At 47.4% G+C, this 115,343-nt stretch carries 104 protein-coding genes, 4 tRNA genes and 1 rRNA gene (1 of these 109 running past the window's edge); 85 read left to right on the top strand and 24 right to left on the bottom strand.

The window, feature by feature from the left end:
- From G459_RS0102845 to G459_RS0102820, 6 genes are all read right to left on the bottom strand, one after another.
- On the bottom strand, positions 1 to 1,389 hold the 5' portion of the coding sequence (locus tag G459_RS0102845; protein ID WP_026966283.1) for a VCBS repeat-containing protein. 1,881 nt of this gene lie to the left of the window's left edge; 1,389 of the gene's 3,270 nt are visible here — the first part of the coding sequence; the start codon lies at positions 1,387 to 1,389; the stop codon falls past the left edge of the window.
- On the bottom strand, positions 1,389 to 4,688 hold the full coding sequence (locus G459_RS0102840) for a VCBS repeat-containing protein (protein ID WP_026966282.1): 3,300 nt from the start codon (positions 4,686 to 4,688) through the stop codon (positions 1,389 to 1,391). The genes G459_RS0102845 and G459_RS0102840 overlap by 1 nt, the downstream gene beginning before the upstream one ends.
- Positions 4,685 to 5,251: a hypothetical protein gene (locus G459_RS0102835; RefSeq protein WP_245588116.1), complete on the bottom strand. Its 567-nt coding sequence runs from the start codon at positions 5,249 to 5,251 to the stop codon at positions 4,685 to 4,687. The genes G459_RS0102840 and G459_RS0102835 overlap by 4 nt, the downstream gene beginning before the upstream one ends.
- Positions 5,238 to 8,519 carry a VCBS repeat-containing protein gene (locus tag G459_RS0102830; protein ID WP_026966280.1) on the bottom strand — a complete coding sequence of 1,094 codons (3,282 nt, stop codon included), beginning with the start codon at positions 8,517 to 8,519 and terminating at the stop codon, positions 5,238 to 5,240. Before G459_RS0102830 ends, G459_RS0102835 begins: the two co-directional genes overlap by 14 nt.
- Before the next feature lie 65 nt (positions 8,520 to 8,584).
- Complete coding sequence (locus tag G459_RS0102825; protein WP_026966279.1) at positions 8,585 to 10,075, bottom strand: RagB/SusD family nutrient uptake outer membrane protein; 1,491 nt, start codon at positions 10,073 to 10,075, stop codon at positions 8,585 to 8,587.
- Positions 10,076 to 10,092: 17 nt separating this feature from the next.
- Positions 10,093 to 13,083, bottom strand: coding sequence for a SusC/RagA family TonB-linked outer membrane protein (locus G459_RS0102820; protein ID WP_026966278.1), 2,991 nt, complete (start codon positions 13,081 to 13,083; stop codon positions 10,093 to 10,095).
- Positions 13,084 to 13,604: 521 nt separating this feature from the next.
- On the opposite strand from G459_RS0102820, the gene G459_RS0102815 reads away from it, so the two are divergent.
- Positions 13,605 to 16,259, top strand: a complete 2,655-nt coding sequence (locus tag G459_RS0102815; RefSeq protein ID WP_026966277.1) for a DUF5686 and carboxypeptidase regulatory-like domain-containing protein — start codon at positions 13,605 to 13,607, stop codon at positions 16,257 to 16,259.
- 152 nt (positions 16,260 to 16,411) lie between these two features.
- Here G459_RS0102815 and G459_RS26670 read toward each other — a convergent pair whose 3' ends face one another.
- From G459_RS26670 to G459_RS0102785, 4 genes are all read right to left on the bottom strand, one after another.
- On the bottom strand, positions 16,412 to 16,954 hold the full coding sequence (locus G459_RS26670) for a hypothetical protein (RefSeq protein ID WP_051315047.1): 543 nt from the start codon (positions 16,952 to 16,954) through the stop codon (positions 16,412 to 16,414).
- Positions 16,955 to 17,184: 230 nt separating this feature from the next.
- Positions 17,185 to 17,745, bottom strand: coding sequence for a ribosome recycling factor (gene frr / locus G459_RS0102800; protein ID WP_026966276.1), 561 nt, complete (start codon positions 17,743 to 17,745; stop codon positions 17,185 to 17,187).
- Between the two features lie 14 nt (positions 17,746 to 17,759).
- A complete protein-coding gene (pyrH, locus tag G459_RS0102795) occupies positions 17,760 to 18,467 on the bottom strand; it encodes a UMP kinase (protein WP_026966275.1) in 708 nt (235 codons plus the stop codon).
- 445 nt (positions 18,468 to 18,912) lie between these two features.
- Entirely contained in the window at positions 18,913 to 19,407 is a 495-nt protein-coding gene (locus tag G459_RS0102785) for an acyl-CoA carboxylase biotin carboxyl carrier protein subunit (RefSeq protein WP_026966273.1), read from the bottom strand.
- Between the two features lie 74 nt (positions 19,408 to 19,481).
- On the opposite strand from G459_RS0102785, the gene G459_RS0102780 reads away from it, so the two are divergent.
- From G459_RS0102780 to cysM, 54 genes are all read left to right on the top strand, one after another.
- Entirely contained in the window at positions 19,482 to 22,106 is a 2,625-nt protein-coding gene (locus G459_RS0102780) for a M1 family metallopeptidase (protein WP_084454326.1), read from the top strand.
- Between the two features lie 145 nt (positions 22,107 to 22,251).
- A tRNA-Tyr gene (locus tag G459_RS0102775) sits at positions 22,252 to 22,334 on the top strand.
- A 72-nt stretch (positions 22,335 to 22,406) separates the two neighbouring features.
- Positions 22,407 to 22,479, top strand: a tRNA-Gly gene (locus tag G459_RS0102770).
- 27 nt (positions 22,480 to 22,506) lie between these two features.
- Positions 22,507 to 22,578 (top strand) — tRNA-Thr (locus G459_RS0102765).
- Between the two features lie 59 nt (positions 22,579 to 22,637).
- Positions 22,638 to 23,825, top strand: a complete 1,188-nt coding sequence (tuf, locus tag G459_RS0102760) for an elongation factor Tu (RefSeq protein ID WP_026966271.1) — start codon at positions 22,638 to 22,640, stop codon at positions 23,823 to 23,825.
- A 111-nt stretch (positions 23,826 to 23,936) separates the two neighbouring features.
- Positions 23,937 to 24,007 (top strand) — tRNA-Trp (locus G459_RS0102755).
- Positions 24,008 to 24,024: 17 nt separating this feature from the next.
- Complete coding sequence (gene secE, locus G459_RS0102750) at positions 24,025 to 24,213, top strand: preprotein translocase subunit SecE (RefSeq protein WP_026966270.1); 189 nt, start codon at positions 24,025 to 24,027, stop codon at positions 24,211 to 24,213.
- A 13-nt stretch (positions 24,214 to 24,226) separates the two neighbouring features.
- Complete coding sequence (gene nusG / locus G459_RS0102745) at positions 24,227 to 24,784, top strand: transcription termination/antitermination protein NusG (protein WP_026966269.1); 558 nt, start codon at positions 24,227 to 24,229, stop codon at positions 24,782 to 24,784.
- A 3-nt stretch (positions 24,785 to 24,787) separates the two neighbouring features.
- Positions 24,788 to 25,231: a 50S ribosomal protein L11 gene (gene rplK / locus G459_RS0102740; protein ID WP_026966268.1), complete on the top strand. Its 444-nt coding sequence runs from the start codon at positions 24,788 to 24,790 to the stop codon at positions 25,229 to 25,231.
- A 10-nt stretch (positions 25,232 to 25,241) separates the two neighbouring features.
- Positions 25,242 to 25,940, top strand: a complete 699-nt coding sequence (gene rplA / locus G459_RS0102735; RefSeq protein ID WP_026966267.1) for a 50S ribosomal protein L1 — start codon at positions 25,242 to 25,244, stop codon at positions 25,938 to 25,940.
- A gap of 2 nt (positions 25,941 to 25,942) precedes the next feature.
- The gene (gene rplJ / locus G459_RS0102730) at positions 25,943 to 26,485 is read left to right on the top strand and encodes a 50S ribosomal protein L10 (protein WP_026966266.1); all 543 of its coding nucleotides are present in this window, start codon (positions 25,943 to 25,945) and stop codon (positions 26,483 to 26,485) included.
- 41 nt (positions 26,486 to 26,526) lie between these two features.
- Positions 26,527 to 26,907: a 50S ribosomal protein L7/L12 gene (rplL, locus tag G459_RS0102725; RefSeq protein WP_026966265.1), complete on the top strand. Its 381-nt coding sequence runs from the start codon at positions 26,527 to 26,529 to the stop codon at positions 26,905 to 26,907.
- Positions 26,908 to 27,062: 155 nt separating this feature from the next.
- Positions 27,063 to 30,938: a DNA-directed RNA polymerase subunit beta gene (rpoB, locus tag G459_RS0102720; RefSeq protein ID WP_026966264.1), complete on the top strand. Its 3,876-nt coding sequence runs from the start codon at positions 27,063 to 27,065 to the stop codon at positions 30,936 to 30,938.
- A 47-nt stretch (positions 30,939 to 30,985) separates the two neighbouring features.
- Positions 30,986 to 35,299, top strand: coding sequence for a DNA-directed RNA polymerase subunit beta' (rpoC, locus tag G459_RS0102715; protein ID WP_026966263.1), 4,314 nt, complete (start codon positions 30,986 to 30,988; stop codon positions 35,297 to 35,299).
- A 67-nt stretch (positions 35,300 to 35,366) separates the two neighbouring features.
- Positions 35,367 to 35,681: a DUF3467 domain-containing protein gene (locus G459_RS0102710; protein WP_026966262.1), complete on the top strand. Its 315-nt coding sequence runs from the start codon at positions 35,367 to 35,369 to the stop codon at positions 35,679 to 35,681.
- 98 nt (positions 35,682 to 35,779) lie between these two features.
- Positions 35,780 to 36,196: a 30S ribosomal protein S12 gene (gene rpsL, locus G459_RS0102705; RefSeq protein ID WP_026966261.1), complete on the top strand. Its 417-nt coding sequence runs from the start codon at positions 35,780 to 35,782 to the stop codon at positions 36,194 to 36,196.
- Between the two features lie 18 nt (positions 36,197 to 36,214).
- Positions 36,215 to 36,682 (top strand): 30S ribosomal protein S7, encoded by a 468-nt coding sequence (gene rpsG, locus G459_RS0102700; RefSeq protein WP_026966260.1) that lies wholly within the window; start codon positions 36,215 to 36,217, stop codon positions 36,680 to 36,682.
- A 5-nt stretch (positions 36,683 to 36,687) separates the two neighbouring features.
- Positions 36,688 to 38,805, top strand: coding sequence for an elongation factor G (fusA, locus tag G459_RS0102695; RefSeq protein WP_026966259.1), 2,118 nt, complete (start codon positions 36,688 to 36,690; stop codon positions 38,803 to 38,805).
- An 11-nt stretch (positions 38,806 to 38,816) separates the two neighbouring features.
- A complete protein-coding gene (gene rpsJ, locus G459_RS0102690; protein ID WP_008203035.1) occupies positions 38,817 to 39,122 on the top strand; it encodes a 30S ribosomal protein S10 in 306 nt (101 codons plus the stop codon).
- 244 nt (positions 39,123 to 39,366) lie between these two features.
- Positions 39,367 to 39,999, top strand: coding sequence for a 50S ribosomal protein L3 (rplC, locus tag G459_RS0102680; protein ID WP_026966258.1), 633 nt, complete (start codon positions 39,367 to 39,369; stop codon positions 39,997 to 39,999).
- 3 nt (positions 40,000 to 40,002) lie between these two features.
- The gene (gene rplD, locus G459_RS0102675) at positions 40,003 to 40,632 is read left to right on the top strand and encodes a 50S ribosomal protein L4 (protein ID WP_026966257.1); all 630 of its coding nucleotides are present in this window, start codon (positions 40,003 to 40,005) and stop codon (positions 40,630 to 40,632) included.
- 4 nt (positions 40,633 to 40,636) lie between these two features.
- The gene (gene rplW, locus G459_RS0102670; protein WP_026966256.1) at positions 40,637 to 40,924 is read left to right on the top strand and encodes a 50S ribosomal protein L23; all 288 of its coding nucleotides are present in this window, start codon (positions 40,637 to 40,639) and stop codon (positions 40,922 to 40,924) included.
- Positions 40,925 to 40,937: 13 nt separating this feature from the next.
- The gene (gene rplB / locus G459_RS0102665; RefSeq protein WP_026966255.1) at positions 40,938 to 41,762 is read left to right on the top strand and encodes a 50S ribosomal protein L2; all 825 of its coding nucleotides are present in this window, start codon (positions 40,938 to 40,940) and stop codon (positions 41,760 to 41,762) included.
- A gap of 2 nt (positions 41,763 to 41,764) precedes the next feature.
- Positions 41,765 to 42,043 carry a 30S ribosomal protein S19 gene (rpsS, locus tag G459_RS0102660; protein ID WP_026966254.1) on the top strand — a complete coding sequence of 93 codons (279 nt, stop codon included), beginning with the start codon at positions 41,765 to 41,767 and terminating at the stop codon, positions 42,041 to 42,043.
- Positions 42,044 to 42,045: 2 nt separating this feature from the next.
- Positions 42,046 to 42,438, top strand: coding sequence for a 50S ribosomal protein L22 (gene rplV / locus G459_RS0102655; protein ID WP_026966253.1), 393 nt, complete (start codon positions 42,046 to 42,048; stop codon positions 42,436 to 42,438).
- A gap of 8 nt (positions 42,439 to 42,446) precedes the next feature.
- Complete coding sequence (rpsC, locus tag G459_RS0102650; protein ID WP_026966252.1) at positions 42,447 to 43,190, top strand: 30S ribosomal protein S3; 744 nt, start codon at positions 42,447 to 42,449, stop codon at positions 43,188 to 43,190.
- Positions 43,191 to 43,217: 27 nt separating this feature from the next.
- Complete coding sequence (gene rplP, locus G459_RS0102645; protein ID WP_026966251.1) at positions 43,218 to 43,637, top strand: 50S ribosomal protein L16; 420 nt, start codon at positions 43,218 to 43,220, stop codon at positions 43,635 to 43,637.
- 8 nt (positions 43,638 to 43,645) lie between these two features.
- The gene (gene rpmC / locus G459_RS0102640; protein WP_026966250.1) at positions 43,646 to 43,828 is read left to right on the top strand and encodes a 50S ribosomal protein L29; all 183 of its coding nucleotides are present in this window, start codon (positions 43,646 to 43,648) and stop codon (positions 43,826 to 43,828) included.
- 19 nt (positions 43,829 to 43,847) lie between these two features.
- Positions 43,848 to 44,111 (top strand): 30S ribosomal protein S17, encoded by a 264-nt coding sequence (rpsQ, locus tag G459_RS0102635; protein WP_026966249.1) that lies wholly within the window; start codon positions 43,848 to 43,850, stop codon positions 44,109 to 44,111.
- A 2-nt stretch (positions 44,112 to 44,113) separates the two neighbouring features.
- Positions 44,114 to 44,482: a 50S ribosomal protein L14 gene (gene rplN, locus G459_RS0102630; protein WP_026966248.1), complete on the top strand. Its 369-nt coding sequence runs from the start codon at positions 44,114 to 44,116 to the stop codon at positions 44,480 to 44,482.
- A 2-nt stretch (positions 44,483 to 44,484) separates the two neighbouring features.
- Complete coding sequence (rplX, locus tag G459_RS0102625) at positions 44,485 to 44,829, top strand: 50S ribosomal protein L24 (RefSeq protein ID WP_026966247.1); 345 nt, start codon at positions 44,485 to 44,487, stop codon at positions 44,827 to 44,829.
- Positions 44,822 to 45,382, top strand: coding sequence for a 50S ribosomal protein L5 (rplE, locus tag G459_RS0102620; protein ID WP_026966246.1), 561 nt, complete (start codon positions 44,822 to 44,824; stop codon positions 45,380 to 45,382). Before rplX ends, rplE begins: the two co-directional genes overlap by 8 nt.
- Positions 45,383 to 45,384: 2 nt before the next feature.
- Positions 45,385 to 45,654 (top strand): 30S ribosomal protein S14, encoded by a 270-nt coding sequence (gene rpsN, locus G459_RS0102615; RefSeq protein WP_026966245.1) that lies wholly within the window; start codon positions 45,385 to 45,387, stop codon positions 45,652 to 45,654.
- An 81-nt stretch (positions 45,655 to 45,735) separates the two neighbouring features.
- The gene (gene rpsH, locus G459_RS0102610; protein ID WP_026966244.1) at positions 45,736 to 46,131 is read left to right on the top strand and encodes a 30S ribosomal protein S8; all 396 of its coding nucleotides are present in this window, start codon (positions 45,736 to 45,738) and stop codon (positions 46,129 to 46,131) included.
- 9 nt (positions 46,132 to 46,140) lie between these two features.
- Positions 46,141 to 46,698 (top strand): 50S ribosomal protein L6, encoded by a 558-nt coding sequence (rplF, locus tag G459_RS0102605; protein WP_026966243.1) that lies wholly within the window; start codon positions 46,141 to 46,143, stop codon positions 46,696 to 46,698.
- A gap of 6 nt (positions 46,699 to 46,704) precedes the next feature.
- Positions 46,705 to 47,055, top strand: coding sequence for a 50S ribosomal protein L18 (rplR, locus tag G459_RS0102600; RefSeq protein WP_026966242.1), 351 nt, complete (start codon positions 46,705 to 46,707; stop codon positions 47,053 to 47,055).
- Between the two features lie 5 nt (positions 47,056 to 47,060).
- Entirely contained in the window at positions 47,061 to 47,579 is a 519-nt protein-coding gene (gene rpsE, locus G459_RS0102595; protein WP_026966241.1) for a 30S ribosomal protein S5, read from the top strand.
- Between the two features lie 5 nt (positions 47,580 to 47,584).
- A complete protein-coding gene (rpmD, locus tag G459_RS0102590; protein ID WP_026966240.1) occupies positions 47,585 to 47,764 on the top strand; it encodes a 50S ribosomal protein L30 in 180 nt (59 codons plus the stop codon).
- A 2-nt stretch (positions 47,765 to 47,766) separates the two neighbouring features.
- A complete protein-coding gene (gene rplO, locus G459_RS0102585; protein ID WP_026966239.1) occupies positions 47,767 to 48,213 on the top strand; it encodes a 50S ribosomal protein L15 in 447 nt (148 codons plus the stop codon).
- Between the two features lie 4 nt (positions 48,214 to 48,217).
- On the top strand, positions 48,218 to 49,537 hold the full coding sequence (gene secY / locus G459_RS0102580; protein WP_026966238.1) for a preprotein translocase subunit SecY: 1,320 nt from the start codon (positions 48,218 to 48,220) through the stop codon (positions 49,535 to 49,537).
- Between the two features lies 1 nt (position 49,538).
- Positions 49,539 to 50,312: a type I methionyl aminopeptidase gene (map, locus tag G459_RS0102575; RefSeq protein WP_026966237.1), complete on the top strand. Its 774-nt coding sequence runs from the start codon at positions 49,539 to 49,541 to the stop codon at positions 50,310 to 50,312.
- Between the two features lies 1 nt (position 50,313).
- Positions 50,314 to 50,532 carry a translation initiation factor IF-1 gene (infA, locus tag G459_RS0102570; RefSeq protein ID WP_009183359.1) on the top strand — a complete coding sequence of 73 codons (219 nt, stop codon included), beginning with the start codon at positions 50,314 to 50,316 and terminating at the stop codon, positions 50,530 to 50,532.
- Between the two features lie 6 nt (positions 50,533 to 50,538).
- Positions 50,539 to 50,655, top strand: a complete 117-nt coding sequence (rpmJ, locus tag G459_RS29355) for a 50S ribosomal protein L36 (RefSeq protein WP_084454324.1) — start codon at positions 50,539 to 50,541, stop codon at positions 50,653 to 50,655.
- 2 nt (positions 50,656 to 50,657) lie between these two features.
- Positions 50,658 to 51,035 (top strand): 30S ribosomal protein S13, encoded by a 378-nt coding sequence (gene rpsM, locus G459_RS0102565; RefSeq protein ID WP_026966236.1) that lies wholly within the window; start codon positions 50,658 to 50,660, stop codon positions 51,033 to 51,035.
- Positions 51,036 to 51,050: 15 nt separating this feature from the next.
- On the top strand, positions 51,051 to 51,449 hold the full coding sequence (gene rpsK / locus G459_RS0102560; RefSeq protein ID WP_026953287.1) for a 30S ribosomal protein S11: 399 nt from the start codon (positions 51,051 to 51,053) through the stop codon (positions 51,447 to 51,449).
- 18 nt (positions 51,450 to 51,467) lie between these two features.
- A complete protein-coding gene (gene rpsD / locus G459_RS0102555) occupies positions 51,468 to 52,073 on the top strand; it encodes a 30S ribosomal protein S4 (protein WP_026966235.1) in 606 nt (201 codons plus the stop codon).
- 36 nt (positions 52,074 to 52,109) lie between these two features.
- On the top strand, positions 52,110 to 53,099 hold the full coding sequence (locus tag G459_RS0102550; RefSeq protein WP_026966234.1) for a DNA-directed RNA polymerase subunit alpha: 990 nt from the start codon (positions 52,110 to 52,112) through the stop codon (positions 53,097 to 53,099).
- Between the two features lie 6 nt (positions 53,100 to 53,105).
- Positions 53,106 to 53,642 (top strand): 50S ribosomal protein L17, encoded by a 537-nt coding sequence (rplQ, locus tag G459_RS0102545; protein ID WP_026966233.1) that lies wholly within the window; start codon positions 53,106 to 53,108, stop codon positions 53,640 to 53,642.
- A 117-nt stretch (positions 53,643 to 53,759) separates the two neighbouring features.
- On the top strand, positions 53,760 to 54,857 hold the full coding sequence (carA, locus tag G459_RS0102540; RefSeq protein WP_026966232.1) for a glutamine-hydrolyzing carbamoyl-phosphate synthase small subunit: 1,098 nt from the start codon (positions 53,760 to 53,762) through the stop codon (positions 54,855 to 54,857).
- A 22-nt stretch (positions 54,858 to 54,879) separates the two neighbouring features.
- Entirely contained in the window at positions 54,880 to 56,163 is a 1,284-nt protein-coding gene (gene eno, locus G459_RS0102535; RefSeq protein WP_026966231.1) for a phosphopyruvate hydratase, read from the top strand.
- Positions 56,164 to 56,259: 96 nt separating this feature from the next.
- Positions 56,260 to 56,547 carry an FtsB family cell division protein gene (locus G459_RS0102530; protein WP_026966230.1) on the top strand — a complete coding sequence of 96 codons (288 nt, stop codon included), beginning with the start codon at positions 56,260 to 56,262 and terminating at the stop codon, positions 56,545 to 56,547.
- Positions 56,528 to 57,076, top strand: coding sequence for a hypothetical protein (locus G459_RS0102525; RefSeq protein WP_026966229.1), 549 nt, complete (start codon positions 56,528 to 56,530; stop codon positions 57,074 to 57,076). Before G459_RS0102530 ends, G459_RS0102525 begins: the two co-directional genes overlap by 20 nt.
- Before the next feature lie 19 nt (positions 57,077 to 57,095).
- On the top strand, positions 57,096 to 57,935 hold the full coding sequence (locus G459_RS0102520; RefSeq protein ID WP_026966228.1) for a serine O-acetyltransferase: 840 nt from the start codon (positions 57,096 to 57,098) through the stop codon (positions 57,933 to 57,935).
- 113 nt (positions 57,936 to 58,048) lie between these two features.
- Positions 58,049 to 58,927, top strand: a complete 879-nt coding sequence (cysM, locus tag G459_RS0102515) for a cysteine synthase CysM (protein ID WP_026966227.1) — start codon at positions 58,049 to 58,051, stop codon at positions 58,925 to 58,927.
- Between the two features lie 552 nt (positions 58,928 to 59,479).
- Here cysM and G459_RS0102510 read toward each other — a convergent pair.
- A complete protein-coding gene (locus G459_RS0102510; RefSeq protein WP_026966226.1) occupies positions 59,480 to 60,391 on the bottom strand; it encodes a sugar phosphate isomerase/epimerase family protein in 912 nt (303 codons plus the stop codon).
- A gap of 103 nt (positions 60,392 to 60,494) precedes the next feature.
- On the opposite strand from G459_RS0102510, the gene G459_RS26665 reads away from it, so the two are divergent.
- The 5 genes from G459_RS26665 (at position 60,495) to G459_RS0102485 (ending at position 68,072) form a co-directional block, all read left to right on the top strand.
- Positions 60,495 to 61,196, top strand: a complete 702-nt coding sequence (locus G459_RS26665; protein ID WP_051315046.1) for a hypothetical protein — start codon at positions 60,495 to 60,497, stop codon at positions 61,194 to 61,196.
- 125 nt (positions 61,197 to 61,321) lie between these two features.
- Positions 61,322 to 64,045 (top strand): TonB-dependent receptor, encoded by a 2,724-nt coding sequence (locus G459_RS0102500; RefSeq protein WP_026966225.1) that lies wholly within the window; start codon positions 61,322 to 61,324, stop codon positions 64,043 to 64,045.
- A complete protein-coding gene (locus tag G459_RS0102495; protein ID WP_051315045.1) occupies positions 64,045 to 65,193 on the top strand; it encodes a DUF4249 domain-containing protein in 1,149 nt (382 codons plus the stop codon). Before G459_RS0102500 ends, G459_RS0102495 begins: the two co-directional genes overlap by 1 nt.
- Entirely contained in the window at positions 65,186 to 66,448 is a 1,263-nt protein-coding gene (locus G459_RS26660) for a DUF4249 domain-containing protein (RefSeq protein ID WP_051315044.1), read from the top strand. Before G459_RS0102495 ends, G459_RS26660 begins: the two co-directional genes overlap by 8 nt.
- A gap of 28 nt (positions 66,449 to 66,476) precedes the next feature.
- Positions 66,477 to 68,072: a hypothetical protein gene (locus tag G459_RS0102485; RefSeq protein WP_157373262.1), complete on the top strand. Its 1,596-nt coding sequence runs from the start codon at positions 66,477 to 66,479 to the stop codon at positions 68,070 to 68,072.
- Positions 68,073 to 68,172: 100 nt separating this feature from the next.
- On the opposite strand, the gene G459_RS0102480 is transcribed toward G459_RS0102485, so the two are convergent.
- The 4 genes from G459_RS0102480 to tilS form a co-directional block, all read right to left on the bottom strand.
- Positions 68,173 to 70,878: a hypothetical protein gene (locus G459_RS0102480; protein WP_026966222.1), complete on the bottom strand. Its 2,706-nt coding sequence runs from the start codon at positions 70,876 to 70,878 to the stop codon at positions 68,173 to 68,175.
- Between the two features lie 103 nt (positions 70,879 to 70,981).
- Positions 70,982 to 71,917: a malate dehydrogenase gene (gene mdh, locus G459_RS0102475; protein ID WP_026966221.1), complete on the bottom strand. Its 936-nt coding sequence runs from the start codon at positions 71,915 to 71,917 to the stop codon at positions 70,982 to 70,984.
- A 144-nt stretch (positions 71,918 to 72,061) separates the two neighbouring features.
- Positions 72,062 to 72,577, bottom strand: a complete 516-nt coding sequence (locus tag G459_RS0102470) for a Crp/Fnr family transcriptional regulator (protein ID WP_026966220.1) — start codon at positions 72,575 to 72,577, stop codon at positions 72,062 to 72,064.
- Positions 72,578 to 72,579: 2 nt separating this feature from the next.
- Complete coding sequence (gene tilS / locus G459_RS0102465; protein ID WP_026966219.1) at positions 72,580 to 73,893, bottom strand: tRNA lysidine(34) synthetase TilS; 1,314 nt, start codon at positions 73,891 to 73,893, stop codon at positions 72,580 to 72,582.
- Between the two features lie 135 nt (positions 73,894 to 74,028).
- Between tilS and G459_RS26655 the strand changes: the two genes are divergently transcribed.
- The 14 genes from G459_RS26655 to G459_RS0102390 all read left to right on the top strand — a co-directional run bounded on the left by G459_RS26655 (position 74,029) and on the right by G459_RS0102390 (position 88,610).
- Complete coding sequence (locus tag G459_RS26655; protein WP_051315043.1) at positions 74,029 to 75,696, top strand: OstA-like protein; 1,668 nt, start codon at positions 74,029 to 74,031, stop codon at positions 75,694 to 75,696.
- Positions 75,697 to 75,830: 134 nt separating this feature from the next.
- On the top strand, positions 75,831 to 76,541 hold the full coding sequence (locus tag G459_RS0102455) for a T9SS type A sorting domain-containing protein (RefSeq protein ID WP_026966218.1): 711 nt from the start codon (positions 75,831 to 75,833) through the stop codon (positions 76,539 to 76,541).
- Positions 76,542 to 76,608: 67 nt separating this feature from the next.
- Positions 76,609 to 77,532: an outer membrane protein assembly factor BamD gene (locus G459_RS0102450; protein ID WP_026966217.1), complete on the top strand. Its 924-nt coding sequence runs from the start codon at positions 76,609 to 76,611 to the stop codon at positions 77,530 to 77,532.
- Between the two features lie 26 nt (positions 77,533 to 77,558).
- Positions 77,559 to 77,873 carry a DNA-directed RNA polymerase subunit omega gene (locus tag G459_RS0102445; protein WP_026966216.1) on the top strand — a complete coding sequence of 105 codons (315 nt, stop codon included), beginning with the start codon at positions 77,559 to 77,561 and terminating at the stop codon, positions 77,871 to 77,873.
- Between the two features lie 5 nt (positions 77,874 to 77,878).
- Positions 77,879 to 79,087: a bifunctional phosphopantothenoylcysteine decarboxylase/phosphopantothenate--cysteine ligase CoaBC gene (coaBC, locus tag G459_RS0102440; protein WP_026966215.1), complete on the top strand. Its 1,209-nt coding sequence runs from the start codon at positions 77,879 to 77,881 to the stop codon at positions 79,085 to 79,087.
- A gap of 28 nt (positions 79,088 to 79,115) precedes the next feature.
- Positions 79,116 to 80,018: a type IX secretion system protein PorD gene (gene porD / locus G459_RS0102435; RefSeq protein WP_026966214.1), complete on the top strand. Its 903-nt coding sequence runs from the start codon at positions 79,116 to 79,118 to the stop codon at positions 80,016 to 80,018.
- A 39-nt stretch (positions 80,019 to 80,057) separates the two neighbouring features.
- A complete protein-coding gene (recN, locus tag G459_RS0102430; protein ID WP_026966213.1) occupies positions 80,058 to 81,710 on the top strand; it encodes a DNA repair protein RecN in 1,653 nt (550 codons plus the stop codon).
- A 63-nt stretch (positions 81,711 to 81,773) separates the two neighbouring features.
- Positions 81,774 to 82,589: an enoyl-ACP reductase FabI gene (locus G459_RS0102425; protein WP_026966212.1), complete on the top strand. Its 816-nt coding sequence runs from the start codon at positions 81,774 to 81,776 to the stop codon at positions 82,587 to 82,589.
- A 131-nt stretch (positions 82,590 to 82,720) separates the two neighbouring features.
- Positions 82,721 to 84,310: an amidohydrolase family protein gene (locus G459_RS0102415; protein WP_035455040.1), complete on the top strand. Its 1,590-nt coding sequence runs from the start codon at positions 82,721 to 82,723 to the stop codon at positions 84,308 to 84,310.
- Positions 84,311 to 84,478: 168 nt separating this feature from the next.
- Positions 84,479 to 84,931, top strand: a complete 453-nt coding sequence (locus tag G459_RS0102410) for a MarR family winged helix-turn-helix transcriptional regulator (RefSeq protein ID WP_026966210.1) — start codon at positions 84,479 to 84,481, stop codon at positions 84,929 to 84,931.
- A 79-nt stretch (positions 84,932 to 85,010) separates the two neighbouring features.
- Positions 85,011 to 85,565, top strand: coding sequence for a YceI family protein (locus G459_RS0102405; RefSeq protein ID WP_026966209.1), 555 nt, complete (start codon positions 85,011 to 85,013; stop codon positions 85,563 to 85,565).
- A gap of 56 nt (positions 85,566 to 85,621) precedes the next feature.
- On the top strand, positions 85,622 to 86,572 hold the full coding sequence (locus G459_RS0102400; RefSeq protein WP_026966208.1) for a ring-cleaving dioxygenase: 951 nt from the start codon (positions 85,622 to 85,624) through the stop codon (positions 86,570 to 86,572).
- A complete protein-coding gene (locus G459_RS0102395) occupies positions 86,565 to 87,176 on the top strand; it encodes an alpha/beta hydrolase (RefSeq protein ID WP_026966207.1) in 612 nt (203 codons plus the stop codon). Before G459_RS0102400 ends, G459_RS0102395 begins: the two co-directional genes overlap by 8 nt.
- Before the next feature lie 237 nt (positions 87,177 to 87,413).
- Complete coding sequence (locus tag G459_RS0102390; protein WP_026966206.1) at positions 87,414 to 88,610, top strand: ATP-binding protein; 1,197 nt, start codon at positions 87,414 to 87,416, stop codon at positions 88,608 to 88,610.
- A gap of 204 nt (positions 88,611 to 88,814) precedes the next feature.
- Here G459_RS0102390 and G459_RS0102385 read toward each other — a convergent pair whose 3' ends face one another.
- The gene (locus G459_RS0102385) at positions 88,815 to 91,847 is read right to left on the bottom strand and encodes an AAA family ATPase (protein WP_026966205.1); all 3,033 of its coding nucleotides are present in this window, start codon (positions 91,845 to 91,847) and stop codon (positions 88,815 to 88,817) included.
- A complete protein-coding gene (locus tag G459_RS0102380) occupies positions 91,844 to 93,073 on the bottom strand; it encodes a metallophosphoesterase family protein (protein WP_026966204.1) in 1,230 nt (409 codons plus the stop codon). The genes G459_RS0102385 and G459_RS0102380 overlap by 4 nt, the downstream gene beginning before the upstream one ends.
- Before the next feature lie 76 nt (positions 93,074 to 93,149).
- On the opposite strand from G459_RS0102380, the gene G459_RS0102375 reads away from it, so the two are divergent.
- From G459_RS0102375 to G459_RS0102355, 5 genes are all read left to right on the top strand, one after another.
- A complete protein-coding gene (locus G459_RS0102375) occupies positions 93,150 to 93,755 on the top strand; it encodes a septal ring lytic transglycosylase RlpA family protein (RefSeq protein WP_157373261.1) in 606 nt (201 codons plus the stop codon).
- A gap of 241 nt (positions 93,756 to 93,996) precedes the next feature.
- Entirely contained in the window at positions 93,997 to 95,058 is a 1,062-nt protein-coding gene (locus G459_RS0102370; protein ID WP_026966202.1) for an efflux RND transporter periplasmic adaptor subunit, read from the top strand.
- A gap of 3 nt (positions 95,059 to 95,061) precedes the next feature.
- On the top strand, positions 95,062 to 98,106 hold the full coding sequence (locus G459_RS0102365; RefSeq protein WP_026966201.1) for an efflux RND transporter permease subunit: 3,045 nt from the start codon (positions 95,062 to 95,064) through the stop codon (positions 98,104 to 98,106).
- Complete coding sequence (locus G459_RS0102360) at positions 98,103 to 101,234, top strand: efflux RND transporter permease subunit (RefSeq protein ID WP_035455037.1); 3,132 nt, start codon at positions 98,103 to 98,105, stop codon at positions 101,232 to 101,234. Before G459_RS0102365 ends, G459_RS0102360 begins: the two co-directional genes overlap by 4 nt.
- Before the next feature lie 72 nt (positions 101,235 to 101,306).
- On the top strand, positions 101,307 to 102,455 hold the full coding sequence (locus tag G459_RS0102355; RefSeq protein WP_026966199.1) for a cellulase family glycosylhydrolase: 1,149 nt from the start codon (positions 101,307 to 101,309) through the stop codon (positions 102,453 to 102,455).
- A gap of 222 nt (positions 102,456 to 102,677) precedes the next feature.
- Here the strand turns inward: G459_RS0102355 and G459_RS0102350 are convergent, their stop codons facing one another.
- From G459_RS0102350 to G459_RS0102320, 7 genes are all read right to left on the bottom strand, one after another.
- Positions 102,678 to 104,045 (bottom strand): Gfo/Idh/MocA family oxidoreductase, encoded by a 1,368-nt coding sequence (locus G459_RS0102350; RefSeq protein ID WP_026966198.1) that lies wholly within the window; start codon positions 104,043 to 104,045, stop codon positions 102,678 to 102,680.
- A gap of 181 nt (positions 104,046 to 104,226) precedes the next feature.
- The gene (locus G459_RS0102345) at positions 104,227 to 105,594 is read right to left on the bottom strand and encodes a Gfo/Idh/MocA family protein (RefSeq protein WP_026966197.1); all 1,368 of its coding nucleotides are present in this window, start codon (positions 105,592 to 105,594) and stop codon (positions 104,227 to 104,229) included.
- Between the two features lie 91 nt (positions 105,595 to 105,685).
- Complete coding sequence (locus G459_RS0102340; protein ID WP_169724995.1) at positions 105,686 to 106,327, bottom strand: hypothetical protein; 642 nt, start codon at positions 106,325 to 106,327, stop codon at positions 105,686 to 105,688.
- Positions 106,312 to 106,773, bottom strand: coding sequence for a hypothetical protein (locus tag G459_RS0102335; RefSeq protein WP_026966195.1), 462 nt, complete (start codon positions 106,771 to 106,773; stop codon positions 106,312 to 106,314). Before G459_RS0102335 ends, G459_RS0102340 begins: the two co-directional genes overlap by 16 nt.
- Positions 106,774 to 106,912: 139 nt before the next feature.
- Positions 106,913 to 107,128 carry a hypothetical protein gene (locus G459_RS0102330; protein WP_026966194.1) on the bottom strand — a complete coding sequence of 72 codons (216 nt, stop codon included), beginning with the start codon at positions 107,126 to 107,128 and terminating at the stop codon, positions 106,913 to 106,915.
- Between the two features lie 93 nt (positions 107,129 to 107,221).
- Complete coding sequence (locus G459_RS0102325) at positions 107,222 to 108,295, bottom strand: Ldh family oxidoreductase (protein ID WP_026966193.1); 1,074 nt, start codon at positions 108,293 to 108,295, stop codon at positions 107,222 to 107,224.
- 138 nt (positions 108,296 to 108,433) lie between these two features.
- Positions 108,434 to 109,369, bottom strand: a complete 936-nt coding sequence (locus G459_RS0102320; protein ID WP_026966192.1) for a Ppx/GppA phosphatase family protein — start codon at positions 109,367 to 109,369, stop codon at positions 108,434 to 108,436.
- A gap of 279 nt (positions 109,370 to 109,648) precedes the next feature.
- Here G459_RS0102320 and G459_RS0102310 point away from each other — a divergent pair, with 279 nt between their 5' ends.
- The 6 genes from G459_RS0102310 to G459_RS0102285 all read left to right on the top strand — a co-directional run.
- Entirely contained in the window at positions 109,649 to 111,229 is a 1,581-nt protein-coding gene (locus tag G459_RS0102310) for an acyl-CoA carboxylase subunit beta (protein WP_026966191.1), read from the top strand.
- A 36-nt stretch (positions 111,230 to 111,265) separates the two neighbouring features.
- The gene (locus tag G459_RS0102305) at positions 111,266 to 112,330 is read left to right on the top strand and encodes a M42 family metallopeptidase (RefSeq protein ID WP_026966190.1); all 1,065 of its coding nucleotides are present in this window, start codon (positions 111,266 to 111,268) and stop codon (positions 112,328 to 112,330) included.
- Between the two features lie 33 nt (positions 112,331 to 112,363).
- Positions 112,364 to 113,146 carry an ABC transporter substrate-binding protein gene (locus tag G459_RS0102300; protein WP_245588115.1) on the top strand — a complete coding sequence of 261 codons (783 nt, stop codon included), beginning with the start codon at positions 112,364 to 112,366 and terminating at the stop codon, positions 113,144 to 113,146.
- 233 nt (positions 113,147 to 113,379) lie between these two features.
- A complete protein-coding gene (locus tag G459_RS0102295; RefSeq protein ID WP_026966188.1) occupies positions 113,380 to 114,144 on the top strand; it encodes a 3-keto-disaccharide hydrolase in 765 nt (254 codons plus the stop codon).
- Between the two features lie 13 nt (positions 114,145 to 114,157).
- Entirely contained in the window at positions 114,158 to 114,754 is a 597-nt protein-coding gene (locus tag G459_RS0102290) for a 3-keto-disaccharide hydrolase (RefSeq protein ID WP_026966187.1), read from the top strand.
- A gap of 524 nt (positions 114,755 to 115,278) precedes the next feature.
- Positions 115,279 to 115,343, top strand: a 16S ribosomal RNA gene (locus G459_RS0102285); the annotation flags it as partial.

Genomic DNA, 115,343 nt, shown 5'->3' with positions numbered 1-115,343 from the left:
TCCGAGGGAGGAGGATTCGTTTTTGAAGCTGAGGTCTCCTTGATTTTTCCAAGCGAAATTGGACAGCTTCATACTGGGAAGCATCTCGATCTGTTTTTTTTGCAGCTCTTCGGACGAAATCCCAGACCCCGGTTTCTGACTGTACTGAATAAAGTCAAGATCATTAGGCCGCTTGACAATCCCGTTCGTCACATGGATGTCGGGCAACCCGTCATTGTCCATGTCAAAGATCAGTGGCGACCAGCTCCAGTCTGATGCCGCGATCCCGGAATAAAGCGCAATCTCCGCGAAGCCATTTTTGCCCTGATTCAGGAGCAGGTGATTTCTCACATACTGGTCCTGGTAGCCGAATTGCTGCTTGATTTGGTAAACCTCCGCCTTGTCCTCGCCGACGGATTTCATCCATATCTCGGGATCTTCGGGTAGCATATCCGTGGTGAAAATCTCCGGCAGCCCATCCCCATTCAGATCAGCTGCGTCATTTCCCATGCTGTATCGACTCGTGGAGGGGACCAGTTCATTCAAAACTTCCCGGAAAGTACCGTCTTGCTGATTGAGGTAGAGGTAATCATTTTCTGTGAAATCATTGGAAATGTAAAGATCCAGCCAGCCGTCACTGTTGAAATCTTCCGCACTCACACCCAAGCCAAAGCCTAGGATGCTGGAATAGATCCCGGAAGCGTCCGTGACATCGACGAATCTATCAGTCCCCTCTGCAGCGAGGTTTTTAAACAGCCTATCTCCAATAGGACTGGATCTGGTTCGTGCATCCGATTTCACAAAAACTTCCGGAGACTTGACGTTGTGATTGAGCAGGTAGAGATCCAGATCGCCGTCTCGGTCGTAGTCGAAAAAGACCGAATGTGTGCCGAATCCTCTGAAGTCAATTCCGAATTCAGCAGCAGCCTCCCGGAATTTTCCATCACCCAGATTCATGTAGAGCTTATTGTGTCCATCGATCCCCGGTAACTCCGAAACTTGGGAGACGTAGATATCCAGCCGGCCATCTCCGTCCACATCGGCCATGGTTACCCCGGTGGACCAGCCTCCGTCGCCGTCCACACCAGCCGATTCGGTGATGTCTTCGAAGCGGAAATTTCCTTTGTTCAGATAGAGTTTGTTGGAGACTTGATTGCCGGTAAAATAGAGATCTACCAAGCCGTCACCGTCGATGTCGCCCGCCGCTACACCACCGCCGTTGTAGAAGTAGAGGTACTCCAGGATGTTGATCTCTGCAGTGGAGGTGAGTTCGTTTTTGAAGCTGAGTCCAGTTTGGTCTGAAGGAAGCAGGGAAAAGAGCAGCGGTTCAGTTGCCGGTTCTTTTCCGCAGGACAAAAGAATCAATCCCGCGACGAAAATCCAGCTGTATTTAGAGGCTGATCCCTTCATCAGTAAGTCCAGATCTCAGCCGCCGCGCTGTTCTTTACCACCAAAATCCGATCTTTTCCCAAAAGCGAAAAAGCTCGGATGTCGCCTTCCAGCTTCAGGCCATTTTCCCGATTTGGGATGTACCGGAAAGTGCCGTCGCCATTTCCAAGTAAAACCTCTCCATAGCTCGCGTCCAGCTTTCCGATCTCCGGCTTTATCTGCGCGAGATTCCCCCCAAGGACCAGATCCTGATTTCCGTCTTCGTTGAGGTCCAGTACTTGAATCGCAAAGATCCAGGACCTTTGGGCCATTCTCGGGAAAGGTTTCCATTCAAAATTCCCATTGCCCTTGTTCAGCAGGATTCCTGATTCCAGGTTGTTTACTTCCTGAATGATTGACTTATCAATGACGTCCTGTGGAAAGATGTCTCCTAGGGACTTGTTATTGTAGTCAGTGTACCGGATGAATTTTTTCTTGATGCCGGGGACTTGCCTCTCCAGCTCATGCTTGAGGGTGTAGGGTACCTGTACTTCCCCGAGTTTTTGTGAGTAGATCTGCTCGATGGAGCCGTTTTGGTCAAAGTCATTCAGGAACATGCTGACAGGAGAGTTAGCCGACGCTTTAAATCGGGTGTTGAGTCCATGGTTTCCCAGAGCCAGATCTGGAAGGCCATTCCCGTCAAAATCTCCTACTTCTATTGTCCGGTACCAACCTTTTAATCCGGAGAGTTCGGGCATTTCGACTTTTTCCAATTTGCCTCCAGTGTTTCTAAAAAAAGTCGGGGCCATCCACTCTCCCACTACCACCAAGTCATCTTTTTCGTCGCCATTCCAATCGACGACCTGTGAGGCCGTGACCATTCCAAGATCTTTCAAAGCAGGAGCAAGGACAGCCGATTGCTCCGTGAAATGCCCCTTACCGTCGTTGACCCAAAGTTGGCTGCTCGCCGGAGCTCCGTAGGTGAATGGGATTAGCCTGCCACCTACAAAGAGATCCATTGCGCCGTCTTCGTTGATATCGATCAGACTCACCGTGCTGCTGCTGCCAAAAACGGTAGAAAGACCTGCCTGGGAGTTTTTGGTGAAATTGCCTGTTCCGTCGTTCAGGTACAGCCGATCCGCCAAGTCAGACGAGCCAAAACCTGACTCATTTCCTCCTGAAGTGACAAAAAGATCCAAATCTCCATCCCCGTCCGCATCGAAAAACAAGGCATCGGTATCTTCTGAAAGGACATCATCCAAGAAGGCAGGCTGGCGAGTTTCCCGGAATTTTCCGGAAGGATCCGCCAGATAGAGTTTTCCGGGAAAAGTCTTGGCTCCGCCAAAAAAGAAGTCATCCAATCCGTCGCCGTTGACATCTGCTTTTGCAAATGCAGGCCCTTCGGTGGAAAACATGAAATAGGTCAGGCGATCCCGGTCAAAGTCCACGAAGGAATTTTCCAAGTGGGTAAATTCAATCTCGGGATTCTCTACCTTTTTAAATTGAGCTTCCATCGGTTTTTCAAAGAACGACCTTCCTTCAGCCAGGTCGGTTGCGTCCTCCCATTTCAAAGTCAACAACTGGTCGACGGGCTGGTCTTTTAGTTCAGTAAACTTGCCATCAGGCCAAAGCACTTCAATGGATTCCAAATGAGAGATCTCGCCAATCCCCAGCGTGATCTTTGGATCGACAGAAGACTGAAATCCGCGGTTGGACATCTGCTCGGCATAGAAGATTTTCTCTCCCGATTTAGCCCGGATTTGAGTGCCGATGGCTTGTGTGTTTTTTCCTTTCCCCACCAGCCGGATCTGGAGAGAATGATTTTCGGGGTGCTGAGATTTTCCTTGGTTTTTGAATATCTGGGCAGGTTTATTCACGTTGCTTACTACCAGATCCAGGGTACCGTCATTGTCCAAATCTCCATAGGCAGCGCCGTTGGAGTGATTAGGTTCTCCCAAACCCCACGCATCAGCCATGTTTTCGAATTTCAGTTCGCCTAGATTTCTGAATGCATAATTGGGGACCGGATTGACTGGGATCGGATCAATCAGCGCCCTGTAGTCGACGCCATCCTGGGAGATGATCTTGATCTTCGTCTCTTCGTCATCGATGAAATTGAGGTAGTCCAGATCCGTGATGTCCTGGTAGATGCCATTCGCCACGAACAGGTCCCGCATCCCGTCGTTGTCCATGTCGAAGATCAGCGCGCCCCAGCTCCAGTCGGTGGCTTCCATATTTGCTAGCCTACCCATCTCGCTGAAAGTGCCATCTCCATTGTTTACATGCAGCATGTTGCGGGAAAACTGGTAGTGGTAGTTATGCGTCTTGTTAAACTGGAATTTGTCCCAGTTTTCGAAGGTAGTCACCTGCTTCAGACGGGTGAGTGATTCGGGTAGCATATCCGTGACGAAGATGTCCAAAAGGCCGTCCCCGTTGATGTCCGCAATATCGGCTCCCATGGAAGCAGCGCTGATGGAGCGCATCGAGCTCTCAAGCGATTCCGTGAACGTCCCGTCCTGATTGTTGATGTAGAGGTAGTCTTTCTCGAAAAAGTCGTTGGAAATAAAGATGTCAGGCCAAGTGTCCTGATTCACATCGCCGATAGTGATGCCTAGGCCAAATCCAATGATCGATCCGTAGATTCCGGCTTCTTCGCTGACGTCGGTGAATTTGTCATTGTCATTTCTGAAGAGTTTGTCGCCGCCGACTGAGTCTCTTTTGATCCGTTCGTTCTGCATCTTGTTGAAGGATCCGATGGCCTGATAGGAATTGTTGAGGAGGTAGACGTCCAGATCCCCGTCTTTGTCATAATCAAAGAATACCGCATGGGTAGAGAAACCGTGATCAGCAAGACCGAAAGCCTCCGCTTGCTCCAAAAAAGTTCCGTCACCCTGATTGATGAAGAGTTCGTTTTGTTTGTTGTCGCCAGCGACGTCGCCGGAGTTACACACATAGATGTCCAGCCAGCCGTCTCCGTTGACATCGGCCATGGCCACTCCAGTACTCCAGGCGCGGGTTCCGGCCACGCCGGCCTTTTCGGTGACATCCTCAAACTTGAAGTCACCTTTGTTCAAGTAAAGCTTGTTTGGACCCAGGTTCGCTGTGAAATACAAATCGGCGAGCCCGTCATTATTGATGTCTCCGATCCCCGCCCCGCCGCCATTATAGAAATTACGGTAGGTGAAGACGTTGAATTCCTCATCGAAATTGAGGTCATTTCTAAAATCAACTCCAGAGGTTTCCGGGGAGATTTCCTGAAAAAGAGAGGGTTGTTTTTCTACTTCTTTTTGACAGGAAGAGATGAAAATCAAAAAAAGAAGGCTGGGGAATAATGCTCTCATGAATTGGTATTTCCTTTCAATTTTTTCTCTACGGGAAGATCGGAAATCTCCGCTCTAACCGCTGAGATGTGCTTTTTGAATATCCTTATCCTACGGTTTCCGTCCATCTTTACATATACGATCTGAGACTTGTCCTTGCTGGTGATCTCGATAAATCCTGGGCCGTACCATTCTTCAAACAGCTTTACCACATCTTCCCGCAGTTTTTCGGCCTTCAGTTCCTCGTTCCAGGGAGCCCAGCCGTCGTAGGTGAATTCGATGGGCATTAGATAGATTTTATCCTGCTCAAATTTTGGGTAAAAGCGCATCTTTGCCGGATTTCCCGATGGCATCTCAGCTTGATATTCCACGGAGAGTTCTGAAGGTCCGTTGGTAAGTTTTCCCTCTTGGTTGAGTTTCCAGCAAGTCTCAAAGAAGTCCCGCCTTTCCATCCCCAGTTCCAGGCCCAAGAACAAGTCCTTCACTTCTTTCCCAGAAGCCAGTTCTTTTTCCTCAAGCTTCTCGTAGGGCGTCTTGCAAGAGAAAAGTAGCAGGGAAAATGCCAATATATTAACGGATTTCAAAAACCAGCGGGATTTCATTGTTTCGGAGTACTAGTAAATTTGGTTTGTTTTCAATGTTGATTTGGAGCATATGGCGGATTTCTCCCGAGACAAATAAGCCACTTTGCTCGGGAAGCAACGCCTGCCATTGATTTTTTTCCAGAGGCTTCAGTACCCAGCCGTAGCTTCCCATTTGACTCCCAAGCTCCGGCTTGATGCCGCTCTGGTTTCCCCCAAAAACCAAATAGGGAAGTTGTTCACCGGTATGGACGGCAGTGATCGAATGGACGGGAGCCGATTGGATTTCGACCGGTAAAGCTGTCGGTTTGAACCCCCCTTCTCCGGAATTTATCCAAAGGGTGGTTTCCAGAATCTGTGTACGTAAAGTTAGAGAATTAGCCCAAACCGATTGGGGAAAAAGCTCTTCCAAGGCTTTATTTTGATAGGATTCGTAGGTCAGCAGCTGTTTGCGAAGCGAAGGAATCTGGCGGAGAAGGGCTGTTTTGAGAACCCAAGGAACCGTTCGCTGCGCTTCATGTTGCGCTAATATTTGATCCAGCGATCCGTTTTGGTCAAAGTCATTGACGATCATTTGGAGCTGGGAAGCCGGAGAAGTGTGAAGGCGAGAATTTAGCCCGTGATTTCCGGCGATGATGTCCGGCTTGCCGTCTCCGTTGACATCCTCCACAAGCAGGCTATTCCACAGTCCTTCGGTGTTTTCAAAGCCAAATTCCGCGCTGGATTCTTGCAGTTTTCCCGCTGTAAACGTGTAGACCTTGATTGGCATCCATTCCCCGGCGATTACCAGCTCGGTATTTCCGTCGCCGTTCAAATCTGCCAAAGCTCCAGCTGTCAACATTCCGATCCGAGAAAGGGACGGATTGAGGCTTTCGCTGATTTCGGTAAAATTTCCCTTGCCGTCATTTTCCCAAATCTGAAGTCCAGTCGGGATGCCGTATGAAAACGGGATGGCGCGGCTTCCCACGACCAAATCCTCGTCCTCGTCTCCGTCCAAGTCCCCAGAGAGGATAAAGGCAGTAGGGCTTGAGGTGAAGCTTTGGGAAGATTTTTTAAGATTTCCCCGGCCGTCGTTTACATAAAGGCGATCCGAATACACAGGCGAAAAATCGCCAAATTCAATCCCTCCGCTTCCGACCAGGAGATCGACATGTCTGTCGCCATTCGCGTCAAAAAAATGGGCGGTCACATCTTCTGCCAGAGCATCTCGGGAAAATACTTCTAGCTGACTGGATATAAACTCTCCGGAAGAAGCCTGCAGCAAAAGCGAGGAGGGATACCCTTTGGCCCCCGGAATAAAAATATCCTCCAAGCCGTCGCCGTTGACGTCGGCTTTCGCAGCCTTGGGGCCTTCCTTGCTGATCATCCAAAAGCGCAATCGATCGCGGTCAAAGTCTATGAACTCGCTTTCCAAGTGACGGAAGGGGATTTTAGACTCTTTTGAGTGGAAAATTTTCAAGTTGCTTTGGGATGTGACTGTTGCTTTAATGCCAGTTTGAGGCGAGAGCTTAAGAAACTGGTTGCTCGCTACCTCAGTCATCAGACTTGCACTGCCGTCAGGCCAGACGACCCGGAGAGAATCGAGCTGTTCGATTTGCCCCAAACCTAAATGTATCCTGGGATCCACCGAAGACATATAACCTTTGACGGGCTGATATTCCTGATAGAATTGTTTGCCCTCTGAAAACGCGGTGACTTTCGCGCCAAAAGCATTCCCCAGATCCAGATTCAGATATCTTCCTTTCTGGGTTTCTGAACTTGTATTTTGAAAGATAAAAGCCCTTTCATTCAGATTGTTGACGACCAAGTCGAGATCTCCGTCATTGTCCAAATCCCCGTAGGCAGATCCTGTGCTGAAAGTAGCTTGGGACATGCCCATGCTTTCAGCTTGGTTTTCGAACTGCCAATTCCCGTTGTTTTTGAAAAGGAAATTCACCTGCGGAATCGATGGAAAAGCATCAATCATCTTGGTCAATAACACCGAATCCTCCCGGTAGCCCTTTACTTTTTCCTGATTGTTCACATAGAAGTCAACATAGTCGAAATCCGTCAGGTCCTTCACGATTCCGTTTGCGACAAATATGTCCTTCAGGCCATCATTGTCTGCATCGAAGATCAAGGCTCCCCAGCTCCAATCAGTAGCTTCCACACCAGCCATTCGACTGACCTCGATAAAAGCAGGTATTTGGGTGCCCGGTCGGAACCCAAGATTTCGTTGTAGGGTATTTCTGGTGAACTGATGATGGTATCCAGCCTTTGCGCTAGCCTCATGCTTGTCCCAATCCTCAAACGGTGTTTTAGTTTTTACTCTGGAAAGCTCACTCGGAAGCATCTCCGTCACGAAGATATCCGGGCGGGAGTCATTGTCTAAGTCGGCAATATCGGCACCCATACTGCCCAAACTGATTTCGGGAAGCAAGGCGGGGAGATTTTCTGTGAACGTTCCATCCTGATTGAGGTAGAGGTAATCCCGTTCAAAGAAGTCATTGGAAACATACAAGTCCGGCCAATGATCTCCATTCAGATCGGCAACAGTGACGCCGAGGCCGTATCCTATGGAACTTCCATAGATTCCTGCTGCTTCGGAAACATCCGTGAATTTCCCGTCGTCATTTCTAAACAGTTTGTTTCCCCCATCAGGATCCCGGACCTCCCGCTGTCCATCCCGAAGGTCGTAGATGCCCACAGAGCGACCCGAATTACTCAAAAGATACATGTCCAAGTCCCCGTCTTTATCCAAGTCAAAGAATACCGCATGTTGACTGAGTCCAACTTCGTCGAGTGCGAAGGCTTTGGATTCTTCAGAAAAAGTCAAATCTCCATTATTTATAAAGAGCTCATTATGTCGCCGGTCACCCCCCGGAGGACCTGACTTGCAGACATAGATATCCAGCAATCCGTCGCCATCGACATCAGCCATGCTTGCTCCGGTGGACCAGTAGCCTGTTGAGATTAATCCGGCTTGGTCGGTAACGTCTTTGAATTTTAGATTCCCCTCATTTAGATAAAGCCGGTTTGAGGTTTGATTTCCGGTGAGAAAAATATCGATAAGACCGTCATTGTTGATGTCACCCAGAGCGACCCCGGCTCCGTTGTAAAAATTGCGGAAAGTATAGGGGTTGATCTTTTCCGTGTAGGCGAGGTCGTTTCTAAAATCAATCCCGGTTTCCTCGCTTGTCAATAGTTGAAACAAGCCATGGTTGTTGGTTTTTTCTTTGGTACAAGAAACCAGAAAAAGTAGAAAAGCCGCAAGTGGTATTTTTGGGAACATGTAAGCTTATGAAAAAAGGAAGTGCACCAAGATGCACTTCCTTTTCAATGTAATTCAAAATGTGCTTAATATCCTGGATTTTGGACTAGATTAGGATTGCTACTGATTTGAGTTTGAGGTATCGGGAAGATATTTCGGTACGGCTCAGAAGCAGCTTTTTCCCACCATGGCTGGTTGAATTTTCCAAAGCGGATTTGATCAGTTCTTCTGGATGCTTCCGCAAACATTTCTCGGCCTCTCTCGTCGTAAAGATCTTCAAGGGTCATTGCTGTAAATGGAGATACTCCCGCACGAGCACGAATTTGGTTTACGATTTCAGTGGCTTCTGCCGTTTTTCCCTGGCGGAATTTGGCTTCGGCACTCACTAACAGAATGTCTCCATACCGAAATAGAGGATAATCATTACTTAAGTTACTGTTAGAACCCGGCGCAAATTCGAACTTGGCGATTCTGGCTCCATCCTGTCTCAAAGCTTTAGGAGTAAGTTCTCTGATGCTGGGGGAAAATGTCAGGGGAGCTCCATCTGGGTCTTCCGGTTCGAAAGAGGCATCATTCAACCTCTCTCCAGACGAGGAGAACTGAGGGCCAACCAAGAAGTTGTCAACTCTAACATCGTTTTCTTCATAGGTATTATAGAATTCTTCGAGGGATGCATACCCGTTCCACGGTTGTTCTTGTAGATCATAGGTCTCTCGGTTCAGACCATGCAAAGTCATCATAGACAGATTGAATCCGGTGGCATTGTTTTCATCGTAAGGGAGAGTCATGATGTTTTCGGAAGATCCGCCATTTCTCGTGGCAAAATTTGCGAAATAGTTAGAGGTAAGTGAGTAAACGCCGCTCTCTATAATTGCGTTTGCCGCCGCCTCTGCGTCCGCCCATCTGGGAGTACCGGTATAGATCTCTGCGTTTAAGTAAAGTTTTGCCAGAATAGCCTGAGCAGAATAGTAATTGATTACAGTTTTTTTGTCCTCTTTGACAAGCATTTCCATATTGTCCTTTACCGAGTTTTCGATAAAATCAAATACTTCTTGCCTTGAGCTGTTGGTGGGGTTTGAGCCAAGATCATCTTCCGTAGAGATGGGCACATTTCCATAGACATCGATCAGCCAAAGATAAACCAGCGCTCTCAATACGGTTAATTCTGCTTTCAATTCGGGAAGATCCGGATACTGTACTATCAGGTTGTTAATTTCTCCAATCGCTGTATAGCAGTAATTCCAGGCACCGCTGACGGAAGGCTCTGATGGATCCCACGTGTGTCTGTGCAGTCTCACCCAAGCATTGCCGTCTTGCCAGTCCGGACCCCGGGTTGGTACGACTACCTCATCTGAAGACACTTCATGAAGCGACCAAATTCCGCCGCTTGCCCCCCAGTTGCCCACTATTCTTGAATAAGCCGAAGCTTTCAGTACAGGGATCAAATTTGGATCGGTGCTGGCATTCACCTGCTCTTGAGTAACGCCATCAAGCACTTCTTGGTCTAGCTCCCAGCAAGCTCCCATGGTGACCAAAATCAGGCCGAGTAGGGAAATATTTTTTATATGTTTAAACATAGCTATGCGAGATTTTATTATTTGAGATTGAGGGATAGGCCCAAAGTGAAAGACCTTGTTTGGAAATAGGTATTCATCCGTTCGATTCCAGGTGAAAGTGCGGTGGTGAAACCATCGCCATTGTTTGCGTCGGTCAATCTGGCTTCTGGATCGATACCGGTGTATCCAGTGATTGTGAATAGATTTTGGGCTGCAAAATACAGCCTAAGGCTGCTTATGTTCTTGGAGTTGGTCTTGAAGTTATGTCCCAATTCCAAATTGTCCAGCTTCACAAATGATGCGTCTTCCACGTAAGAGCTGTTGTAGGTAGGAACGGCGGTTACCAATGGGTCGGTTGGGGTTTTGTCTGTGATCACAGAGTTGTAGGCATTAGATCCACTGTCTGCATTTTCATAGAATCCTCGGTAGGAATTGTAAAGCGTGTGTCCCCATACACCTCTGAAGAAGAAGCTAAACGTCCATTGTTTATAGGCGAAGTTGTTGGCAAAGCCAAATTCACCTTTGGGAAGTCCATTTCCGACTTTTTCCCACTCATTGGGATTTGCAGTGGAGAGGATATAGTCCCCGTCTTCGGTATATCCCTGTAGGATAGGGCCATAGGTATCGCCCAATGTTTGACCGACTCGGTTATAGATAATCGGGTTGCTGTTTTGTCCGGGAGAACCAGGAGTAGCGTAGCGAAGCTCATCGAAACCTAGCTCTCCTGCAGAGAAACTCTCGATGATCGTTTTGTCGTAGATTGTAAAGTTTGCATTTGGAGTCCATTTAACCTGGCCCAGATTAACAGCAGTCAGTCCCACAGAGAATTCAAATCCTGCGGCACGTAAGTCAGCTAGATTGATCCAAGTAGATGCGACGGTATTAAATCTACCCGGATCAAACTGGTTCGGAGTTCCTGGAGACACGGGTACATTGAAGAGTAGATCTGAAATATTTCTGATATAGTAGTCCGCGCTGCCTACGACCTTGTTGTCCCAAAGTCCATAGTCAATACCGAAGTTCAGTTCTTGCTTGCTTTCCCATTTCAAGTCTTTGTTTGGATTCGAGCTTTGCACAATACCTACGAAAACGTCATTGGAAGTAAGTGGGTCTCCATCTAAGTCTACTCTGTTTCCGTTTGTGAACGCACCTACGGCGAGTGTCGGAGATGGAGGTAAGTTGCCCGTCACTCCAAATGATATTCTTGGTTTCAGCTGGCTGAAGATCCCCATATCGAATATCTGATTCAAATCTGAGCCCAAACTAAAAGCCGGGAAAATACCGGTTTGATTGTTAGGTCCAAAGCCTGAGTAGGTTTCAGCTCTCACCGACGCGGAGAAAAAGAAGGTGTTGTTATAGTTGAAATTAGCTCGGCCGAAGACGGAGTTCAGCTGATCTTCGTTCGCATAAGACGACATTTCAGTGTTGTTGCCGACGCGAATAGCTCCACCGCCAAGATTGTCCCATCCGGTGTCAAATAGAAATTGCCTTGATCTGGCATTGAAGCCTTGGTTTTTGGTGGTCTGCAACCCTACTCCACCAAGGAGTGTCATGTTCAGTTTGTTGGAGAAATCTTTCTCATAGCGAAGCGTAGATTCGAAGATTTGTCGAACGCGGTCATTTGTAATACGCTGCGCAGACCCTCCGGCACCCAAGCCGACGGCAATATCTTGTTTAGCCCAGAAATTACCATTCAGCTCATTTCTGGTGTCTTGAGAATATTGAGCAGAAAGCGTAAGTTTATCTAAAATATCATACTCTACCAAGTAAGAAAAAAGCGATGATTTGATCTCGCTGACAAATTTTTGCTGCTTGGTAAGCGCAATTGGATTGAAATAGTCGGTTAGATTGCGTTGGAAATATCCGCCGTATTTTTCAGCATCCTCGGTATCTTCAAATATAGGCGCAGTAGGATTGTAGATGGTGGCATATCTAAACGCGTCATTGTTTACCCGCTCTTGATCTTCTTTAGTAACAGATAGGTTGATGTTGAAACGGAGTTTATTGTCCAAAGCCCCTTGCCGAATGTTCAACCTCGCATTTAGACGGTTGTTTTCCACTCCTTTAATCACCCCATTGTTATCCCGATAGTTGACTGAGGCGAGGTAATTTGTGTTGTTAAATCCTCCAGATACACTTGCGCTGGTAGAAGCGGAGAAAGAGTCGCTGAGCATCTCGTCTCTCCAATCCGTGCGGCTACCGTAATCAGTGCCACCTCTTTCGACAAATTCTTCCGGTGAAAGAACAGGGATAAGATTCGTCGCCTGATTCAGAGTTCCGTAAGTGTTGATAGCGACATTTGTGGTCCCTTCACGATTGTTTTTCTTGTTGGTGGTTATCAAGATTACCCCTGAAGAACCTCTTGCACCGTAAATCGCCGCTGCCGAACCGTCTTTCAATACGTCGATCGATTGTATGTCGTTTGGATCGACATTTTCCATAGATGCACCAATCACTCCGTCTAGAACCACAAGTGGAGATGAGTTTGCACCAAACGTAGAGAGGCCTCTAAGTCTGACGGCGAAACCACCGTTTGGATTACCGCCTGCTCGGGTAATGGAGAGACCAGCTACCTTTCCTTGTAGCAATTGAGCCGGATTTACGATATTTCCTCGGTTGAAATCTTCAGGCTTCACGCCTACTACTGCAGAGGTAATTTCTTTCTTGTCCTGCGAGCCATATCCGATGACGATCGCCTCTTCGAGGCTTTGGATGTCTTCTTCGAGATTGACCGTAATCGTGCTCTGATTGCCAATTTCTACCTCTTGAGTGAGATAGCCGACAAATGAAATCACCAATACCTGGTCGCCGGCTTGGAGAGGTAATGTGAATTTCCCGTCCATGTCAGTGGCCATTCCACGAGTGGTGCCTTTCACCATTACTGTAGCTCCCGGTACTGGCCCTCCGAGGCTCGCATCCATGATCGTTCCCGAGATTGACCGGGTTTGGGCGTCTGTAGCTAGTATTGCACAGATGAACAGTGCAAAAACAAGCAACAGCGACTTGATTTTGGGTAAATTGTTTGTCATAGGGTTTTTGTTTGGTTAGATAAAAAAAGAGTCCTTGTATTTGTGCTCCAAAATGCTGGTAAAATTTTGCTTTTGCAATTTTTAACAGTTGGCCCTTTTCGATACCGAAGAAACGGTCCCTAACAGAATATTATATTTAATATAGATTAGATAACAAAATCAATATTTTTTTGAGAATGATCCAATGGAAGGTCTTTTTCATTGAATGAAATCGAAAAAGTCATTTTTAACCTATCAAACGAAAATTTACGCGTTCGGGAGTAACTCTCGTCAAGTCTCAAGAATGATCTTTAATTTTTTTTTAAAAGCTTTACGATTAACATAAATTTATTAAGAGTAAAAAATGCCGTATATGGATTTGGTTGACTCTTATAAAGACCATTTATTTTGCTAACACAGGAGTCTCTTGGCTCACGATCCTCACCCTCCTAAATCATCTTAAAATTGGTCGTACAACCTTTGGGTGAATTTTTACATCTCTATCTTTATAAAGAAGCAAAACCAACTTTTGTTAGAACACGATGATTAGAAATCTACTCCTTTGCCTGACGTTACTTTTTTTTGGATTTCAGAATTTTTCTTTTGCCCAAGGCATTCGGGGTAAAGTCTCCAGTCAGGACGGCGAGCCCCTGGCTTTTGCCTCCATCTACATACGAAACCTGGAGGATGGCGTGCCAACCAATGAAAATGGCCTATACGAGTTTCGGCTGAAGCCGGGATTTTACGATGTCATTGTTCAGTTTTTGGGATATAAGTCTCAGCTGGAAACCGTGGAAATCAAAGACAGCTGGGTGGATTTGAATTTTACGCTGGAGTCACAAATCTACAATTTGAGTGAGGTCGAGGTGCGGGCTGGGGCAGAGGACCCCGCGCTGACGATCATGCGCAAGGCAATTTCCAAAGCCAAATATCACCGGCTTCAGCTCCAGCAATATTCCACCACCGTGTACTTGAAAGGTACCGGACAGCTGACCGACGCTCCTTTTTTCATGAAGAAAACGCTGGAGGAAGAAGGTCTCAAGCTCAACGAAGCCTACACCTCGGAGTCCGTGTCACGGATCACTTTTACCCTGCCCGACAAGGTCGAAGAGAAGGTGATCTCCATCCGCACCAACGGGGACAATCAGGGAACTTCTCCCGCTCCTTATATCCAGACTTCCTTTTATCAGGATCAGATCAACGAGATCGTTTCGCCCCTTTCCCGCTATGCGTTTCAATATTACCAGTTCAAGTACGAGGGAAGTTTTTTTGATCAGGACGTGATGGTCAGCAAGATCAAAGTGACACCACGCTCCCGGGGTGAGCGGGTTTTTGAAGGCTACATCTACATCATCGAGGGACTTTGGGCAATTCACAGCTTGGATCTGAAGACCTCGCTTTTGGGCTTTCAGATCACCGCCAAGCAGCAATATGCTCCTGTCGCCGACAATGTCTGGATGCCGCTCACGCATTCCTACACCTTTGGAGGGAAAATTTTTGGCTTTGCCGGCGAGTTCAAGTACCTCGCTTCCACACGGGAATATGAGGTGACGCTGAATCCAGATTTGGTGGCGGTTCCGGAGATCATTGACGAAACGGTCCAGGACGTACCGCAGGATTTGCCAAAATTTGACAAGTCGGTATCTGCCCTGGAGCAACTGGCGAGCGAGGAGCCGAAGACCCGGAAGGAATATCGCAAGCTCCTGAATGAATACGAGAAAGAGACGCTGAAGGAAGAACAGGGTGAGGAAAAAGAGACCGTCACTTCGGAGCGGTACTACAGTGTGGATTCTTTGGCCAAAAAGCGCGGATTGAGCTATTGGGATAGCATTCGCCCGGTCCCTCTGACTGTCAAAGAGGTCGAGGGCTATCAGCGTGACGACAGCTTGGCAACTGTGGAGGCCGCCAAGATGAGCGAGGTGGACTCTGTAGCGAAAAAGGCCAGGAAAGGATTTAAGCCTTTGGAAGTGCTGACCGGAGGTTCCTATTCCTTTGGAAAAGGGGTTTCTGTGGGATTCAAGTCCAACCTGACCAAGATTTCCTTCAACACGGTCGAAGGCTGGAAGGTGGGCATGGGCTTTTTCTACAGGAAGTATTCCGAAGTGAAACTCGCCGACAGTGTGAACCGAATCCGGAGGAGCTTCAACATCGAGCCGGAGCTTCGCTATGGGTTCTCGAGTGACCGATTTTATGGAAAGGTAAATTTCCGTTGGTCGCATACCCAGCCGATGTCAGCTCAGACTTGGGGCATCGAGGGAGGTCGATACATCAACCAATTTAACTCTGAAGATCCCATCCAAGAGCAAGTGAATGCGGTTTATTCCCTGTTGGTCCGCAGAAACTATATGAAGCTGTATGAACAGGATTTTGCGCGAGCCTACTGGTCACATCGGGTGAACTATGGTCTGACTTACCGTGTGAACTTTACCTGGGCAGAAAGGAAGGAACTGTTTAACAACTCGAACTATTCCTTTTACAACAAGCCGGAACGAGAATACACCCCCAACCGTCCCGAAAATGTCGAGGCGACTGACATGGCATTCCAAGACAGTCAGATCGCGAAACTCCAGACGTCAGTCGAGTGGCGACCGGGGCTGACGTACACCGTACGTGATGGTAGAAAGACGCCGAACTATTCCCGGTCTCCGCTGATCACATTCACCTACCAAAAAGCTTTACCAGGATTAACGACGGCTGCCAATGCGGCCAAGTTTGATCAGATCGAAGTGGGAGTCAAGCATGACGTGACCTTTGGGGCAAGCGGAAAGCTGGATTTCAATGTCACAGCGGGTACTTTCTTAAACAACGACCAGGTCTATTTTCAGGACTACATGCATTTTGGCGGAAACAGGACGATATTTTCCAACTTCGGCCCCGCAGCCAACTTCCGGTTTATGGATTATTACAAATACAGCACCAGCTCGAGCTATATCTCCGGGATCGCACACTATCAATTTAGGAAGTTTTTGCTGACGCAATTGCCGATGCTACGGTTTTCCGGAGTCAGGGAAAACATCTTTGTCAACTACCTGAAGACCGAAAACTCCCCACATTACACCGAAGTGGGCTATTCTCTGGACAACCTGTTCCGTATCTTCAGACTAGAGCTGGGTGTGGCTTTCGAAAACGGAAAGTACCTGAGAAGCGGGCCGCTGTTCGGCATTGCAACCTTTATCAATGTGAATTTTGAAGACTAAATCAGGATCTAAAGGGGCGGATTTAGTTGGAAGTAGCCGAAGTAAATTCGTAAAGACATTGAGAAGAGGCGCTAATTTCGACCTCTACAATTGATTTCGTACGCTTGCAAACCAAAGTATACTTGTATCAAGAGAGCCCTTGTCAATGGAGCTCAACTGCCTTTGCTTAATAAATACCCGAAGCTGATATTAAAGTTTAAGAGATAGAAATCTACGTTTCCCTGAAAATCACCATAAACGATTGGACCAACACTGCCTCTTAGGCTGAATTTCCCGTTACTTCGTTGCAAACCCCAAGTTGGACCAAAGGCAATGAGTTGCTTTACTTCTGGATCCACATTTCCTCCAATTTTTTTTCCGTCATAAAATGCCTTGAGGGCAAAAAAGTTTCCAGAATTATAATTTGTCGACTTCTCAGCCTCCCTTCTTTTATCGAAATTATAAAAGTGTTTCACTTGAAGGTCAGCGAATGGGGTGAACAGGAATTGAAGCATGTTTTTAGAGGCTGCGTCAAAAGACCGGTAAGAATAATTAATCCCAATGCCTGTATTAAATTCGATTGAATTTTTTCCACCAATAGGAAGCTCTAGGCCAATGCCGGGGTGTAAGATATTTAGAGTTGTTGTTTTCTCAGTTTGGCCGTGGCAAATCGGGATTGCGGAATAAAAAATTATAAGGACAAATAACTTTCTCATGGACTATGGGTTTGAATAAATCAGTCGCTGGCATTTTGTAGCCGGAATATTATTTACAATAGTCTAGTTAAAAGACTTTTTTTTAATAAAACAACTTGTGAATAAAACGAATTTCGAATTGGAACCCAGTCGAGCCAGATTTCAGATTATTCAGCCTTCAAAGGACATGAATGAAAAAAGCCCGGCAAAGCGAATGCTCCGTCGGGCTTTTTATCAAAAATCAGTCTAACTCAGACTTTCATGATGTCGGTTTCTTTTTTGGCGAGCATCTCGTCCAGTTTGCTGGAATATTGATCTGTCAACTTCTGAACCTGATCTTCTGCGCGCTTGACGGCATCCTCAGGGGCACCGTCTTTTTGGAGCTTTCTCAGGGATTCGTTGGTGTCTTTTCGCACGCTGCGGAGAGATATTTTCCCATGCTCACATTCTTGCTTGGCCTGCTTGACCAGGTTGACGCGGCGCTCTTCGGTTAGAGCCGGAATGGTCAGCATGATGATCTCACCGTTGTTTTGGGGAGCCAATCCGAGATCAGAGTTGATGATGGCTTTTTCAATATCGGAGATCAGTTTTCTTTCGAAAGGCTTGATGGCAAGAGTTCTCGCATCAGGAGTCGTGACAGACGAAACCTGCGGGAGCGGTGTCGGAGACCCGTAGTATTGCACCATGATTCCGTCCAATAAATTGGGCATGGCCTTGCCGGCACGGATTTTTACCAATTCTGATGCGGTATGGTCTACCGCTTTTTGCATCAGTTCTTTTGCTTCGTCTAAGAATAACTCAATTTCTTCCATGATTTAATTCAAGGTTAGGCGGTGATCAATGTTCCGATTTCCTCTCCAAGTACGAGTTTGGTCAGGTTGCCGGTTTTGTTCATGTCAAAGACGATGATCGGCAGGTTGTTTTCCTGGCAGAGCGTGAAGGCCGTCATGTCCATCACGTTCAGATTCTTCTCATATACTTCGGTAAAGGAGATGTTGTTATACTTGGTTGCTGTTTTGTCTTTTTCAGGATCTGCGGTATACACCCCGTCCACGCGGGTTCCTTTGAGTACCACATCGGCTTCGATCTCGATGGCTCGCAGCGCGGCCGTGGAGTCGGTAGTGAAGTAAGGGTTGCCGATACCGGCTCCAAAGATCACAATTCGACCTTTTTCCAGGTGACGAATGGCTCTTCTACGGATGAAGGGCTCGCAGACGCTTTCGATCTTGATACCAGACATGAGCCGGGTGAACATGTTGTTTTGCTCCAAAGCACTCTGCAAAGCCATCGCGTTGATCAAGGTCGCGAGCATTCCCATGTAGTCACCCTGGACGCGGTCGATGCCGGATTTCTCGGCCTGCACTCCTCTAAAAATATTTCCTCCTCCAATCACGATCGCGATTTCTACTCCCATATCTTTCACTTTCTTGATTTCGTCAGCATATTGCTGAAGACGTGAAGGGTCGATTCCGTAGTTTTTTTCGCCCATCAAGGCTTCACCACTGAGTTTGAGCAGAATTCGGTTGTATTTCATGTGTTATAGTTGTTTTTCAATGGCCATCCCGATAGCTATCGGGATAATCTCGCATGGCTGACAGTCATCCAATTGAGTGACCTGATCCTTCATGCTTGATTTCATTATTGGATTTTTGATTCTAAAGTTGGGATCGGCAAAGCCCGATTGATATCTGGATTTGTTTGTCAAAATCTGATCGAATGGACCCGGAAAGGCGAAACAATCCGACAAATATAATTTCTTCAACTCACAATGAAAGACCAAAATCCAAAAATGGGGGCGATTGAGTTGCATTCTAAAAGCTAATTAGCTGATTCAATGTTGCTTCGGTTGTTAAAATTGACCTGATTCAAAAACTTACTTTGGCTGATAACTAACGAGATTCGTTGCATTCTATTTTAGTGGATCAAATAGTTTTGGCACAGGCGACGGTGAAAGTGAAATAGCAGCTTGTTCTCGGTTGCTAAAAGAGGATTAAAACCTGATTTTTCTCGACGCTTTGTTTGAGAGAGACTTTTATCTCTTTCACGACTCCGTCTCCCGGGGATTTGATGCTGTTTTCCATCTTCATTGCCTCCAGAATCAGGACGACGTCGCCCTTTTTGACCTCGTCACCCGGCTTTACTTTCAGGTCCAGGATCAGGCCGGGCATAGGCGCCCTGATGTCTTTCAGACTTCCGTTGCCATTGGCGCTCATCCCCATTTTCTCCAGCAAAAGATCAAATCGGTCTTTGAGCGTCAAAGTGGCCGTTTTGTGGCCAATTCGGATGAGAAGAGTTTTTGTGGCGCGGTCGATGGAGAGCAGCTCGGCTTCAATTGACTCTGTTCCGCGAACTAGATGTATTTTTCTGTCTTCTACCCATTTCAAATCCCAGACAATCTCCTGTTGGTTGACTTTGATTGAATCCTCGGTTTTTTCGACTGAATGGGCGGTGTTTTGAAGGATAACTGAAAACATTCCTGCTATTTTGGGTGTGAATATACATCGATGCGAGGAACCGCCTCGTTTAGAATTTTCAAAATATCAAACAAATGCATTCGAATCCAACCAAAATTTCGAATACCTTCTTGGCCATGGGAGGGGCAGTCGCACTACTTTTTGCTGCGTCCTGTAAGTCTGAAAAGCCCGCCGTGACATCTGATCCCGGCCCTTTGGTGCTGGAAGCTCCGGATACTACGTCCCAGGTGGACAGCGCCGCGATTTTGCAGTTGATCCGGGAGAAGGAAACCGAGATCGAAGCCTATCAGCCGAGTTCTACGCGGGATTTTGATTTGCTGCATACCGACTTGGATTTGTCGTTTGATTGGAGCAAACAGACGGTTTTGGGCAAAGCCCGACTGACTCTGAAGCCATTTTTTTACGCCCAAAAAGAGTTGGTACTTGATGCTAAAGACTTCGAAGTGGGAGCCATCTCGCTGGTTGAGGATGAGAAACTTTCGAAACTCGGCTACAGCTACGATGAAAAGCAGCTGACGATTTATCTGCCAGAAATGCTGACTGCAAAAGATACGTTTGAGGTGGAGATCAACTATACCGCTTTTCCCGAGCGGAATGCAGGAAACGGGAGTAAGGCTATCACAGACACTAAAGGGCTTTATTTCATTGACCCTATGGATACGATTCCCGGCAAGCCAACCATGATCTGGACTCAGGGTGAGACGGAGCACAACAGCAAGTGGTTTCCGACGGTTGACAAGCCCAATGAGCGGGCGACTCAGCTTTTCAAACTCACCGTGCCGGATTCGCTGGTGACCGTAGGCAACGGAGAATTGATCAAGCAGGAGTCGCTGGGAAATGGATTTAGAAAAGACTATTGGGAGCTAAACCTTCCTTCTGCTCCGTATCTGGCTGCAATTGCGATCGGAGATTTTGGTAAGGTGGAAGACAAATGGGGAGACGTGCCTCTGGGATATTATGTCGAAAAGGGGTTTGAAAACGGCGCTGCCAAAGTATTTGGAAACACGCCTGAGATGATCGGGTTTTTTGAGGAAAAGCTCCGAGTGAAATATCCCTGGCCAAAGTACGATCAAATCGTGGTGAAGGATTTTGTGTCTGGCGCGATGGAGAATACGACTGCTTCGATCTTCATAGAGGAGCTGAGACTTAACGAGCGCGAGGCCATCGATTCGGAATGGGACTACATCATCGCCCACGAGCTTTTTCACCAGTGGTTTGGGGATATGGTGACGACCGAATCCTGGGCAAATCTCACGCTGAATGAAGCGTTTGCCAACTATAGCGAATACCTGTGGAACGAACACAAGTACGGAAAAGACGAAGCGGCCCTTAAGTTGATCGCGGAGATGGAAGGCTACTTTGCAGAGTCTGAGACCAAGCAGGTGGACCTGATCCGCTTTGACTATGTCGATTCTGAGGACATGTTTGACTCGCATAGCTACAACAAAGGTGGTGTGATACTCCACATGCTCCGGCAGCAGGTGGGAGATGCGGCTTTTTTCCAATCGCTGAATTTGTATCTCACACAACATGCTTTTCAATCCGTGGAGGTGCATGATCTGAGGCTGGCTTTTGAGGAAGTAAGCGGACAGGATCTAAACTGGTTTTTCAACCAGTGGTTCTTGGATAAAAGCCATCCTGAGCTCTACTTCGACGTTGACTATTCCCAGCCTGAGAACATACTCATATCAGCCTACCAAGTGCAGGAACTGGAAAATGCGCCGCTTTTTCAATTGCCGATAGAGGTGAGTTGGTATGAAGAAGGGGCTCGAAAATCGAGGATTTTCCCTATGACAAAGGCTTTTCAACAATTCGCACTGGAGAATGAAGTAGCCGTTTCGCAGGTCTACGTAGACGAAGGCAAAAATCTGCTTGCAAGACGGTCACAGGAGATCAGTTCGGATCAATTTGCGCAGCAATTCAAAGAATCCAAGTTGGGAGTGGCAAGGTACGAGGCGTTGGACAGCCTCGTGTCGCGAGAGGCCACAGAGCAATTGCTGGAGGTTTTGCCATTGGCTATTGCCGATTCCTTTTGGTCGGTGAGGGAAAACGCGCTGGGCTTTTTGCAAAATGACCCGGAGTGGCGGAGTCGTATTTCCGGTTTGGAAGAAAAGATCTATGAACTAGCCGAAAAAGACCCAAGGAGCTCGGTTCGCGCAGGAGCGTTGGATCTCTTGGCGGCCTGGGATCCGGAGAAATACCGGTCTACATTCCTCAGACTGGCAAATGAACCATCCTATCTGGTAGCGGGATCAGCATTGATGGGCTTGGTAAGCGCTACGGAAAACCCAGTGGATTCCACGGTGGTTGAGCGGTTTTCGGGAGATGAGAATTTCAGGATTACTGTCCCAGTGGCTGAATATTACATTCAGCAGAATGTGACAGGAAGAGGGAAGTGGTTTTTAGGGCGATTGAAAGCGCTTTCCGGAGAGGGACTTTATTATTTCATGGGTTATTTCAGTGAGTATTTCTCGAGGCATCCGTCGGAGGGTAAAGAGGAAGCCGTGAGCGAATTATTGTCCTTGATGGAAAAAGAATCGCAAAATTTCATCCGTTTAGGAGCCTTCCAGGCACTCCTCGGATTCGCGGACGATGAGGCCGTTGTTAAGGAACTCGGCCGATTAACGGACGCAGAAAGCGATCCCGAACTCAAAAACTACTACAATTATTTCCTCGAAGCACTCAAGGAAGAAAATTAATTGGTTGATTTTGAAAACATTGAAATATCTGGAGGTAAAAAGTTTTCAAATTTGGGAAGCATCCTTTGATACTTTAATAAAAGGCTATAATTTTGCCATCCGTTAAGGTCACAAGGGGTAAAAACTTTAAGATTTTGACGCAGTTGGGGGAATACCAAAGCGGCCAACTGGGACGGACTGTAAATCCGTTGACTTATGTCTTCACAGGTTCGAATCCTGTTTCCCCCACATAATTGCCTGAATGCAAAATTTTTTTTCTAGTTTTGCAGGGCTTTAAAAAATCCGGTACGCCGGTTACAAGCGGGAGTAGCTCAGTTGGTAGAGCGGCAGCCTTCCAAGCTGCAGGTCGCGGGTTCGAGCCTCGTCTCCCGCTCTGTGCTGACAGAGCACAATGGGTTAAGCCGACGTAGCTCAGGGGTAGAGTACTTCCTTGGTAAGGAAGGGGTCAGGGGTTCAATTCCCCTCGTTGGCTCAATTACAGAGAATTATTATCTAAACATATCTTTAAACTTAAACTGAGGATTTTCACGCATGGCAAAAGCAACCTTCGACCGTTCCAAGCCGCACGTTAACATCGGTACGATTGGACACGTAGACCATGGCAAAACAACCCTGACTGCCGCCATCACTACCGTATTGGCTAAAAAAGGTCTTTCTGAATTGAGAGATTTCTCTTCAATTGATAACGCTCCTGAAGAGAAAGAAAGAGGTATCACAATCAATACTTCTCACGTAGAATATCAGACTGAAAACAGACACTACGCTCACGTAGATTGCCCTGGTCACGCTGATTACGTTAAAAACATGGTAACTGGTGCTGCCCAGATGGACGGTGCTATCCTTGTAGTAGCTGCAACTGACGGACCAATGCCGCAAACCAGAGAGCACATCCTTTTGGCTCGTCAGGTAGGTGTACCTCAGCTTGTAGTATTTATGAACAAAGTGGATATGGTGGACGATCCAGAGCTTCTTGAGCTTGTGGAGATGGAAATCAGAGAGCTACTTTCGTTCTATGATTTTGACGGTGACAATATCCCTGTGATCGCAGGTTCTGCACTTGGTGCATTGAACGGCGAAGATAAGTGGGTAGAAACCATCATGGAATTGATGAATGCGGTTGATACCTTCATTCCAATCCCTCCACGTTTGGTTGACAAAGAATTCCTGATGCCAGTAGAAGACGTATTCTCGATCACAGGTCGCGGTACCGTAGCTACAGGTAGAATCGAAAGAGGTGTCATCAACTCTGGTGAAGCAGTTGATATCATCGGTATGGGTGCTGAAGGTCTTAAGTCTACCGTAACAGGTGTTGAGATGTTCCGTAAGATCCTTGACCGTGGTGAAGCTGGTGACAACGTAGGTCTATTGCTAAGAGGTATTGAAAAATCACAGATCAAACGTGGTATGATTATCTGTAAGCCAGGATCTGTGAAGCCACACTCACACTTCAAAGCTGAAGTTTACGTACTTTCTAAAGAAGAAGGTGGACGTCACACTCCATTCTTCAATAAGTACAGACCACAGTTCTACCTTAGAACTACTGACGTAACTGGAGAAATCAAACTTCCAGAGAACGTTGAAATGGTAATGCCAGGTGATAACGTAACTATCGAAGTTACCTTGTTGTCAGCTGTAGCTTTGGAGAAAGGTTTGAGATTTGCGATCCGTGAAGGCGGTCGTACAGTAGGTGCCGGTCAGGTTACCGAAATCCTCGACTAATTATACTTAGTATATGTAAACGATGCGATCCCAAATTATTTTTGGGATCGCATTTGTTTCTAAAGACTTTATTCCTAATTTTGCGTTCCCATTTGCGGGACGTTAATTCACACGGGCATAGTTCAATGGTAGAATAGCGGTCTCCAAAACCGTTGATGGGAGTTCGAATCTCTCTGCCCGTGCAGCAAGTAAGTAGACTATGAATCTTAAAAACTTTGTCCTGGAGTCTTACGACGAGATGAAAAATAAGGTCACTTGGCCGAAGTTTTCATTCCTCCAAAATAGTGCCGTACTGGTGTTGGTAGCTTCGCTCATCTTCGCACTGTTCATCGGTGTAGTGGATTTGGGATTTGAGAACATCATGACATGGTTTTATGATTTATTCTAATTGACATTACATAATGGCTGAACATAAGTGGTACGTACTCAGAGTAGTAGCGGGACAGGAAAAAAAGACCAAAGTTTATCTGGACAATGAAATCCAGAGAGAGAATATCGGAGAATACATTCCTGAAGTGCTCATCCCCTCTGAGAAGGTATATGAGATGCGCAACGGTAAAAAGCGGGTCAGAGAAAGAAACTTCTTTCCTGGATACGTTTTAGTCAATGCGGATCTTTCCAATGGGGAAGCCAATCACGTAATAACGAGTATCCCGGGTGTTATCGGGTTTCTTGGTTCAAGTCAGGGGGGAGCTTCCAAAACCCCTGAGCCGTTAAGGCAATCTGAAATCAACCGTATCTTAGGTAAGGTTGAGGAGATTGATGAGTTCGCCGAGAAGCAGGACACTCCGTTTATCGTTGGAGAAGCCGTCAAAGTAATGGACGGTCCATTCAGCGGGTTTACCGGGACAATTGAGGAGATATTTGAGGAGAAGAAGAAACTTAATGTTATGGTTAAGATCTTCGGCCGCAATACTCCTGTAGAGTTAAACTTTATACAAGTAGAAAAACAAGACTAAGCAATGGCTAAGGAAATCACTGGTTATGTAAAACTACAGGTGAAAGGTGGCCAGGCTAACCCGTCGCCTCCAGTAGGTCCTGCTCTTGGTTCCAAGGGCTTGAACATCATGGAGTTCTGTAAGCAGTTCAATGCACGTACCCAAGACAAAATGGGCACTGTGCTTCCTGTTCTGATTACAGTATTTTCTGACAAATCTTTTGAATTCGTAGTAAAAACTCCTCCAGCTGCAAACCTGCTGTTGGAAGCTGCGAAAATCAAAAGTGGTTCAGCAGAACCAAACAGAAAGAAAGTGGGAGCTGTTACCTGGGATCAGGTAAGAGTGATCGCTGAGACGAAAATGCCTGACCTTAATGCTTTCAAAGTAGAATCTGCCATGAAAATGGTGGCTGGTACTGCACGAAGCATGGGTATCACTGTATCTGGTAAAGCCCCTTGGGAAGTATAAATAAAAAACAATGGCTAAGTTAACAAAAAAGCAAAAAGAAGCTCTTTCTAAGTACGACGCAAGCCAAATGTACTCCCTGGAGGCAGCTTCTTCACTGGTTAAGGAAATTACCATGACTAAGTTTGACGCTTCTGTAGATGTCGATGTCCGTTTGGGCGTTGATCCTCGTAAAGCTGATCAAATGGTAAGAGGCGTTGTTGCGCTTCCTCATGGTACTGGCAAAGACATCAAAGTATTGGTGCTTTGTACTCCTGACAAAGCAGCGGAAGCTACCGAAGCAGGTGCAGACTTTGTGGGTTTGGACGATTACATTGCCAAGATCGAAGGCGGATGGACTGACGTTGACGTCATTATCACGATGCCTAACGTCATGGCAAAGGTAGGTAGGTTAGGTAGAGTATTGGGCCCTCGTGGCTTGATGCCAAATCCTAAATCGGGAACCGTTACTCTAGATGTGGCGAAAGCAGTAAAAGAAGTAAAAGCTGGTAAAATCGACTTCAAAGTCGATAAATTTGGAATCATCCATGCTGGCATCGGAAAAGTGTCTTTCTCTCCTGAGCAAATTCAGGATAACGTGAAAGAACTGATTATGACTATCTCTAAGCTGAAGCCATCTTCTTCTAAAGGTACATATTTCAAAAGTATTCATTTGTCAAGCACAATGTCTCCGGGTATTGCTGTAGACAAGGGTAGCATTCAAGGTATTTAATCATGACTAGAGACGAAAAGAAAGTTATAATCGACAGTCTGACTGAGAAACTGAAGGAAAACCCTTTCTTCTACATCACTGACGCTTCCGGATTCTCTGTAGCTCAAGTGAACGCATTCAGAAGAACTTGTTACGAAAAAGGTGTTGAGTACAAAGTGTACAAAAATACCCTGATCGCTAAGGCTCTTGAAAATCTGGATGCAGACTATTCCCAATTGGCGAATGGTGCATTGAAAGGGTTCTCTGGAATTATTTTCTCTAAAGAGACTAGTAACCTTCCAGCAAAAGTATTGCTGGATTTCAGAAAGAAACAAGGTAAAAAAGAGACTAGACCAGTATTCAAAGGTGCAGGGATCGATTCAGATGTATTTCTGGGCGAAAACAACCTCGAAGTACTGTCTAACCTCAAGTCTAAGCAAGAATTGCTGGGTGATCTAATCGGATTGCTTCAGTCTCCTGCTAAAAATCTCGTATCTGCATTGCAGTCTGGACAGAACAACCTTACTGGTGTTCTTAAGACTCTTGCTGAGCGAGAAGCAAAGTAATTTTATCAAATCATTCAAAAACAAATTAAATAATTAATACAATGGCAGATCTTACGCAACTTGCAGAACAGTTGGTGAACTTGACTGTAAAAGAAGTAAAAGAATTGACAGATATCCTTAAGGATCAGTATGGTATCGAGCCTGCTGCAGCAGCTGCTGTAATGGTAGCTGGTGGCGGTGCTGGTACTGAAGCTCCTGTTGAAGAGGAAAAAACTGCTTTCGACGTAATCCTTAAAGCTGCTGGTGCTTCTAAGCTTGCAGTAGTGAAATTGGTTAAGGAATTGACCGGTCTTGGATTGAAAGAAGCAAAAGACCTTGTTGACGCAGCTCCTAAAGCTCTGAAAGAAGGTATCGCTAAGGACGAAGCTGAAGCTTTGAAAAAGTCTCTTGAAGAGGCTGGTGCTGAAGTAGAGATCAAGTAATTTGCTGATTTCGGCCCTCTAGGTTCGAATTAGCCCAGAGACCTGACTAATCTAGTCAGGTCTTTTCCTGTTTATGCTCAGGTTAAAAATTGCATTATTTCAAGTGATAATAGTCACTTTCCGGTATTAAATTTCACTATAAACTATACACTACCTTGGCTATCAAGAATCAAACCGAAAGGAAAAGTTTCTCCTCCATTAAGGTGGTCAAAGACTATCCCGATTTTCTCGATATTCAGCTTCAGTCTTTCAAAGACTTTTTCCAGCTGGATACACCTGCAGAGAAGCGCCGGGCAGATGGGTTGTTCAAAGTTTTCGCTGAAAACTTCCCAATCAGTGATTCCAGAGAGAATTTCACCCTGGAATTCATTGACTATGCAGTAGACCCGCCTAAATACAGCGTGGAAGAGTGCATCGACAGAGGACTGACCTATTCTGTTCCCTTAAAAGCAAAATTGAGATTGCTTTGCCACGACGCGGACAATGAGGATTTCGAAACCATCGAGCAAGAGGTATTTCTTGGCAATTTGCCATACATGACCGAGAAAGGGTCTTTTGTGATCAATGGAGCAGAGCGTGTCATTGTATCTCAGTTGCACCGATCTCCGGGGGTGTTCTTTGCCCAAAGCAAGCACACTAACGGAACCAAGCTTTACTCTGCCAGAATCATTCCTTTCAAAGGTTCTTGGATCGAATTTGCGACTGACATCAACAATGTCATGTACGCCTATATCGACCGTAAGAAGAAATTCCCTGTAACCACGCTCTTGAGAGCAATCGGATACGGTTCGGACAAAGACATCTTAGACCTTTTTGGTCTGTCTGAGGAAGTGGCCGCGACCAAGGCTGCTTTGAAGAAGGTCGGAGGACGTAAGCTGGCTGCAAGGGTTTTGAGAACCTGGGTAGAAGATTTCGTTGATGAGGATACCGGAGAGGTAGTTTCCATCGATAGAAACGAGGTATTGCTGGAGCGTGATAGCGTTCTTACAGAAGAAGACATCGAAATGATTTTGGATTCAGGCTCCAAGTCCATCATTCTCCACAGAGAGGATGTGAACGTGGCTGATTTCTCAATCATCTATAATACACTGCAAAAGGATAACTCCAACTCTGAAAAAGAAGCGGTGGAGGTTATTTACCGTCAACTTAGAAACACCGAAGCTCCTGATGAAGCTACCGCTCGTGAAGTAATTCAGAGTTTGTTCTTCTCAGACAAGCGTTACGATCTCGGAGAAGTTGGACGTTATAGAATTAATAAGAAGCTTGGCCTTAACATTGAGCCTGAGAAGATTGTGTTGACCAAAGAGGACATTATTTCCATCGTGAAATACCTCATCGGGTTGATCAACTCCAAGGCCGTAGTTGATGATATTGACCACTTGTCCAACAGAAGGGTTCGTACAGTAGGCGAACAGTTGTACAGCCAGTTCGGTGTTGGTTTGGCTAGAATGGCCAGAACAATCCGCGAAAGAATGAACGTTCGTGACAATGAAGACTTCAAACCAGTCGATTTGATCAATGCCCGTACGCTTTCTTCTGTAATCAACTCGTTCTTTGGTACCAACCAACTTTCTCAGTTCATGGATCAGACTAACCCTCTGGCGGAGCTGACTCACAAGAGAAGACTTTCAGCATTGGGTCCAGGTGGTCTTTCCAGAGAAAGAGCAGGTTTCGAAGTGCGAGATGTTCACTACACGCACTACGGTCGTCTGTGTACCATCGAGACTCCGGAAGGTCCAAACATCGGTTTGATCTCCTCACTTTGCGTACACGCGAAAGTGAACTCCATGGGCTTCCTTGAGACTCCTTATAGAAAGGTGGCAAACGGAAAAGCCGGTATGAAGCCTGAGGAAATTGTATTCCTCACTGCCGAAGAAGAAGACAACCATAACATCGCTCAGGCAAACGCCCGACTCGATGACAACGGTGTCTTGGTCAATGAGAAAGTAAAAGCACGATTTGAAGGAGACTTCCCGGTATTGGATCCGAGCGAAATCACCTACATGGACGTTGCTCCAAACCAGATTGTGTCTGTAGCGGCTTCTTTGATTCCTTTCCTCGAGCACGATGATGCAAACAGAGCCCTGATGGGATCTAACATGCAGCGTCAGGCAGTTCCATTGTTGAAAGCGGAAGCTCCAATCGTGGGTACTGGATTGGAAAAGAAGGCGGCTATTGATTCCAGAGCACTGATCATCGCGGAAGCAAATGGTGTAGTGGAATACGTGGATGCAAAGAAAATCACCGTGAAGTACGATCTGACTTCAGACGAACTACTGGTGAATTTCACCAACGAATACAAATCATACGATCTGATCAAGTTCAGAAGAACTAACCAAGATACTACCATCAACCTTACACCATTGGTGTTGAAGGGCGAGAAAGTATTGAAAGGTCAAGTTCTGGTAGAAGGATATTCCACCAACAATGGTGAACTGGCTTTGGGTAAAAACCTGAAGGTAGCCTATATGCCTTGGCAAGGATACAACTTCGAAGATGCGATCGTAATCTCCGAAAGAGTGGTTCGTGAAGATATCTTCACTTCTATTCACGTGGAAGAGTTCCAACTGGAAGTTCGTGACACCAAGCGCGGTGAAGAAGAACTGACGTCTGAAATTCCAAACGTATCGGAGGAAGCTGTGAAGCATTTGGATGAGGATGGAATTATCCGCATCGGTGCAGAAGTGAAAGAAGGCGACATCATCATCGGTAAGATCACTCCAAAAGGAGAAACTGACCCTACGCCGGAAGAGAAACTCTTGAGAGCCATCTTCGGTGACAAAGCAGGTGACGTGAAGGATGCTTCTTTGAAAGCTTCTCCATCCCTGAACGGTGTGGTAATCGAGACCAAATTGTTCTCAAGACCTAAAAAGGATAAAGACAACAGAGCGAAGTCTAAAGCTGAAGTTGAAAAACTGAAAGGCAAATACTCCAAGGATCTCCTGGGAATCAGAGCCCGAATGATCAACAAGCTCGTGACTATCCTTGACGGTAAAACTTCTTTGGGTGTAAGACACAAGTTTGGTGATGAGATCATCAGCAAAGGCGTGAAATTCAACCTGAAGAATATCGAAAATAACCTCTTCCCTGCTAAGAACCCTTACAGAGATGAGTCTAACTACAATGTGCCAGAGGAGGCTAACTTGATTTCAGACATCATCTTGGATGACTGGACTGAGGATGCCCACACCAATTCACTGATCGTGAAATTGGTGAAGAACTTCGTCAATTCCCGAAACGAGATTTCTGGACTATTCAAGCGTGATAGATTCACACTTGAGGTTGGCGATGAATTGCCTGCTGGTATTGTGAAACTTGCCAAAGTCTATATCGCCAAGAAGCGTAAGCTGAAAGTAGGTGATAAGATGGCAGGTCGTCACGGTAACAAAGGTATCGTGGCCCGAATCGTAAGAGACGAGGACATGCCATTCTTGGAAGATGGAACTCCAATGGACATCGTGTTGAACCCGCTTGGGGTACCTTCGCGAATGAACATCGGACAGATCTTCGAGACTGTGTTGGCTTGGGCTGGACAGAAAACAGGTAAGAAATTCGCTACGCCAATCTTTGATGGAGCGACTCTTGAAGAGGTCGCTACAGAATTGGAGATCGCTGGAGTACCTGCTTATGGCCGTACCTACCTATACGATGGTCTTTCTGGTAACAAGTTCGATCAGCCAGTAACCGTAGGTGTTGCCTACATGCTGAAGCTTGGTCACTTGGTAGATGATAAGATGCACGCACGTTCAATTGGTCCATACTCACTCATTACCCAGCAGCCGTTGGGTGGTAAGGCGCAGTTCGGTGGTCAGCGTTTTGGAGAGATGGAAGTATGGGCACTCGAGGCATTCGGTGCATCTCACGTACTTCAGGAAATCCTGACGGTGAAGTCTGATGACGTAATCGGTAGAGCAAAAGCTTACGAAGCGATTGTGAAGGGTGAAAACCTTCCTAAGCCTAACATCCCTGAATCATTCAATGTATTGGTTCACGAATTGAGAGGTTTGGCTCTTGAAATTACACTGGATTAATTAGGCTCATAGGGCGAGCAATCGCCCTTAACATATCTCAAAAAATTATGTCGTTTAGAAAAAATAAAAAACTCAACAACGATTTTTCCAGAGTTACTATCAGCTTGGCCTCTCCAGAATCTATCCTGGACAGCTCCAATGGTGAAGTGACCCAGCCGGAGACTATCAACTACAGAACCTACAAGCCAGAAATGGGTGGTTTGTTCTGCGAGCGGATCTTTGGCCCTGTGAAGGACTGGGAATGTCATTGTGGTAAGTACAAGCGAATCAGATATAAAGGCATCATCTGCGACCGTTGCGGTGTAGAGGTGACTGAGAAGAAAGTACGTCGTGAGCGTATGGGCCACATCGAGCTGGTGGTGCCTGTAGCGCACATCTGGTACTTCAAATCTCTTCCGAACAAAATCGGTTACTTGTTGGGTCTTCCTACCAAGAAATTGGATCAGATTGTTTACTACGAGCGATATGTGGTGGTACAAGCTGGTGTCAAAGCCGAAGAAGGTGTTCAGTACCTCGACTTCTTAACAGAAGACGAATACCTAGACATCATGGATAAGCTTCCAAAAGAGAACCATTCTTTGGATGATGCTGATCCGACGAAATTCATCGCTAAGATGGGTGCGGAAGGTTTGGAGATGTTGCTGGCAAGATTGGATCTCGATGATCTTTCTTACTCACTTCGTCACCAAGCGGCTACCGATACTTCTCAGCAGCGTAAAGCAGAGGCTTTGAAGCGTCTGAAAGTGGTAGAAGCATTCCGTGATGCAAGAACCAGAATCGAAAACCGTCCTGAGTGGATGGTCGTTCGTATGGTCCCAGTTATTCCACCGGAATTGCGTCCACTGGTTCCTTTGGATGGTGGTCGTTTTGCGACTTCCGATTTGAATGACCTTTACAGAAGAGTAATCATCAGAAACAACCGTCTGAAGCGTTTGATAGACATCAAAGCTCCAGAGGTAATCTTGAGAAACGAGAAGAGAATGCTTCAGGAAGCAGTCGATTCTTTGTTCGATAACTCCAGGAAAGTAAATGCGGTAAGATCCGATGGAAACCGTGCCCTGAAATCCCTTTCTGACATGTTGAAAGGTAAGCAAGGTCGTTTCCGTCAAAACTTGCTCGGTAAGCGTGTGGATTACTCCGGTCGATCTGTGATCGTCGTAGGTCCTGAGCTGAAGCTTCACGAGTGTGGTCTTCCTAAAAATATGGCAGCCGAGCTTTTCAAGCCTTTTATCATCAGAAAACTGATCGAAAGAGGGATTGTAAAGACTGTAAAATCTGCCAAGAAAATCGTGGATCGTAAAGATCCAGTGGTTTGGGATATCTTGGAAAATGTATTGAAAGGACACCCTGTGCTCCTTAACCGTGCCCCAACTCTTCACAGATTGGGTATCCAGGCTTTCCAACCAAAACTGATCGAAGGAAAAGCGATCCAGCTTCACCCATTGGTATGTACTGCATTCAACGCCGATTTTGACGGTGACCAGATGGCGGTACACGTACCACTTGGACATGAGGCGATCTTGGAAGCTTCTACTTTGATGCTTTCTGCTCACAACATCCTGAATCCAGCCAACGGTGCACCGATCACGGTACCATCTCAAGACATGGTTTTGGGTCTGTATTATGTGACCAAAGGAAAGAAATCAACTCCAGAGGAAATTGTAGCGGGTGAAGGCATGACTTTCTACAGCCAGGAAGAGGTGATCATTGCAATGAACGAAGGCAAAGTCTCCAAGCATGCGAATATCAAGTGCAAGGTGAAGTTCAAAGATGCTGAAGGGGTAATTGCAGACAAGATTATCGAAACTGTTGCGGGTCGTTTGATCTTCAACCAGTTTGTGCCTGAAGAAGTTGGATATGTAAACGAACTGTTGACCAAGAAGAAACTGCAGCAGATTATCGCTGAGGTAGTGAAGGTTTGCGGTATCGCTCGCACCGCTCAGTTCTTGGATGATATCAAGCATCTTGGTTTCCAGATGGCTTACCAAGGCGGTCTGTCCATGGGCTTGAATGACGTAATCATTCCTGCGGAAAAGGAAATCATGGTTGCAAAAGCGAAAGAGGAAGTGGATCAGGTGTGGAACAATTACTACATGGGTCTGATCACTGACAACGAACGTTACAACCAGGTAATTGATATCTGGACTCGTACCAACTCGCATTTGACTAACAATCTGATGAAGAAGATGGAAGAGGACAAGCAAGGATTCAACGCCATCTACATGATGATGCACTCAGGAGCCCGTGGTTCAAGAGAGCAAATCCGTCAGTTGGGCGGGATGAGAGGTTTGATGGCTAAGCCTCAGAAGAACCTTCAAGGTTCAGTAGGAGAGATCATCGAGAACCCGATCCTTTCTAACTTCAAAGAAGGTTTGGATGTATTGGAGTACTTCATCTCTACGCACGGTGCACGTAAAGGTCTCGCAGATACGGCGTTGAAAACTGCCGATGCGGGTTACCTAACCCGTCGTCTGGTGGACGTCGCGCAGGACATGATCATCACAGAGGAAGACTGCGGTACCTTAAGAGGCCTGGTCGTTCAGCCTTTGAAAGACAACGACGAAATCGTTGAGCCGCTATCCGAGAGAATCCTGGGTAGAGTATCAGTTCACGATGTATACGATCCGCTTACTGATCAATTGATCATCCCTGCGGGTGTGGAGATCGGCGACGAGGTGGCGAAGTTGGTAGATGAATCTGCGATCGAAGAAGTTGAAATCAGATCGGTATTGACTTGCGAAACCCGAAGAGGTGTCTGTGCAAAATGCTACGGAAGAAACTTGGCAACCGGTAAAATGGTACAATCAGGCGAATCTGTTGGTGTTATCGCCGCTCAGTCGATCGGTGAACCAGGTACGCAGCTGACCTTGAGAACCTTCCACGTAGGTGGTACGGCTTCCAACATGGCGGTGGACGCGTCGATCCCTGCGAAGTTTGACGGGGTAATCGAATTCGAAGAGGAATTGAGATTCATCGAAACGACCAACAAAGACGGTGAGGCAATCACTATTGTCATGGGACGTTCTGGTGAAATCAAGATCAACGAAGCGAAGACCGGCAAAACCTTGGTGTCCAACCACGTTCCTTACGGTGCGTTGCTGAACGTGAAGGATGGTCAGAAAATCACCAAAGGCCAGTCACTTTGTACCTGGGACCCATACAATGCGGTCATCCTCTCTGAATTCGACGGAAAAGTTGAGTTTGAGGCGGTCGTAGAGGGGATCACTTACAAAGAGGTTGCGGATGATCAGACAGGTTTCCGTGAAAAAGTAATCATCGAAACTAAAGATAGAACTAAGAACCCTGCGATCGTGATCAATTATGGTGACGATTCCAAGGGCTACAATATCCCTGTGGGCGCTCACTTGGCGGTAGAGGCTGGTGATAAAGTGAAGTCAGGACAGATTTTGGTGAAAATCCCAAGATCTGTAGGTAAGACTCGTGACATCACAGGTGGTCTTCCAAGAGTAACCGAATTGTTCGAAGCTCGTAACCCATCCAACCCGGCTGTGGTATCTGAGATCGACGGTGTGGTGACTTACGGTGGCATCAAGCGTGGTAACAGAGAAATCATCATTGAATCCAAAGATGGCGTGATCAAGAAATACATGGTATCTCTTTCCAAGCACATCTTGGTTCAGGAAAATGACTTCATCCGTGCAGGTGAGCCATTGTCTGATGGAGCAATCACTCCAAACGACATCCTTTCTATCAAGGGCCCAACTGCGGTTCAGGAATACTTGGTGAACGAAATTCAAGAAGTTTATAGACTTCAGGGTGTGAAGATCAACGATAAACACATCGAGGTAATTGTATCTCAGATGATGCAGAAAGTTGAAATCCTGGATGCTGGTGACACTGGATTCCTTCAAAATCAAGTGGTAGATAAGTGGGCTTTCCGTGAGGAAAACGACAACATTCTCGACAAGAAAGTGGTGATGGATGCTGGAGACTCTTCTACCCTGAAGCCTGGTATGATCATCTCTGCTAGAAGACTGAGAGACGAAAATTCCAGCCTGAAGCGCAAGGATTTGAAACTTGTACAGGTGAGAGATGCTGAGACTGCGGTTTCTGCTCCGACTTTGCAGGGTATCACCGCTGCGTCTTTGGGTACTGAGAGCTTTATCTCTGCTGCTTCGTTCCAGGAAACTACCAAGGTGCTTTCCGAGGCTGCCATCAGAGGCAAGCGCGATGAGCTCTTGGGACTGAAAGAAAACGTAATCGTGGGTCACTTGATCCCTGCAGGTACCGGCCAGAGAAGATTGCAAAATCTGATCATCGGTTCCCAAGAAGAATACGACAAGCTTTCTGAAAACATGGAGAAAACTTCCGCTAGAAGATCCAGCGAAGCGATCCTTTAATCAATTTGATTTTAATGTAAAAAGGCCTGTATGTCATGTACAGGCCTTTTTTTAATCCAAAAATGAAATGGACGAAAACAACAGACAAGAACAGCAGATCAACGTGGAGCTCTCCGAGGAAGTAGCAGAGGGCATCTATTCCAACTTAGCAATGATCGCTCATTCCAATTCGGAATTTGTGATCGATTTTATTCGATTGATGCCTGGAGTGCCCAAAGCAAAAGTGAAATCCAGAATCATCGTGACTCCAGATCACGCCAAAAGATTGCTCGCGGCGCTGAAAGATAACATCGAAAAATATGAAGCTGCATTCGGAAAAATCCAACAAGGAGGAGGGACCCCTTCGTTTCCGATTTCCTTCGGAGCACCGGGCGAAGCGTAACAAAAATATAACTGCTTAATTTTGTTACTCTTATTACTTTCTTTACCTTTGCAGTCCAAAATTTAACAGTTTACAGGAAAACTAAATTTTATCAGTTAATGCCTACTATTCAACAGCTAGTAAGAAAAGGTAGAACTACACTGGAAATAAAATCAAAGTCTCGTGCCTTGGACGCATGTCCACAGCGTAGAGGAGTTTGTACCAGAGTATACACTACGACCCCTAAGAAGCCTAACTCCGCGATGAGAAAGGTGGCAAGGGTAAGATTGACGAACGGAAAAGAAGTGAACGCTTACATTCCGGGTGAAGGTCACAATCTGCAGGAGCACTCGATCGTATTGATCAGAGGTGGTCGTGTGAAGGATCTTCCGGGTGTGAGATATCACATCATCCGAGGTGCATTGGATACTGCCGGAGTAAAAGACCGTAAGCAAGGTCGCTCCAAGTACGGTGCTAAAAGACCTAAAGCTGGCAAAGGTGCTCCAGCTGCCCCGGTAAAGGGCAAAAAGAAGTAATAAAAACATTTAGAAGAAATGAGAAAAGCGAAACCAAAGAAGAGATATATTCTTCCTGATCCAAAGTTCAATGATACTTTGGTCACCAAGTTTGTAAACAGCCTAATGTTCGACGGGAAGAAGAGTATTGCTTACACCATTTTCTACGATGCAGTAGCTAAAGTAGAATCTAAGGTGGGCGAGAATGGTCTTGAAGTTTGGAAGAAAGCGCTAGCCAATATTTCTCCATCCGTTGAGGTGAAGAGTCGTAGAGTTGGTGGTGCCACTTTCCAGGTTCCTATGGAAGTCAGACCTGATAGAAAAGTTTCACTTGGCATCAAGTGGATGATTAACTATGCTCGCAGGAGAGGTGAGAAGACCATGATGGATAGACTGGCAGGTGAGATCATCGCGGCAGCAAAAGGCGAAGGAGCCGCTGTCAAGAAAAAAGATGATACGCACAGAATGGCCGAAGCCAACAAAGCATTCTCACACTTTAGATTTTAATTAGGATGGCAAGAGATTTAAAGTACACCAGAAACATTGGTATTGCAGCCCACATCGATGCGGGTAAGACTACTACTACTGAGCGTATCCTTTACTACTCAGGTGTGAGTCACAAGATCGGTGAGGTACACGATGGTGCTGCGACCATGGACTGGATGGCACAAGAGCAGGAGAGAGGTATTACGATTACTTCCGCTGCTACTACCGTATTTTGGAACTACCGAGATAATAAGTACAACGTCAATATCATCGATACTCCGGGACACGTTGACTTTACTGTTGAAGTGAACCGTTCCCTTCGAATCCTGGATGGTCTGGTTTTCCTGTTTAGTGCTGTGGACGGTGTTGAGCCACAGTCTGAGACCAACTGGAGATTGGCGGATAATTATAAGGTAGCCCGAATCGGATTTGTTAACAAAATGGACCGTTCTGGTGCCAACTTTTTAGAAGTATGTAAGCAAGTGAAGGAAATGCTCGGATCCCATGCGGTCCCATTGCAGCTCCCGATCGGTGCTGAAGACAAGTTTCAAGGTGTGGTTGATTTGATCAACAACCGTGGAATGGTCTGGAATGAAGAAGACAAAGGAATGACTTACAAAGTCATCCCTATTCCTGAAGACATGGTAGAGGAAGTTGCCCAGTACAGAGAGCATCTGCTCGAAGCCGTGGCGGAATATGATGAGTCACTGATGGAGAAATTCTTCGATGATCCTAATTCTATCACGGAAGCTGAGATCTTGAAAGCCCTCAGAGCTGCTACGATCGACATGAAAATTGTCCCTATGGTATGCGGATCTTCTTTCAAAAACAAAGGTGTACAGACCATGCTTGACTTGGTGATGGAATTACTTCCTTCTCCATTGGACAAGGAGGCGATCTTTGCTACTAGTATTGATACTGAAGAAGAGGTTGCAATCAACCCTGATGAGAAAGAGCCATTCACTGGCTTGGCATTCAAAATCGCCACTGACCCGTTTGTGGGTCGTCTTTGCTTCGTGAGAGCTTATTCAGGTGTACTTGAGTCTGGTTCTTATGTTTACAATAGCCGTTCTGGAAATAAGGAGCGTATCTCCCGTGTGTTCCAGATGCATGCCAACAAGCAAAACCAAATCGAAAGATTGGTTGCCGGTGATATCGGTGCTGTGGTAGGTTTCAAAGACATCAAAACAGGTGATACCCTTTGTGACGAGAAGCGCAAAGTGGTTCTTGAATCAATGGTCTTCCCAGAGCCAGTTATCGGATATGCGATTGAGCCTAAAACTCAAGCCGACGTCGATAAATTGGGTATGGCTATCGCCAAACTGATCGAGGAAGATCCGACCCTTCAGGTAAATACGGATCAGGAAACTGGTCAGACGATCCTGAGAGGGATGGGTGAACTTCACCTTGAGATTATCATCGACCGTCTTAAGAGAGAATTTAAGGTTGAAATCAACCAAGGTGCTCCTCAGGTTGCTTACAAGGAAGCTTTGTTTGGCTCGGTGGAGCACAAGGAAGTATACAAGAAGCAGACAGGTGGTAAGGGTAAATTTGCCGATATCGTATTCGAGTTGGGGCCAAAAGATCCAGATCCGGAGACCGGCGAAATCAAAAACGGACTTGACTTTGTCAATGGTATCGTGGGTGGTGTGATTCCAAAAGAATTCATCGCGCCAGTCCAGAAAGGTTTCCAGGAAGCAATGAAGAACGGACCTTTGGCTGGATATCCAATCGAAGCAATGAAAGTGAGATTGTTCCACGGTTCCTACCATGACGTCGATTCAGATGCGTTGTCATTCGAATTGGCAGCAAGAATCGGTTTCAAGGAAGCTGCTAAGAAATGTAGACCACAATTGCTGGAGCCGATCATGGCAGTTGATGTGGTGACTCCAGATGAATACACTGGACCAATCACAGGTGACTTGAACAGAAGAAGAGGTTTGATGAAAGGGATGGATACCAAAGGTACCTCTACTGTAGTCAAAGCAAACGTTCCTTTGTCTGAGTTGTTCGGATACGTGACTGATTTGAGAACCATCACTTCGGGTAGAGCGACAGCGTCATTGACCTTCTCTCACTATGAGCCAGTTCCCAATAACATAGCAGAAGCGGTAATTGCTAAAGTAAAAGGTGCTAAAGCCTAATCTTCAAGAAAATGAACCAGAAAATCAGAATAAAACTAAAATCATACGATCACAGCCTGGTGGATAAGTCATCAGAGAAGATCGTGAAGGCTGTAAAAGCCACTGGCGCGGTAGTAGTTGGTCCTATTCCATTGCCTACGAAAAAGGAGAAATTCACAGTGTTGAAATCCCCACACGTAAGTAAGAAAGCCAGAGATCAATATCAACTTTGTACTTACAAGAGACTGGTTGATATCTACTCCAACTCTTCCAAGACCGTGGATGCCCTGATGAAAATCGAGCTTCCTAGCGGAGTAGACGTTGAAATCAAAGTCTGACAGTACTTGGACCCCATATCAAAAGGCCTGCAATCTCTGCAGGTCTTTTGTTTTTTCTACCGGTCGGGAAATCCCATCGCAGCTGCGGAATTCATTTAGTTCCGTCGCCGATCAGTTTTTTTCTAATTGTTTGAAAATATTGGAGTTGGGATTTGTTGCCAAATATTATTTCAGTAACTTTGCAGTCCTTAAAAAGGGCCCAAGTGTATAAACTCTTGTGGATTATCAAATTATCTTATCAAAGATGTCTGGTATTATAGGAAAAAAAGTAGGTATGACTAGCATCTTCAGTGCCGATGGACGTAACGTCGCATGCACGCTAATCGAAGCTGGTCCTTGCGTAGTGACGCAAGTAAAAAACGTTGAAACAGACGGGTACAACGCAGTGCAGTTGGCATTCGGTGAGCGCAAGGAGAAAAACACTCCTAAGCCACTAATCGGTCATTTTAAAAAGGCCGGTACTACGCCAAAGCAGAAAGTTGTTGAGTTTCGTGACTTCAGGGTCGAATTCGAAGGCCAAGTTGATCTCGGAAAATCGGTAAGTGCAGGAGAGGTATTCGTAGAAGGTGACTTCGTCGATGCAATCGGTACTTCAAAAGGTAAAGGTTTCCAAGGTGTTGTTAAGCGTCATGGTTTTGCAGGTGTGGGTGGACAAACTCACGGTCAGCACAACAGAGGCAGACACCCAGGTTCCATCGGTGCATGTTCTTGGCCATCCAGAGTATTCAAAGGCATGAGAATGGCCGGAAGAACTGGTGGTGACAGAGTAAAAGTTGTCAACCTGAGAGTGTTGAAAGTCTATCCTGAGCAAAACCTGGTATTGGTTTCCGGCTCAGTACCTGGCCCAAAAAACTCTTTCGTAATTCTTGAGAAATAAGCCATGGAATTAGCAGTAATCAATCAAAAAGGACAAGACACAGGTAGAAAGGTGACTCTTTCTGACGAAATCTTCGCGATCGAACCTAACGATAACGCGATCTACCTGGACGTGAAGCAGTACTTGGCTAACCAAAGACAAGGAACTCACAAGTCAAAAGAAAGAAACGAAGTAGCGGGATCTACCAAAAAGATCAAGAAGCAAAAAGGTACCGGTGGTGCTCGTGCTGGATCTTTGAAGGCCCCCCACTTCCGTGGAGGAGGTAGAGTATTCGGCCCTAGGCCAAGAGATTACTCTTTCAAACTCAATAAAAAAGTAAAGCAGTTGGCTCGTAAGTCTGCACTTGCATACAAAGTGATAGAAAACAGCCTGGTTGTATTGGAAGACCTGTCGTTTGACGCTCCAAAGACCAAAAGCTACATCGCTTTCTTGAATGGACTTTCTCTTTCTGACAAGAAGACCCTGTTGGTACTTCCTGAAGACAACAAGAACGTGTTCTTGTCAAGCAGAAACCTTCCAAAAGCGAAAGTTGTGACTGTAAATGATGTAAATACTTACCAACTCCTCAATGCTGACCATTTGGTGCTTTGCGAAGGATCTGTAAGTAAGTTGGAAACCATTTTATCGAAATAAGACGATGGATATTCTAAAGCAGCCTTTGATTACGGAAAAAATTTCTGCTGGCAACGAAAGAGGAGTCTACGGATTTATTGTAGAAAAAACCGCTGACAAGTACCAGATCAGAAATGCTGTAGAGAAGACCTACGGTGTGAAAGTGGTGTCCGTACGTACGATTCGCTATGCTGCGAAGCATAAGACTCGCTACACCAAAAACAAAGTCGTATCAGGCTTCACCAATGCTTTCAAGAAAGCAATCGTGCAAGTAGCCGACGGTGAGGTAATTGATTTTTACGGAGAAATTTAATTGAATCAATATCATGGCAGTTAAAAAAATGAAGCCTGTTACTCCAGGGATGAGATTTAGAGTGGCTCCAGCGTTTGACGAGATTACCGCGTCAAAGCCGGAAAAATCACTCCTAGCTCCTCTCAAGAAGTCAGGCGGAAGAAATAATACAGGCAAGATGACCGCTCGCTATATCGGTGGTGGTCATAAGAGAAGACTCAGAATTGTAGACTTCAAAAGAAATAAGTTTGGTGTACCTGCGACTGTGAAAGCAATCGAATACGATCCAAACCGAACTGCACGTCTAGCCCTACTTTATTATGCAGACGGTGCAAAGGCCTATATTATCGCCCCGGAAGGTTTGTCGGTAGGACAGACAGTGATTTCCGGTGAGCAAGTTGCTCCAGAAGTGGGCAACGCCATGCCAATGGCAAACATCCCGATGGGTACAATTGTACACAACGTGGAGTTGAAGCCGGGCAAAGGTGGAGCCATGGCAAGAAGTGCCGGTGGATACGCGCAGATCGTAGCTCGTGATCCGAGATACGTGACCGTGAAGCTGCCTTCTGGTGAGATGAGACTCGTTTTGGGAACTTGTATGGCTACAGTAGGTACTGTGTCAAACGGTGACCATATGAACGTGGTCTTAGGTAAAGCTGGTCGTAAGAGATGGCTTGGAGTAAGACCTCGTACAAGAGGTGTGGCGATGAACCCAGTTGATCACCCGATGGGTGGTGGTGAAGGCCGTTCTTCAGGTGGACATCCAAGATCAAGAAAAGGTCTTCTTTCTAAAGGAAAGAAAACCAGATCGCCTAAGAAGTATTCAAACAAGTTCATCATCAGCAAAAGATCTAAATAATTATGGCACGTTCATTAAAAAAAGGTCCTTATATCGAGCATCACCTGGTGAAGAAAGTAGATGTCATGAACGAGTCAGGCAAGAAATCTGTCATCAAGACTTGGTCAAGAAAATCTATGATTTCTCCGGATTTCGTAGGCCATACCTTCGCAGTGCATAACGGTAACAAGTTTATCCCGGTGTTTGTCACTGACAACATGGTAGGTCACAAGCTGGGTGAATTCGCTCCAACGAGAAACTTCCGAGGCCACATTGCTAAAAAAGATAAAGGAAAGAGATAATCATGGAAGCAGTAGCAAGATTAAACAACGTTCCTACATCCCCGCGCAAAATGCGCCTTGTGGCTGACCTCGTGAGAGGCAAGCGAGTAGGATTGGCACTTAGCATTCTGAAATTCACTCCCAACCATGGAGCGATCAGATTGGAGAAACTTCTCCTTTCAGCGGTAGCCAACTGGCAGGCAAAAAATCCTGACGCTAAACTTGAGGAAGCAGATCTATACATCAAAACCGTCATGGTGGATGAAGGAAGATCCCTTAAGAGACTGAGACCCGCTCCTCAGGGACGCGGTCACAGAATCCGCAAAAGATCCAATCATGTAACCCTCGTAGTTGATGCTTTCATCGCTGGAGACGTTACCGCTGATGTAGTAGTAACTAACGAAAAGGCAAATTAAAAAAGACTATGGGACAAAAGATTAACCCAATAGGATTTAGACTTGGTGTAGTCAAAGGCTGGGATTCCAACTGGTATGGTGGGAAAGACTTTGCTGAAAAACTATACGAAGATCAGCAGATCCGTAAATATGTCCTTGCCAGAATCCCTAAAGGAGGTATTGCCAAAGTGATCATCGAGCGTACGCTTAAGAGAATCACCTTGACTATCCATACCGCCCGTCCGGGTGTAGTAATTGGTAAAGGCGGAGCCGAAGTAGACAAGCTGAAAGAAGAGCTTAAGAAGATCACCAACAAGGATATTCAAATCAATATCTTCGAAATCAAACGTCCTGAACTGGATGCTAAATTGGTAGGTGAATCTATCGCACAGCAGCTTCAAGCTAGAATTTCCTTCAGAAGAGCAATGAAACAAGCCATTGCAGCATCCATGCGAGTGGGAGCGGAAGGAATCAAAGTTAAACTTTCTGGTCGTCTGGGCGGTGCTGAAATGGCACGTTCAGAAATGTACAAAGAGGGAAGAATTCCCCTTCACACATTGAGAGCTGACATCGACTACGCACTGTCCGAAGCACTTACCGTGTACGGATTGATCGGAATCAAAGTCTGGATCTTCAAAGGTGAAGTGTACGGAAAAAGAGATCTGTCTCCGAACCAAGGTGCTGCGAATGAGCCAAAAGGCCAGCGTACTCCTAACCCAAAAGGTGGTCGTAACGAAAGAGACAACGGTCCAAGACGCAGAAATAAGAAATAACTATTTTCACCGAATAAGTGAGAAATCATGTTACAGCCGAAAAGAACGAAATTTAGGAAAATGCACAAGGGCCGTGTCAAAGGTCTTGCTACTAGAGGCGCAGAGCTCTCTTTTGGTAACTTTGGCGTCAAATCCCTTGAGCCAGGATGGATTACTTCTCGCCAGATCGAGGCAGCACGTATTGCCATGACAAGAGCTATGAAGAGAGAAGGTCAGGTTTGGATCAGGATTTTCCCTGACAAGCCGATCACTAAAAAGCCCGCAGAGGTTCGTATGGGTAAGGGTAAAGGTGCTCCGGAATATTGGGTGGCCGTTATCAAACCAGGTACAATCCTTTTCGAAGCTACAGGCGTGAGCCTGGAGATTGCTCAGGATGCGTTGAGACTTGCGCAGCAGAAGCTACCCGTAAGTACCAGATTTGTTGTTCGTAGAGATTACGCAGAATAGTCGAAACTATGAAAAATACAGAAATCAGATCACTTTCCGCAAGTGAGATCGCAGAGCGAGTTGTCGCTGAGCAGGGGAATCTAAGCAAATTGAAATTTGCCCATTCGATTTCTCCGATAGAGAATCCTAACAGAATCAGAGAAGCCAAGCGTCTGGTCGCAAGATTGAAGACTGCATTAGCTTCCAAATAACTAGCTAACAGAAAAGAAAATGGCTACGATTGAGAGAAATCTTCGCAAAGAGAGAATTGGTAAAGTCGTAAGCAACAAAATGGATAAGTCTGTGACTGTGGCTGTGGAACGTAAAGTGAAGCACCCGATCTACGGAAAGTTTGTTGCTAAAACTACCAAATTTATGGTTCATGACGAGAACAATGAATGCCACCCAGGTGACTTGGTGAAAATCAGCGAAACTCGTCCGCTGAGCAAGAACAAGCGTTGGAGATTAGTTGAAATTATTGAGAGGGCTAAGTAATCATGATACAGCAAGAATCCAGACTAGGCGTTGCAGATAATTCAGGTGCTAAAGAAGTACTCGTTATCCGCGTATTGGGAGGAACTGGCAAGCGTTACGCTTCGATCGGTGATAAAGTAGTCGTGACTGTAAAGTCGGCTCTATCTTCCAGCAACATGAAAAAAGGTACCGTGTCTAAAGCGGTTATCGTTAGAACCAAAAAGGAGATCCGTCGCAAAGACGGTTCGTACATCCGATTTGAAGACAATGCTGCCGTGTTGTTGAACAACAACGATGAGCCAAGAGGTACTCGTATCTTCGGTCCAGTGGCCAGAGAGCTCAGAGAAAAGCAGTTCATGAAAATCATTTCCTTGGCCCCTGAAGTACTCTAATCATGGAAAGAAAGACTAAAAAGCAGCCAAAGCTGCACATCAAAACCGGAGACACCGTCAAGGTGATCTCAGGAGATGACAAAGGAAAAACAGGGAAGGTTGTTTCTGTAGATATTGCAAAGAGCAGAGCGTATGTAGAGGGGATCAACATGATCACCAAACACGTGAAGCCTACTGCTGCTAAGCCTCAGGGTGGTATCGAAAAGAAAGAAGCTGCACTGCATATCAGTAATTTGATGCTGGTAGATCCTAAAACCGGTGAAGCTACCAAGACTGGTCGCAAAGCAGGTGAAAACGGAAAACTAGTAAGGTATTCTAAGAAAACCGGGGAGGTGATCAATGGCTAATCCAAGATTGAAAGATAAGTACGTGAACGATATCGTTCCGGCTTTGAAAGAGAAATTCCAATACTCTTCAGTAATGCAGGTACCTGCATTGACCAAGATCGTCCTTAACAAAGGGATCGGTGCAGCAGTAGCTGACAAGAAATTGGTTGATCAGGGTGTAGAAGAGCTTTCATTGATCACTGGTCAAAGAGCGGTAGCTACCAAATCCAAGATCGCGGTCTCCAACTTTAAGTTGAGAGAAAACATGCCGATCGGAGCGAAAGTTACTTTGCGTGGCCAGAAAATGTACGAGTTCCTTGACCGTTTGGTGACTGTGGCTTTGCCACGTGTCCGCGACTTCAAAGGGATCTCTGACAAAGGATTTGACGGAAGAGGAAACTATACCTTGGGCGTTACCGAGCAGATTATCTTCCCAGAGATCTCTATCGAAAAGGTAAACAGAATCTCCGGAATGGACATCACTTTCGTTACATCCGCACAGACAGATGAAGAAAGCTTGACTTTGTTGAAAGCTTTCGGAATGCCTTTCGCTAACCAAACTAAAGCAGAATAATCATGGCAAAAGAATCCATCAAAGCTCGCGAGAGAAAAAGAGAGCATCTGGTAGCCAAGTACGCTAAGAAAAGAGCCGAGCTGAAAGCAGCCGGGGACTACGAAGCTCTTGACAAATTGCCAAAAAATGCTTCTCCGGTAAGACTTCACAACCGATGCAAACTGACCGGTAGACCAAAAGGCTACATGAGAAAGTTTGGAATCAACCGGGTAACCTTCAGAGAAATGGCCTCAGCAGGCAAGATCCCTGGAATTACTAAGTCTAGCTGGTAAAAAAACGACAGTAATTTTTATTCTAAAAATCAATTCGTAACTTTGCACGCCCAAAACGGGTGGCGCTAGACTATAAATACCATGACTGATCCAATAGCTGATTATCTGACCAGGTTGAGAAATGCCATCAAAGCTTCTCACCGAATCGTTGAGATACCTGCTTCTAACATCAAAAAGGAGATTACGAAAGTATTGCATGATAAAGGGTACATTCAAAACTATAAGTTTGAGCAAAATGGTCCTCAAGGGACGATTAAGATCGCTTTGAAGTTTAACCCTACCACCAAGCAAAACGCAATCGTAAGCCTACAGCGAGTTAGTACGCCAGGTTTGAGAAAATATGCCAAGCACGATGAGCTCCCTAGAGTGATCAACGGACTGGGTATCGCAATCGTATCCACCTCCAAAGGTGTGATGACCGACAAAGAAGCCCGTACCGAAGGGATCGGTGGCGAAGTACTTTGCTACGTTTATTAATTTACTATCATGTCTAGAATAGGTAAAAAACCAATAAATATACCCGGCGGTGTTACTGTAGACGTGTCAGCTCATGGAACTGTCACTGTTAAAGGTCCAAAGGGTACACTGACTCAGGATGTGAATCCCGATATTCAGGTGAAAGTGGAGGGCAGCGATATCGTTGTCTCTAGACCTACCGAATCCAAAAGACACAAATCTCTGCACGGTCTTTACAGATCTCTGATCAACAACATGGTGATCGGAGTCTCTACAGGATACAAGAAAGATTTGGAATTGGTCGGTGTAGGTTATAAGGCTTCTAATCAGGGCCAGGTACTTGAGCTTAGCTTAGGTTATTCTCACAGTATCTTCATGGCATTGCCTAGCGAGATCTCTCTTAAGACAGAGACTCCTAAAGGTAAAAACCCGCTGATTACTTTGGAAGGAATCGACAAAGAGTTGATCGGTCAAGTCGCTGCAAAAATCAAGTCCCTACGTAAGGTTGAACCATACAAAGGTAAAGGTGTGCGCTTCGTTGGTGAGCAAGTTAGACGTAAGGCTGGTAAAACTGCCGGTAAAAAATAATAGGTTATGGCATTTAATAAGAATTCCAGAAGACTTAGAATCAAGCAGGGTATCCGAAGAAAGATCTCCGGTACCGATTCCAGACCTCGTTTGTCAGTATTCAAAAGCAATACCGGCATCTATGCGCAATTGGTGGATGACCTTAAAGGTCAGACCTTGGCTCAGGCTTCCTCTAAGGAACTTGGCGCCAAAGCCAATACTAAGATAGAAGTATCCAAAGAAGTAGGTAAGAAACTTGCCGAAAGAGCCATCGCTAATGGCGTATCTGTAGTAGTTTTCGATAGAAATGGCTACTTGTACCATGGTAATGTTAAAGCTTTGGCTGACGGCGCCAGAGAAGGAGGCCTTAAATTCTAATCGTTATGTCTCAAATAAGAAGAAAACCCATTAGGGCTACAGATACAGAATTGAAAGAGAAAGTAGTCGCTATCAACCGAGTTGCCAAAGTGGTAAAAGGTGGTAGAAGATTCTCCTTCTCAGCAATCGTAGTAGTAGGTGATGGCCAAGGTGTGGTAGGTTACGGATTGGGTAAAGCCAACGAAGTAACAGACGCAATCACCAAAGGCATCGAGGACGCAAAAAAGAACCTGGTAAAAGTGCCGGTTTTGAAAGGCACCATTCCTCACGAGCAAATTGGTAAATTCGGTGGTGGATTTGTATTGATCAAGCCAGCAGCAGCAGGTACCGGTGTTATTGCCGGTGGTGCGATGCGTGCGGTATTGGAAAGCGCCGGCGTCACAGACGTTTTGGCAAAATCCAAAGGATCATCCAATCCACACAACGTGGTAAAAGCTACCATCGATGCGCTGGTTCAGCTTAGAGATGCGATTGCTGTTTCTCAGCAACGCGGTGTGAAAATGGCTAAAGTCTTTAACGGATAATTATCATGGCGAAGATCAAGATCACACAAATCAAAAGTACGATCGACAGACCAAAAGATCAGAAGGCAACTATCACTGCTTTGGGTTTGGGTCGTATCAGCAAATCTGTAACCGTGGAAAACACTCCTCAGATCGCTGGAATGGTAAATAAAGTGAATCACCTTGTAAAAGTGGAGGAAGCTTAATTATGAAACTAAATACATTAACTCCGTCAGAAGGCTCAACCAAAAACCGCAAGAGAATCGGTCGTGGTACCGGTTCGGGTAGAGGTGGAACTTCAACAAGAGGTCACAAAGGCGCGAAATCGCGTTCTGGTTACAAGAAGAAAATCGGATTTGAAGGTGGTCAAATGCCTCTTCAAAGAAGAGTTCCTAAAGTTGGCTTTAAATCCTTCAACAGGGTTGAGTTCAAACCAGTAAATTTGGATACCTTGCAGGCCCTTTCCGAGCAATTCAATCTTACAGTGGTAGACATGGAAGCTTTGGTTTCCCATGGTATCGCTTCCAAGAACGATAAGATCAAGATCCTCGGTGGTGGTGAACTGACAGCCAAATTAGACGTGACTGCCCATCATTTCTCCGCTTCAGCTACTGAAGCTATTGAAAAACAAGGCGGTACAGCAAACAAGATTTAAGTAAATGAAAAAGTTTATTTCGACAGTTAAGAATATCTTCTCAATCGAAGATTTGAGAGTTAGAATCCTGAATACAATCGGGTTCCTCATTATCTTCAGATTAGGTTCATTCATCGTGCTTCCTGGTGTGGATCCATCCAAATTGGGTGGAGCTCCCGAAGGGATCTTCGGTTTGATTGATACTTTTCTCGGAGGAGCATTTAGCAATGCCTCCATCTTCGGGTTGGGGATTATGCCTTATATCTCTGCATCCATTGTGTTGCAGCTGTTGACTGTCGGAGTACCCTACTTTCAAAAAATGCAAAAAGAGGGTGAATCCGGAAGAAAAAGAATCAACCAGATCACTCGTGTGCTGACCATCGCGATCACTGTGGCACAAGGTATCGGCTACGTAAGTGCCACTATCCTTCCTACCGGTGCTGTGATGGTTAGTACCTCTCTTTTCATGTTCAGCTCATTGGTTTTGCTTTCAGCAGGGACGATGTTCTGCATGTGGTTGGGTGAGAAGATTACAGAAAAAGGTATTGGAAATGGTATCTCCATGTTGATCATGATCGGTATCATCTCCAGATTTCCAGGTGCTTTGATTGCTGAAGGCCTTGAAAAAGGTTCTTCAGGAATGTTGCTCCTGATCATTGAAGCGGTGGTTTTGTTCTTTATTGTTGTTGGAGTGATTGCTCTGACAGAGGCGACGAGAAGGATCCCGGTTCAATATGCCAAGCAAGTAGTGGGAGGAAAGGTATATGGCGGGCAACGTCAATACATTCCGATCAAGGTAAACGCCTCTGGTGTTATGCCGATCATCTTTGCCCAGTCGTTGATGTTTGTTCCTGCTTTGATCGCTCAGATTTGGGCCGGTGAAAGTGATATTGCAAACTACATCGGTACCACATTCAGTGACTTTACCTCTTGGCAGTACAACTTGTTATTTGCCTCTTTGATCATCATCTTCACTTTCTTCTACACTGCGATCACGGTCAATCCTGAGCAGATAGCAGAAGACATGAAGCGTAACGGTGGATTTGTTCCTGGTATTAAGCCTGGTGCGCCTACCTCGGAGTTTATTGATGGCATCATTTCCAAGATAACGCTACCTGGTTCCATCTTGCTGGCAGCTGTAGCAATCCTTCCTGCGTTGGCGATCATTGCCGGTGTAGGTGGCGAGTTTGCTCAGTTCTACGGTGGTACTTCCCTCCTGATTATGGTCGGAGTGATCATGGATACGCTGAGACAGATCGAAAGCTACCTGTTGATGAGACACTACGAAGGAATGATGAAAAGTGGTAATATGAAGAACAATCCTTCTAATTACCAAGTAGCTTAATATGATTCAATACAAGACTTCGGAAGAAGTTCAGTTGATAAAAGACAGTGCTGATATACTTGGTAGAGCTCACGGAGAAGTAGCCAAGTATGTCAAAGAAGGGGTAAAGACCTCTTTTCTTGATCAAATTGCTGAGGAGTTTATTAGGGATCATCAAGCAGTACCATCCTTTAAGGGGTACAATGGCTTCCCTTCTTCACTTTGCATTTCTGTAAACGAAGTAGTCGTTCACGGTTTTCCAAGCGATTATGAATTGAAAGATGGCGATATAATCTCTGTAGATTGTGGAGTCTTTCACCAAGGTTTTCATAGCGATTCCGCTTATACGTACCCTATCGGTGAGGTTTCCCCTTCTGTCATTGCATTACTAAAAGCCACCCGAGATTCACTCTATTTGGGAATTGAACAAGCTGTAGCTGGAAATCGAATAGGCGACATCGGTTTTGCTATCCAAAAATTTGTCGAAGCAAAGGGCTACACTGTAGTCCGAGAGCTTGTCGGACACGGATTGGGTAGGAAACTGCACGAAGCCCCTGAGGTTCCCAATTATGGAAAAAGAGGAAGTGGTGCCCTGCTTAAGGCGGGGATGGTGATTGCAATCGAACCAATGATCAATCTGGGTACGCGAAATATCGTCCAAGAGAGAGACGGGTGGACTATCCGAACTGCAGATCGGAAACCTTCAGCTCATTACGAGCATACGGTTGCAATATTGGAAAATAAAACAGAGGTCGTGACGACCCACAAATACATAGAAGAGAATTTTAAATTCTAAAATGGCCAAACAGACATCAATCGAGCAAGACGGGACCATCATAGAGGCGTTGTCCAACGCCATGTTTAAAGTGGAACTGGAGAATGGACATCAGCTGATTGCTCATATTTCCGGTAAGATGAGGATGAATTACATCAAGATCCTTCCCGGAGACAAAGTCAAATTGGAATTGTCTCCCTATGATTTGACAAAAGGCAGAATAGTATATCGATATAAATAGACTGACATGAAAGTAAAGGCATCTGTTAAAAAGAGAAGTGCTGACTGTAAGTTGATCAGAAGAAATGGCAAACTTTACGTCATCAACAAGAAAAATCCTAAGTATAAACAAAGACAAGGTTAATCATGGCTAGAATTGCGGGTGTAGACATACCAGACAATAAGCGCGGCGAAATCGGACTTACCTACATCTTCGGAATAGGAAGAAGCGCCGCCAAGGCGATCCTGAGCAAGGCCGGTATCTCTGTAGACAAAAAAGCAGGAGAGTGGAATGACGAAGAGTCTACCGCTATCCGTAACATCATCGCTGAGGAATTCAAGACCGAAGGTGTATTGAAGTCAGAGATCCAATTGAACATCAAGCGTCTGATGGATATCGGATGTTACAGAGGTTTGAGACACAGAAAAGGGCTTCCTGTACGTGGTCAAGGTACCAAGAACAACGCCAGAACAAGGAAGGGTAAGCGTAAAACAGTTGCCAACAAAAAGAAAGCAACTAAATAAAACCTGATTTAGATTATGGCTCAGAAAAGAAACGATAAAGCAAAGGGTAAAAAAAGAGTAGTAAAGGTAGAAGCTGTCGGACAAGCTCACATCAGAGCATCCTTCAACAATATCATTATCTCCATTACCAATAATGCAGGTCAAGTGATCTCTTGGGCTTCTGCCGGTAAAATGGGTTTCAGAGGTTCTAAGAAAAATACTCCTTACGCTGCTCAGATGGCCGCTCAAAATTGCGGTCAAGTAGCTTACGACTTAGGTTTGAGAAAGATCGAAGTGTTCGTAAAAGGTCCAGGCGCTGGTCGTGAATCCGCGATCAGAACATTGCAAAACGTAGGATTGGATGTAACCACGATTATTGACGTGACTCCAATGCCGCACAACGGTTGTCGTCCTCCTAAGCGTAGAAGAGTTTAATTTTAAAAAGCTAAAAGAATGGCAAGATATACAGGTCCCAAAGCTAAAATCTCCAGAAGATTTGGAGAAGCAATCGAAGGGCACAGCAAGGCGCTTCAGAAGAAGAACCATCCTCCAGGCCAGCATGGTCGTGGTAGAAGAAAGAAGCAGTCCGAATATGCAATTCAGCTATCTGAGAAGCAAAAGGCGAAATACATCTACGGCGTGTTGGAAAGACAATTTGCCAAGATGTTTGACATCGCTTCCAGAAAGTCTGGTATCACCGGTGAGACCCTCCTTCAGCTTCTAGAAGCTCGTTTGGACAACACCGTATACAGACTGGGAATTGCCCCAACTCGTCGTGGCGCTAGACAGCTCGTTTCGCACAAGCATGTCCTGGTCAACGGGGAAGTGGTTAACATTCCGTCTTATACTTTGAAGCCGGGTGACGTTGTTTCCGTAAGAGAGCGTTCTAAGTCTCTGGAAGCCATCACCAGCAGCCTGGCAGGCAAAGCAGCAAACAGATATCCTTGGTTAGAGTGGGATAATGCTTCTTTGACAGGCAAATTCGTCAGTGTTCCTGGCAGAGATGATATTCCAGAGAATATCAAGGAGCAGCTCATTGTCGAACTTTACTCTAAGTAATTTTATTATTTTCAGCTAAAAACTAGAACGAGATATATGTCCATACTAGCATTTCAAATGCCCGAGAAAGTGGTGATGGAAAAAGCCGATGACTTTCATGGCTTGTTCACTTTCAAACCACTCGAAAAAGGCTATGGAGTTACCATCGGTAACGCCCTGAGAAGAATATTGCTTTCTTCTTTGGAAGGATACGCCATCACTTCGATCAAAATCCCCGGAGTGGTTCACGAATTCTCAACCATCGAGGGTGTAGTAGAAGACGTGACTGATATCATTTTGAACTTGAAGCAGGTGAGATTCAAGAAAGTGCACGAGGCATTTGACGGAAAAGTCACGGTAGAGATCAAAAATCAGTCTGTTTTCACCGCTGGGGACATTGCTAAGTTCACTTCTTCCTTTGAAATCCTTAATCCGGAGTTGGTAATCTGTCACATCGACGAAACCAAAAACTTCGAGATCGAGATCACTATCGAAAAAGGAAGAGGGTACCTACCAGCTGAAGAATCCAAACCAAAAGAGCAGGTTTTTGGACAAATCGCAATCGACGCCATCTTCACACCTATCAAGAATGTGAAGTACAGCGTAGAAAATACCCGAGTAGAGCAGAAGACTGACTTTGAAAAACTGATCCTTGAAGTTTCTACAGATGGTTCTATCCATCCGGAGAAAGCCCTTCAGGAATCGGCTAAGATCTTGATCCAGCACTTCATGCTGTTCTCTGACCAGACCATGGTCCTAGATTCTACCGGTGTAGCCGAGCCAGAGCCTATCGATGAGGAATTCCTTCACATGCGTAAGCTTCTTAAGACTTCTTTGAGCGACCTCGACCTTTCAGTTCGTGCGTTCAACTGTCTCAAAGCTGCTGATGTGAGAACTCTTGGCGATCTTGCCAGACTTGAGATTTCAGACATGATGAAATTCAGAAACTTCGGTAAGAAGTCTCTTGCTGAACTCGAGCAACTGATCCAGGAGAAAGGTCTGACCTTTGGGATGGACATTTCTAAGTACAAACTTGACGAAGAATAACATACAATGAGACACGGTAAGAAATTTAACCACCTAGGAAGAACTGCCCCGCACAGGAAGGCAATGCTTTCTAACATGGCAACTTCCCTGATTCTTCACAAGCGTATTTCAACTACGCTTGCCAAGGCTAAAGAATTAAAGAAGTTTGTTGAGCCTCTGGTGACCAGAGCTAAAGAAGATTCCACACACAGCAGACGTATTGCGTTTTCTTACCTGAAGAGCAAAGAAGCCATCAAGGCTCTTTTCGGAGAGGTAGTCGAGAAAGTCGGTACACGTCCGGGAGGATACACCAGAATTATCAAAACTGGTTTCCGTCTGGGTGACAACGCTGAGATGTGTATCATCGAGCTGGTAGATTACAATGAACTGATGCTGAAAGATGCGCAGCCTGCTAAGAAGACTACTAGAAGATCTCGTAGATCTGCTGGTACTGCGGCTGAAGCTCCTGCGGCTAAGGTTGCTGCTGCTCCGGCTGTTGAAGCTAAAAAAGAAGAGCCTAGCGCTCCTGAAGCTTCCGCTGAAAGCGAAAACGAAGAAAAATAAGTTGAAAAATACTTTAAATACCAAAAGGATTGGACACACGTTCAATCCTTTTTTTTATACCCAAATGGCTTATCCTCCTTCCCAAGAATTGGTTAACTTTGGACAATTTTAAAGAAAATGATTAAACAGAAAGCAACACTTCTTCTGGCTGATGGAACAGTCTTCCACGGCTCCCTCATTGGCAAACCTGGTACTAACGGTGGTGAAATTTGCTTTAACACCGGAATGACCGGCTATCAGGAAATTTACACTGACCCGTCTTACACCGGACAAATCGTAGTCACCACCACCTCACATATCGGTAACTACGGAGTGCATGCCGAAGAGATCGAATCCGATCATCCATGCGTCGCAGGGATCGTCGTTAACAGTTTTTCGGATGTGCATTCCAGAATGGACGCATCTGGAACTTTGCAGGATTACCTTTCGAACTATGGAATAACAGGAATCGCTGACATAGACACACGAATGCTCGTAAGACATCTGAGGTCCCAGGGAGCGATGAATGCCATCATCAGTTCTGAGTTTGAAGAAGATCTGGAAGGATTGAAAGTCGAGCTGGCCAAGGTGCCGGATATGAACGGACTGGAGCTTTCTTCCACGGTCTGTACACAAGAGCCTTACTTCTACGGAGACGAAAACGCTACCATCAAGGTGGCTTGTGTTGACTACGGAATCAAAAAGAATATCCTGCGAAATCTAGCCTCCAGAGGAGTTTACTGCAAAGTATATCCTGCGAAAGCCAAGCTTGCCGAGATGGAGCAATGGAGTCCAGACGCCTACTTTCTTTCCAATGGACCCGGTGATCCTGCCGTAATGGAATATGCCGTGGATACGGTGAAAGAAATTCTGGAGACTGGAAAGCCACTCTTTGGGATCTGCCTGGGACATCAGCTACTGGCGGAAGCGGTAGGGATCAAGACTTACAAGATGCACCACGGTCATAGAGGCTTGAATCACCCGATCAAGAACTTGCTGACTGGAAAGAGTGAGATTACTTCCCAAAACCACGGCTTCAACGTCGTTCGAGTAGACACCGAGAATCATCCGAATGTGGAGATCACCCACGTTCATCTTAATGACAATACCGTAGCCGGAATAAGATTGAAAGATCGCCCCGCTTTCGCAGTTCAATATCACCCGGAATCCTCTCCGGGGCCGCACGATTCCCGTTATCTTTTCGACGAGTTTATCGCCCTCATTAACCAAAACTAATTTTCATAAACCTTTTAAAACTATGACGTTGATTCAATCAATTCATGCAAGACAAATCCTCGATTCCAGAGGTAACCCAACCGTAGAAGTAGACGTGTTCACCGAAAACGGCGCTTTTGGCCGTGCGGCGGTACCAAGTGGTGCTTCTACCGGTGTCAATGAGGCAGTAGAACTCCGTGACGGAGACAAAAGCAAATATTTGGGAAAGGGCGTATTGAAGGCCGTTTCCAATGTGAATGACGTCATCGCTCCTGAGTTGGTCGGCATGGATGTTTTCGAGCAAAATACCATCGATCAGATCATGATCGATCTGGACGGTACTTCTACCAAAAGCAAACTTGGCGCAAACGCGATCCTTGGTGTGTCTTTGGCAGTGGCCAAAGCCGCAGCGATGGAGGCAGGTCAGCCACTTTATCGCTACATCGGCGGTGTAAATGCCAACACGCTTCCAGTTCCGATGTTGAACATCATCAACGGTGGGTCTCACTCAGATGCTCCGATTGCTTTCCAGGAATTCATGGTTCGCCCGGTTGGGGCTACCAGCTTCTCTGAGGCAATCAGAATGGGTGCTGAGATCTTTCACAACCTGAAGAAGATCCTTCATGACAAGAACCTGAGCACTGCAGTAGGTGACGAAGGTGGATTCGCTCCAAACTTCTCAGGAGGAACTGAAGAAGCCCTGGCTTGTATCTTGGATGCGATCGCGAAAGCCGGCTACAAAGCAGGCGAAGAAGTAACGATCGCTTTGGATTGTGCAGCTTCCGAATTCTACAAAGACGGAAAATATGACTACTCCAAATTTGAAGGACCAACTGGGAAGATCAGATCACGTGAAGAGCAAGTGGCTTACCTGGCCGAACTCAGCGAGAAATATCCAATCGACTCTATCGAAGACGGCTGTGCCGAAGAAGATTGGACGGGATGGGCAATGTTGACTGCCAGAATCGGCGACAAAGTACAGTTGGTCGGTGACGATCTTTTCGTGACCAACGTGAAGTTTCTGCAGAGAGGTATCGAAGAGAAATCTGCGAACTCTATCCTGGTGAAAGTGAATCAAATCGGTACACTGACCGAGACTTTAAACGCGATCAGCTTGGCTCACAAGGCGGGCTTCACAGCAGTGATGTCTCACCGTTCCGGCGAAACTGAAGATTCCACGATTGCTGATTTGGCAGTTGCAGTGAACTGTGGCCAGATCAAGACTGGTTCTGCTTCCCGTTCTGACCGTATGGCTAAATACAATCAGTTGCTTAGAATCGAAGAGCAATTGGGCGAGTCAGCTATTTTCAAGGGCAGATTGAAGTAATTAGAAAACTTAATTGCTTTCTGGACAGCCCACGCGAGTGGGCTGTCTTTTTTTTGCACCATTTTTGTACCTTGACGCCTGTTAGTAGATGCCAATATGAAGAAACTCCTTAAGTACAGCCGCAATTTTTATGTCTTGGCTAGCTTGTTTTTTGTGTTTTGGATGGTTTTCATCGACTCTAGCAACGTGGTCAATCACTTCCGCCTCAGCCAAAAGCTAAGTCAGCTCGAAGATCAGAAAGAATTTTACCTGGAGAAAAAAGATACAATCAACGCCGAGCGTGAAGAATTGTTGAGCAATCCCAAACTCCTGGAGAAGTTTGCCCGTGAGAGATACTTGATGAAGAAACCTACTGAAGACCTCTATGTCATCGTTGAGAAATAGCCTTGCTGCAGTTGCCCTACTTGGGCTTTTTTTTGTTTCCGGTCAGGCTTTTGCCCAGCGCGAAATCCATTCCGACTCCATTCCATTCAAAGACCGCCTGTATTTTGGAGGGAACCTTGGTCTTCAGTTTGGCACGGTGACCATGGTAGATGTTTCGCCCTTGGTTGGAGTCATGATTACGCCGAGACTTTCGGGAGGAGTGGGAGCCACTTTCCAATATTACGATGACAATAGGTTCCAGGGGTCCGAAGGAACTTCTTACGGGGGCAGACTCTTCGGGCGATACAACGTTCTTCCCAATATATTTGCCCAGGCGGAGTATGAATCGATCAATTGGGAAACCTACGATTATTTTGTAGAGGACTTTAGAAGAACTTGGTCCAATGCACTGTTTTTGGGAGCTGGTTATTTTGCGCCCTTTGGCAAGCGCGGAGGGGCAAATTTCACTTTTCTGTACAACGTTCTCTACGATCGCGAAAATTCATACTACGCTGAACCTTATGTAATCCGTGTCGGTTTTGTCCTTTGACAATCCAACTCCCCGCCGCATGGATTCTTTGATCAAAAAAATACACCAAGCGCATCAGAATGCGCCTGATTTTCCCTCCCCAAAAACCATCCAGCAATTTTTTGAAGATTTGTTGGGCCTGCTTTTCCCGGAGTTTTCAGTACAGAATATCCGGGAGGAAGAGGACGTGAAGTCGACTTTGGAAAGCCTCCAAGCCCAGCTGACCGTGATCCTTTCGCGAAATCCCCACCTACATACCGGAGACGGCGAGATTTTGTCCAGGGATTTTTTTGTTGGCCTTGAGACCGTCTTTGACTGGATCAACCAGGATGTGGATGCCATGTTTGAAGGCGATCCCGCAGCTAGATCGAGGACTGAGATCCTGAGGAGTTACCCCGGTTTCTATGCCATTTCAGCCTATCGGATCGCGCACCTCTTGCACCAGCTGGAGGTCACGCTCGTTCCCCGGATGATCACCGAATATGCACACAGCCGCACGGGTATTGACATTCACCCCGGAGCTAGGATCGGTCAATACTTCTGCATTGATCACGGTACCGGAGTGGTCATCGGGGAGACTACGGTGATCGGCAATCACGTCAAGATCTACCAGGGCGTCACCCTCGGTGCCTTGAGCGTGGACAAGGCCGATGCCGATGTCAAGCGCCATCCGACCATCGAAGATCACGTGATCATCTATTCGGGAGCTACAATCCTGGGTGGAAAAACAGTGATCGGAAAGCAGAGCGTGATCGGTGGAAATGTTTGGCTGACCAAGTCGGTGCTTCCGGGCTCGAAGGTCTACTACCAAACCCAGATGCACCACGAGGCCGGTACGGTGACAGACCGCTATGTCTTCAAAAACGACTTGAGCCAATAGAAGGCAACGCTGTACTTTGAGCCAATCTTTGCAAACCTCGATGCGTAACACTTAGGGACGAGTATAAAACATGCGGAAATTCCACATTACCGCTGCAAAACATTTATAATCCTATGAAACTCTTTGAACTGATCGGCAATACGCCCCTGATAGAACTCGAGCATATTCCACTAAATCCCCGCGTGAAGATCTTCTGCAAGATGGAAGGACAAAATCCGGGAGGAAGCGTCAAAGACCGAGCGGCCTACAACATGATCCGCTCTGCCTTGGATCGGGGTGAAATCAAACCCGGAGATAGGCTCGTGGAAGCCACTTCGGGCAACACGGGGATTGCGCTGGCGATGGTAGCCAAAGTCTTCGGACTCGACATGACCCTGATCATGCCTGGCAACTCCACCAAGGAGCGGGTGCTGTCCATGGAGGCCTATGGTGCCAAAGTGATCCTCACACCCGCTGCTCAGACCATTGAGTATTCTCGGGTTTTGGCGGAAAAGATGCGGGACGAAGAGGGGTATTTTATGCTCAATCAGTTTGCAAATCCGGATAATTATATGGCTCACTACTATACTACCGGTCCGGAAATCTGGAAAGATACTGAAGGGGAAATCACCCATTTTGTCTCAGCCATGGGGACCACGGGTACGATCATGGGCGTTTCCCGGTTTCTTAAGCAAGTCAATCCCGAGGTGCAGATCGTTGGGACGCAACCGACCGACGGTTCCAGCATCCCTGGAATCCGTCGCTGGTCGAAGGAGTTTTTACCCGAGATTTTTGAACCCGCACGTGTAGACCGTGTGATGGACGTCAGTCAAGCTCAAGCTACTGAGATGACCCGCCGCATGGCCAAGGAAGAAGGAATCCTGGCGGGAATGAGCAGTGGGGGAGCGCTCCATGCCGCAATCGAGCTTTCCAAAGAACTCACCGAGGGGCTGATCGTCTGCATCACCTGTGATCGCGGGGATCGCTATTTGAGCTCGGATCTATTTGGGTGAGGGAGGGTTGAGTAATTTAAAAGTTGCAAGATTGGAAATTGCTCTGCTTGAAATCAGAATATTATTTCGAAAAAAAGAGAAATTTGTATCTGGAGGTGGGTGAATGCTCCTACAGGTGCATCGATGGACCATTTTACAACAACGACGGTCCATTTTGTACCATCGTTCCTCCTACAGCTAGGACGTTCCTCCAATTTGCACCAACGTTGGTCAAATTTGGACCGACGTTCCTCCATTTTTGACCATCGATGGTCCGATTTGCACCATCGTTCTACCTACAGGTCCAACGTTCCTCCAATTTGTACCAACGCTCAACCTGCAAGTAGGATGATCTAGTGCAAGGCCCCCGACCTGATCGAATTTTTGAATGACTTGTTCGCCTCAGCCGAGAAGGGAGACCGGTACCTGAGCTCGGATCTATTTGGGTGAGGGTGGATTGACCGAAAAAACCTTCCAGATTTCTGAAAATCTGGAAGGTTCGAAAGGATCATCTGAGGCGATTGGTAGGACAATGGAAATAGCCACGTCAATCGAATCTCGTAACACTCAAATTCAAAAAAACCGCTTCATCTTTCCCAATCCCTCCTTCACCACCACGTCTGCATCCATCGCGTAGTAGGTCGGGTTGAAGAGCTCCAGCGAGAGGATGATCTGTCCGCCCTTGGACTTGAGGATGTCGGCGATCTCTTGCATCGGTGCCGCGCCGTCGCCGGGCATCACCCGATCCTTATCCTGCTGCTCCGTCCGTGGGATGTCGGCGGGGAAGTCGTTCATGTGGAAGATGTCAATGGCATGCCCGTCGAGCATCTTCATGCCCTCGAAGCCTGATCCGCCACGAAATAGGTGATAGATATCTGCTAGGATTTTGGCGTCTTTGTCGTCGGCGGCTGCCGCGACCGCCATGGCCTGTCCGAGGTGGTGAAAGGAAGGAAAAGCTCCCCAAAACTCCAGCTGTGGCATGACGCCGGTCTTTCTGCCCAAGTCCAGCAGCTGCTTGTACTTTTCGCCCGTCTTCAATAGATCTAAAGGTACCTCGGTACCGATGGCCGGTGCGGCTACCCGCGGGCAGCCCAGCTCGGCGAGGATTCCCATTTCTTTTTCCATCTGGGCAAAACCGGTCTTGCTTTTGGCTTCATCCTGCGCCATCCAAGTGGGAAAGCCGATGCAGTCAAAAAACTCCAACCCGGCGTCTGAAGCAAGCTTTTTCAGCGAAGCCAGTGTTTTGCCGCTCTCGACATAAGCCTGAATTTCCATCATCCAAGGCTCAAACCCGTCGTAGCCCGCCTTGGCAGTCAGCTCGATGGTTTGGGGCAAAGTCAGTTTTTGTCCGCGAATCGTGCTGGTGTTGAGGGAAAATTTGAAGGACGTTTCTTTCTTCTTTGGAGCTTGCGCAAAAGCAGGGGCAGCGGCCATTGCCAAGGGGGTGAGTGCAAGAGATTTAAGCAGGTTTCTTCGGGTAGTCATGGGTTTTGAGGTTTTAGAGCGATCCTTTCAAATTGAATTTTGGCCGCTTATACATATTTCGTTTAATTTCTGTCCAATAGGATTTTCAATCGTAATTTAAGCCATGCGAAAAATAATATTTTTCTTTTTTCTGTCTTTGGTTTTTATTTCCAATGGACTGCCCGGGCAGGTGGTTGGGGATAATCTGGCATTTTTGCCCGAATACAGAGAGCAGTTGCCGTATTTTCAAGAGCTGATCACCGGGGGACAATATCAGGAACCTTCCCGACTCATCGAAGGCGATCCGTATTATTTTTCGCGGCAGTTTGAAAAAGGAAGCCTCACCATCAATGGTATCACCTATCCGGAAGTGCCGCTGCTATACGATGTCTATCGGGATCAGGTCGTCACGTTTCATCCGGTATTTAACCAGAAAATCCTGATCAAACCCGAGAAGATCGGCGGATTTCAGTTAGTCAATAATTCCCAGTTCAGATACTTTTCCGGAAACGAGGGGCATCTGAGAGATGGCAACGGGATCTATGAAGTCTTGGGCGAAGGAGAGTATTTCGCACTTGCCAAGCGATATAAGACCACCAAGCCTCAGCGGGATATCTCCAAGTACGATGATATCTACGTCGAAAAAACGGATTATTTCCTGTGGAAAAGCGGGGAGTTTTTTCCAGTGAGTCGAGAGGCCAGAGTCTTGGATGTTTTGGGCTTGGAAAAAAAAGACGTAAGAAAGGAGTTGAAGGAAATGAACTTCAATTTTAAAAAAAATCCCGAAACCTATCTGCACTATATCGTGTCCGTCAGTCCAGAGTAGCGTTTTTGATCTTCGGTGAAGGCGTAGCCGGCGCAAACTGATTTTCGTTGGCGCGCTGGCTTGACTGCCCAGCGGTAGCGGCGACGGAAGATAGAGTATAGTAATTACAGTGAACCCAAAATAGAATGAGGAAAAAATTACTCTTTTTTTCGATTCTCCTTAGTACACTTTTCTGCCAGATGTCCTTCGCTCAGCAGGCGGATCGGATCACCGGATTCTTTCCGGGGACGAGCTTTACCCGCTTTGTGGAGATCGTGGAGCGGGAAACTTCCTATCGGTTTTATCTAAAAGAATCAGACGTCAAGGAGTTGACGGTGAATCTGGAAGCAAAGCAGGATAAGCTCGAGGACGTCCTTACAGTCATCTTTGACAAGACGGATCTGAAATTTGCGATTTCCAAGGAGAAGGAAGTCTTTATCTCCCGGGGGGAAAAGCTGGTCGTCGGGTTCCCCACCGATTATTTGCTTCGGAATGTATCCGCCGAGTCTTCGGCTATGGCACAGGATGAGTTTGTCCGCAACAGACGCTATAGAGTGGGTGTGCCCGGTCCAGGGACAGAAGCTACCCTCACAGGTGTGGTCACAAGCCTGGAAAATCAAAAGCCCATCGACGGAGCCATCGTGTTTGAGAAGGAAAGCCAGCGACAGACGATTACCAATCGGGAGGGTGAATACGAGATCAGCCTTCCGAAGGGAAATCAAACGCTGTTGATTCAGAATATCGGTGGCTATACCGAGCAGCGATTGCTAGACGTGCAGGGCGACGCCAATCTCGATATCGTGATCGGTGAGGGGGTATTTTCGCTGAGCGAGGTCGTCGTCCGCTCCGGAGCGCTCTCTAATGTGAGCCGACCTGAGATGGGCGTGCAATCGCTGAGCGTAAACCAGCTCAAGAAGCTGCCGGCGGTGATGGGGGAGGTGGATATCATCCGTGGCATCCTGACCATGCCCGGTGTGAATACCGCTGGAGAAGCCAGTGTGGGATTCAATGTACGCGGCGGAGCTGCCGACCAAAACCTGATCTTACTGGATCAAAACACCTTGTATAACCCCTCCCACCTCTTTGGATTTTTCTCAGCAGTCAACGCCGACATGGTGCAGGGAGTGGAACTGTACAAAGCGGGAATCCCTGCCAGCTATGGCGGTCGACTTTCGTCCGTGCTGCAAGTGACTCCCAAATCCGGTCGGCAGGACAAAATCGGCGGCTCGGGAGGAATTGGACCAATGACCAGCCGACTCAGCCTGGATGGGCCGATAGGGGAAAATACCACCTTTGTCGTAGGAGCCCGATTGACCTACTCGGATTGGTTGTTGGATTATCTGGAAGAACGCGCCGATCTGGGAGCTTCCCGTGCAAAATTTGGAGATTTCAATTCCAGCGTTCAGCATACGTTTAGTGAAAAGGACAAGATCCGGGCGTCTGGATACTACAGCAAGGACGAGTTTCAGTTTGATCCTGACACGGTGTACAGCTATTCCAATCTCAACTATGCGCTGACCTGGACGCACTACTTTAATGACAACCTGGAGGCAGATTTTTCGGCAGGTCAGGACAAATATGACTTTGAGGTGCAGGGAGAGGATAACCCGCTGAATTCCTATCTCTACGGATTTGACATCACACAGACTTTCCTCAAGGCGCTCTTTCGGCACGAAAAAGGTGACCGACACATCTTTACCTATGGCTTTCACGGGATTCATTATGATCTGAATCCTGGCAAGATTGATCCCTTGGGATCCGAGAGTATTGTGATACCGGACGATGTGCCAAGGGAAACGGGGCTGGAAGCCTCCGTCTTTTTCGGAGATGAGTTTGAGGTGAATGAGAAACTTACACTGAGTGGGGGAGTTCGGCTCAACTGGTTTGGGAGTTTTGGACCACAGACACTTCCGGACTATGCTCCCGGAGAACCCTATCTCCCGGAGAATATCATCGGAGAGACCAACTACGCAGATGGCGAGTTGATCAAGTCCTATCTGGGACCTGAGCTGAGACTATCAGGAAGGTACGCGCTGAACAACTGGTCGTCGATCAAGGCTGGTGTCAACACCATGCGGCAAAGTATTCACCTGCTGAGCAACTCTTCGGTGATCACCCCGACGGATACCTGGAAGCTGAGTGATTCCTTCATCAAGCCCCAGACCGGCGTCCAATATGCCTTGGGCTATTTCCGGAATATGGAAAACAATGCCATCGAGTTTTCGGCAGAGGTCTACTACCGCACGATGCAGAACCTGCTCGACTACCGCTCTGGAGCGACGCTGGTACTCAACGATCGCATCGAGCAGGACGTCCTGTTGACCAAAGGCAAAGCGTATGGATTGGAGCTTTATCTCAAGAAGGTCACCGGGAAACTCAATGGGTCGATTGCCTATACCTACAGCCGGTCGCTGATGCTGACCGATCCCACCGAGATGAAAGAGCAGGTCAACCGGTCTGAGTGGTACCCGAGTAACTTTGACCAGCCGCACACTGCCAATCTCGTATTGAACTATGAGTTGAGCCGCCGCATCAACACCACCTTGGCAGGGAAATACAGCACGGGTCGCCCAGTCACGTTGCCGGTGGCAAAGTTTCAGTACGGCGGATCGGAGCGGGTTTATTTTGCAGACAGAAATTCCTTTAGAATCCCTGACTACTTCCGGCTCGACTTCTCTGTCAATCTGGAGGGCAACCACAAAGTGAACAAGCCTGCCCATGGCTCTTGGTCATTTGGAGTGTATAATATTCTCGGACGGGACAATGCATACTCGGTGTATTACATCCCTGAGGGAGGAAAACTGAAAGGATATCAACTTGCGATTTTCGCTGAGCCTATTCCATTTGTAAGCTATAATTTCAGATTCTGATGAGAAAGATCTTTTTGGCGATTGCATTGACTCTCGGGGTGCTGCAGGCCTGCCGGACGCCTTACGATCCGGAGGCTCCGTCGGAAAAAACCAGCTTTCTGGTGGTGGAAGGATACTTGGATTCCAATGGCTTGCGAAGCGAGCTCAAATTGAGCCGTTCGGTACCCTTGGATTCGTTGACGGCTTTTCAGCCGGAGACGGGAGCGTCAGTTTTTTTGAGTTCTGAGTCCGGAGAAAGCTTTGGCTTCGTAGAAGCGGAAGAAGGATCGTATTGGTTTGAGGCTGATCTGTTGGAAAGTAAATTTTATACGCTTGAAATCGTCTTGAGAAACGGCGATCGGTTTAGCTCTGATCCGATGAAGCCGATTCAGACACCGGATATTATCGACGCGGGTTTTCTCAGAGACGAAGAGGGAGTGGAGGTATTTGTTACCACCCAGGGCGATGAAAATGCCGATGACTTCCTATGGACCTTTGACGAAACTTGGATCTACCGCCCTAGGATCCGCACTAACTTTATCTACGATCCGGCGATCAATGATGTCAGAACCCGCACTCAGGCGGAGCAGACTGCTCTTTGTTTCCGAAGTGAAGAAAGTCCCGATATCCTGCTCGAAACCAGCTCCAGGTATGAGGAGCAGGTGGTTTTTCGTCAGACAATCACCGAGATCCCGACAGGAGACGAACGGATCATGGAGCGGTATAGCATCTTGATTTCGCAGAAAGCTCTCGAGCAGGACGCGGTGAAGTTTTGGGAGATCCTGAAGAAGAACACCGAGGACATCGGATCGATCTTCAGTCCCCTGCCATCCCTCATCGGAGGGAATATCCACAGTGTGGAGGATGCCAGTATCCCGGTGATCGGTCAGGTAAGCCTCGGAGTGATACGGCAGCGCAGAGTCTACATCGACCTCGTGGACGTCAGTCCCTGGAACTACATTGATCCTACGTTTAACGACTGTGTCATCGAGGAAGAGGCGGTGATGATTCCGGATTACGGAAGCGTTTTCAGCGGTGGAGCAATTGTACCCGCCAGACCGCTTATGGTGGGGACCACGATCGTTGGCTACTTCCCAGTGACTAGACGCTGCTCGGATTGTAGTTTGTATGCATCACCGGTGACGCCTGATTTTTGGGAAGATGACTGAGTGGGAGGGATCGGGGATGGACGAGTCACGAAAATGGCCTTTTGCCGGATGGTTGCTTGCGATCACCAGGTGTATTCACTTGATTCGAAAAACAGGAAAAGAGACTTCGTTGCTTTTGCTGGCTTCCTTGTTCACGCTCTCGTGCAGGACTCCCTTTGATCCGGAGGTCGGAGATCAACGGATTTCGATCTTGGTCGTAGAGGGGTATCTGGATACCGATGGCAAAAGAAGTGAATTGAAAATCAGTCGGATGGCTGAACTGGATTCCTCCAATGCTTATTCTCCTGAGTTGGATGCGATGGTATACCTCAGGTCTTCCTCCGGCACCGACTATCACTTGGAGGAAGCTGGCAATGGAGTATATGTGTTTGAACAGGTACTGTCATTTGACCAGACCTATCGTCTGGAGATCGAGCTTCAAAATGGGGAACGGTACCAATCCGACGAAATCATCCCGATCAACACCCCTGAGATTATTGATGCGGGATTTGTAAAAGATGAGGAGGGCGTGGAGGTTTTTGTCAATACACAGGGGGATGAAAATGCGGATGACTTTCTCTGGACTTTCCAGGAGGATTGGATCTTCAGACCCTACACGCTGGTGCCGTTTATCTATGACAAAACGCTCCGGGAGGTACGGCCGCGAACCGAAGCCGAGGATATCTACACCTGCTACCGGACTGAACCCAATCCGGGGATATTGCTGGAGACGAGCTCTAGGTTTCAGGACCAGGTCGTGTTTAGACAGACGATCACCGAGATCCCCGAGGGGGATGAACGCATCCAGGCTCGCTATAGCATCCTGATCAATCAGATGGCGATTCCGTCCGATGCAGTGAAGTTTTGGGAGATCCTGAAGAAAAACACCGAGGAAATCGGGTCAATATTCAGCCCGCTGCCATCTGTAATCGCCGGAAATATTCATTCGGTCGGAGGCGAGGAATCCGCAGTGGGACAGGTCAATATTGGTAAAGTGAGACAGCGAAGAATCTACATCAACCGCATCGACGTGTCACCGTGGAACTATGTGAACGAGCTTTTCTACGGGTGCTACATCGAAGAAGAACCGCTGTTGATAGGCAGCTTCGAGCTGCATTTCAAGTTTGAGAATGGCACGCATCTGCCGGCACGTCCATTTATGGGAGATCTCGCAATAGGGACTTCTATCATCGGATACAATGCGATTGAGACCCGATGCGGCGATTGCAGGCTGTATGGGAGTAAAGTTAAACCTGATTTTTGGGAAGATGAGTAAAGAAATTACTGTGAATCAAACTGTAACAATGATGACTAGAGTTCGGATTTTCTTGGTGCTTTTTCTGGGGCTGACGTCCTGTGGAGTCAGTATGGCAAGGCAGGGTGAGGTGAAGAAGGAGTCGGTGTCGTTTTCGATTCCCAAGACGCTCTACTTCACAGGCGAAAAAATCTGGATTGCTGCTGCGGTCAGTTTGGAGGGGAGTCCTACCACCTCTCAGGTGCTGTATGCCGAGCTGGTCGACCGAAAATCTGCTTCTGTTGCATATATCAAGATGCCCTTGATTCAGGGGAAGGCCTTCAATTATTTTCAACTGGCGGCCGATGTTCCGTCTGACCAGTACTTATTGCGAGTGTATACCAGGATTAGCCCCTATCTGGACCAGGAGCTTGGAATCGCGCAGCAGTTTGTGACTGTGATCAATCCCTCGATTCCTCCTGCGACAAATGCTGATGCGGGTCAGGCACAGCTTTCGACTCCGTCTGTACTCCAAAGTTTTTCAAAAAATCAAACAATCACCCTCGCTGACCCAGGCGCCGCAACTGGAGCGCGCACGATGGGCGTGTCGCTGGCTAACCCATTTTTGGCGGCCGAACAGGAGCCGATTGTATCTTCTAGTGCCTATGAATCGCTGGAAAACAGGGTGTTGGTTCCCGAGCTTTTCGGCCATATCGTAGAGGTGAATATCCCCAACCCTCGGATGAATTCAACTTATTTTCTGTCGGTGCACGGAACCCAAAGTGCACTCTTTACAGATATGCCAGAGGCGGACGGGAGACTTTTAGTCGACATCGGGGGCCTCAAGCATTGGGATCGGATGATCATCCAGCTGGAAGACGGTGCTGAAATGCCCGGCATCGAGGTAGTGCGTCCGCTGATCAAAACGCAGTTTAAAGCCGGGTTTGATTTCCCTTACTTGACCTTGCGGGACACTGATCTGCCCAAGCTGGAGAAGCTGCTGAAAGCGGCCACAGTAGAGAGCTACTACCAGGAAGAATATCTGAATGATTCGATGGCGGTAGTCACGGGTTTTGTAGAGGACCACGCCTATAATCTGGACGATTATACCCGATTTGAAGATGTAGAAACAGTCCTGCGCGAATACGTTCCCAGCGTGATGGTACGGTCTACTGATAAGAAAAAAGAATTTAGGCTGGTGAATGAAGCCGTAAAAGGGCTGTTTGATACCAATCCGCTCATCTTGGTCGATGCAATGCCTGTTTTTGATTCGGATCTGTTGGCTTCTTTCAATCCCAAATTCATGCAGAAGCTGGAAGTGCTCAACAGGGAGTTTTACCTGAATCAGCGTACTTACGCCGGGGTGTTGAGTTGGAGCAGCTACGATAATAATTTCGGGCTTTTTCCCCTCGCTCCAAATGCTCGGTTTTTTGACTATTACGGCCTACAACCAAAAATCGTGATGGATCGAAACCAGTTTACCCAGCCAAGTCAAGACGGAAAATATCCAGATTGGAGGACGGTGCTCTTCTGGAATGACGAAGAGCAAAATCCAGCCGGTATTCAAGCTCCGGATTTGGATGGCTTGTTTTTGTTTTGGGTCAGGACTACCGATGCCTCTGGCCAAGCCAAGGTCAGCCGCAGCTACTTTTCGGTATTGCCTTAGTCCGCTTTTCGCTTAAGCTCGCTCGAGAGGAACATCGGAAACTCGGTTGTTTTAGAGGGAGCAAGTTCCTCAACGCGGGTCGGTGAGCCAAGCCTGACACTCAGTCCGGCATCCGGTACTCGAGGATTCGCTTGCCGCTGACGGTCCGGATCAGGTACTGGTTTTTGGTTGGTTGATGGCTGATTTGAATCGGACCTTCGCTTTCCAACGGGGTCGTAGTCAGCATATTTCCTTTCTGATCATAGAGGTATCCAAAGCCCTGCTCGGGATCAGAAACTGCCAGAATCTGCCGGTCGGAGCCAAAGTCAAAATACCCAAACCACAGGTTTTCCCCCGCCTGCGTGAGTGTGAACAACTCCTTTTCGTTGCCATCCAGAACTACGGTTTTTGAAAACTGTCGGGATAGAATCACCTGGGAGTTTCCCCCCGGATCTGCCAGAAGCTCGAATCTGTCATCCCGGGCGACTTTGGCCAGCTGGTTTCGATAGGTGATTTCTCCACCGAAGCTTGCCTGAATCAATTCTCCGGTATTGGATAAGGCTGAGATTTTCAGGGAATTTCCGCCGCTGCCGGGGGTGATTTTGATAGGTGTTTCAAAGCCCTTGCCGAGTACAAGCGGCGATCCGGGTTGCTTTTCCCCGCGTCGGTTGAAGAAGTAGACTTTTCCCTTGTCAGACTGTGCGACCATAAAGTCGCCTTTGCCGGGTACGCGGATATGACTCGGCGCCAGAACGGATTTTTCCCGCAATTTCAATGGATTCCAGCCTTCCAGCTCTTTTCCATCCCGGTCCAAAAGCCAGAGATCTCCGGACCTGGTGGCGATAAAATACCGATACTCTTTGGTGTTGTCGTAGTCCGCCAGGCTCAGATGGGTGATTTTTTCATTTCCCAATTCGACCGGAAAACCCGGCAGGGCATTTCCCAAGCGATCGATCCCGTAGAGACGATCAGCGGTAGCGAAGAGCAGCTGGAGCTTCCCGTTTTTCAGGTAGTCAATCTGAAATGCGTCTGAGACGATCGGTCCCGAAAGCTGCTGCGTGTAGACAGTCTCGCCGGCGGAGTTGATCAGATAGAGTTGATTGTTGGTGTCCTGGACGACAATGTCTTCGGTCTTGTCGTTGAAGTTGAGGATACTTTTCGGGCCGTAGCTAATCCGCTCCGGCAGCACGACCGTGCTTGAAGGAGTCAGGCTGAGTCCTGTTTGGGACTTTACCTGTACCGTTTCGTCCGCATGATAGGGGATCGAAAGCGTAGCCACAGGCTTCCCGCTGATCTGATTGATTCGTAGACTGAGATAGGGAAACGCATCGAACAGCGAGCCGTATCGCTGCAAAAATGGGCTCCAGGCTGGGTTGCTGCTTTCCTCCCATTTGTTCCAGATTTTCCGTAGGTAGAAGTTCTTCGAATAACCCGCCGCAGGATTGATGGACTTGGGCTCAACGGCCGATTCCGGTGCTTTCGCCCACGTGTTGCCGATTGCGATATCGTCCAGTATCATCTTCATGCCCTGAGCCGAATTTGCCAAGATAAGAATCTCTCCCTGCAGGCTGATATGGGTCTGGGCAAAACCGGGAAATTTGCCGCCAAACAGATGTGCTGGAAATTCATCTTCCGGGAAAAAGAGGATTTCCGAATCGCGATAGAAGTCGGACTGATCCGAGTCAGTTCCGCTTCTGAATTCCTTCAAGAAAGCGAATGTCTGTGCAGGCTCGAAGGTCCGGATCAAAAGAGCCTGATTTTGGGTTTGATTTCCTACATTTTCCAACTCGAGGAAGTACATCTCGCCTGAGAAATTGTCCAGAAAACCACGGTCAGTCAGGCGCGTTTGGATTTCACCGCTGGTAGTTGACTTGGGAACAAATGCTGGGTTTTGGAGTTTTTGGGCTTCAAAGATTCCATCAAGATTGATTTGAACCAGCGATTGGGTTCGATTGGAGATTGCTTTTTGGATTTCTGGAAAATTGGCGCGGACGGAAGGAGTAAAGTTGATCTCCTCCCGCTGAATCACCGGCCCCTGAAAACTCAGCTCTCCGGACTCAAAAGAAAGATTCAGAGCCAATATGGATTCTCTCAAGGCCAGTTCTGCCGTCATGGATCCATCCCGCTTAGCGCTGACTCCGGCCAGCAATTTGGAGATACCTTGGGAAGATAGGATCAGCCTGCCGAGGCCTGAGTTTTGATCGAGTTCATCCTTCAGTGCGAGGGCCATGGAGTTTTGATCTTCGCTGATATGGAGGCGGATAGCCTCCTCGATGATAAAGGAAGAACTGGACGCAAGGAGCACGTTGCCCAGGACGGTGACTGACCACTTTCTTGAGTTTTCTGTTCCAAAAAACTCAAGAATATCCAAGTCGCTGTATTTCCTTGATTGAACACGGATGGATTTTGGAACCGAGCTTTTTATTTTGCTTAAGAAATCCGCCGGGGAATTTGCGCCAAAATTGACCGTAAACAACAGCTCAAAACTGTCGATACCGGTGGGGTGGCAGCTGATCGTGACCTGCTTTCCGCGAAGTGTCCGGGAGATTTCGCCTTTGCCGCCGCTTAGGCTGTCGAGGCCAACCAGTTGATCGGCGGTCTTGGTGAAAGCCGGCAGTTGAGACAGGATGCTCCAAACTGGCTGGTTGACTAGCTCGTTCCAGGTTTGGTCAGCTTGGTCGGTTTCAAAAACGAAGACTGCATCCGTCCGGATAAGCTCCAGACTGTTGATGTTTTTGGACGAGAAGAAGTTTCTAAAAACCCAATAGCCAGCCCATGCAAGTAGGATGATAGCGAGAAGGATCAGAAGGCTTTTCCAGATTTTCACTGAGCGAGGAGGGGTGATTCGATCGGCTTAATATAAAAAATAGACCTAAGAAACTCCGTTTTTGGACGGAGAATCTTAGGTCTAAACGATTCTGTGAGTAAGATTATTTAGACAAGTTGTCCAAAACGTTCATCACTTCTTTGACGTGACCACGTGAAGTTTCCAACAGTGCTTTTTCTTCAGCATTCAAGTCAAGCTCAAGTACTTTTTCAACACCGTTTTTGCCCAAGATGACCGGTACGCCGAGGTAACAATCGTCGATGCCGTACTCGCCTTCCAGCTTGATACACACTGGGAATACTCTTCGCTGGTTTTTGAGGATTGCCTCTACCATTTGCGCAGCAGCAGAACCTGGAGCATACCAAGCAGAAGTGCCCATCAATTTTACCAGCTCACCGCCACCGAATTTGGTTCTTTCGATGATAGCGTCCAGTTTGTCTTTGTCGATCAATTCGGTCACCGGGATACCAGCGACAGTGGTATAGCGTGGAAGTGGCACCATGGTGTCGCCATGTCCGCCCATCAGGATCGCCTGGATTTCTTTGCCGGATACGTTCAGTTCCTCAGCGAGGAAGGCTCTGTATCTTGCTGTGTCCAAGATACCAGCCATACCGATCACTTTATTTCTGTTCAGTCCTGAAGTCAGGTGCGCCTGATAGGTCATCACGTCCAATGGATTGGAAACGACAATGATGATCGCGTTTGGAGAATATTTTATGACATTTTCGGTCACAGACTTTACGATACCTGCGTTGGTCACGATCAGATCGTCACGGGTCATACCCGGCTTGCGCGGTAGGCCTGAAGTGATTACGACGACGTCAGAATTAGCCGTTTTGCTGTAGTCATTGGTACTGCCCACAGTGCGGCTGTCATATTGATTGATAGGCGCTTTTTGCCAAATATCAAGTGCTTTGCCTTCAGCAATGCCCTCTTTGATGTCGATCAAAACGATCTCTTCGGCTACTTCGCGATATGCTAAAACATCGGCACAGGTTGCACCCACGTTGCCTGCGCCAACTACGGTTACTTTGCTCATGATTTGATAGGTTATTATTAGTACTGCTTCCTTTAAAAGCGGCGCTAAGATATTAAACAACAACTAGGAATCGAAGCTGCCTTGAGAATAGTTTGGAAGGAAAAGGGGATTTTTGATAAATGAAAAATGAGGGAGATAAGCAGCTCATTCAAACATCTGACGGAGACTGAAAAATCCAAAGGATTCCCGGTAAGAACGGAAAAGTCGCTGGTTGTTGGCGTTGAAAAATTCAGACAGAGAGGTCATCATCTTGGCTTTGATCGTCGGGTTGCTATCGAAAATCTCCTGAATGGCAAAGTGGGGAATCACGATCAGTTCGGCTTCATCCGATACAATCAGCGCAGTATAGGTTCGTTTTGTGTTTTCGAGGAGGGAGTTTTCACCAAAAGCCTCGCCCCGACGCACTTCCATGATGGTTTCGAAATTGTCTTTGATGTCGATCGTGAGATTTACCTGACCGCTTTTGATCAGATACAGTGCCTGGCTGGGATCCTTGCTAAAAAAAACCACCTCATCCCGGACGTATTTGCGATGATGCATGGCCGGGAGAAATCGCGCGAGTTCCTTTTGACGGAGTCGCTCAAAAAAATTGATCCGCTGCATAAAATCAAACATTTTGAGCTCATCCTCATCGAAAGTTTTTGAAAATGGATTCAGCATGATCAATGTTTTTTGAAATACAGAATGTGTTGGGTCGCCGGAGTAATTTTGGCCCAATCGGCAATTCTCAGACCGAGCACCCAAGCGATTTCCCCACCTGAAACTAGGACTTTTACGGTCGGTTTTTTAGCGAGGGGCATTTTAATATCGACCAGAAAATCAGATATTTTTTTCGACGAACTCATTCCCAACGGCACGAAGCGGTCGCCCTCTTGCCAGGTTCTGATTTCCAGAGGGAACTCCAGTCTGGATTCGTCGAGTTGCGCGTTAAGTGGGTTTTTGTCCAACTGAGTGGGGTAATCTTGCCGGGTTAGCTGGTAAGCTCCCTCGGGAAGTTCAAGATTGCTGGTATTTTGGTCCAGGCTGACCGGTTTAAAGCTTTTTGGTTCAGGCGCGAGGACCAGTTCATTTCGATCAAAATGAACCAAAAATTCGCCGCTTTTAAACACCGCTCCTGCTACGGGACGGGTCAGCGAATCGGCGATGGATTGTGCCTGATCTGAGTTGAAGCCAAAAGGACGCAGCCAAAAGTAGAGAAGCGTCGACGCACCGGGTTGGTTCTGGATCGCGGAATAAGGCAGAAATTGAAAGGGGTGTTCCTCCCGGATTTCGTTTTTTTTCCAGATTTCGAAAAGACCGCTGAATGCTTTTCCGGTGTCTTTTAGTCTGCTGAAGCTGGTCAGGAGGTTTTTTCTTGCATCCGGTTCGAGCCCATAGATCGCCGGAAGTCCGTTGATTCTGAGGTTGTTTCGTTTGTATTCATCCTTGGCATTGGAGCTATCGTCTCTCCACGACAGCTGATTGTCAGACATAAAGTCTCGGATCTCTACTCTGGAAAAACTCAGCAACGGACGGATCAACCAACCTTTTCGCTCCCCCATTCCGTAGATACCCTCGATACCGGTGCCGCGGAGCAAGTTGAGAAAGATCGTTTCCAATTGATCGTCCTGATGATGAGCGAGGATGATTCCTTGGAGGTTTCGGGACGCCCGGATTTCTTCGAAAAAACGGTAACGAATTTCTCTGGCGGCCATCTGAATTGAAATCCCTTGAGACTTGGCAACCGATTCGGTCTCCGCTAGCTTGAGGTGAAAGGGAATGCCGCGGCTTTCTGCCCAGCTTTGGACAAATTCGCGGTCTCCTTCGCTTTCCTTGCCCCGAAGCTGAAAGTTGACGTGAACGATCTCGATGGGAATGCCGGCCTCGACCAAAAGCGTGGCCAGACACATGCTGTCCATTCCCCCGCTGCAAGCTAAGAGGTAAGTGGATTTCGGATCTAAAAGAGTACGGGTTTGAGAGAGAAAAGCATCAAGCATCGATCAAAAATAGGCTTTTCTTTGAGAATTGTTCTAGGTTTGGTAGGGCTTGGAGGACTTACATTTTCGGCAAAAACTTGAACCAAATACAGCAATGCCCAGCTTTCTGCTAATTTTGCGGACATCTCAGAACTTATGAACATTCGCTTTCGCTATAGCTTAGTTTTCTTTTTTCTTTTTGTTTCGATTTTCGGTAAAAGCTTTGGACAGGAGTCCTCTACGCTGGAGATAAATCATGCAGACCTGCTGGAGAGCGGAGCGGGATTTGAGCGTTTGCTTGGAAATGTAGAGATGAAGCATCAGAATTCACTCATTTTTTGTGATTCAGCGCACTTTTACCGGGCTGAAAACCGAGCGCGGCTTTTTGGAAAAGTCAGGATTCAGGATGTCAAAGATCCCATCACCACGACCAGTGCCTATGCTGAATACGACGGGAATACTAAGCTGGCGAAGCTTCGGAGAAATGTAGTCTTTACCAATCAAGAGACCACCCTTCACACAGACTACTTGGACTACAATCGAGAGCAGAATATTGCCACCTATTTCAATGGAGGGAGAGTCGTGGACTCCACCAATGTGCTTACGAGCGAGAGAGGGATATATGAGGTCAACGTTGAAAAGATCACTTTCCGCCAGGATGTGGTGTTGGTCAATCCGGACTATACGATGAAGACAGGTCACTTGGTCTACCTTACCATACCCAAAACATCCGAGACGATCGGCCTGACGAATATTGTTTCTAAAGAGGGATATAAACTGGATGCCCAAAAGGGTAGCTTTTACGATACCCAACAGAAGCAGTTTCGGTTTTTTGATGGGATCGTGGAGACGGAGGAAAGTCGGATCAAGGCTCAGGAATTGTTTTACGATGAGGGACTGGCCTATTACGAAGGGAAAGAAGACGTTCGCGTATTGAATAAGGAACGACAGGTGGAGGTCTTTGGGGATGACGGGAAGTATTGGGAAGACCGCAAATACAGCTTGGTGCACGGCAATGCACTGGTGAGGAAATATTTCGAGGTGGATACGCTGTTCATGACGGCAGACACGCTCATCTCGCATGACAGCGAGGCTGACACTGCTAAATATCTCCTGGCCTTTCGGTCGGTCAAACTGACGAAAACCGACTTGGCTGGAATAGCGGATTCCTTGGTGTATAACTATTCGGACTCTTCCATCCGGCTGTTTAATGACCCAGTGATGTGGGATCGGAAAAGTCAGATCGTTGCGGATTCGATGGTTATTTATATTGCAAATGAGCAGTTAGATCGGGTTTTTATGAAAGACAAAGCTTTTGCGATCATGACAGACACGCTGCTCAATCACAATCAGATGAAAGGGAGGACGATGACGGGCTACTTCAAAGAAGGGCAAATAGCCACGCTCGATATCCAGGGTAACGGGGAGTCGCTCTATTTTGCGCTGGAAGCAGATACCCTGAAGCAAGGGATCAACCGGATCTTGAGCGCGAACATCAAGATAACTTTTCTGGACGGTGTGATCCAGCGGGCAAATTTTGGAATCAGGCCAGACGGGAGGTTTATCCCCGTGCAGATGATCGATGAGAAATCTTCCCAGTTGGAGGGCTTTCGATGGAGAGTCGGAGAGAAACCTGATCGCGCGGTGATAGATAAATGGCGGAAACCCGTGGAAATCGACCCTGAGGCAGAAAATTTATTCAATGATCCCGAGGTGGAATTAGAGATGCCGACCGATGAACAAATACAGGAAAAACTTAAAAAATCGGGACTTGTAACGCCGAAAAAGCCGTTGACCACGGAGCAGCAAAAGGAGAGTTTTTAAGGGCTTGGGATTTTTGGATGGGTTAACAACAATTAACCCACAATTTTATTGTATCGGGAATCAAAAAAGTAATTTTGTGCGTATATTAAATACCCGAGAAACCATTATACAGCCGCTATTGATTGAAGTTTTACATGAAGTCCTTATTTAGATTTTTCACATGGCTGATGCTTTCGGCGCCCCTTTTGGCGGGCGCGCAGCAGGTGCGTGTGCTAAGCGAGGCGGTGGATTTTTCCGGAGACATCGGGTCTTCCCAGCGCAAAACCGTCATTCTTCAAAACGAATCCAATCAGACCAAGACTTACTTTCTTAAAAATGTCAGAGGCAGTGTGGGCTCCTCGCAGAAAGTGAAGGTTTGTCTGAACGATCAGTGCTTTGATCCTAAAAAAGATCTTGCAAAGATCTCTGTGAAGCTGGCTCCAGGGGAGATTTTTACCGACCTCTATCTTGAGTTTGAAATGGGCATAGCAGAGACAAGAGGCAGTTTCGATTTGTTTTTTGTCAATGCTGAAAATATTCGCGAAAACTTCGTCGTTGAAGCAAGGTACGAAGTGGCCAACGGGTCAAGTACGGATTTCCTTCACAAAGACATCACCCTGAGCGAAATCTTCCCGAATCCCAGCAACAGAATCGCGCAATTGGATTATGAACTGGTCAATCCAAAAGCGAAAGCTAAAATCGCAATCAACAGCTTTATAGGCAATCCCATTGCTGAATACGACCTGGATCCCGAGCGAAAATCCTTGGTGATCAACGTAACGGACTTTCAACCAGGAGTCTATTTCTACACACTATTTGTTGACAATAAGAACGTAGTCACCAAAAAGCTACAAGTCAAGAAGTAATCCCCGCCTAAATTAGGCATTTGAATACGAACAATTTACCCGTATATTTGCGGTCTTGAAAATGAGTATGCAATCCAAATCCCTCCTTTTTCTTTCCCTTTTGTTTCTGATAGCGTCCTGTGGGCCTTTTTCCAAACTGGAAAAAAGTACCAACTGGGAGGAGCTCTACAACGGAGCCAACAAGTACTATCAAGAAGGGGAATACGGCAAGGCAATCATCCTGTACGAAAAAGTATTGCCGGTAATCAAAGGGTCCGAGAAGGCGGAACTGGCCGAGTACAACTATGCTAATTGCCACTTCAAGACCAAGCGATACATCGAGGCAGCAGGATATTTCAGTACCTTCTACCGTACCTACAACAGAAGCCCCCTAGCTGAGGAAGCACTCTTCATGAACGCCTACTCGCTTTATCTTGATGCGCCGGATTACAACTTGGATCAGCAAAGCAGCCGGGAAGCGGTAGCAGCGATTCAGCAGTTTGTGACCAGATTTCCAGCCTCGGCGAGCTATGAACGAGCGATGGAGATGTTGACGGATTTGGAAGGAAGGTTTGAGCAAAAGGCTTTCAGCGAAGCGGAAATGTACTATAGGTTGAAAGACGGCTTGTTTCCCGGCGACTTCTACCGTGCGTGCATTATCAATTTCCAGAACTTTGCAAAAGACTATCCAGAAAGTAAGCATAACGAGGAACTGGCCTATAAGCTGGTGGAGGTAGGTTTTGGCTACGCGGAGAATTCCGCTTTCGACAAAAAGGAAGAACGACTCAATAACGCCCTGGGATTTGCCAGTACGTTTTATAGAAAATATCCAAGCAGCCAATACATGGGCGATGTGAAGGAGTATGAAAGCGATACCCGAAAGGAACTGGACGCTCATCTCAAGCTGAAAAAAGAATATGCTGACAGGAATGCTGCTGCGCAAGCGAAGATAGCAGCTGATGCCGAGGCGAAAGTGGCTGCCGAGACCAAGTCTAACGAAGAGAATAAATAATTTAGAAAAACATAACCAAAAATAGTATGGCTATCAACCCATCCATCATAACAAGAGACCTTGACAAAGTCGCTGACAAAACCGGCAACATCTACGAGTCTCTCCATATTGTGGGACAGCGTGCAAAGCAAATCTCTACCAATCTCAAGGAAGAGCTGAACAACAAACTTTCTGAGTTTGCGTCCACGGTCGACAACCTTGAGGAAGTGTTTGAAAACAAAGAGCAAATCGAAATCTCCAAGTTTTACGAGCGTATGCCAAAGCCATCTACCATGGCGATGGAGGAATTTATGGATGGAAAAGTTTATTTCCGTTTTCCTGAGCCAGAAAGCGCCGAATAATTTCCATGAACCTGCAGGGGAAGCGGATACTATTGGGAGTGACTGGCAGCATTGCTGCATATAAGTCTGCCCATCTGACCCGCTTGCTCATCAAATCCGGAGCTGAAGTGCAAATCATCATGAGCACTTCAGCTCTTGATTTTATTACCCCACTCACTTTGGCCACGCTGTCCAAGCGCCCGGTTTTTTCGGATTTCTCTGATAAGAAAACAGGCGAATGGCACAATCACGTGGAGCTTGGCCTTTGGGCTGATCTTTTTGTCGTCGCTCCACTGAGCGCGAATTCCTTGGCAAAATTTGCCAACGGACTCTGCGACAACCTGCTCGCCGCCACCTACCTCTCAGCCCGCTGTCCAGTGATGCTAGCTCCGGCGATGGATCTGGATATGTATCAACATCCAGCAGTCCGGGCTAATCTCAAGAGGTTAAGCTCCTTTGGAAATACCCTATTGGATGCCGAAAGCGGTGAGCTTGCCAGCGGTCTTTCGGGCCAGGGAAGAATGATGGAGCCGGAGCATATCTTGGCACAGGTGGAGATCTTTTTCGCCCGGAAAAAAGACTTTCAGGGGAAAAAGGTACTCATCACCCTAGGCCCGACCCAAGAGGCGCTTGATCCGGTGCGGTTTATCAGCAATCATTCCAGCGGCAAGATGGGACTGGCGATAGCCAATGCATTCAAATCGAGAGGAGCCGAAGTTTTCTTGGTGGCTGGCCCCATAGCACTTCCTCTCAATCCATCCGATTTCCATCTTCGCAATGTGAAGTCAGCCGACGACATGTACCGCGCGGCTCAAGAACTCCATCCTAAAATGGATTTTTGCGTCTTTGCGGCAGCTGTAGCGGACTACGCACCTGCCCAGGTGGCTCCGGAGAAGATCAAAAAGAATGATGCGGAGATGTCCATCTTGCTAAAAAAGAATGTGGATATCGCTTTGGAACTTGGGAAGGTGAAAAGGCCCGGCCAGATCCATGTCGGCTTTGCTCTCGAAACGGAGAATGAGGAGCAGCACGCAAAAGGCAAGTTGGAAAGGAAGAACTTCGATCTGATAGTTTTGAATTCTGCCAGAGATACGGGCGCGGGATTTCAGCACGATACCAATCGGGTAAAAATCATTCATCAGGATGGGCGGATGACAGACTCTGGTCTTGTTTTGAAATCCGAAGTCGCGGAAATGATTTTGGATGAGATCAAAAAGGCCCCTGTTTGGATTTGAGCTCTGGAATTTTCCCTATTTTAGGCTCATGACAAGATTCAGGCTGCTGGTAGTGCTATTCTTTTTTGCCCAGGGGATTCAGGCCCAGGAGCTGGATTTCACCGTCATCATCAACAGTGACCGCTCTAGGATCCAGAATACGAATATTTTCACTCAAATGAAGACCAGTTTTGAGCAGTTTCTCAACGGTCGGTCCTGGACAGACGATGAGTTCCGTCCCGAGGAAAGGATCAAAGGAAATCTGCTGATCACGATCAACGAGGTGCCGCAGGTCGGCGTGTACAATGCCACCGTACAGGTGCAGGTCGTCCGGCCAGTATATGGCACCAATTATGAGTCTTTGATTTTCAACTATGCCGACAGAAACTGGACGTTTGAATACATCGAGTCACAGCCGCTGGAGTTCAACAGATTTACGTTTCTGAACAACATCAGCTCTCTTTTGGCATTTTATGCCCACATCGCTATGGGGATCGACTACGATACCTTCTCCAGCCGAGGTGGGGACCCTTTTTTCGAAGCTGCCAACGACATCGTCAACAATGCCCAACAGTCGGGTAGGGCTGGCTGGGTTCAAAGCCAGTCAGACCGGAGAAGCCGCTACTGGCTGATCAATGATATTTTTGTCTCACCGATTTATTCGCCAATACGCGACGCTTACTACCTCTACCATCGCCAGGGAATGGATTTGGTGCAGGTCGATCCCGAGACGGCTTACAAGAACATCCTGGAGGCCATCAGGATGGTTGCTGAAGCCAACAAACTACAGCCCAATGGCATATTCACGATTTCTTTTGTGGACGCCAAGTCAGATGAGATTGCCGAGATTCTGAAAAACGCGCCGTTTGAAATCCGTGATGAGGCTGTGAAATTGCTTCTGGAAGTTGATCCAAATAACGCCAGAAAGTACAACGAGCTACTGAGAAGCTAAGCCCGTTTTTTTTAGCTTTGTTCAAAGGTTTTCCAGTCCATGCTCAAATCGCTTAGCATCTCAAATTACGCCCTGATCGATCAACTACACATGCAACCCAGCAGTGGGCTGAGTATGATTACAGGTGAAACCGGTGCCGGAAAATCCATCATGCTGGGGGCCGTCGGGCTTCTACTTGGCAATCGATCCGATACCAAAGTCCTGCTTCACGAAGATAAAAAGTGTGTCGTCGAAGGTCTTTTTGAAATCGGAGAATACGGCCTTCGGGAGTTTTTTGAGCAGGAAGAGCTCGATTATGAGGAAACCTGCATTATTAGGAGAGAAATCAGCCCTGGAGGGAAGTCACGCTCTTTTGTCAATGATACGCCCGTCTTGCTCGATTTCCTGAAGACCCTTGGCGCCAAATTGATGGACGTACACTCCCAGCACGACACGCTTCAGCTCGGAGAAGGAAGCTATCAGTTGGCTTTGGTTGACGCCTATGCGCAGACCCAACCGGAGTTGATGGAATATCAGAAAACCTTTAAAGCTTTCAGAAAAGCCAAAGCCAGTTACGAAGAGCTGCGACAAAAGGCCATTGAACTAAAGAAGGAAGCCGATTTCAATCAATTTCAGCTGGATGAATTGAGTTCGCTGTCTCTTGTCGTTGACGAGCAGTCGGAACTGGAGTCGACTCAAGAGGTCCTTGAAAACGCCGAGGAAATCAAACTCAAGATCAACGAAATGCTGGATCTGTTTCAAGAAGAACAGTTTGGGGTAGTTCAAGGGATGGGGCAGATTCTGCATGGAATGCAAAGCTTGGAGCGTCTGGCACACAAGTTTTCTGAACTGAGGGAGCGCTTTCAAAGCGTCCTGATCGAGGTGAAAGATGTGGTAGATTCCCTTGGCAACGAAGAAAGCAAGGTTGAAATCGACTTTGAGAAACTGGACAAAATCCGTGATCGATTGAGCAGAATCTACCAACTTCAAAAAAAACATGGAGTGAATTCGGTGGAAGAGCTGATGACGATTGAGAGCGGACTTGCAGATAAAGTATTCCAATTTCAGAATCTGGATGAAAGTCTGTCCGTAGCAGAGGTCGAGCTGAAGGAAGCTCAGGATGCGATGGTAGCTGCCGGTGGAATCTTGACTCAAAAACGTAAAAACTGTTTTGCTCCCTTCGAAAACGAGCTTCAGGGACTTCTCGCCGGTCTGGGAATGGAGAATGCGAAGATTCAGCTCGAGCATAAAGTTGCTTCTCCCTCCATTGCCGGATTGGATGAGGTCGAACTGCTCTTTTCTGCAAATAAAGGCGGTACTCCCCAAGCCTTGAAAAAGGTGGCTTCCGGCGGTGAATTCTCCCGATTACTATTTGCGATCAAGTATTTGATGGCGGATAAGATGGCGCTACCGACACTGATTTTTGACGAAATCGATACCGGAATTTCGGGAGAGGTAGCCCTCCAAATGGTGAGAATGATGAAAGAGATTGCCACGAGACATCAGGTGATTTGCATCACTCATTTACCCCAAGTAGCAGCAAAAGGCGACTTACATTACTTTGTGTACAAGGACAATTCCTCAGATAAGACCGTCAGCAAAATCAGGCTTTTGGCACCAGACGAACGAGTGGAAGAACTTGCAAAGATGATCGCGGGGGCCAATCCGTCAGCTTCTGCGGTAGAGAGTGCCAAGGAGCTCTTGCTCAATTGAGGGGAGTAATGCCGAATTTTCCCTATTTTTACGCAGAATTTTTGAAATCAATCCAAAAGCTATATGCCAGAAAATTTGCTCAAAGGAAAAGTGGGGATCATCACAGGTGCACTGGATGAAAACTCAATTGCCTGGAAAACTGCACTGAAAGTCAAAGAACAGGGTGGAAGGTTTGTACTCACCAACGCCCCGATCGCAATGCGGATGGGTGCTATCAACGAGCTTGCACAGGAGTGCAATACGATCGTGGTGCCTGCGGATGCGACTTCGGTTGAAGATATCGAAAAGCTGTACGCGGAATCCAAGGAGTTTTTGGGTGGAAACTTTGATTTTCTCCTGCATTCCATCGGGATGTCGCCAAATATCCGGAAGGGAAGATCTTACGGAGACCTGAATTATGAGTGGGCGATGAAGTCATACGACGTCTCCGCGGTTTCATTTCACAAGATGATGCAAGTGGCTGAGAAAACGGACTCGATGAACGAATGGGGATCCATAGTCGGTCTTTCTTACATTGCTGCCCAACGCGTATTTCCTTTCTATACAGATATGGCGGATGCCAAAGCCTTGCTGGAGAGCATCGCCAGAGGATATGGATATCGCTATGGAAAACTGAAAAAGGTACGTGTCAATACTATCTCCCAGTCTCCAACCAAAACTACTGCCGGATCAGGCATCGGCGGATTTGATTCTTTTTACAACTTCGCTGAGGCGCTTTCTCCTTTGGGAAATGCGTCTGCTGAGGCTTGTGCGGATTACATCGTGACCATGTTCTCTGACCTCACCCGAATGGTTACGATGCAGAATCTCTTCCATGACGGAGGCTATTCCTTTACCGGGATCTCCGAGGACATCATGGAGAAGTTCAAGGATTTATAAAAATCAAAAAACGACCCCAAATGAGCCCGGCTGGAAACAGTCGGGCTTTTTTAATGGTGTCCGGCTGTCCGAATTCCATTTTTTCCTGCGGCATTTTGTTTTATCTTTTAATTTAATCAAACCACCATCTTATGTTGAAAAGACTTTTACTCACGGCCTGTGCGTGTTTTGCATTGACCGTGCAGGCCTTCTCGCAGATCACACCTGCACCTGCTAGAGCAGAAGGAGAAGGTCCGTATATTAAATTGATCATCCGAGGGGTGACCCTCATCGACGGAACCGGTGCGCCGCCTGTCGGGCCGGTGGATATCGTGGTGGAAAAAAATCGGATCACCCAGATCCGAATCGTGGGCTATCCCGGACTTCCGATTAATGACAATCGCCGACCCAAAGCAGATTCCACCACCCAGATTCTTGATTTGGAAGGGCACTATTTGCTTCCCGGCTTTGTGGATTCACATGGGCATATCGGAGGTGAGGGTCAGGGAACGCCGGCAGAATATGTCTATAAACTTTGGATGGCTCATGGTGTCACCACGATCAAGGACCCTTCAGCCGGGAATGGACTGGATTGGGTTTTGGATCAAAAGAAAAAATCTCTGGCCAACGAGATCACCGCACCCCGAATCCTCGCCTATACTTCTTTTGGTCAAAAATCAGAGGTGCCGATTACCACGGCGGCTCAAGCCAAAGCTTGGGTCAATCAAAACAAAGCCAAAGGTGCAGACGGGATTAAGTTCTTCGGCGCTAATCCCGAAGTGATGGAAGCGGCTATTTCCGAAAACAAAAAGATAGGCCTTCGATCCATCATGCATCATCAGCAATTGGATGTGGCCCGTTGGAATGTCCTGAATTCCGCTCGTGCTGGATTGACGGCAATGGAGCATTGGTATGGATTGCCAGAGGCACTATTTGAAAACCGGACTATCCAGGACTTCCGACTGGATTATAACTATCAGAATGAGCAGCATCGATTCTCTGAGGCCGGGAAGCTTTGGAAACAGGCAGCTCCTCCTTTTTCAGAGCATTGGAACAAGGTCATGAATGAGCTGATCGAATTGGATTTTACGCTGGATCCGACATTCAATATCTATGAGGCAAATCGGGATCTGATGCGTGCTCGGACTCAGGAGTGGCATACCGTCTATACTTTGCCCTCCCTTTGGAGGTTTTATGCCCCAAGCCGACAGTCACATGGTTCCTATTGGTTCGACTGGACCACAGAGGAGGAAGTGCTTTGGAAAGAGAATTACAGACTTTGGATGACTTTTGTAAATGAATACAAAAATAGAGGGGGACGTGTCACGGCAGGTTCTGACTCCGGATTCATCTATCAGTTGTATGGATTTGCGTATATCCGGGAACTTGAGTTACTCCGAGAAGCTGGATTTCATCCACTCGAAGTCATTCGTGCCGCCACCTTGAGTGGAGCCGAGGCCATGGGAATGGAGAAGGAGATTGGAACGGTTGAAGTCGGGAAATTGGCTGATTTTGTGATCGTGGAGGAAAACCCGCTTCAAAATCTAAAAGTTCTCTATGGAACAGGGACGATTCGAATCAATGATCAAAACGAGCCTGTTCGGGTAGGCGGTGTCAAATACACCGTTAAAGACGGAATTGTCTATGATGCTAAAAAATTACTGGAAGACGTCCGTAAGATTGTCGACGAGCAAAAAGCAAAAGAAAACTACCAAATCACTCAGCCTGGACTGGACTGGTGATTTTCGAAGGGAGCGCTTGGAGAGAGAATGAAGTCGGTCCTTCATTCTCTCTTTTTGCTTTGAAACCCTTCGGATTGATAGATTTGAAAATATTTCACATTTTTTTGAGGGGATTGAAACCTTTGCTTACATTTGTATGTATATACATTAAATACAAAGTGAAATAAAATGGGAAAGATAGAAGAAGCAATTCAGCAGAAGGAATTCAAAGACCAGTTTAACAAAGCGGTTGTGAATCTGATCTATACCCACAGCTATTTGGTGACCGCCCAGAGTGTGCTGTTCAAGCCGCATGATCTTTCTCCTGAGCAATACAATGTCTTGAGAATATTGAAAGGTCAAAACGGCGTGCCCACGACGGTTTCTTCCATTCAGGATCGCATGCTTAACAAAATGTCCAATGCTTCGCGTCTGGTAGAAAAACTGAAGATGAAAGGTCTTGTCGAAAGAAATGAATGTCCGGCGGACCGGAGGCAGGTTGATATCCTGATCACCGAGAAAGGGCTTGAATTGCTGAAAACGATTCAGAAGCAGGTGGAGGAAAGTAACGTAGAGTATATCAATCTGACGAATGACGAGGCAATCCAGCTGAATGATTTACTAGACAAGTTGAGAGGGTAAAAAAATTTAGACATATATATGTCTATACAAATAATGTAAACACAAATTAATTTTCAAAAACAAATAAATCAGACCAATTATGAGCACTACAAAATGGAGTATCGACACAACTCACTCAGAAGTATCTTTCAAAGTAAAGCACCTGGTGATTTCAACCGTTACAGGGTTTTTCAAGGAATTTGAAGGAGCGGCAGAATCTGCCAATGACGATTTCGAAGGAGCAAAAGTGAGCTTTACGGCAGACGTAAACAGCATTGATACCAATCAGAAAGATCGTGATGCGCACTTGAAATCTGCAGATTTCTTTGACGCAGAGAATTATCCTAAATTGACTTTCTCTGGAAATATCACCAAAGTAGGCGGCGAGCACAAGCTGGTCGGCGAGCTGGAAATCCGGGGAAATAAGAAGGAAGTAGAGCTTGATGTTGAGTTTGGCGGAGTAGTGGCTGATCCTTGGGGACAGACCAAAGCCGGATTTGAGATCGAAGGGAAAATTTCCCGAAAAGAGTTTGGTTTGACTTGGTCCGCAGTGACCGAAGCCGGAAGTGTGGTGGTTAGTGATCAAGTAAGATTGCACCTGAGCGTCCAGCTGGTCAAACAGCAAGTAGAAGTTTCCGAAGAAGCTACAGCCTAATTAATGAAAGCTGCCTTCGGGCAGCTTTTTTTTACCCAAAAAAGAAAGGAACAACCATGAAACCATTAATCACCGGCATCCACCACATCACAGCGATCGCCGGAAATCCTCAACAGAACGTCGATTTCTACTCCGGAATCTTGGGATTGAGATTGGTGAAGAAGACCATCAACTTTGATGCTCCCGACGTCTATCACTTTTATTTCGGTGATGAGTTGGGTAGGCCGGGGACTGTCTTCACGACCTTTCCCTTTACAGGTGCGAGAAAAGGCTCCAAGGGAACAGGAGAGCTGACTTACACGGCCTTTTCCATCGGCAAAGATTCATTGGACTATTGGATAGAGCGGCTGAAGAAGTTTGGTGTTTCCGTATCTGACGTGCAAACCAGGTTTGGAGAAAAATTGATTCGTTTCGAAGACCATGACAGCATGGGTATCGAGCTGGTGGCTAATGATTCGGATGAGCGTCCGGGATGGACTTATGGTCACATTCCTGCTGAGCATTCGATCAGAGGCTTTTACGGTGCAACGCTGAACCTCCAATCTAAGGAACTGACCGAACAGCTTTTGACTCGTCACATGAATTACAAGGTGATCGGACAGGAAGGGGATCGGTTTCGATATGGCACTGAAGGTAAGCCTGGAGATATTGTAGATATTTTGGTCAATCCAAACGGTCGGAGAGGCTCCCAGAGCGCAGGCACCGTGCACCATATCGCCTTTAGGACCGAAAATTCGGCGTCTCAATTGGCTGTTCAGGAAATCCTGATGCAGAATGGATACATGGTAACCGAGGTAAAGGATAGAAACTACTTCACGTCAATCTATTTCCGCGAGCCGGGAGGAGTTCTGTTTGAGGTAGCTACCGACGAGCCTGGCTTTGCGATTGACGAAGACGAAGCGCATTTGGGTGAGTTGATCAAATTGCCGGAATGGGCAGAGCCTAGCCGAGAAAGAATAGAAAAGAATCTTGCTCCCGTAAAACTTGATTTCGAATCCTATGTATGATGTCAAAAGGAAAGGGATTCCCCTGACGGAAGCTAAGAAAGCAATCATTCTGATTCATGGCCGTGGAGCTACCGCTGACAGTATCTTATCCCTTAGTTCTTACCTGAATTTGACCGATTATGCAATTTTGGCGCCTCAGGCGAACGGAAATTCCTGGTATCCGTTTGGATTTATGGCCTCGGATGCTGGGAATAAAGTTTCCCTAGAGCAGTCTCTTGAAACGCTCGAAGAAGCTCGAACAGAGATCTTGAAAGCCGGAATTCCAAATGAGCAGATTTACCTGCTGGGATTCTCGCAGGGAGCCTGTCTCAGCTTAGAGTTCGCCGCACGTAATGCCGCCAAATTTGGAGGGATAGTGGCCTTCACCGGAGGCTTGATTGGGGAAAAGCTCGATGCGGAAAAGTATTCGGGAGATTTTTCGGGTACGCCGGTTTTCATCGGTAGCAGTGACAGGGATTTTCACGTCCCTGCTAAAAGGATAAATGAATCGGCCGATCTGCTTCGCAAAATGGGAGCAGACGTGACCGTCAAGCTATATGAGGATCCGGATCACACGATCCGGACGGACGAAATAAACTGGGTAAACCATAAAATTTTTATGTAGCCAATGGGCCATACTCGATTTCTTGTAAGGTCTATTTAGTTAAAAAATCCCCGGCAGGTTGTCGGGGTATTTTTTTGTCTTTTCGAGTCTCTCGGATTTGTCGAATAGCCCAATAACATGCTTTTTTGGGCTTAAAAATGTTTTTGTAAGTGTCTGATAATAAATAAAATAAACGATGTACTTGGAATTTACTCAATGTATTGAGTAAATTTACTCAGGATATAGAGTAAATGTACAATGGCGTACCAGAGAGCAGAAAAAGCAAGCATCCAAAAACGTCTTCAAGATGAGCCACGCAGGTTCATTCAGGTGATCTATGGCCCTCGGCAGGTCGGCAAGACTACGCTCGTACGCCAGGTAATCAAAGACATGGATGCGCCAAATACGCTCGTGGCAGCGGACGCCGTGCCGGCAACTGATCGGGTGTGGATCGCTCAACAGTGGGAGACAGCCCGGCTGAAGCAAGCTCAAAATCCTGAAGTCCCCTATTTGCTGGTCATTGACGAGGTGCAGAAGATTGACAACTGGAGCGAGCAGGTCAAGGCGGAGTGGGACAGAGATACCGCGGAGGATCGGGATATTCGAGTGGTGCTGTTGGGATCTTCGCGGCTCATGCTGCAGCAGGGCCTGACAGAGTCTTTGGCAGGGAGATTTGAATCATTGTATTTGGGACATTGGTCTTATCGGGAGATGAGGGATGCTTTCGCATTGACTGCGGAAGAGTACATCTGGTACGGAGGCTATCCGGGCGCGATTACGCTGAGGGACGATGAAGACCGTTGGAAGAATTACGTTCGTGATTCCTTGTTGGAGACGAGTATTTCCAAGGATATCCTCATGCTGACCCGAGTGGATAAGCCGGCCCTGATGCGGAGGTTATTCGAGATAGGATCGGCCTATTCTGGTCAGGTTCTCAGTTTTACCAAAATCATGGGACAGCTGTCTGATGCTGGTAACACGACTACGCTGGCCAATTACCTGGCGCTGCTTAATGAAGCAGGGCTTTTGGCAGGCTTGGAGAAATACAGTCCCAATCTCGTCCGTAAGCGTTCGTCTGTTCCCAAATTCATGGTTCACAATACCGCCATCATGTCTGGTATCACGAATGAAACCCGAGAGACGCTGCTCGCAGATCATCGGGCTTGGGGGCGGTGGGTTGAGTCTGCCGTGGGAGCACATCTGATCAATCAGGCTTTCAAGGAGAAGAAACTGAACATCTACTACTGGCGGGAAGGGAATGATGAGGTGGATTTTGTGGTAGAATACAAAAAGCGAATTATCGCTCTGGAGGTTAAGACTTCCAAAGTGGGCAGTCTGACCGGTTTGAATTCCTTCGCCCGGCAATATCATCCCGAAAAATCCTTGGTCATCGGGACGGACGGAATCCCTTGGCAGGAGTTCTTGCAGATGGACGTTTTAGATCTTTATTCTTAAAAGACAACCGATTTGGTTGTCTTTTTTTATATAAGAACTGTCACAAATCGGGAGTTTCCAGCTTTAATTTCTTTTAAAAATCTTTGATTTTTTAGCTAAAAATATTTTTATAAGTCATTGATATACAATTATTAATAGCTCTATTTTTGATTTTACTCAACGTATTGAGTAAATTACCTCATTACGTTGAGTAAAATAAATTAATTAGTATGAGTAGGTGATTTTGGAGCCAGTTTCCGGATCTAACTCAACCTGCGCAAATACGCCGACTTCCTGCTGCAGTTCTTCGACATGGCTGATGATGCCGACTATTCTGTTTTCGTGACGCAGGGATTTTAAGGTTTCGAAGACCACCCGAAGAGCATTCTTGTCCAATGCGCCGAAACCCTCGTCCATAAAGAAGAAACTCTGATCCGCCTGATTGAGTGATTTGACCTTTTCTGCCAAAGCCAACGCCAGGCAAAGCGATGCCTGAAAAGTCTGGCCTCCAGAAAGTGTCTTGAGCAGCCGTCTTTTGCCCCCGTTTAGATAATCGATCACCCAAAAGGTGTTGTCGTCGTCGATATCCAGACTCAGACTGTTTTTGGTCAGCTTCATAAAGCGCACGTTGGCGGTATTGCAGAGCTCCTTGAGATAGATAGAGCTGACATATTTGACAAAGCCGCTGCCTTTGAACAGTCTGTCCAGCTCCGCCAAGTAGGATTGGCGAGTGTCCAATTTCGCAAGGGAAGCTTGAAGAGATGCTTTTTCGATCAGTTTTGCTTTCAGTTCCTGGATCTCCCGATCTAAGAGCAGCGCTTGGTTTTGGCTCGATTCCACGGCAGTTTTCAGCTCCTTGAATTGGGCAGCGAGCTGTTGAAACAGTTCTTCCTGAAAATCGCTGATGCCCTCTTCACGTTCTAATTCCTCTGTTCTGTTTTCGGCGATGGCAAGCTTCTGATCGAATTGGGTGATCTCACGCAGGACTTTTTCGGCGTCCAGCGAATGCTGGAAAAGATGCACCAACCTCGCCTCATCTGTAAATCCATGTTGCCTTTTCAAAGACTCAAAATCTGCGTGAAGAGCTTCCAGCTTGATTGCGCTTTGGGTTCTCAGCTTTCCGAAGTTTTCCAGATCAGCTTCGTTTTTGATTTGTTCCCCACGCTTTTCGCGGAGGTGTTTTTGCTTGCCTTCCAGGAGCTGCATAGCCTCTTCGATGTCCTTCTCGACCTTTGCAATGGTTGCTCGGATCGACTCGGAATCCCGGTCGAAAAACTGCCGACAGAAGACCATGTCTTTGATTTCTTCTTTTTTGGAAGATGCGTTGGACTGAAACGACTGGTGTCTCAGCAGGGCGTTTTGGTAGGCTTGCTCCGATTTTTCCAACACCATTCGTTCGGCCTGCCATTGCTGGCGCAACGTTTTCACTTCCAGTGCGAGTCGGTCTTTTTGTTGGGCGCTTTGCTGGATCGACTGGATTTTTTCCGTTAACTCTTCCATCGAGCTGAGCTGCATGCTAGCAAGGTTTTGCTTCAATGCAGACAGATTGCTTTTTATCTCGCTCTTTTCAGATTCTTGGGTCGTTAGGGTTCTCCGGATGGTGGTCAATTGGAAATTGAATTCCGCTTGCTTTTGGAGCAAGACAGAGATCGTGTCCAGCAGCTCTTTTGCGCTTTCTATTTGCTTGGCTTTTTCCCTAAGAAGAGATTCATCCGTCTCCGTCTGAAGAGGGCTGGGGTGATCCGCAGCGCCACAAAGTGGACAGGGCTCGCCTTGGTGGAGTAAGTGGACATGTGCGGCAAGTCCTTGCTTTTGGATCAAAGAATCCCGCTCGTTATCCATTTTTTGAAGGTTTTGCTTTTGGCTATCGAGCCAGGTCTCCAGAGAGGCTTCTCCTTTTGGTAGTCTTGAGTTGATCTCGTCCAGCGCACGGGTGATGCTCGTTGACTCCGTCGTGAGCTGCGCAATTTCCTGATCCAGTTTAGAGATTTGATTGAGCCAATTCGCCCAATCCTTTGCGTCACTCATCCGCTGCGCCAACTGACTGCTGTCTGTTGGCGCGACGGCATCCGCCTGCTTTTCCAGCGATGTGATCGTGTCTTCCAGGGTTTTTTGAGCGGCTTTTTTTGTGTCTATTTCAGGTTTTAGCGTTTCCAAAGCCGCGACCGCCAGCCTTAGATTCTCATTCAAAAGCTGGATTTCGATGACCTTTTTCAAGTCACGGATCTTGCTTTCACGGGCGGGCCGCTCCTGATTTTTCTGCTTGAGCTCGATCTCCTCTCTCTCCAAAACCGCTACTTCCCTTGCAAATTCAATCTTGAACCGCTCACAGTCGGTGACGCTGACCGTGTATTTTTCCAGATCGGCTTTGGTCTCCCTGAGCTGTTCCCAGACCGGGCGGAGGTGTGTTTTTGCAGTGATAAACTCTGCATGCAGTTGTCGCTTGGATTCTATTTCAGGTTTCAGCGCCAGCAGTTCCGACTTTTCTGCACGGAATTTTAGCAACTGTTGATGCTTGGCTTGTTGGGTTTCTTTTTTGCGGATTTCGGCATCGGCGGCTCGAAGTTGTTGGGAGGCTTTGAGAGTTTGTTTTTGCAGCTCTACCAGCTGGATTTCTTTCACCGACAGGGTCTCCTGGGTAAAATCTTCTAAGCCCGAAAGCTGTGTGTCCAGCCTGATTTTTTCCTCTCGAACTGTTTTCAACAAGGAACCTGCCTTTCGCGAAAGATCAAATCGCTCCAGCCCAAAAAGCTCTTTCATCATCTCCGCCCGGGGCCCGGGAGTCAGGTCGATAAACTCTCTAAACTTGCCTTGCGGAATGATAACCGTCTGCTTGAAATGCTCCTTTTTCATCCCGACGATCTGTTCTGCGCCGTCCGTGACGGGCGCCCATTCGCCATTTACTTTTTCGTAAAAGGTGTGCTCGGCAGGCTTTACGTCGTCGAAATTTTTGGAATTCCGCTTGGCGGAATAGCGCGCGAGGTAGGTTTTGGCGTTGTTTTTTCCAGCGTTGAATTCGAAGTTCAGGAGCACCTGATCGCTCTGAAGGTTGAGCATGCTGTTCTTTTCTCCGCGGTCCGCAAGCCGCTCCGTGCTGCCATACAATGCCAAAAGCACCGCTTCCAAGATTGCAGATTTTCCGCTACCAACCGCTCCAAAAATCCCAAAAAGTCCGGCACCTGTCAGCTGGGTGAAGTCGATCGTTTGCTTTTCCCTGTAGGAATAGAGGCCCTGGATTTCGAGTCGTACGGGGATCATGCTTGGTCGGTTTGGCTGATGACTTCTTTGAAAATCTCCAAGAGTTCGGCGTTGGGTTCCTGGCCTTTTTCACTTTCGTAGAAAAGCTTGAAAAGGCTCTCCATGTCCCTGTTCAGGTCTTCGGCTTGCAGCGAAAAGTCTTCTCTGCCGGAAGGGTTTTTGATCTGCGGGATGAGGTTGACAATGCCGTCGTGGGCTTTTAGGATGGCTTTGCGGGTTGCGGCGTCGATAGAATGCTCAGTCACAAAGGTCAGCTCCACGAAGCAATAGGGATTCGCTTCCAGCCACTCCAGAGCCGGGGCCAGTTGATCAAATGTCTTTCGACAAAGTGGACGTCCCTGCTTTAGGCCAATCGCACGATAGGAGACCGGCGTTCCGGGCTCGGCTTCGATCAGAATCACCTGCTTTGTCTGATCCGCTTCAGAGAAGGAGTAGGCGAGCGGCGAACTGGCATAGACGACCGGTATGCTGTCATGTCCTACCGCGTGGTGGCGATGTAGGTGGCCCAGCGCTGCGTATTGAATCTGGCTTGGGATGTTTTTGGTGAAAAGCGACTGTGTGCCGCCCACGTGGAGGATCGGGCGTTCGGATTCCGGTTCGGCCTCGGGCTTTTCTCCTTCTTTCATGAAAAAGAAATGTCCGAGAAACAGATTTACCCCCTGCTCGTCGCAATGCGTATCCGCGAGCTGTCTCCAGTTTTTCTCCAGGAGACTGCGAAATTCCGATTCCCGGTCGCCTTCTCCCAGATAGGTTTTCAGCGAAACTTCATTTGCATACGGAGCCAAGATCGCCCGAATTGGGAAGTCAAAGGCAGGAAGCCTGATCTCCAGAAAGCCGCTCGCAGAGCGTGTGATTTCCACCCCTGAATCCAGCCTTCCTAGAGGAATCACCGAGTCGTACCGGCTGTAAAACAAGATCCCCAGCTCCCGCGCCAAGGGATCCGGCGCCTCGACAAACTGCGTACTGTCGTGGTTGCCGGAGATGGCGATAATGGGACGGCTGCCGTTTTTTGAGAGTTTTCGAAGTGTTTTGTAGAGTAATTCCACGGCTTCGTGGGCAGGATTGAAGCTATCGAAGATGTCTCCGGCGAGAAGCACCAGATCGACGTTTTCCTGATCCGCGATCTGGCAGATTTCTTCCAGCACGAGCTTTTGCTCTTCGAGTCGGGAGTATTCCTGAAGACGCTTGCCGAGGTGCCAGTCGGCGGTATGGAGGATTTTTATCATTTGGTCAGCGATCGATGGTCAACAGTCCGCGCAATAGAAAGAACCTGCGGAGCAGCATTCAAGATCTTGTAGGACGATGAACGGGACAATATCTACTAAGGTAATCGTGTTAGAGGCATCCTCCAAGGCTAAAAAAATCTCACGTCAGCAATTGGCACTTTTATTGGGAAAGGCGGCGGATAGCTTAAATTCGGTGGTGAAGATTTCCTTCCTTTTGTTTTTCATGTGTGGACTTTTTGCCTTTGGAGCGCAAGCCCAAGTGGATTCGCTCCTGATTCAGGAGGGGACGGCGAGTTTTTACGGGAAAAAATTTCACGGCAAGAAAACAGCCAACGGAGAGATTTTTTCACTGGACAGCATGACTGCCGCACACAAACGCCTGCCCTTGGGGACTTGGGTGCGGGTGATCAATAAGAAAAACCACCTGTCCGTGGTGGTCAGGATCAATGACCGGCTTCCCGCCTATTCCAAGCGCCAGATTGATATCTCACGTGCGGCAGCGGAGCGGATAGAGATGGTGCGCGACGGCTTGGCGAAGGTACGGGTAGAGGCTGTGGATCTGGAGGAATTGGACCGACTGGTCGAATACTATGCGGACAAAGAGCATCCCGGACTGAGGATTCGGCCATATTTTCGGATTATTGAAGTGCCGGATAGGGAGCTGGATTTGCGGTTAAAATAGGTTAAGACTTTTTGTTCTTAGTTGGCGTTTAGGTGTTTTTACATTGCCTTAAATCAGATTGTTATATCTTTTTAATGGCTTGTCTAATCGCTTTCGAAAGAGTTGCTTCCAAATAAATTTTACCCTAACTGGTTTTTACGTCTTAGTTTTTCTACTTTGAAGTCATAACATTCCTTTTTTCAAGGAGATGGTCATATTATTTGATGGAGTTTTCGATTATCCTTAAACTATCCCGTACCCAATGAAAAACCTGTTTTTTGGCTTTATCCTTTTATTGTTTGCCTGCTCCGAAGCGAAGGACGATTCCAAGGAAATCGCTGCTGAGTCCTTTAGAAATGAAGTGGCCGCCACCGAAGTGCACGTGGCAATGGCGGAAAAGAAAAGCTTCGATTATCTGATCAATGCAATTGGCAAGCTGGAAGCGCGAAGCGAAGTCAAGGCACTGGTAGAGCGGGAAGGGTATCTGGAGAAAGTTCAGGTGCTGGAAGGTCAGTCCGTTGAAAAAGGCCAGATTATCGCTACGCTGGACCGTCGGGAAGCGGAGTTTGCACTGGAAAAAGCCAAGATAGCAGTCACGAAAGCCCAGTCTGAACTGGAAGTCTTGAAGGCTCAATACCATCTGGCCTTGGCTTCCGAAGATTCTGCGGTTTCCAATCTTGTTCAAAATCGTATCCTAGTTAACAGCGGTCTTTCGCTCGCGGAAGTAGAACTCAAAGAAGCCCAACTCAACCTCTCCCGATGCGAAGTCCGTGCGCCGGTCTCCGGCAAGATCGCCAACATCAAATTCAAAGAAGGCAGCCTGGTGACAAAGAATGCGGAGTTTGCCGAGATCCTTTCTACGGACGAGCTTCTCCTGCGGGTGATGGTGTTGGAGTCGGACATTCCATTGATTTCCCCCAATCAGCGGGCGGAGATCTATCCCATCTCGGACGCCCAAAACGCGCTCGACGGCCGGGTGACTGCCATCAATCCCAAAGTGGACGAAAATGGCCTGGTTCAAGTCTCCATTTCTCTCAACTCTGTCAAAAATCTTCTCCCCGGTATGAACGCCCGGGCAATCATTCGCGCTCCGCAAAGCAACAGTCTGGTCGTGCCGAAAGATGCCGTAGTCTATCGCTCCGGCAGAGCGGTGGTCTTCACCATCGAAAACGGTAAGGAATCCAAATGGAACTATGTGGAGGTGGGCAAAGACAACGGGCAGGAAATCGAAATCCTGGAGGGAATACCGGAAAACAGTACGGTCATCACGACCAACAACCTCCAATTGGCTCATCAGGCTCCTGTCCAAATCGTAAAAGAATAAGCCATGATCCGATTTTTGCTGGAGCGGCCTATTGCGGTGTTGATGTCTTTTGTGGCCCTGATGGTTTTTGCGTTCATCGCATTTCGGCTGCTGCCGATCTCGCTGCTGCCGCCGATCGATGTGCCGCAGATCGTGATCAAGGTTACCTATCCCAATGCCTCTCCCGAATCCATCGAACAGAATGTCCTGCTTCGGATCCGAGAGGGACTCACCACGCTCAGCGGACTGGAAGAGATGGAAAGCAAGGCGGGTTCCGAGATCGGAACCGTGCGGTTGACCTTTGACTACGGCACCCGGATGGAGCTGGCCTACATCGATGTCAATGAGAAGATTGACCGGCTGACCAATTCGTTGCCCAAGGATTTGCCCCGTCCTGAAGTGATTCGGATCAACACATCTGACATTCCCGTCGCCCGGGTGCAAGTCATCCCAAAAGAGGGAATCGATCCGATCGAGATCAGCCTGCTGGCGGAAAATGTCCTGAAAAAACGGATCGAGCAGCTTCCCGGTGTGTCGCTCGTGGACATCAACGGCAAGCGGGAGCGGATCATCTCTGTCCAGCCCAACGATCAGGCACTGGCAGCTTTGGGGATGAACCAGCTTGATCTCATCGATGCGATCAAGGCCGGAAACGCCGAGCTACCGGGCATCAGCGTGAAGGATGGACAGTTCCGCTACTTCCTGCGGCTCGCCACCCGGGTAGATACACCAGGTGACATCGAAGCGCTTCCGGTTCGCTCCAAGTCCGGGGTGATTGTACCACTTGGACGGCTGGCGCAGGCTCGCTATGAGACGCAGGAGATGCTGGGTTTTCACCTTTTCGGACAAAGGGAGGGCTTGGTCATCTCCGTCCACAAGCAGGCTTCGGCCAAGATGAATGAGCTGATCCCAGAGCTAAAAAAATCCCTCGAGCTCTTCCGAACGGACTATCCTCAGGTGGACTTTGAGTTGACGCAGGATCAAAGCAGTCTGCTCAATGCCGCCATCTCCAACCTGCAAACGAGCTTGCTTTTCGGAGGAATTTTCGCGTTCGGGATCTTGTTTCTTTTCATCAAAGACTTCCGGATTCCCCTGATCATGGGGATCAGCCTGCCGACTTCGCTGCTGATCAGCTTGCTGGTTTTCTATTTTTTCAATATCTCGATCAACATCATCTCGCTTTCCGGCCTGGCGCTGGGCATCGGGATGCTGATCGACAATGCCATCATCGTACTCGACAATATTACCCGCAAGCGGGAGTCCGGCCTCGGGTTGTTTGAGTCCTGCGTGGAGGGAGCCAACGAAGTGATGGGCGCTCTGATCAGTTCGGTGCTGACGACGCTGGCAGTATTTGTGCCGCTGGTCTTCCTGAGCGGGATCTCCGGAGCCTTGTTTTATGACCAAGCGGTGGCGGTGGCAGCGATCCTGTCGGTCTCGCTGTTGGTGGCTTTTGTGCTGCTGCCTCTGCTGTATTGGTTGATTTTCAGCAGGGGAAAAAAGACGTTGCCACAGGGGGAACCTCAGGCATTTCTAAAGACGTTGGCGGTCTACGAGCGGGGATTTGATTGGGTTTTTGCTCGGAAAAAGGCGGCGTTGATCGGCTTTTTTCTGCTGATTCCATTGGGTTTGGGTCTTGGACTGATGCTGCCGACCGCCGGACTTCCCGAGATCGAAAAGCCGGATGCTACGCTGGAGATTGATTGGAATGAACCGATCTCCGCTGCCCAAAACCGGGACAGGATGAAAGAGCTGGTTGGGCAATTGCAGGACTATGAGCAGGCAGAGGCGGATATAGGCATTCGCCAATTCTTGCTTTTTGACGGCGACAATTCCATCCAGAAGTCGCAGCTTTACCTGCTTTTTCCTTCTGAAAAAGAAAAGTCAGAGCAACTGGCTCTCCTCAGGAGCACACTTGATAGCAAGTATCCGCAGGCGACTTTCGTGCTCGGCGATGCGCCCAATGCCTTTGATCAGCTCTTCAATTCCAATCTGCCCTATTTCGAAGTGAGGTGGAAAGACCTGGCGCAGAAGAAACCCATCCCCGCCGAAAAGATGAAGCCTTGGTTGGAGACTTTTCCGGCGACTGCCTGGACTCCGGGGCCTGGATTGCAGGAGGAAAGTTCGGTGCTTTTTACGCTCCTCACCGACAAGCTGGCGCTGTATCAGATTCCGGTGGAAAATATTCAAGAGCAGCTTTCCCGGCTTTTTGGGGTCTTTACAATCACAGATATCCGGCGATTCGGGGAGATTACGCCGATTCGTCTACGAGAAAACCAGCATCGATTTGAGGATCTGCTGAAGACGACCAGGGTCTACGCTTCGGACAGCACGTCCTATTTGCTTCGGGAATTTGTGGACTATCGCTACGCCGATCTCTATAAATATGTGACGGCTGATCGGGGAGGCATCTACCAAAGCGTGGAAATCGATGACCCAAAGCCCGATTCCAAAGTTGCGGAGTATGTGGAGTGGGGCGTGGAGAAGAATCTCAGCGTGGAGACGAAGGGGCAGTTTTTCGCAGATCAGAAAAATCTGAGTCAGCTGATTGGGATTTTGGGGATTTCGGTGCTGCTGCTGTATTTTATCCTGGCGGCGCAGTTCGAGAGCTTTGTCCAGCCGCTGATCGTCGTGTTTACTTTGCCGCTGGGGATTGCGGGGGCGTTTTTGGTGCTGCTGATTTGCGGAGCTTCGCTCAATGTCATGTCTGCCATCGGGCTGGTGGTGATGCTGGGCATCATGGTTAATGACGCGATCTTGAAGATCGATACGATCAATCGACTGAAGATCGACATCGCCCAGGATCTGAGTTTGACGGAACTGGACGTGAGAGAAAAGGCAATTCACGAAGCGGGAAAGATCCGGCTCAAGCCGATCCTGATGACTTCCATCACGACGATCCTGGCACTTGTTCCGATTATTTTCAGCTCGGGGCTGGGAGCGGATTTGCAGCGTCCGCTGGTTTTTGCGGTGATTGGAGGGCTGACGATCGGGACTGTGACGGCGTTGTTTTTTGTGCCGCTGATGTACTGGTTTTTTGACACAAAGGTTGGTATAAAAGAAAAGCTATGACGCCATTTCGGGTTTTGATCGCATTTGTGGTGCTGGCCATCTTAGGCTTTGCCACGGTGCCATTACTCTCCGTGGATCTCAATCCCCGTGAGCGGGAGCCGGTGTTCACGATCAGCTTTGGCATCCCGCAGTCTTCTCCCGAAGTCATCGAAAAGCTTGGCACTTCTCCACTGGAGGGCGTATTGTCCCAACTGACCGAGCTCAAAAAGATCACCTCAGTGTCCAACTACGACCGGGGATCCATCACGCTCCGATTTGACAAAAAAGCGGATATGGAGTTGAAGAAATTTGAAGTGCTGGCCCTGATCCGCCAAGTTTATCCCAAGATGGATGAGCGCTTGAGCTACCCGATCGTAACGCAAAGCGCCGAGTCGAGAGACGACTTCAAGACGCCGATCCTGACGTATAGCATCAATGGGCCTTTTGCTTCATTTGAGATAAAAAAGATCACCGAAGATGTGGTCAAGCCCGCTTTGACCCGCTTTGCGGACGTGGAGGAAGTGCAGATCCGGGGGGCAAATGACCTGCAGGTGTACGTCACCTTTGATGTGCAAAAGATGCAGGCCTTTGGCGTCACCAAGGCAATCCTGAGTCAGCAGATCAGCAGATCCTTCGGACAGAAGTTTCCCGGGACGGTGTTCAACAGCGAAGGAGAGACCTTGTTTGTGACGCTCGACTCCAAGCTGAACACGCTTGATCAGCTGGATAATCTCATCGTGAGGAACTCGGCGCAGCTGGAAGTGCGGGTGAAAGACCTCGCCTCGGTGACTTTGGAGGAAGCAGAGCCGACCACCTATTATCGGATCAACGGGAATAATTCGGTGACTTTGGCGGTGTACAACCGGGACGGCGTGAACAAAGTCCTCCTGGCCAAAAGTCTAAAAGCCTCCGTCGAATCCGCTAAAATCGATCTTCCTCCAGGTTTTGAGATCCGTTTGGAAAATGACGACACCGAGTTTTTGGAGAAAGAACTGAGCAAAATCTACCAACGCTCGGGACTTTCGATCCTGATCCTGATTGCCTTCATTTTTCTGATCAACCGCAACTGGAAATATCTCAGCATCCTATTTCTGGGGATCTTGATCAATCTGAGTTTGACGGCGATGATCCTCTATTTTCTGAAGATAGACATCCATCTTTACTCGATTGCCGGCTTGACAATCAGCTTTGGCTTGGTCGTGGATAATGCGATCGTCATGGTGGATCATTTGCACAAGCACCGCAACCGAAAGGTGTTTTTGGCACTGCTGGCGGCCTCGCTCACCACCGTGGCTGCGCTGCTGATGGTCTTGCTTTTGCCGGAGGAAGACCGGAAAAACCTCACGGAATTTTCGATTGTCGTCTCCGTGATGCTTGGAGTCAGTTTGCTAGTGGCCCTGTTTTTTACCCCGGCTTTTTACGAGTTGCTTTTCAAAGAATCTGCCAGGAAGGGCCGCAAACTTACTTTTTCCCAACTGAGAAAGCGTGCATCCTGGATGAACCACTACGAAACGGGCATATCCTTGACAGCACGCTATCGCAAAAGCTTTCTGTTCTTGATTCTACTACTTTTTGGTACCCCGATCTTCTTTCTCCCCGCCAAATGGGAAGGTCAGGAATGGTACAACAAGACGGTGGGGAATACCTTTTATCAGGAGGAAATCCGGCCCTATGTGGACAAAGCGCTTGGCGGCACGCTGCGGATGTTTGTCCGGGGAGTCTATGAGAAAAGTGTCTATCGCGAACCGGAAAAGACTCGGCTTTACGTGTCCGCCCGCTTGCCTTTTGGCAATACGCTGCAGCAGATGGACTTCATCATGCGGGAGTTTGAGGAGTATTTGAAGGGCGTGAAAGGCATTGACCAGTTTGTGACCTATGTGATGTCGGGGCAGCAGGCGCAGATCACGATCACCTTTGACGAGGCACATGAAAACGGTGCTTTACCCTATCAACTCAAGGGGAGACTGTCGGTAAAATCTACGGATTGGAGCGGAGCGCAATGGAATATTTTTGGAGTCGGACAGGGATTCTATACGGGTGGAGGCAGCGATCAGATTCCCTCGTTCCGGGTTGAGATGAAGGGCTACAACTTTGACGAGCTGGAGCGACAGGCGGAGGTTTTGGCAGAAAAACTTAAAAAACACAAACGTGTCCCCGAAGTCAATACCAACGAGCGGGCATCCTACTCCGAACAAAAAACCCAGGAATATGTGCTGCGACTGGATCAAAATCAGATCGCACTCGGTGGCACCAACCAGTTTGAAGTGCTTACCACGCTGCAGGACCTGTCCAAACCTCAGATGAATTCAGCTTATCTGACGCTGGCCGACAAAAATTACGGACTGTTGATCCGCGAAAAGCATGCGGAGGCATTCAGCAAGTTCGACCTCGAGCAAAAAGGCCTGATCAGCGGCGAAGACCGGATCATGAAGATCTCCGATTTTGGCAGTCTCAATCTCGAAACTACCACCAACGCGCTGCACAAAGAAGACCGGCAATACATCCGCGTGGTATCTTTTGAATACATGGGATCGGCCAAATTTGGCAATGAATACCTGGAAGAAGTCCTGAAGGAAATGAAAGCCCAAATGCCGATCGGCTACGAAGCGAAGAAGCAGGAATGGACGTGGGGAACGGAGCAAGCCAAGCGGCAATACGCGTTGTTGGGCTTGTTGATTGTCGGTATTTTCTTCATCTGCACGATCCTGTTTGAGAATTTCCGTCAGCCGTTTTACATCATCTTCCTGATCCCCATTAGCTTTATTGGGTTGTTTTTGACTTTTGCAGTCGGCGGCTTCAACTTTGACCGGGGCGGATTTGCGGCCTTTGTAATGCTGGGAGGACTGGCGGTCAATGCCGGTATTTTTATCCTCAACGACCTGAACAACCTCCGATCCGGGACATTCAACCGCAATATCTTGAAATCAGTGGCAGGCAAAGCGATCCCAATCCTACTGACGGTGCTCTCGACTTGCTTTGGTTTGGTGCCTTTTATCATCGAGGGACAAAACGAGATTTTTTGGTTTTCCCTGGCTATCGGCACGATCGGGGGGTTGGTGTTCAGTCTCGTGGGCGTGTTTTGGATTCTGCCGGTGATGATGTGGAGGAAGGCAAGGACTTCTCCTGTAAAACATCAGCCGGAAGTGTAAATCTTCCGAGTGGGTGCTGATATCGGGGAATTATGTGCTTATTTTTTGCCTCCATTGAAAACCCATTAACCTATGATTTCTCCCGATTCCCGTAGAGATTTTTTGAAAAAAACCGCTTTGGCGACCGCTGGAGCCAGTTTGGTTTCGCTTTCTTCTTTTGCGCCAGCTAAACCGAAAAATAAACTTCCCGCTTGGAAAGGCTTCAATCTTCTGGACTTTTTCTCCCATAATCCGGAGCAGGGAAGACCGACCAAGTCTGAGTACCTCAACTGGATTGCTGATTGGGGCTTTGATTTTGTCCGTGTGCCGATATCTTATCCGAGCTATTTGTCCATTGACAGGACTCGACCCATTCGAACGGACGAAGTCTTGAATTTTGACGAAAGCCGACTTGAAAAAGTGGATCAGCTGGTCGAAAAAGCTCTAAAACAGGGTTTGCATGTGAGTTTGAACTTACATCGGGCACCGGGATTTTGCATCAATGCGGGATTTGAAGAGCCCTATAATCTTTGGAAAGATCAGGAGGCTTTGGATGCCTTTTGCGCGCATTGGGAGATGTGGGCGAAGCGATATCGGGGAATTTCTTCCAAGAAACTCAGCTTCGATTTGGTCAATGAACCATTTCAGCGAGAAAATCCAAACGATCAGCATAGCCCCGGAGGTCCCGTGGACGTAGCGGATTACCATCGGGTGGCGAAAGCTGCTTTGGAAACCATCAAATCTGTCAAGAAATCCCGTTTGGTGATCGCTGACGGCAATGGTGGAGGAGGGATCGCCGTTCCCGAGTTGGCTGATTTGGACTTGTCTCAGAGTTGTCGGGGTTATCATCCTTTCCCAATCTCACATTATAAAGCAGGCTGGGTGTACAAAGACCCAGAGTCTGTGCCGCCAGTGGATTGGCCTTTGCAGCAAGGCGAGAAAGTGCTTGATATTGAAAGTATCCGGCAATACTATGCGCCTTGGAAAGCTCTCATCGATCAGGGAGTTGGCGTGCATTGCGGAGAATGCGGCTGCTACAATCAAACGCCCCATGAGGTGTTTCTAGCTTGGTTTGGCGACGTGCTACAAGTATTGAAAGAGATGGAAGTAGGTTTTGGAATCTGGGAGTTTTCAGGATCTTTTGGTGTGCTTAACTCTGGGCGAAAAGACGTGGCGTACGAGGATTGGTATGGAGAAAAGCTGGACAGGAAGTTTTTGGAGTTGCTCAGGGCGCAGGTGTAAAGTATAAGTTCTATTGCGAACCAGCTGCTTTTTAAAGCGGGACGGGTTATCAATAGGATGAAATCGTCTTCTGTTTATCTGCGAATTATCCCTGCATTTCTAAAAATAGATTTTAGAAATGCAGGGATAGAAATCAATAGGTTGTTGATAGTCAGATAGAGAAAATCCCGGACAGCTTCTCGTTGTCCAGGATTTTAAATCTTAATTTTCTAACCTTAAATCTTAAACCTTGTTGGGTTCCGGATGGGTGTAGCCTTGTCGATAAGGGCGTCTCAGTCTTTCCGTTGCTTCCTTGTCGCCAATGACGGTCATTGTTTTGGGATCATATTTCAAGGTTCGGCCACCGAGATCCATCGAGATATTTGCCAGGATACAGGCCGCGGTAGAGATATGACCTTCCTCAATGTCTGCAACAGGCAGCTTGTCAGTCTCAATCGCCTGCAGCCAGTTTTTCATGTGAAAGCGGGTCGCAGGAGCGGCATTCAGCTCAATGTCCGGCTCATTCACATCTTCAGGGTATTTCTCCCGCTCGAAGAGACATTCAAAATGAATCGGTTTCTCGTCTTTGCTCAGTGGTGTGTAGTCCGCCTGCATCGTGCTTCCAGCCAACATTCCTTTGTCTCCGAAAATCTTGAATGCCCAAGGATAGGTCGGATCATCCGGATTGCCCCAAGTCCGATGCTGCCAGACGACGTTGAGCTCGGGGTATTCAAAGATCGCTGATTGGGTGTCAGAGATATTCGACTTTCCGTCTTTTTGGACGTAGATGCCGCCCGTGGAGGTGATCTGAGTGGGCCAGCCGAGCTTCAGCATCCAGCGGACGGTGTCCAGCATGTGCACACACATGTCGCCGGTGATGCCGTTGCCGTATTCGATGAAAGTTCTCCACCATCGCTTGTGCGGGATGCCGTCGTAAGGTCTCAGCGGGGCAGGACCGGTCCAGAGTTCGTAGTTGAAAAAGTCAGGGACAGGCTCAACTGGTGGATTGCCGTTTGCACGCATATGATAATAGCAGCAAACCTCGACGTGAGAAATCTTTCCGAGCTTGCCGGTGTCAATGATTTGCTCTTTGGCGTCGATCAGGTGAGGGGTACTTTTTCGCTGGGTTCCTACCTGCACTGTCTTTTTATACTTTCGCGCAGCGGCCACCATTGCTTCTCCCTCGATCACGTCCACCGAAATCGGCTTTTGCACGTAGACATGCGCGCCGGATTTGAGTGCATCGATGCACTGGAGCGCATGCCAGTGATCCGGTGAACCGATCAGGACAAATTCGGGTTTTTCCTTTGCAAGTAACTCTTTGTAGTCCTCATAAAGTGCTGGGATTTTCCCGGATTTTTGACGGGTGGCGACCATGTCACCAGCGGCTTTCAGCATGTTTTTGTCCGGATCGCAAAGTCCAACAACTTCAACATCTGCCACCTGGATCAGGCGAAAGAGATCCGACTTGCCATACCAGCCTGCTCCGATCAGTGCAACTTGAAGGGGACCCTCGCGGTCTTTGAAGTCCATGCCTAAAAGTCCAAAACTGGCAAGTGTGGCCAGTGCTGACGATCCTTTTAAAAAGTCTCTTCGATTAAGTGTATTCATTGAGATTGGGTTTGAGGTTTATTGTGCCTCTTAAGATACAAAAACACAAACCCTTAGCAACTAGAATTGGATGAAAGGAAGAAGTGGACGGTCAACAGTCGATTGACCACAGTCGCTTCTTTGGGAGCGGAAATGCTGGAAATGTGACAGTTTGCGGGAGTCCGGGCTCAGAATTAAGGTTTTAAACATTGTCTGGTTCTGGGTGGACATATCCATCCCTGTACGGCCTTCTCAACAGTGCGGTAGCTTCCTCGTCGCCAATGACGGTCATCGTTTTTGGATCATATCGCAGTGGGCGGCTGTCCAGTTCCATGGACATGTTTGCCAAGATGCAGGAAGCCGTGGAAATATGCCCTTGGAGCACATCGGCGATGGGTAAAGTGTTGGTGTCTATGGCCTGAAGCCAGTTTTTCATCTGCTCGCGGGTGGCCGGGGCAGCGTGGATCTCGATGTCTTTTTCGGTGGTGTCCTCCGGAAATTGCTCTTTTTCCAGTAAGACTTCGTAGTGAATCGGCTCACCGTTTTCCTTTCCCTGCGGAGTGAAATCAGCACGCATCGGACTTCCGGCCAGCATGCCTTTTTCCCCGTAGATCTTAAACGCCCAAGGATAATCCTTGTCCACCGGATTACCCCAAGTACGGTGCTGCCAGACGACGTTCATTTCATCAAATTCGAAGACCGCAGTTTGGGTGTCGGAGATATTCGAAATGCTGTCTTTTTGCACATAGATTCCACCGGTGGATGTCACCTGCACTGGCCAACCCAGGTCACACATCCAGCGCACGGCGTCGAGCATGTGGACGCACATATCGCCGACGATGCCATTGCCGTATTCCATAAATGCCCGCCAACCCCGATGCAAGATCCCGCGATAAGGAAGCATCGGTGCGGGTCCGGCCCAAAGATCATAATTGACGTTTTCAGGAACTGGAATCACGGCCGGGGTGCTGTTATTCCGCATGTGGTAGTAGCAGAAAACCTCCGCGTGAGAGATCTTTCCGAGCTTGCCGGAGTCGATGATTTCTTGTTTTGCCTTGACCAAATGCGGCGTGCTGCGTCGCTGGGTGCCGATTTGTACCTTGCGGTCGTATTTTCTTGCCGCCGCCAAGATTGCCTCTCCTTCGATCACGTCTACAGAGATTGGCTTTTGCAGATACACATGAGCGCCGCTTTTCACCGCGTCGATGGCCATGAGCGCATGCCAGTGATCAGGAGTTCCGATCAGCACATACTCTGGTTTTTCTTTGGCCAAAAGCTCCTTGTAGTCTTCATAGAGTGCGGGAACTTTTCCTGATTTCTGGCGTGTGGAAACGAGTCTACCGGCCTCGGCTAATTGCTTGCTGTCGACGTCACAAAGGCCGACGACTTCCACATCTGCTACTTGAATGAGGCGAAAAAGGTCGGACTTGCCGTACCAGCCCGTGCCGATCAAAGCCACTTGAAGAGGCCCTTTTCGGTCTTTGAAGTTCATGCCGAGTAAGCCAAAACTCGCCAGCGACATAATCGCGGTACTTCCTTTTAAAAATTCTCTTCTGTTTAGGGGATTCACGAGGCTAGGAGGGTTTCAAAGGGTTTGGAACTTTTAAGATACAAAAAGTCCGATAGTAGCCAATCGTCTTGGCATTTCGGCTCGAGCCTGACTATTTGGGTTTCGTTTCTTCTTCCGGAAAGAAAATGTAGGGAAACGCTAAGCTGTCGGTCCTTAACATACTATGTAAAGTATCCTGGAAGATAATGTCGCCCCATTTTTTCAAAAAAATCTGACTTTCCCAAGAGTATGATCCCAATCGTCCATATTTTGGGCTAATTAGATATCCCCTATCACCATCCATGGCGGGGTTTTCAATCTCGTATTTTGCAACTTGAAGACTGTCAAATAGCACGTAGTCTTTTACGTAGACCCAATCGGAATCTTTTTGATTATGAACTTTAAACTTTTGTTGATCGATTTTTATCAGAATAAGGTCATTTGTAAAATCTTTTCCGGAAGAATCATAGTAAGAAAAGATAGTAGTATCTCCTTTTACCTTTTGAATGACTGTCTCAAAATCAAAACGGATGAGCTTCTCCCTTCGGTAATAGGATGATTCGATTCGGATTGTATCTATTGTGAGTATTTCAGATTCATTGTGCTTTGTAGCGCAAGAGAAAAACCCACAAATAAGAAAAACGGTAAAGAAGCATAATTTCAATGCCCTGTTTTTCTGATTTAAAAATCCTTTGCACCCCTTGTAGGGTTTTCTAGTTGTATCCACATGCGCTACCCTCACTTCGCGACCCAATCCAGTTGCCGTCCTTCATCAGCAGCTTGCTTGTCTTTGGCAGTCCCAACTGCGATGCCAATAGCCATTCCTATCGGAAGACCGATTCCCATAAGACCCATATTTCCCAGTGATGTACCAAACACCACGCCTAACGGAATACCAAATGCAGCCATTCCAAGAGCCAGCCACTGGAGTTGGTAGTGGTTTTTGGACACGATTTTAAGGTCGGTCTCAAGAAGTTTTAAAATCCCGGCTTGGGCGGATTTGAATTGCTTGACAAGCTCAGAGTCCGGTCCGGGAAAGTCGTTTACTCCGGCTATGATCTCGTTGATCTTTTGCTCATGTACCGGCGTAATTGATTTTTGCCCGACCGCCATGAGTAGTGAGCTCAGATTGTGGAATGCTTTGGCAAGCTTGGGATTGACTTCGAAAGAAGGGCGAAAGGTTAGTGGCGTGAGAGGCATGGGGTGAAGATAAATAATGGTGTCACCCGATAAAAGGAAACGGTATAATTTCAAATGTTTTCTAAGTCATCCTGATCTTTTGGACGATTGGCCAACATTTAATCAATCTTTTGCTGACTCACGATGCCAATGTTTTCCATCACTCCCTAGATCTTGCGCTGAAGACGGTCTTATCGATCCTTGGAGGATTATCCAAATCATATCCGTATGCGATGCTGTTCAGGTACTGATGAATCCGCATCCGCTCCTGCCAGGTTAGTTTGCTATGTTCCTTTCCGTAATTGACTTGCTCGGAAGCGTTTCTGGCTTGGAAGGCAGTTCGGTCGAGGCGGTATTTTTTTGGATTGTCGGCCATGGGTAGATTGGAGTACTCTTCTAATTTAAAAAAAATGGATCGATTCTCCCTTAGGGACTTGCATGACATCGGTCATCCGGCATCTAGCATTTCCTAAAACTTCACCCCAAACCGTTCTCCCAACTCAGTGAGATCTTTTACCACCGGATCCAGCAAAGGAATACCTTCTTTCATCCGAATCGCTTCCAGTTCCCGCTCGGGATCGCCTGGAATCAGGACTTTTTCATTTCCTGGAGTAGGAGTCGCAGACCGAAAACGCGTGATCCAGTTGTCCATGTGCGATTTGAACTCGTCTGCAGGACGGAATGCATCAACACGCATGGCACCGAAAAAGTGACCGATTCCTTCTCCCACCAGATTGGGCAGAGGATCGAGAAATGCCACAAAAGGTGGAACCCAAGGCCCGTAGTTAGCTCCGGAAAGTACGGCGGAGAAAATATCCACGATGGATCCCAACGCGTATCCTTTATGCGAACCATGCTCACGATCACCTCCGAGTGGAAGTAGTGCGCCACCGTCTTTTACGCCATTTGCCGAGGTCGTCGGTTGGCCATCTTTGTCTTGCACCCAGCCAGTTGGCGTGTCGAGGCCCTTACGCTGGAGGATTTCCAGTTTACCATTAGCAGCAGTCGTGGTAGCCATGTCGGCGACAAAAGGGGGCTGGTCTTTGGCAGGAATTGCCACTGATATCGGATTGGTGCCGAGGAGTCTTTCCTGCGAAAAAGTAGGGGCTACCAATGGACTGGCATTGGTCAGCGAGATGCCGATCATATCGTGCTCCAGTGCCATCATCGCATGATAGCCGGCGATGCCGTAGTGATTGGAGTTTTTTACCGAAACCCAGCCTGTTCCTACGTTTTTGGCTTTATCAATCGCTACCTGCATAGCAAATGGCGCCACTACCAAACCCAAACCACTGTCTCCATCGACGACTGCGGTCGAGGGAGTTTCATAAGTCACTCGCACGTTTGGCGTGGGGTTGATCCTTCCTTTTTCCCACAATCTCACATAGCCAGAAAGCCTCGCCACGCCGTGACTGTCCACACCTCGCAAGTCTGCAGAAAGAAGTACTTCCGAGGCGGTTTTAGCGTCGTGCTTAGGGCAGCCGATCTTCACCAGCATGTGATAGGTAAAGTGAAAAAGTTGGTCGTAGGAGTAGGTTTGCATAGTAACGGGGGTTCAATTCAGGCCAAATCTCGGCAAAGATAAGTATCAGTCAGCAGGGATCCGTGACCGATTTTCAGGAGTTAACGGTGAGTGAGGATGAAAAAGAGAGACACGAGTCTTTGGGAGAGAAAGCCAATTTTATGCTTCGGCAGCGAGCAATCGAGAAACTACTCCTTCTTTCAAAGAATAATAGGAGCAAACCATGGCTTCCACTGGCACATAGCGCAGGATAAACTCGATCAGGCAGCTGGCCACCACGATCATGTCGACACGCATTGGGATCATGCCGGGGATTTTGAGGCGCTCCTCCCGATTGAGAGATTTCAGCATCTCAAAGATCCGCTCGAAATCTCCGGTTGGGAGCTCAAAGGCATGCTGACCGGTGAGTTTGCACTGTAGCATCGAAGCGTAATAGATATCGGTCAGCGTGTCAAAGGTCCCGGAAGCACCCACCAAGCCGGTCGGTTTATAGAATTGCATTGCCTCAATCAATGGCTGAAGTTTTTCCTGACAGTAGGCTTCCAGCTTTTCGACCTCCTCTGGCAGGATCGGATCATGGTAATGGAAGGCGTCCAGAAGGCGCTGGCCTCCGATCTCAAAGCTTTTTTTCCAGAAAACTTCCTGCGAAGTGCCGATGATAAACTCGACCGAACCTCCGCCGATGTCCATCATCAGCGTGACGCGGCCGTTGAGCGAACCGGAAAAGTTGATGCCCTCATAGATAAGCTGGGCTTCCTCGTCGCCGGAGATGACATGGATGTCGATGTTCAAATCCTTTTTGACTTTGGAGACAAATTCGGGACCGTTTTCTGCATTGCGAACCGCGCTGGTAGCAAAAGCAAAAACCTGATCAATGTGCTCGCCATCGATCAGGTTTTTGAAGTGCCGCAAGGTATGAAAGGCCCTTTTCTGGGCGTCTGGAGCGATTTGATTTTGACTGATTCCGCCTTGACCGATCTTGACTGGGATTTTTTCCTTGTAGATAGTCCTGAAACTTTTCCCATTCAACTCCACCAATAACAAATGAAATGTATTGGTGCCCATGTCTATTACCGCGGCTTTTCGGATACTCATAATCTGCCAAAATTTTGGATGGGCGAATATAGAAAGTTTTTGATAAGTACAATTTTGAGGCAAAAAAATGGCAAAAGGTGTTTTGCTCCTTCCATGCTGGGATGCTTTTGAAATCGATGGTTTTATCGAAAATATTGTCTCTGACAGGTACAGACTTCTCTCTTTTAGGAGGAAAAAGGGGGCCTGAGTAAGAATAAAAGTGCTTCGCACAACTTTTCTGTTTTTGCGGTTTTCAATTCCCTGTTCGGGCTATATTTGGTCAGGATAAAAAAATCTAAAATGTCTGAACAGCATAAACCCGCGACCTTGCCCGACAGCGCAGAAAAGTTTGAACTCCTTCGAAAGAAAAACGCCGAAGCCCAAAAAGGCGGCGGGGATTCCCGAATCGCAGCCCAACATAAAAAAGGCAAGCTTTCGGCCCGCGAACGGGTCGAGTTGCTGATGGATGAGGGGACGTTTGAGGAGATTGACCGCTTTGTGATGCATCGATCCAAAGACTTTGGTTTAGACAAAGAGCATTATCTGGGAGACGGGGTGATCACGGGTTACGGAGAAATCAATGGAAGACTGGTGTATGTTTTTTCTCAGGATTTCACGGTTTTTGGAGGATCTTTGTCAGAAACCCACGCGGAGAAAATCTGCAAAATCATGGATATGGCCATGAAAAACGGAGCTCCAGTGATTGGATTAAACGATTCAGGCGGAGCAAGAATCCAGGAAGGAGTAAATTCCCTCGGGGGCTATGCCGATATATTTTATAGAAATACGCTAGCGTCTGGAGTGATTCCGCAGATTTCGGCCATCATGGGCCCGTGTGCTGGCGGAGCAGTGTATTCTCCTGCGATTACGGATTTTATCCTGATGGTGGAAAATACCTCCTATATGTTTGTGACTGGCCCAAATGTGGTCAAAACCGTCACGCAAGAGAACGTCTCTGCGGAGGAATTGGGAGGAGCTTCGGCGCACAGTACCAAGTCTGGGGTGACGCATTTTGCCTGCGCCAATGAGATGGAAGCGATCAAACACATCAAGCGATTGCTAAGCTATATTCCTCAAAACTGCGAAGACACCGCTCCCGTCTATCCTTACGAATTGAAGAAAGATGAAACGAGGAAAGTTCTCGACGCGATCGTTCCCGAAAATGCCAACCATCCCTACGACATCCGCGACGTGGTCAGGGGGATTGTCGATGAGGAATCTTTCTTGGAAGTGCATGAAAATTATGCAGACAATATCGTAGTGGGTTTTGCGAGAATCGCCGGGCGAAGCATCGGAATCGTAGGGAATCAGCCGCAATCGATGGCCGGTGTCTTGGATAATAACGCCTCGGTCAAGGCCGCCCGCTTTGTCAGGTTTTGCGACAGCTTCAATGTCCCGCTGTTGGTATTGGTGGATGTTCCCGGATTTTTGCCGGGGACGGATCAGGAATGGAACGGGATCATCACCAACGGGGCGAAGTTGCTGTATGCGTTTTCTGAAGCGACCGTACCGAGAATCACAGTGATCACCCGGAAGGCGTACGGCGGAGCTTATGACGTCATGAACTCCAAACACATCGGAGCGGATTTGAATTACGCATGGCCGACCGCGGAGATCGCTGTGATGGGAGCCAAGGGTGCTGCCGAAATCATCTTCAAAAAAGAAATCGCCGAAGCTGCTGATCCGGAAGGGAAACTTCAGGAAAAGGTCGATGAATACACGGCCAAGTTTGCCAATCCCTATCGCGCTGCCCATCGGGGCTTTATCGACGAGGTGATTTTCCCCTCCGAAACCCGCACCAAACTTATAAAAGCCTTCAAAATGCTCGAAAACAAGGTGGATAAACTGCCGAGGAAGAAGCACGGAAATATACCTTTGTAATAATTCAACTGTTAATAATTAACGACAATCTCTAAGATGGATTCGAACACCTTTTTACATAAATACCTTAATAATGCCTCACCAACGGGTTTCGAAGCCTCCGGCCAACAGATTTGGCTGGATTACATCCGACCTTTTGTCGACACCTATTTCACTGACAACTATGGGACGGCTGTCGGTGTGATCAATCCCGAGGCAGAATACAAAGTGGTCATCGAAGCGCACGCCGACGAAATCAGCTGGTTTGTAAACTACATCAAAGACGACGGCTACATCTATGTGCGTCGCAATGGCGGTTCGGATCACATGATCGCGCCATCCATGCGGGTGAATATACACACCGACAAGGGCGTAGTTCCCGGTGTTTTCGGCTGGCCTGCGATCCATGTCAGAAAAGAAGGCAAAGAGGATGCGCCTACCCTGGACAATATCTTCATCGACGTGGGTGCCCGCGCCAAAGCCGAAGTGGAGGAAATGGGCATTCATGTCGGTTGCGTCATCACTTTCAAAGACGAGCTGACGGAATTGAATGGAAAATTCTGGTCTGGACGCGCTTTGGACAATAGAATTGGGGGCTATATGATTGCGCAGGTTGCCCGGAGAATCAAAGAAGCGGGAGCGGAATTGCCTTTCGGGCTATACGTCGTCAACGCGGTGCAGGAAGAAATCGGACTTCGAGGCGCAGAGATGATCGCCCATCGGATCAAGCCGAACGTGGCAATCATTACCGACGTTTGCCACGACACCACCGCTCCTCTATATAATAAGGTGACAAGTGGGGATCAGACTGCGGGCAAAGGGCCTGTTTTGACTTATGGCGCTTCGGTTCATAAAAAGTTGCTCGACCTAATTATCGCTACCGCGAGAAAAAAGGAGATTCCATTCCAGCGTGCAGCTGCCTCCAGAGTCACCGGTACCGATACTGATGCATTTGCCTATTCTAATGAGGGAGTGCCTTCAGCGCTCATTTCCCTTCCTCTGAAATACATGCACACCACGGTCGAGACGGCAAGCAAAGACGACATCGAGCAGGTGATTAACCTGATGTATGAGTTTTTAATAGACTTCGATCCCAGTTTTGATTTTAGATATATAAAGTAGCTCTCAGCCCATAGTCCATCGTTCTGATGGGCTATGGGCGAGAAACTATTTGCCGCAATGTACTTCACCGATCATCTTTCTCGTAGCGTTTTTCTCCCAAAGCCACCCCAGCGGATCATCTCTCTGGTTCCCTCGCAGACCGAGCTGCTGGTGGACTTGGGTTTGGAGGAGCAGATTGTCGGCGTGACGAAGTTCTGCGTTCATCCAGGACATTTGATGAAGAGCAAAACCATTGTAGGCGGTACTAAGAATTACCGATTTGACGTCATAGAGCGTTTAAAACCGGACTTGATAATCGGGAATAAAGAGGAAAACGATCGGGAAGGGATTGAAAAGCTGGCTTTGAGCTATCCGGTTTGGATGAGTGATATTTTTGATCTGAATGATTCCATGCGGATGATTTCTGATTTGGGGAAAATCACCGGGACGGAAACTGAAGCTGAGGGGATGGTTGCCCAAATCCAGAATTCACTAAGCGAGAAAGTACCGTGTAAAGGTACTTGCGTCTATCTGATTTGGGAAAAGCCCAAGATGGCCGCGGGCAAACAGACATTCATCGATTCGATGCTTTCACTGGCAGGTTTTGAAAATGTAGTCAAGGAGGCCCGTTATCCCGCGATCAGTGAGCAGGAGTTGATTCAGCTTTCCCCGGAGTACGTGCTGCTGAGTTCTGAGCCTTTTCCTTTTGGGGAAAAGCACAGGGAAGCGATTCAGATGCTTTTGCCAAAGTGTAAAATTCTTCTAGTCGATGGAGAGATGTTTTCCTGGTATGGCAGTCGTCTACTTCATTCAATGGAATATTTCAAAAGATTATGAATAAAGCCTGGGATTGCTTCCCTTTTCCACTCATAAAAAATAAGCTTTCGCGGCGCCACTTTTGTAAAAAATTCAATTAACTTTTACGCGCTGAATTATTAGATCTGTTTTATTAAGGATTGAAAAATACACTGCTTTTCTAGAAAGCGTCGTTAGCCGTAGCAACGTTAAACCTACCCAACTTGTTAAATCTAAAAAGGAGTACCCATAAATCATGAAATTACTTTAAAGCTATGAAGAGAAGTTCGATCGCCGTGGCAGCTATGCTGGCTATGGCCTGGGCTTGCAGCCCAAAAACAACCGAAGAAACAGCCGAAATCACTGAGGAAGTGGTCGTGGTTGCGGATAATTCATTGTCGGAAGAAGAGAAAGCGGCCGGCTGGATGCTCCTTTTTGATGGGACATCAATGGAAGGCTGGAGAGCCTTCAACGGAGACTCTACCCCGCCAAACTGGATCATTGAGGATGGAGCAATGAAAGGGCTGGGTGCAACAGGCGGAGAAGATTTCGGTGGCGATGTGGTATTTGGTCCTATGGAGTTTGAAGAGTTTGAGATGGAATTCACCTGGAAGATCTCGCCAGGCGGCAACAGCGGCGTATTTTACCATGTAGTTGAAGATCCAAAATACAAAGCCCCTTATTATACAGGTCCAGAATATCAGGTGATCGATCAGCTGGGTTTTGCACAGCCGTTGGAAGACTGGCAGTCAATCGGTGCTGACTACGCCATGTATGTACCAGACTACGAAGGCGTGGTAAAACCTGCCGGAGAGTGGAACACTTCAAAAATTATCTTCTCTACGCAGGGCTCCAGCTATTGGCTGAATGGTAAAAAGACGGTGGAGTTCATTCCTTATTCTGATGATTGGAATACAAGGAGAAACTCCGGCAAGTGGAATGACTTCCCTGATTACAAGATTGCCAAGAAAGGATTGATCGCTCTTCAGGATCATGGCGACGCAGTTTGGTTCAAGAACATTAAAATTAGACCCCTTTAAAAATAACCTATTTATGAAAAAATTAGTAATCGTTGGACTTTTGCTTTTGGTGACTCAGGTGACTTTTGCCCAAAAGAAGAAAAAACTCTTTAATGGAAAAGACCTTACCGGCTGGGTGATCTATGGTACCGAAAAGTGGTATGTAGAAGATGGTTTGTTGATCTCTGAAAGTGGCCCTGACAAGGGATATGGATATTTGGGAACAGAGGAACAGTTTGATGACTTTGAAATCAATCTCGAATTCAAACAGGAAGCAAATGGAAACAGCGGGGTCTTTATCCGTTCTACCGTAGATGGAACCAAGGTTTCGGGCTGGCAAGTAGAGGTGGCACCTCCGGGTCATGATACCGGTGGGATCTATGAATCTTACGGCAGAGGCTGGTTGGTGAAGCCTGATCCAGAAAAAGACAAGGCGTTGAAGTTCGGAGAATGGAACAAAATGAAAATTGTTGTCAAAGGAGATAATGTTACTTCTTATGTAAACGGAGTGGAGATGGTCAATTATTCAGACGCTAAAATCGGCGAAGGAAAGGGAGGAGTTTTGCTTCAGATTCATGATGGCGGTGGAATTAAAGTCTACTGGCGAAATATTGAATTGGAGGAGCTGTAAAATTCAGAATATTCTATATGCTAAGCCCTGGGGATTGAGTTCTCAGGGCTTTTTTAATTGTAAAAACTTTTCCTTGATCATTTTCAGGGAGTTAGGTTTGGGAGAGATTTTTTTTGGAGTAGGGTATTGTTGTGGAGAAAAAAAGGGGGATATTTGCACTCCCAATCGAGGCGAACGGTGTCGAGTCGAGGCGAACGGTGTCGAGGGAAATTGAAATGAGGGAGTGTGGTGGGTATAAAAACCCGGAACAGGCGCCGGGGAGGCGGAAAAATTAAAAAATTTATTTTCCGATCCGGTTGCAAATAGAAAAACTTCACTTACCTTTGCATCCCGGTTCGCAAGGAACGGAAAGCAGAAAGAGAAAACGAGACGGAAATCAGGGAGGTGACTCCGGATTTTGACAGTCCAGCTGAAAGCGGTTGGGCAAGTTCTTTGAAATGTTGTAAGAGATAGAAAGCCTGAGGAAACGACAGGGGTCATCAGGGCAGCTTCGGCGCCTGTTTGACTGATACGAATGATAATTTACAATGGAGAGTTTGATCCTGGCTCAGGATGAACGCTAGCGGCAGGCCTAATACATGCAAGTCGA

Origin of the sequence: Algoriphagus terrigena DSM 22685 (genome assembly GCF_000429445.1) — a bacterium.
Taxonomy (GTDB): domain Bacteria; phylum Bacteroidota; class Bacteroidia; order Cytophagales; family Cyclobacteriaceae; genus Algoriphagus; species Algoriphagus terrigena.
The sequence above is the reverse complement of the archived record's forward strand: the minus strand, read 5'-3'. Positions and strand labels throughout refer to the sequence as shown.

What these genes read in the sequence shown, in the direction of transcription:
- G459_RS0102840 (WP_026966282.1), bottom strand. Translation starts at nt 4,688, where the DNA reads ATGAGAGCATTATTCCCCAGCCTTCTTTTTTTGATTTTCATCTCTTCC.
- G459_RS0102830 (WP_026966280.1), bottom strand. Translation starts at nt 8,519, where the DNA reads ATGTTCCCAAAAATACCACTTGCGGCTTTTCTACTTTTTCTGGTTTCT.
- G459_RS0102825 (WP_026966279.1), bottom strand. Translation starts at nt 10,075, where the DNA reads ATGTTTAAACATATAAAAAATATTTCCCTACTCGGCCTGATTTTGGTC.
- G459_RS0102820 (WP_026966278.1), bottom strand. Translation starts at nt 13,083, where the DNA reads ATGACAAACAATTTACCCAAAATCAAGTCGCTGTTGCTTGTTTTTGCA.
- G459_RS0102815 (WP_026966277.1), top strand. Translation starts at nt 13,605, where the DNA reads ATGATTAGAAATCTACTCCTTTGCCTGACGTTACTTTTTTTTGGATTT.
- G459_RS26670 (WP_051315047.1), bottom strand. Translation starts at nt 16,954, where the DNA reads ATGAGAAAGTTATTTGTCCTTATAATTTTTTATTCCGCAATCCCGATT.
- frr (WP_026966276.1), bottom strand. Translation starts at nt 17,745, where the DNA reads ATGGAAGAAATTGAGTTATTCTTAGACGAAGCAAAAGAACTGATGCAA.
- pyrH (WP_026966275.1), bottom strand. Translation starts at nt 18,467, where the DNA reads ATGAAATACAACCGAATTCTGCTCAAACTCAGTGGTGAAGCCTTGATG.
- G459_RS0102785 (WP_026966273.1), bottom strand. Translation starts at nt 19,407, where the DNA reads ATGTTTTCAGTTATCCTTCAAAACACCGCCCATTCAGTCGAAAAAACC.
- G459_RS0102780 (WP_084454326.1), top strand. Translation starts at nt 19,482, where the DNA reads ATGCATTCGAATCCAACCAAAATTTCGAATACCTTCTTGGCCATGGGA.
- tuf (WP_026966271.1), top strand. Translation starts at nt 22,638, where the DNA reads ATGGCAAAAGCAACCTTCGACCGTTCCAAGCCGCACGTTAACATCGGT.
- secE (WP_026966270.1), top strand. Translation starts at nt 24,025, where the DNA reads ATGAATCTTAAAAACTTTGTCCTGGAGTCTTACGACGAGATGAAAAAT.
- nusG (WP_026966269.1), top strand. Translation starts at nt 24,227, where the DNA reads ATGGCTGAACATAAGTGGTACGTACTCAGAGTAGTAGCGGGACAGGAA.
- rplK (WP_026966268.1), top strand. Translation starts at nt 24,788, where the DNA reads ATGGCTAAGGAAATCACTGGTTATGTAAAACTACAGGTGAAAGGTGGC.
- rplA (WP_026966267.1), top strand. Translation starts at nt 25,242, where the DNA reads ATGGCTAAGTTAACAAAAAAGCAAAAAGAAGCTCTTTCTAAGTACGAC.
- rplJ (WP_026966266.1), top strand. Translation starts at nt 25,943, where the DNA reads ATGACTAGAGACGAAAAGAAAGTTATAATCGACAGTCTGACTGAGAAA.
- rplL (WP_026966265.1), top strand. Translation starts at nt 26,527, where the DNA reads ATGGCAGATCTTACGCAACTTGCAGAACAGTTGGTGAACTTGACTGTA.
- rpoC (WP_026966263.1), top strand. Translation starts at nt 30,986, where the DNA reads ATGTCGTTTAGAAAAAATAAAAAACTCAACAACGATTTTTCCAGAGTT.
- G459_RS0102710 (WP_026966262.1), top strand. Translation starts at nt 35,367, where the DNA reads ATGGACGAAAACAACAGACAAGAACAGCAGATCAACGTGGAGCTCTCC.
- rpsL (WP_026966261.1), top strand. Translation starts at nt 35,780, where the DNA reads ATGCCTACTATTCAACAGCTAGTAAGAAAAGGTAGAACTACACTGGAA.
- rpsG (WP_026966260.1), top strand. Translation starts at nt 36,215, where the DNA reads ATGAGAAAAGCGAAACCAAAGAAGAGATATATTCTTCCTGATCCAAAG.
- fusA (WP_026966259.1), top strand. Translation starts at nt 36,688, where the DNA reads ATGGCAAGAGATTTAAAGTACACCAGAAACATTGGTATTGCAGCCCAC.
- rpsJ (WP_008203035.1), top strand. Translation starts at nt 38,817, where the DNA reads ATGAACCAGAAAATCAGAATAAAACTAAAATCATACGATCACAGCCTG.
- rplC (WP_026966258.1), top strand. Translation starts at nt 39,367, where the DNA reads ATGTCTGGTATTATAGGAAAAAAAGTAGGTATGACTAGCATCTTCAGT.
- rplD (WP_026966257.1), top strand. Translation starts at nt 40,003, where the DNA reads ATGGAATTAGCAGTAATCAATCAAAAAGGACAAGACACAGGTAGAAAG.
- rplW (WP_026966256.1), top strand. Translation starts at nt 40,637, where the DNA reads ATGGATATTCTAAAGCAGCCTTTGATTACGGAAAAAATTTCTGCTGGC.
- rplB (WP_026966255.1), top strand. Translation starts at nt 40,938, where the DNA reads ATGGCAGTTAAAAAAATGAAGCCTGTTACTCCAGGGATGAGATTTAGA.
- rpsS (WP_026966254.1), top strand. Translation starts at nt 41,765, where the DNA reads ATGGCACGTTCATTAAAAAAAGGTCCTTATATCGAGCATCACCTGGTG.
- rplV (WP_026966253.1), top strand. Translation starts at nt 42,046, where the DNA reads ATGGAAGCAGTAGCAAGATTAAACAACGTTCCTACATCCCCGCGCAAA.
- rpsC (WP_026966252.1), top strand. Translation starts at nt 42,447, where the DNA reads ATGGGACAAAAGATTAACCCAATAGGATTTAGACTTGGTGTAGTCAAA.
- rplP (WP_026966251.1), top strand. Translation starts at nt 43,218, where the DNA reads ATGTTACAGCCGAAAAGAACGAAATTTAGGAAAATGCACAAGGGCCGT.
- rpmC (WP_026966250.1), top strand. Translation starts at nt 43,646, where the DNA reads ATGAAAAATACAGAAATCAGATCACTTTCCGCAAGTGAGATCGCAGAG.
- rpsQ (WP_026966249.1), top strand. Translation starts at nt 43,848, where the DNA reads ATGGCTACGATTGAGAGAAATCTTCGCAAAGAGAGAATTGGTAAAGTC.
- rplN (WP_026966248.1), top strand. Translation starts at nt 44,114, where the DNA reads ATGATACAGCAAGAATCCAGACTAGGCGTTGCAGATAATTCAGGTGCT.
- rplX (WP_026966247.1), top strand. Translation starts at nt 44,485, where the DNA reads ATGGAAAGAAAGACTAAAAAGCAGCCAAAGCTGCACATCAAAACCGGA.
- rplE (WP_026966246.1), top strand. Translation starts at nt 44,822, where the DNA reads ATGGCTAATCCAAGATTGAAAGATAAGTACGTGAACGATATCGTTCCG.
- rpsN (WP_026966245.1), top strand. Translation starts at nt 45,385, where the DNA reads ATGGCAAAAGAATCCATCAAAGCTCGCGAGAGAAAAAGAGAGCATCTG.
- rpsH (WP_026966244.1), top strand. Translation starts at nt 45,736, where the DNA reads ATGACTGATCCAATAGCTGATTATCTGACCAGGTTGAGAAATGCCATC.
- rplF (WP_026966243.1), top strand. Translation starts at nt 46,141, where the DNA reads ATGTCTAGAATAGGTAAAAAACCAATAAATATACCCGGCGGTGTTACT.
- rplR (WP_026966242.1), top strand. Translation starts at nt 46,705, where the DNA reads ATGGCATTTAATAAGAATTCCAGAAGACTTAGAATCAAGCAGGGTATC.
- rpsE (WP_026966241.1), top strand. Translation starts at nt 47,061, where the DNA reads ATGTCTCAAATAAGAAGAAAACCCATTAGGGCTACAGATACAGAATTG.
- rpmD (WP_026966240.1), top strand. Translation starts at nt 47,585, where the DNA reads ATGGCGAAGATCAAGATCACACAAATCAAAAGTACGATCGACAGACCA.
- rplO (WP_026966239.1), top strand. Translation starts at nt 47,767, where the DNA reads ATGAAACTAAATACATTAACTCCGTCAGAAGGCTCAACCAAAAACCGC.
- secY (WP_026966238.1), top strand. Translation starts at nt 48,218, where the DNA reads ATGAAAAAGTTTATTTCGACAGTTAAGAATATCTTCTCAATCGAAGAT.
- map (WP_026966237.1), top strand. Translation starts at nt 49,539, where the DNA reads ATGATTCAATACAAGACTTCGGAAGAAGTTCAGTTGATAAAAGACAGT.
- infA (WP_009183359.1), top strand. Translation starts at nt 50,314, where the DNA reads ATGGCCAAACAGACATCAATCGAGCAAGACGGGACCATCATAGAGGCG.
- rpmJ (WP_084454324.1), top strand. Translation starts at nt 50,539, where the DNA reads ATGAAAGTAAAGGCATCTGTTAAAAAGAGAAGTGCTGACTGTAAGTTG.
- rpsM (WP_026966236.1), top strand. Translation starts at nt 50,658, where the DNA reads ATGGCTAGAATTGCGGGTGTAGACATACCAGACAATAAGCGCGGCGAA.
- rpsK (WP_026953287.1), top strand. Translation starts at nt 51,051, where the DNA reads ATGGCTCAGAAAAGAAACGATAAAGCAAAGGGTAAAAAAAGAGTAGTA.
- rpsD (WP_026966235.1), top strand. Translation starts at nt 51,468, where the DNA reads ATGGCAAGATATACAGGTCCCAAAGCTAAAATCTCCAGAAGATTTGGA.
- G459_RS0102550 (WP_026966234.1), top strand. Translation starts at nt 52,110, where the DNA reads ATGTCCATACTAGCATTTCAAATGCCCGAGAAAGTGGTGATGGAAAAA.
- rplQ (WP_026966233.1), top strand. Translation starts at nt 53,106, where the DNA reads ATGAGACACGGTAAGAAATTTAACCACCTAGGAAGAACTGCCCCGCAC.
- carA (WP_026966232.1), top strand. Translation starts at nt 53,760, where the DNA reads ATGATTAAACAGAAAGCAACACTTCTTCTGGCTGATGGAACAGTCTTC.
- eno (WP_026966231.1), top strand. Translation starts at nt 54,880, where the DNA reads ATGACGTTGATTCAATCAATTCATGCAAGACAAATCCTCGATTCCAGA.
- G459_RS0102530 (WP_026966230.1), top strand. Translation starts at nt 56,260, where the DNA reads ATGAAGAAACTCCTTAAGTACAGCCGCAATTTTTATGTCTTGGCTAGC.
- G459_RS0102525 (WP_026966229.1), top strand. Translation starts at nt 56,528, where the DNA reads ATGTCATCGTTGAGAAATAGCCTTGCTGCAGTTGCCCTACTTGGGCTT.
- G459_RS0102520 (WP_026966228.1), top strand. Translation starts at nt 57,096, where the DNA reads ATGGATTCTTTGATCAAAAAAATACACCAAGCGCATCAGAATGCGCCT.
- cysM (WP_026966227.1), top strand. Translation starts at nt 58,049, where the DNA reads ATGAAACTCTTTGAACTGATCGGCAATACGCCCCTGATAGAACTCGAG.
- G459_RS0102510 (WP_026966226.1), bottom strand. Translation starts at nt 60,391, where the DNA reads ATGACTACCCGAAGAAACCTGCTTAAATCTCTTGCACTCACCCCCTTG.
- G459_RS26665 (WP_051315046.1), top strand. Translation starts at nt 60,495, where the DNA reads ATGCGAAAAATAATATTTTTCTTTTTTCTGTCTTTGGTTTTTATTTCC.
- G459_RS0102500 (WP_026966225.1), top strand. Translation starts at nt 61,322, where the DNA reads ATGAGGAAAAAATTACTCTTTTTTTCGATTCTCCTTAGTACACTTTTC.
- G459_RS0102495 (WP_051315045.1), top strand. Translation starts at nt 64,045, where the DNA reads ATGAGAAAGATCTTTTTGGCGATTGCATTGACTCTCGGGGTGCTGCAG.
- G459_RS26660 (WP_051315044.1), top strand. Translation starts at nt 65,186, where the DNA reads ATGACTGAGTGGGAGGGATCGGGGATGGACGAGTCACGAAAATGGCCT.
- G459_RS0102485 (WP_157373262.1), top strand. Translation starts at nt 66,477, where the DNA reads ATGATGACTAGAGTTCGGATTTTCTTGGTGCTTTTTCTGGGGCTGACG.
- mdh (WP_026966221.1), bottom strand. Translation starts at nt 71,917, where the DNA reads ATGAGCAAAGTAACCGTAGTTGGCGCAGGCAACGTGGGTGCAACCTGT.
- G459_RS0102470 (WP_026966220.1), bottom strand. Translation starts at nt 72,577, where the DNA reads ATGCTGAATCCATTTTCAAAAACTTTCGATGAGGATGAGCTCAAAATG.
- tilS (WP_026966219.1), bottom strand. Translation starts at nt 73,893, where the DNA reads ATGCTTGATGCTTTTCTCTCTCAAACCCGTACTCTTTTAGATCCGAAA.
- G459_RS26655 (WP_051315043.1), top strand. Translation starts at nt 74,029, where the DNA reads ATGAACATTCGCTTTCGCTATAGCTTAGTTTTCTTTTTTCTTTTTGTT.
- G459_RS0102455 (WP_026966218.1), top strand. Translation starts at nt 75,831, where the DNA reads ATGAAGTCCTTATTTAGATTTTTCACATGGCTGATGCTTTCGGCGCCC.
- G459_RS0102450 (WP_026966217.1), top strand. Translation starts at nt 76,609, where the DNA reads ATGCAATCCAAATCCCTCCTTTTTCTTTCCCTTTTGTTTCTGATAGCG.
- G459_RS0102445 (WP_026966216.1), top strand. Translation starts at nt 77,559, where the DNA reads ATGGCTATCAACCCATCCATCATAACAAGAGACCTTGACAAAGTCGCT.
- coaBC (WP_026966215.1), top strand. Translation starts at nt 77,879, where the DNA reads ATGAACCTGCAGGGGAAGCGGATACTATTGGGAGTGACTGGCAGCATT.
- porD (WP_026966214.1), top strand. Translation starts at nt 79,116, where the DNA reads ATGACAAGATTCAGGCTGCTGGTAGTGCTATTCTTTTTTGCCCAGGGG.
- recN (WP_026966213.1), top strand. Translation starts at nt 80,058, where the DNA reads ATGCTCAAATCGCTTAGCATCTCAAATTACGCCCTGATCGATCAACTA.
- G459_RS0102425 (WP_026966212.1), top strand. Translation starts at nt 81,774, where the DNA reads ATGCCAGAAAATTTGCTCAAAGGAAAAGTGGGGATCATCACAGGTGCA.
- G459_RS0102415 (WP_035455040.1), top strand. Translation starts at nt 82,721, where the DNA reads ATGTTGAAAAGACTTTTACTCACGGCCTGTGCGTGTTTTGCATTGACC.
- G459_RS0102410 (WP_026966210.1), top strand. Translation starts at nt 84,479, where the DNA reads ATGGGAAAGATAGAAGAAGCAATTCAGCAGAAGGAATTCAAAGACCAG.
- G459_RS0102405 (WP_026966209.1), top strand. Translation starts at nt 85,011, where the DNA reads ATGAGCACTACAAAATGGAGTATCGACACAACTCACTCAGAAGTATCT.
- G459_RS0102400 (WP_026966208.1), top strand. Translation starts at nt 85,622, where the DNA reads ATGAAACCATTAATCACCGGCATCCACCACATCACAGCGATCGCCGGA.
- G459_RS0102395 (WP_026966207.1), top strand. Translation starts at nt 86,565, where the DNA reads ATGTATGATGTCAAAAGGAAAGGGATTCCCCTGACGGAAGCTAAGAAA.
- G459_RS0102390 (WP_026966206.1), top strand. Translation starts at nt 87,414, where the DNA reads ATGGCGTACCAGAGAGCAGAAAAAGCAAGCATCCAAAAACGTCTTCAA.
- G459_RS0102385 (WP_026966205.1), bottom strand. Translation starts at nt 91,847, where the DNA reads ATGATCCCCGTACGACTCGAAATCCAGGGCCTCTATTCCTACAGGGAA.
- G459_RS0102380 (WP_026966204.1), bottom strand. Translation starts at nt 93,073, where the DNA reads ATGATAAAAATCCTCCATACCGCCGACTGGCACCTCGGCAAGCGTCTT.
- G459_RS0102375 (WP_157373261.1), top strand. Translation starts at nt 93,150, where the DNA reads ATGAACGGGACAATATCTACTAAGGTAATCGTGTTAGAGGCATCCTCC.
- G459_RS0102370 (WP_026966202.1), top strand. Translation starts at nt 93,997, where the DNA reads ATGAAAAACCTGTTTTTTGGCTTTATCCTTTTATTGTTTGCCTGCTCC.
- G459_RS0102365 (WP_026966201.1), top strand. Translation starts at nt 95,062, where the DNA reads ATGATCCGATTTTTGCTGGAGCGGCCTATTGCGGTGTTGATGTCTTTT.
- G459_RS0102360 (WP_035455037.1), top strand. Translation starts at nt 98,103, where the DNA reads ATGACGCCATTTCGGGTTTTGATCGCATTTGTGGTGCTGGCCATCTTA.
- G459_RS0102355 (WP_026966199.1), top strand. Translation starts at nt 101,307, where the DNA reads ATGATTTCTCCCGATTCCCGTAGAGATTTTTTGAAAAAAACCGCTTTG.
- G459_RS0102350 (WP_026966198.1), bottom strand. Translation starts at nt 104,045, where the DNA reads ATGAATACACTTAATCGAAGAGACTTTTTAAAAGGATCGTCAGCACTG.
- G459_RS0102335 (WP_026966195.1), bottom strand. Translation starts at nt 106,773, where the DNA reads ATGCCTCTCACGCCACTAACCTTTCGCCCTTCTTTCGAAGTCAATCCC.
- G459_RS0102330 (WP_026966194.1), bottom strand. Translation starts at nt 107,128, where the DNA reads ATGGCCGACAATCCAAAAAAATACCGCCTCGACCGAACTGCCTTCCAA.
- G459_RS0102325 (WP_026966193.1), bottom strand. Translation starts at nt 108,295, where the DNA reads ATGCAAACCTACTCCTACGACCAACTTTTTCACTTTACCTATCACATG.
- G459_RS0102320 (WP_026966192.1), bottom strand. Translation starts at nt 109,369, where the DNA reads ATGAGTATCCGAAAAGCCGCGGTAATAGACATGGGCACCAATACATTT.
- G459_RS0102310 (WP_026966191.1), top strand. Translation starts at nt 109,649, where the DNA reads ATGTCTGAACAGCATAAACCCGCGACCTTGCCCGACAGCGCAGAAAAG.
- G459_RS0102305 (WP_026966190.1), top strand. Translation starts at nt 111,266, where the DNA reads ATGGATTCGAACACCTTTTTACATAAATACCTTAATAATGCCTCACCA.
- G459_RS0102300 (WP_245588115.1), top strand. Translation starts at nt 112,364, where the DNA reads ATGGGCGAGAAACTATTTGCCGCAATGTACTTCACCGATCATCTTTCT.
- G459_RS0102295 (WP_026966188.1), top strand. Translation starts at nt 113,380, where the DNA reads ATGAAGAGAAGTTCGATCGCCGTGGCAGCTATGCTGGCTATGGCCTGG.
- G459_RS0102290 (WP_026966187.1), top strand. Translation starts at nt 114,158, where the DNA reads ATGAAAAAATTAGTAATCGTTGGACTTTTGCTTTTGGTGACTCAGGTG.